Genomic DNA, 115,343 nt, shown 5'->3' with positions numbered 1-115,343 from the left:
TAATAAAACCACCAATGATTGTTGTCCAAATAATGACTTGACGATTTGTTTTATTTCTAAACATACTGGGTTTTCCATAATTATAATAAGAAGTGTATAAATTATACTCCTGTGTAATTTGGGATAAAAGAAGAATAAGTTGGGGGAGGTGTAAAAGTTATTGGTGATGAAATGACTTTCTTGCAATTGCACTGCCCAAGTTTTCCGTGCCTTAGTAGACTCTAGAGCTTTTTTATGATTTCCTCCTGAAGCTGAGCTTTTAAACTGAGCTGGGCAAACATCTGTTTAAGTTTACGGTTTTCGGCTTCAAGCTCCTTTAAGCGTTTGATGTCTGAAGTTTCCATTCCGCCGTATTTTTCCCGTCATTTATAGAAAGTTGAATTCTCCATGCCATATTCACGGCAAAGTTCTTTAACGGGAATACCAGCTTCAGCTTCTTTTAAAATAGCTACGATTTGATGTTCAGTCATTTTTCTCATATTTAAATCCTCTTTTACTTTTATCATAGAGAATTTTCTATTTTTTTGCTGTACTATTTTAGGGGATAGTTACAGTTTTATTTAAACGATAGAGAAAAAATGGATAAATTATTTAGATATTGTTTATTGATAGTCACTCAGTTTTTGTTAATATTTTTGCCTGTGCTTGCTGTTTATTCTTTCATTAAGGCTCGTAAACAAAATATTAAAACTAGAGATAATTTACAACATATTAGTCAACATTATTTTCTTACTTCTTTGTTTCATCGATGGAATAAAAAGAATTGTATAATGATTCATGCAATATCTTTAGGAGAAGTTGATGCAGCAATTAATTTAATTAATTCATTTGAACCAGAATCAAATGAAAATATTATATTAACAGTAACATCTATTCAGGCTTATAAAAAACTACATAAGAATAAACTGAATTTGAAAATATTATATTTTCCTTTTGATTCATTAATTCATCAAACTTTGTTTCTTAGTCACTTTCATATCAAAAAAGCAATAATTATTGAGCATGATTTTTGGCCAAACTTTCTTGCAGTAATGAATATGCTAAAGCGAGAGGTGATACTTTTAAATGGTCATATTTCAGATAAAACAATACAACGTCTTAGTAACAGGTATTATAGAGAGTTAATGTTTTCGCCAATTAAAAATGCTTATGTACAAACAGATGACCTTAGAACAAAACTGCTACATATAATGCCAGATATTAATGTGTCGGTTGTGCCTAGCTACAAACTTCCCTTAAATATTCGCGTTAATGGTGTTGAAAATATCACTTCCGAAAGGAAAGTAATAGCAATTTCTAATTTTCATCCCAATGAACTTAATACTGTTAATGTTCTTTTATCTAAATTAATTCATCTTGATTATAAAATAATACTTGTGCCCAGACATATTAATTTTTTTGATGATTTTATTCAGGTGATTAAAAAGCAATATAATAATCAAGTAGAGGTTATATCGGAATGTAACGATATTGAAAATATATTGTCAGATATTGTTTTTGTAAAAAGTTATGGGGTTTTGAATCGCATTTATTCTATGTCACACGCATCGATTGTATTTGGTTCTTTTGACTCCTCTTTAAAAGGACATAGTTTATTTGAACCACTTCTTTATGGTGCTATGGTTTATTACGGCCCCCATTTTTCTTCTCAGAAATATATGGATGAACTATTACATTCTTTTATACCAGATATACAACATGACATAAATAGTATTTTTCAGCAGATAGAAAGTCTGACGACTCAAGATAGACTTCGTATTTATAATAGTTTTGTTAAGACCGTAGAACGAGAGGCAGTTATATTAATTAATCATTTTAGGGAGATAGAAAAATGGATAAGAAGCTAGATAATTTAAGTAGTAGTTTGATTTTTGATGCTCATAAACGTTTAGGACTAAGTGTAAGAGTTCTAAGTTATACATTGAATCCTATTGTTAAGAAAAAATATTTAGTAATAGATACAATCTGATGTTCAGTCATTTTTTTCATATTTAAATCCTCTGTGGGTTAATAAAGAGAATTTTCTACTCTTTTACTGTACTATTTTAGGGGATAGTTACAATATGATCGTTTAAAAAGAGGAATGTACATAAACCGTGTACAAAAATCGAGATACATTTCTTTGTCCTTAAAGCCCATTTAACTTTAATAATTTATTGACTATTTAAATCAAAATTCAATAAATGATAGTAATTTTGACAAACCAAATAGTAAATAACATCAAAAAGTTGCATACCTCCTAGGTGAAATAGTTTCGATTTCATATAAATAGCGCTTGTAGATATCCCCAAAACATTTCAAAAAACAAAAACACCAACCTGTATTTATTTACAGTGTTTTTACTGCTATACTGCTAACATTACAACTAGCCTTATGTATTAATTTATTATGATAACTCAACTAACTATTAATAATTTTGCTATCGTCGATCGGTTGCTTGTGGATTTTTCTTTGGGGATGACTGCTATTACGGGTGAAACAGGAGCAGGGAAGTCGATTGCTATTGATGCATTGGGATTATGTTTAGGAAATCGTTCTGATGCTTCATCTATTCGGCATGGGGCTGATCGTGTTGATATTTCGGCTTGTTTTGTGCTTGATGATACGCCAGCGGCTTTTAATTGGTTACGCGAAAACCAACTTGATGAGGGCAATGAGTGCATTTTGCGCCGAGTGATTAATCAAGATGGGCGTTCTAAAGCGTTTATTAATGGTCGAGCTGTTCCTATTTCGCAATTAAAAGATTTGGGGCAAATGTTGATTCAAATTCATGGGCAACATGAGCATCAACGCCTGTTACGCAGTGATTATCAGCAGTTGTTGTTAAATCATTATATGAATGAATCAACACTACTTGCTCAAATGCATCAAGCCTATAAGCAATGGAAAGAGGCAACACGGGCTTACCAACAATACGAAACAACAAGGCAAGAGCGTGATGCGCATATGCAGCTTTTGCAATATCAATTAAAAGAACTTAATGAATTTTCGCCCATTGAAGGGGAGTTTCAACAAATTGATGAAGAGTACAAACGGTTATCTAATAGCGAACAGTTAATTAATCTAAGCCAGCAATCTGTCATGTTGTTAGACGAGGCAGACGACTATAACGTTAGTAATTTACTAAGCAGTGTGAAAAATAGTGTTCAAGAACTAACCACGCTCGATCCAGCGTTAAATAACGTTTATAACATGTTGGAAGAGGCATCTATTCAAATTAAAGAAGCAAGCGATGAGCTTCGTCATTATAGTGAACGTTTAGAACTTGATCCTGCTCGAGTCATGCAACTAGAACAACGGTTATCTAAACAGATTGCTTTGGCGCGTAAACATCATGTCTTGCCCGAAGAATTGCCAGATTTACATCAAACTTTGTTAGCTGAATTTAAACAAATTAATCAGCAAGATGAACAAAGTGAACAACTTAAAAATGATATTACTAAATACCATCAAATCGCTGTCGAAATTGCCACAAAATTGCATCAAAAAAGATTAACAATAAGCAAAACACTAGCAAAAAAAGTGACCACTATCATGCATGACTTATCAATGCCAAATGGTCAATTTAGTATCGATATTGCTTTTGACGAAAATCGATTAAATGAAGATGGTGCTGATCAAGTCACTTTTTTAGTTAGTACTAATGTAGGACAAAGCCCCCAACCACTGGCTAAAGTTGCTTCGGGTGGTGAGTTGTCGCGTATTGCTTTGGCAATTCAGGTGTTAACTGCTCAAAAAATGGATACGCCAGCTCTAATCTTTGATGAAATCGATGTTGGGATCAGCGGTCCAACCGCCGCAAAAGTGGGGCAACTATTAAGGCAGCTTGGACAATCAACTCAAGTAATTACCGTTACTCATTTACCACAAGTTGCAGGACAAGCTAATCAACACTATTTTGTTAGTAAACAAACTAATGGTAAAAAAACCACTACAGATATGCAAAAATTAAACGAAAATGGGCGGTTAAACGAGTTAGCGAGATTATTAGGCGGCGATAAAATTACAGACGCAACATTAGCCAATGCGAAAGAGCTACTTATTATCTAACTTAATTGTGGTAATATAACGCTTTCATTTTTGGTGTGAAGGATGCATGATCATGAGTCTATCGGGTAAACGTATTTTGTTAGGGATTACTGGTGGGATTGCCGCTTATAAATGTCCTGAACTTGTCCGCCATTTAAAAAAATCTGGCGCGCAAGTGCATGTAGTTTTGACTGATTCTGCTAGCCATTTTGTCACTAAAATGACGCTTCAAGCTGTTTCTGGCAATCAGGTTTCTAGCGATCTCTTTGATCCATCGGCCGAGCTTTCTATGAGTCATATTGAACTTGCCAAATGGGCTGATTTAGTATTAATTGCGCCTGCAACCGCCAATATTATTGCTAAAACGGCAAATGGTATTGCCGATGATTTGTTATCAACAATTTGTTTAGCAACATCTTCGCCAATTGCCATTGCTCCGGCGATGAATCAACAAATGTATAAAGCCGCCGCAACTCAACATAATTTATCTGTATTAGCGTCAAGAAATACCTTAATTTTAGGTCCAGACAGTGGTTTTCAAGCCTGCGGTGATGTTGGACCAGGACGTATGCTTGAGCCGCTCACTATTGTTGAAGAAATAACCCACTATTTTAAATCAACCTCAGTGCTTTCAGATATATCAATTACCATTACGGCAGGACCAACAATCGAAGAAATCGATCCAGTTCGCTATATTAGTAATTACAGTTCAGGAAAAATGGGATTTGCAATTGCAAACGCCGCTGCTCAAATGGGTGCCAATGTCACATTAATTAGTGGACCGGTTCATTTACATACGCCGAATAATGTCAACCGAATTGACGTTAAAAGCGCTAAACAGATGTACGATGAAGCAATGAATCACGCTAAAAAATCAAATATTTTTATTTCTTGTGCCGCTGTTGCCGATTATCATGCTAAAACAATTGCGACACAAAAAATAAAAAAAACGGGCGATAACGATGAACTTGTGATTGAATTAGTTAAAAATCCCGATATTGTAGCTAGTGTCGCAGCACTAAAAACACATCGTCCTTTTGTGGTAGGGTTTGCCGCTGAAACTAATGATGTTAAAACTTATGCACTAAAAAAATTAACCGCAAAAAATTTAGATTTAATTTGTGCTAATGATGTTTCCGATAAAGCCATTGGCTTTAATTCCGATCAAAATGCATTAACACTGTATTGGCAAAATGGTGAGCAAACGTTACCATTAAGCAGTAAAAACCAATTAGCAACACAGTTACTTCAAACTGTTATAACACGATATAAAGCGAGTCATGATGAAAAGAAAAATTGATATAAAAGTATTAGACAAACGTTTAGGTAACGAATTTCCTCTGCCTACTTATGCAACTGAAGGATCTGCAGGCATTGATTTAAGAGCAATGTTTGATAAAACAACCGAAATAAAACCAGGAGAAACTATCCTAACCCCGACTGGTTTATCAATGCATATTGCTGATCCTAGTTTAGCGGCATTAGTGTTACCGCGTTCAGGGCTTGGTTCAAAAAATGGTATTGTACTTGGTAATTTGGTGGGTTTGATTGATTCAGATTATCAAGGACAACTATTTGTTCCTGTTTGGAATCGAAGCCAAACTCCTTTTGTGATTGAAGCAGGCGATCGAATTGCCCAACTAATCATTGTTCCGGTTGTACAAGCCGAATTTAACATTGTTGATGAATTTGTTGAATCAGCACGAGGCGAAGGTGGTTTTGGACATTCGGGTAAAAAATGATCGTGAGTAGCAAAAATAGAAATCGCAAAGAAGATATCTTACAAGCATTGGCAAAAATGCTTGAATCTAATGAAGGCACTCAAAGAATAACTACGGCCAAATTAGCTGCAACAGTAGGTGTTTCTGAAGCAGCTTTATATCGACATTTTCCGAGTAAAACAAAAATGTTTGAAAGTTTAATTGTCTATATTGAAGATATTTTGTTATCCCGTATAAATGTGATCATGCATGAAGAGCCAAATACATTTACTCGGTTACAACTTATTCTTGCTTTGATATTAGGGTTTTCTGAAAAGAACCCAGGATTAACCAGAATTATGACTGGGCACGCATTAATGTTTGAGCAAGATCAGTTACAAGAACGTATTAGCCAGCTATTTGAACGAATTGAAACTCAAATTAAACAAGTTTTACGCGAGCGAAAAATTCGTGAAGGTGTTGCCTTCATAACTGATGAACGCATTTTATCTAGCCAATTATTAGCTTTTTGCGAGGGCATGATGGCACGTTATTCTCGTTCAGGTTTTAAATATCTACCAACAACTAATTTTGATACACGTTGGTCTTTATTAATCAAACAACTTGTTTAGCCAATTGCGAATTAAAATACTTTAACAAAAATTTCTATTACCCATTACTGAGGATAATAATATGAATTTTGAAGGTTTCTTAAATTACACCCTTTCATTTATCGAAAAATATGATGGGGTTGTATTTAGCTATATTGCTCATTTCTGTTTTGCCATTATAATTTTTGTTATTGGTAGAACTATCGCTAGATTTATTAGTAACCAATTAAAAAGAATATTATCAAATCGACACGTTGATCCAACTGTTGTTAAATTTGTTAGTGCATTAGCATACTATGCGACTATTGTAATGACATTGGTTGCTGTTTTAGGTCAATTAGGAGTACAAACAGCATCCATTGTTGCAGTGATTGGTGCCGCTGGCTTAGCTGTTGGTTTAGCGTTACAAGGTTCACTATCTAACTTTGCGGCTGGAGTGATTTTAATTATTTTTCGCCCATTTAAAGTTGGTGAAACGGTAATAATCAATAGTCAGCAAGGTATTATTGATTCTATACAAATTTTCTCAACATCTATTGTTACACCAACCAACGAACTAGTTATAATTCCTAACAGCCAAGTAGTAAGTGCTAATATTATCAACTACACTCGCTTACCAGAAAGACGTTTAGATTTGGTGGTTAATGTTGGTTATGATTCAGATATTCAAAAAGTCTATCAAGTGTTAAAGCAAGCAGTTGATAAAACTAATAATATATTAACATCCAAAGAGCCTACCATTCGATTAGATGTTTTAGATGCGTCCTCGATGAATTTTAATGTGTTAGTTTGGACATTAAACGAAAATTATGGCGCGGTAAAAGGTGATCTGCTTGAAAATATCAAAAATGGATTAACTGAAAATAATATTAATATTCCATACCCAACAATGGATGTAAATCTTAACAATAAGTAGCCAATCAATTATTAAAAACTCCGTCTGTGTTTATCAACGGAGTTTTTTATTATCTAATAACAATTAAATATCTTGATCCATATTTAACGCTGGTTTTTCGCAATCAGGGCAACCCACCACTTTGGCTGGTACACCAGCAACGGTTGTATGCTGAGGTACGGGATCTAACACAACAGAGCCTGCTCCAATTTTAGCACCTTTGCCTATTTCAATATTACCTAAAATTGTTGAATGAGCTCCAATCATCACCCCTTCACGAATTTTTGGATGGCGATCACCATTTTCTTTACCCGTTCCGCCTAATGTAACCGATTGTAAAATAGAAACATCATTTTCAATTACCACTGTTTCTCCAATCACAATACCTGTTGCGTGATCAAACATTACTCCACAGCCAATTTTTGCCGCAGGGTGAATATCAACGCCGAATACAATCGCAATTTGGCTTTGTAAAAAAACCGCCAATGACTTACGATTTTGCTTCCAAAGCCAATGTGCAATTCGATAAGCTTGCAAGGATAAAAATCCTTTGTAATAAAGAAGTGGTGTTGAATAGTAATTAGTGGCTGGATCGCGAATATAAACAGCCATGATATCGCATATAGCTGACTGAATAATATTTTGGTCCGCTTGATAAGCCTGACGGGCAATTTCACGAATTTCAATAGCGGGCATAACCTGAGAAACAAGCTTATTAGCCAAAATATAGCTTAAAGCACTCCCCAGATCTTCATGATTGAGTAAAGTTGCATGGAAATAACTAGCTAACATCGGCTCGCTTTCAACTAACTCAGAGGCTTCTTGTCGAATGGTTTGCCATAACATCTCGGGTTTAACAACTACTTTTACATCGTTCACTACAAGTCCCTATACATATTATCTAAATTGCTAATATTGTTTCGCAAACTTTCCTTAGAAGCAAGGGTTGTATTGATTTGACATCAATAAAAAGAAAAATGGAAACAATATGTCCCCATTTTTATAATTATTAGAGCTAATTTAAAATCATTGTTGTTTTGCTTTTTTTTCGTCACTTAAAGTAAATATAGCTATTATCGAAGTAATAAAAACAACCCCAGCAAGCACATAAAATGTTGTCGCATATCCTGTATTATCAAATAATTTACCCACAAACCATGACAACACAATAACGCCAAGATTTGATGAAATATTAAAACCAACTAAATAAAGTGTAGCAGATAACCGAGCATCAAAATTACCTACAATATATTTAAACATTGCCAAAATAAATAATGGAATTTCAATTGCATGAAATAACTTAACGAATGATATCAGATAAATATTATCTAACGTTGCAGATAATGCAATTCGGCAAATCATAACTAGTGCAGCAACTAATAGCGATTTTTTAGCTCCCATTTTGTTAATAAAATAAGGAGCAATAATCATACAAGTTGCTTCTAAAAAGACTTGGAAGGAATTTAAATAACCGTAAACTTGATAGCCATCTTCTGGTTTTTCAAAAAAACCAGTATAAAAATTAGGAAATAACTGCTGATCATAGATAGTATAAAAACTATAAGTACCAATAACAAACAACACAAACAACCAAAATTTTTGCAAACCAAACAGCGATAAGATTTCGCCCATTGTTGGTATAGTCGTTGTTTTTTCTACTAAAGCAGTATCGTTATTTGCAGTTGGTGATGCTTGATATTGTTTTGGCTTAAATATCATATTAATGGTGAAAAAGATAACCGCAACACCCGACGCCATCCAAAAGTTAATATGAGGATCAATGCCGAATAAAATACCCGCAACAAACGTTGCAGCAGCATAACCAAATGATCCCCAAAAACGAGCAGGACCAAATTCAAAGCCAAATAATCGACTAATACGTTCAATAAAAGAATCAATCAAAGCACTGCCCGAAATAAAGCTGGCACTTAACACTGGTGCACCTATACAAACACCCCAAATAAAATCATTTTTTAATAAAGGCTCATACACATAAATTAAAAAAGGGCCAATAAGAACCATAATAATACTTTGGAAGGTCACTACAGCTTTACCTATTTGTAATTTATCTTGGATAATGCCATAGAAAATCATGAAAAACATAGCTGCGGCAGAATTAGCCGCATAAACAATACCTAACTGCTCACCTGATAAGTCAATTTTACTTTTTAGCCAAATTGCGTAAAAAGACCACCACAGCGACCACGCAGCATAAAAAGTAATAAGGTAACCAGACGAGAACCAATAGTTTCTATTTTTTATCATATTCATGTTTATTACTCTTATATTGTTGAAAATCGATGAAGTTTAACGTTAACATTATTGTCATATTTGATACTAAATAGATAGAACCAATTGTCATAAATGTTACTTACCTCACACTTTTTATCATTTCTATTTGTGGTATCATCATGCATAGTAATGGCTGATAATCATTTTTATCTTGTTAAACAAAAGGATTTAATTATGGCTTCACTTAAGGATGTTGCAAAGCTAGCATCTGTTTCATTGATGACGGTTTCACGCGCAATAAATAACCCTGAAAAATTAAATAAAGAAACTTACAAACGCGTTAAACAAGCTATTGAGCACCTTAATTACGTACCTGACTTATCGGCAAGGAAGATTCGTGGTGATAATTCAGGACCAAGAGCAATTGGTGTTTTGGCATTAGAAACAGCAATGACGCCATTTTCGGTAGAATTACTACAAGCCATAGAAAAGACTGCACAAGATCATGGCTGGAATACCTTTATCGTTAATTTATTTGATGATAAAGATCCCGATCATGCAATAAACACCCTGCTATCATATCGCCCTAACGGTATTATCTATACCACAATGGGATTAAGAAAAGTTGAACTTCCTGAAAAGTTATTAGATAAAAATGTTGTATTAGCCAACTGTATAAGTGATTCAAAACAACTAGCTTGCTATATTCCAAATGACTATTTGGGTCAATATCAAGCCATGCAACAAGTAATAAAGAAAGGCTATAAAAAACCATTATGCATCTATTTATCAGAAACCACATTAGCAGGAAAAACTAGACGTAAAGCTGTTGAGCAAGCATGGTTAGATGCGGGTTACAATTTAAATAAGATTACTAGTTACCATACCTCAACTTTATCAGATGACCTTGCACAAGAATATATGATGACGGTTGATATACTGAAACAACATTGTAATAAAAAACCTGATTTTGATGTATTAATTTGTGGTAATGATCGAATAGCTTTTGTTGCTTATCAATATTTACTCGGTCAAGGACTTCATATTCCTTCTGATGTAGCTGTATTAGGTTACGATAACATGGTAGGTACTGGTGAACTATTTTATCCACCACTGACAACAGTGCAATTGCCTCATTATGAGATTGGAGAACAAGCAGCTTTACATATAATTAATAACAAAAACCAAAAACAGATAATACAGGTAGCATCACCTTATTTAGAAAGGAATTCATTATAGCTTACTTAAATTGACCGCCAAATGGCGATCAATTCAATCATCAATTACGCATAAATAGATTTTAACTGCCAGCTATCTACTTTGGTTATTTTGGCGCTACCATTTTCAGCAAATAAATTAACTACTCGTTCTGCTGGTAATTTTGGATAGATACGGCTTGAAAGGCTATATAAATCACCATTAACAAATACTTCTACAGATGAAGCATCAACATACACATGTAAAGTTAATTTTTGGCTCTCTGGTAATGGTACGCTACGATAACCAGTTAATTCAAGACCGGATAAACTACGATCAAGAACAATACGATTAGATTGTAAATCAACATATAGTAATGTTGCTTGTTTACCATTTTCAGTGGCAGCAAGTTGCAAACCAAAACGCTCAGCATCACTTTCTTTTAGATCAAACTCAACACAAAGTTCACAACAAATTGACTCAATATTGGTATTTTTAAGTTCACTATTGAGCGTTATTTCACCAAATGATTTTGGCTTTTCGCGCAATGCTTCAAGTTCTTTTACTGGGCGATTTCTGACTTTATTATCTTGATCTAAAATCAGTTCACGAGGAAGTGTAAATGCGCCTGCCCATTTATCTTTTTTGCTTGGCATGGCTGACTGCCACATATCCATCCAAGCAAAAATAATACGACGTCCATCAGCGGCAAGAAATGATTGCGGTGCATAAAAATCGTGTCCAAAATCCATTTCTTGAAAAGGTCTAACTATTGAAAATTGCTGCCCAGGTTGCCAATTACCTACTATATAGCCTGATTGGAATTGATTACGATACTGATAACCTTTTGCTTTCAACCCTTGTGGTGAAAACATCAAAACCCATTTATCACCAAGTGGAAAAAAGTCAGGGCATTCAAGCATATAAACATCAGGATCGATATCACTCACTACAACATGATCCAATTGCCATTCATTTAAATCATCAGATCTAAATAGCAAAACTTGACCAACATTATTTGGCGTTCTTTGACCAACAACCATCCACCATTTACCATCTTGTTGCCACACTTTAGGATCGCGAAAGTGCATTACTCCGTCTTGGGGTATAAGTACTGTGCCTTGCTTTTCAAAATGAATGCCATCTTTACTAGTTGCAAGACATTGGCTTTGTCGAATCTGTTCATCATAACCTTGGCCACTCAACCAAATATGACCAGTATAAATTAAGCATAACTCACCATTGTTATCTACGGCCGATCCAGAAAAACAGCCTGACTTATCAAATTCTTGATCGGGAGCAATAGCTATTGGCAACCTTCGCCATGTGACTAAATCATCACTAACAACATGTCCCCAATGCATTGGTCCCCAATTTTCATCATAAGGATGATGCTGATAAAAGGCATGATATTGACCTTTAAAGTAAATCAAACCGTTAGGATCATTCATCCAACCAGCTGGTGGAGCTAAATGAAAATGTGGATAATATTGTTTATTCATTACTTTTTCTAAATTTTTAACAGATAGATTGGCTTTATCAATAGCAGTAGACATAAAAACCCCTTTTTTATCCAATATTAGATACCTTTATTTAATAGTATCTTAATTTAATTGTTAACGTTAACTGTTAATGAAATTAGCGATAAAATATGTGATGATAGTCACATATTTTTAACGTTAACAATGAATTTTTTGTCAAATGATTTAGTCTATGGCGGACTTTTAAAAAATGACTATTATAAATTCAACAACAGATTAACTATTAATGACTTTACTAAAAAGTAAAAAGATGACATATTTCAAAAAACTCAAGTAATCTGTCTCTATACTAGATTACCGCAGTAACTGACTATAATCGAGTTAAAAAATGAATAATACTAAAGTTTGGTCCCTTGGGGATGCCGTTATTGATTTATTGCCATTTGGTGATATGAATTATAAAGCATGTGCTGGTGGCGCACCTGCAAATGTTGCAATTGGTATTGCAAAATTAGGGCTGCCTTCAGCGTTTATTGGTCGTGTTGGTAATGACCCTTTTGGTGATTTTATGGAAACCACATTCCGCCAATATAACGTTGATTGCCAAAGCATTGAAAAAGATGAACATCATCGAACAAGTACTGTGGTTGTTGATTTAGGAAAAAACGGAGAACGTAGTTTTACTTTTTTGGTTTCACCTTCAGCTGATCAATTTTTATCTCAGCAAGCAATTCCTAATTTTAACCAAGATATTTTACACTTTTGCTCTTTGGCGCTAGTTGGCCACACCTGCCGTCAAACACTTAAAACTGCGATTGAACAGCTTACCGCTAAAAATGGCCTAATTAGCTTTGATGTTAACTTGCGCGAACAGATGTGGGACAATAAAGACGAAATGCGCACCACCATTACCCAATTTTGTCATGATGCTGATATCCTCAAACTATCAGACGAAGAACTATTTTGGTTAACTCAAAGCAATGATTGGAGTGAAGCATTAAATAAACTACAACAACACTATGAAGCACCATTAAAATTAATTACCAAAGGTAAAGATGGCAGCATTGTATTATGGAAAGGTAAAACATTTTCGTTTGATTCGTACCATGTAAATAGTGTTGATACAACTGGTGCAGGTGATGCTTTTGTCGCAGGATTACTCAGCAGTATTGCATCATCAGGCATGCCTGAGGATAAACTGATGTTAGAAAGCATGATGACCATTGCCAGTGCTTGTGGAGCCTTAGCTACAACCAAAAAAGGCGCATTAACTGCACTACCTGATAGTACATTTTTACAATCATTTATTAGCGATAATCCAACATTAACAGCAAAACAAATAGCATACTAAAAATAGTAAAAACTTACTAATAGGGCAGCAAGATTGAATACAATAGTTTCAAAATATAATTATGATTGACTGCCCTTTACCACTCAATAACTTAAATACTCAGTAATTTAACTATTTAATAACTCAACTATTTAGTTAAATTACTGTTTATAAAATCAAATAGCATTTAACACCGACTACATTGTGATCTTGCCCACTGATCTATTATAAAAACATCATCAATCGTCGATGGCTCAGGGAAAGCCAATTTATCTAATACTTTTGATACATTTTTAGCAATATCCATAAAACCAATTTTATGTTGCAAAAATGCTTCAACCGCAACTTCATTGGCAGCATTGAGCGCTGTGGTAGCCGCTTGCCCTTGATTAAAGGCATCGATTGCCAATTTTAAACATGGATAATGGTCAAAGTCAGGTTGTTTAAATGTTAACGACGAAATTTGCGTAAAATCTAAAGGTGGTACGCTTGAAGGCACACGATCGGGGTAAGACATGGCATAAGCAATTGGCGTGCACATATCAGGCACACCAAGTTCAGCTATCACACTACCATCTTGATAACGTACCATTGAATGGATAATTGATTGCGGATGAATAATAATTTCCATTTCGTTGGCACTAGCATTAAATAGCCAACGAGCTTCAATATATTCCAGCCCTTTATTCATCATCGTTGCTGAATCAACAGATATTTTTTTACCCATCGACCAATTAGGGTGAGCAACCGCTTGCTCGGGGGTGACATGTGCCAGTTTAGCTAAATCCCAATCACGAAATGGTCCGCCAGAACCTGTTAACACGATTTTAGTAATACCATGCTCAGCAAGGTTAGCAAAACCTAAATCATGCTGTACCGCCGTTGGTAAACTTTGAAAAATAGCGTTATGTTCGCTATCTACCGGCAACAACTCAGCGCCATACTCTTTAACCGCTTGCATAAATAAATGCCCACAGGTTACTAGCGATTCTTTATTGGCCAACAAAATACGCTTACCTTTCTTAATCGCAGCAAGCGTTGGTTTTAATCCTGCCGCCCCCACAATAGCCGCCATCACTTGATCGACCTCGGGCAACTGCGCTAAGTCGCAAATGGCTTGTTCACCACTTAACACTTCAATATCCAATTTTAAATTAGCAAGATTTGCTTTTAACTCTGTCGCGGCTTGCGCTGTTGCCATGGCAACGTATTTAGGCTTAAAAGCCAGACATTGCTCAGTCATTTTGGCAACATTATTACCTCCTACTAAAGCATAAGCTTTAAATAGATGTGGATTTTGAGCAATAACCGCTAGCGTACTGCAACCAATTGAACCTGTCGAACCTAAAATTGTGATATTTTTCATATTAATACATTAAATCTATATTATGGTTAGCTAAAAAATTAATAAATTGCTTGGTTGGCACTTTATCTGTAATAATTTGATTAAACAGAGTTAACTCACCAATAAAAGCCGGTTTAACTTGATTAAATTTAGTATGATCGGCAATCAAAATATTTTGACCTGATTTTTTTATCGCCTGCAATTTCATATCAACTTCATCAAAATGATAACAAGTTACGCCTTGCTTAATATCAATCCCTGCGGCCGAAATAAATGCTTTATTTGGGCAAATCGAATTTAATTCACTATGCTGTCCAATAGTGCTAAAAATCGCATTATTAGCCTGATAATGACCTCCACATAAAATTGTCTTACAATTAGATTTATTTTGTAATGCTAAAAATGCGTTTAATGAATAACAGATCGCAGTAAATGCCACATCATCATCAATGGCATCAATAATAAAAGGAATAGAGGTACCACAATCAAAAAAAACGGTATCGTTTTCTACAATGTATTTACTAGCTATATTGGCAATATATTGTTTTTCATAAACCTGTTTATCTTGTTGGTCTGACAAAAAATACGGGGTAATTTGATGACGAGCATCACTAACAACATAGCCACCCAAAACACTTAGGGAACAGCCAACATTGCTCAAATCTCGGCGAATAGTCATTTCTGAAACAGCCAACAACTTAGCAGCATCTTTTAAATGAATCTTATCTGTTTTTTTTAAAAGTTGAATAAGATCATTCACTCTTTTTTGTGATTGTGTTTCCATGCTGATCCCATAAATCAATAATAACAAGCTACATAAGTAGCTTATTAATTGATATCATTGATTAATAATCACTGGTCGAAGTTGCATCGCCAGAAACAATCGCAATACCAGCACTAGCCCCTAAACGCGAAGCCCCCGCTTGAACCATTTTTTCAGCCGTTTGACGATCACGAATACCACCCGATGCCTTAACGCCCATCTCATTGCCAACGGTATCACGCATCAACTTAACATCCTCAACCGTTGCGCCAGATACACTAAACCCTGTTGAGGTTTTAACAAAAGCAACGCCGATTTGCTTACAGATTTCACAGACTTTAACAATTTCGTCTTTAGTTAATAAACAAGTTTCTAAAATCACTTTTAATGGCACAGCGCCACAAGCATTAAATACCGCCTCAATATCTTGTTTAACCGCATCCCAATCATTGCTTTTTAACCAACCCACATTGATGACCATATCGATTTCTTGCGCACCTGCTTTAACCGCCATTTCGGTTTCAAAGGCTTTAGCGCTAGTTAGCATTGCACCTAAAGGAAAGCCAACGACTGAACACACTTTTACATCGCTACCTTTTAGTAAACTAGCCACTAAAGGAACATAGCCTGAATTTACACAAACTGAATAAAAATGATATTGTTTAGCTTCTTCACAGAGTTTAGTGATTTGGTCTTTTGTTGCGTTCATTGCAAGTAAAGTATGATCGATATACTTTGCATAACTCATAACGAGATCCTTAAAATGTCTTTGTAATAATGTTTAATTAAATATTGTTAGTCTGTAAATAAATAGGGATGTTATAAAAATAACAAATATAGCCAAGCACTGTTATTTTTATAACATTATGGCGTAATTGATTGAAATAGTACAGATAAAAATCTGTGTTTAAATTTTAGTTTTTTGTGAAAGAAATAACATTTATATCAATAATTTACCAAATATTATTATTTGGCGTGCTAATTTCGCTTAGGTGACAGCACATCCTGATGAAGGAAAAGAGTTAATGGAATTTAATTCTTCTATTTTTCATTTTTTTTATAATACTCTGTTTTATTGAGCCGAGTGTGTTTTATCACAAGATAAAAACGATCGAAACTCAGCACATCCAAAAAAAAATCAAGTATCTTAATAAATCTTTACAAAATTTTTAGTTAAAAATGTAGCCAAATTTTTTTTAAACATTATAATTTTAAAAATTAGAATTAATTCAGCTATATTTTATAGATTATAGCTCGTTAAAAAAATAAAATAAAACAATATATTACTTTACAAAAGGGATGTTATGCAGTATACTTATCAACACCAGACACCAGACACCAGCACTGGCAAACCTATGTCTTAAATTTATTAAATAACCACGTTAGACGAGTTTTTACACTTACTTCATTTTTAGCATCGAAATTATCCATACAATTATCTACAAAAAAAACGTTGGTATTAGTGCCATTGTTGTTATTGCCGTATTCGCCTAATTTGCAGGCATTAACTGCGCATACTAGTAATGTTATAGAAGGTAGTGCACCATATTTAACATTTGATGGTGGTAAAACTAAAGCGATCACAACCGATGATTTATTGAATATCACTCTATTGGATGGAACAATAGTTACTCCATCAACCAATACATCAAGCGTAACAAATCCAATAACTTTACCTAAAGGAAGTACTTTAAGTGATATTCACATGTTGATTCCCTCATCAGTTGATTCAGTCAGTTTAAATGATATAGTGAACACTTATCATTATTGGGGCGATGATGATGGTGATGGTCAGGGAATAAATGGCGTAACCGCAAAAGGAAATCTATCTGCTTATTTTTCCGATAAAAATGGTAATGCTGTTAGTCGTAATGATATTTTAGATATTTGTAAAGCACCTTATAAGGTGATATTAAGTAGTACAGAGGGGTCTTTAAAAACACAGTACGGTGTACCAGATACAAATTATTTCCACCGTCAATCGGTGGAGTACTACATCAGCCCAAATTTACCTCCTAAAATCTGTCATGTAAGACCAAATCTAACCTATGGTGCAGGTGATTACGCTGGTCCAGCTAATATTTGGAATCCAACTAAAGGATTTCTAGTTCAATCAACTAATCCAACATTTTACGAATTAAATTTTCCGACAACAGGTGCAGATGGTTTGTACTTTGATTTAGACATAGGTGGAGGTAGTCAGTTGACTTGGACTCCTGTTACACATGGGGGAATAACAGCTACTGTGACAAGGACGTTACCAAATGCAGGCGATAATTGGATATCCAATCATTCAGTAGAGGTAATGCGCGTTACGCTAACGGGTCCTAGGGCAAGTGATAACCAAAAAAGCTCAGATTCCCCAAGTCCAATTAGCAAGCCAACCTTGCCTCAAACATTCGAGTTAGTGGGTAGAGATAGTCAAGGTAGTGTGGTTGTCAAGTATGGGTTTGTGTTGAAGCAATGGTTCGTTAATCGTGGATTTCGAGCGACTGACGCTTCTAAACAAGCTTCTTGGTGTAGCCATTTAGGTTATCGTTTTCCACAGGTAAGGGATTTAACTAATGCGGTTTGTTCCGGTAAGTGGTCAGGTCACTGGTGTCAAGGTTCTGTCGGTGCCATGCCATCGTCATCTGGTAATCATTATCAGCGTCGAATTGGCGCGGGCTTTTTTACTGAGTGGGGCGATATGCTTCATTACTCCAATGCAGATTTTGCCGACCGCAACTACTGGACGAGTGATATAGCAGGCGGCTTTCAGTTTGGTGTTGATTCGGACGACGGTGATGTGCTCAGAGAAGGTTTGAGCATCAGTAGATATGGTCTTTGTGCTGCTAATTAGTCTTTTGGATTTAGCCCTTGACTGCTGGGGGGAATTATATTCTCAATAGCAGACAATCTATTAAAAAAAGTAAACTTTAATGGTTGTTTTTATTCGGTATAGTTTCGGACGTTTTGAGCTTTTGCTTTAAATAGTTTTAGTAGCAATGTATGAGCTAAGAAGATAGAGCGATTTTCTTAGCAATTTTTGGCTTTAGCTGGGATAAAATGGTCTCTTTGCTATCCTGCTGCAGTTGTCAGCAATTTGTAAGAGTGGTAAATAATCCAAAAAAACATCGTAATAAAAACATAAAGCAAACTATAAGTATTTGATTTTACAAAAACATTAAATTTAAAAAAAACTTTAATAAAATCAATGCTCCACCTGAACGATTTTATGGGGGAATATCAATTTTCATAATATCGAAAAGCTAGGCAAACGAGTCGTTACCTAGACCGTCATTTAGTCTGTAATACATTAAAGCAAGCTTTGTTTCGGCGCTACTTTCTTAAAAATATGCTCGTTCGCAGTGACCGAGGATGCTAGCCAATAAAGCACTATTTAAATATATTGAAATCTATTATTATTGTATGCGTGGTTGTTCAGCCAAGAACTAGGTATTGCTAGAACAATATGAACAACAATATTATCAAAATAAAAAAATGATAGAGGGGGCTATGTATAATATTTTGGTAAGGATCGTGTTAATTCTTTTTATGGTGATGTGACATAATCAGCAAATATTTAGCGATTTAAAAAGATAGAAAACGAAAGTTTAAACTATTTATTAGCTTTGATATTATGGTTAATATTTAGATCTTTGACACCATATTAAATATGATGTCAACAAATGAGAAGATGAAAATATTAGGTTGGTGTATCGACATCATCCCAATCAGCATTTTCAAAATTGGTTAACCAATTTAAAGCATAATGACGCTCTTGAATAACATCACTTATAATCGATGCGGGAGGTTGCTTATCTTTCATTCGAAAATCTGTGGTTATCCAATGTAAGCGGTAGTGTAAATCTAAAGCATCCAACAATTCACTAACTGGTCTTAAGGCCACGGTTGAAAAATCTTGTCCACTATGTTGCATTCCTTGGTCAACTAACGATGAAACATCGCAGATAGTATCAGCAAAAGGGAGCTCAGATTGCCAATTGATAGCCCATTGTAAAGGTAATAATGCTTCGTATTTCCAAGACATATCTATCACATCTTGCTCTGTCGGCTGCCCGCTATAAATAAAGTCACGCTCATTATTTGATAAAGCCTCAAACCCCATTGGACAACGTTCTTTAAATTCCATCGGATTAATTGGATCATTTTCTCTAAAACTTTCAGCCTGAATACCTGTTAACATTATTGCTAAGGCTCGTTTAGCTACTTCGTCAGGTGTTCTAAGTATTACTTCCGATTCGGCAATAACCGGTGGTAAATGTGTAGGTGTATGCAACCCCAATTTGGCTAAATACTGTTCAGTTTTTGTTTTTCGCTTTAATGCTTCTAGTGGATAAGGGACGATTACATCTAAATCAATGTTACCATCAGGATCTTGTAATACATCTCCGTCAGGATTCCGAATAGTTCCATCAGGCATAAATATAATTGCATTCGCCTGCCAGCCCCAAGTGGTAAATTCATTGAAATTATCTTCTTCAATCTCAAAGGTAAATTGATGTTTAACTCGTTGGATATGGCGATACAAAGCATAACGGCGTGAATTCATCTGCCCATCTCCTGCTTGCATGACATAACCGATAAAACCATCAAGGTGTTTCGTCAACTCAGAATCATCCAATCCGCGATGGTATAGACGCTCGCAGGGAAAATTAATGGCTGGTGGATGAGTGACTGTAGAATAAGCATTTATCAATATTGGCATTTCAAATATTCCTAGTTTAGATTTGGTATTTTTATTATTATAAATAGTGGCTGTTTTTTAATCTAATTCTATAATAGATCATGGTAGTTTTCTATATTTTTTAAATGCTATACTCCGTTTTGTGATGTTTGTTATTCTGTTGAATAAATGATTTTATCTGGTGCATCGCTGAACAATATATATTTTATTTTTCAATGTATACGTTTATTCCTTACTTTGTAAATACCATACTGTCATTTCCATTCTTGATTTAAAATTAAGTTTTTTGAATATACTTTTGATATGTACTTTGACTGTGCTTTCAACGATACCTAAATCTTTTGCAATTAGCTTATTTGGTAGTCCTTGTACTAATAAATTAAAAATTTCATTTTCTCTTGGTGTCAATAAACTGACATCATGCATCTGTTTTGTAGTTAGTTGTTCGTTATTACGCATATAATTGAGGATAATATGTGAAATAGCATTATCCATAATTAGCTTTCCAATCGAGATTTCTTGTAGTGATTTTAGAAAATCTTCAGGCTCCATATCTTTTAATAAATAGCCATCAGCACCTGTTTTTAGTGCGGTGATTATATCTTCTTTTGCATCTGATACTGTAAACATAATAATGCGACTCGATATTTTTTTTTCACGCAAGTAGCGTAATATTTCTAATCCATTAACATCTTGCATATTGATATCGAGTAGAATAATATCAGGATCAAGCTCTTCGGCTAATTTAACGCCTTCTATTCCAGAGCCAGTTTCTCCCACAATGTCAAAATGGTTGACTGTATTTATCAGCTGTTTTACGCCATTTCTTAACATTGGATGATCATCAATAAGAAGTATTGAGCAATTTATTTGTTCCATTTTTACTCTTCTATTGCTTTGAATGAAATGGTTTTATTAACCTTAAATGCTATCATAATTTGTGTCCCTTTGTGGGGAGGACTGTTTATTGTTAAATTACCATTTAGTATTTCAACTCTATCACGCATAATGATTAGACCATAACTATTATCCTGTTTAATATTGTTTTGTAAACCAATGCCATTATCCTCAATACAGACAGAAATAATTTGATGATCATCAATTTTTAAACTGACAATAACCTGTGTGGCTTTAGCATGTTTATATATGTTATTTAGTCCTTCACGAATAATTTGTAATAAATGAAATGCATATTTACTATTGATAATATTCAGCGGCAATAAATATTCAAACTGAATATTGAATTGTAATTTTTGATTAAATTCCTCAATTAATTCCATTAAATTTGCATAAAAACCCGTTTGGTTAAGGCGTAAGCGAAAAGAGGTAATTAGTTCTCTTAGTTGAGAGTAGGTTATATTGACTTCTTTACGCATTGTTGCCAATAAATCAATACTGCTTTGTGATGTTAAATCTGATTGCATTTGTAAGCAGCTGAGGTGTATTTTTAAACAAGATAGAGATTGAGCAATGGAATCATGCAGCTCTCTGGCCATTGCTGAGCGTTCTTTTATTAATAAATATTGTTTTTGTTGTTCAATTTGTCTATCGAGCTTCATTGCAGTAGTCATTTGCTCGATAACTCCCACAATTAAGTTTTCTTGTTCATTGGTTAATATGATATTTTTTGGCTGCAAAGCAAATAATATCCCATATTTTTCCCCGTTTTCTTGAAGGTGCCAATGGCGTTGAAAGTTATTTTTTTGATAAGATTTTGATGAGATTAAACAAGCTTTGCATTTAGAATTTTGGCAATAAGGTAATTTTTGCTCATTATCGTAACTGATTTGTTGATAATGCTCAGGATCATTTGATTCATAAAAACGGATTTTAAATTGAGTTAATGGTACTAAATCTTCTAATTTGTGTAGTATTTTTAGAAAACGTTCACACAATGGCTCTGAAGTATGTAGTTGCTTAATTGTTTGATATTGAAATGAAACAATTTTATTGGTTTGTTGTAATTTAGCTGTTTTTTCTGCAACTTGTTTTTCTAACAATAAATATTGTGATTCAATTTGCTCGGACATTTTGTTAAAAGCTAGCCCTAAAAGATCAAATTCATTCTTTCTGCTTTTAATATTAAAACGCGCTTTAAAATTGTGGCTAGAAATTGCTTCAGCCATACTAACTAATTTTTGCCATGGTGCAAGAAGGTAGTAACGTAAGTAATAAATTTGAACAGCTAAAAAAATTACGATAATAACAATAAATAATTGTTGTAATTGAGAAATATAATAAATTTTGTTTTCGGTTTTTTGATCAATCTTATCTACCAAATGGTTGATACGAGCAACATAGCTTTCAATATCAATTCTTATTTCATCGATTTTTTGTGCTTGCTGTATTTTAGTAATAAGTCGAGTATTCCAATCAGTTTCTAACTGATTAAATTCATTAATTAAATTGTAGCGTTTTAAAAGCGTTAAATGTTTTTGTGATGAAGAAATATTAATAAAAATATTTAAATTATCATAATCTTTCTTATTGAGTGGAACCATTGTTAGTATTTGGTAGTTCTTCATTCTTAGTAAACCTAATTGATTAACCATATATGCCCCACCTTTTGTATCATTGGCTACCTGGATTGAAAACGATAAAGCGATTAAAGCAATAGCACCTAAACAGAACAGTAATAGTGTTAAACGATTAATAATTGATTCGGTGGGGCGAATTTTTATTTTCGACATATAAACACTCAATATTATTTTGTAATTTTATTTTAGCTAAATAGTAATTTATGGTTATTGTAGCTTGAAAAGAGTATCTATCTGATCTTTTTTGTAACTTTTTGCGATCTTTTGTTAAACAGCGCTTGCAACAAGAATAAAATTTGCGTAAAATTCACGCCCTATAAGATTAATCACGCAGACATATATGTTTAATCAAGTAATCGTCTGCTTTTTATTGCGGAGTTAAGTATGTACGCAGTTTTCCAAAGTGGTGGTAAACAACACCGAGTTAGCGAAGGACAAGTCGTTCGCTTGGAAAAAATTGAAGTCGAAACAGGTGCAGAAGTTGTTTTCGATAAAGTTTTAATGGTAGCAAATGGTGAAGACATCAAAGTTGGTGCTCCGTTTGTTGAAGGTGCAACAATTAAAGCAGAAATTGTTGAACACGGTCGTGGCGATAAAGTGAAAATTGTTAAATTCCGTCGTCGTAAACACTATCGTAAACAACAAGGTCACCGTCAGTGGTTCACTGATGTGAAGATCACTGCAATCGCTTAATAGGAGTATCGAACAATGGCACATAAGAAGGCTGGTGGTTCATCACGTAATGGTCGTGATTCCCAAAGTAAACGTTTAGGTGTTAAACGTTATGGTAGTCAAGAAGTTCTTGCTGGTAACATTTTAGTTCGTCAACGTGGAACTCAATTCCACCCAGGCACTAATGTAGGTTGTGGTCGTGATCATACCCTATTTGCCTTAATTGATGGACAAGTAAAGTTTGAAGTTAAAGGACCTAAGAATCGTCGTTATGTTAGTGTAGTTGCTAACAGTTAATTCATAAACGGTTCAAAAAGTTTTGGAAGCCTCACAATTATTGTGGGGCTTTTTTCATTTCTTGAAGTTAATATAAAATTGATGGTGATATGATAAAGCAGCAAAATGTTAAATTAGGTTTTGCACTTGCCATGTTAACCGCAGTGATGTGGGGCATTGTGCCAATTGCAATGAAATATGCGCTAGTGGTTGTTGATCCATTGACATTAGCTTGGTCGAGATTGGCTATTTCAGCTCTTGGTATTACTATTTGGTTGGCTTACAAAAAGCAATTTCCTAATTTAATGATGTTCAGAAAACATCGTCGTTTTGTTTTATTGATGATTGCAGGTTTTGGGTTGTTGGGTAATTTTGCACTGTTTGCTAGTGCAGTTCAGTATCTTTCAGCTACAACCGCTCAGGTTGTCGGGCAAACTGGCATTGTGATTTTTATGATTTCAAGTGCTTTTATTTTTAGAGAGCGACTCAGGCCGACTCAAATTATTGGTATTTTAGTATTATTAGTTGGGCTTGCGTTATTTTTTAATAAAAATATTGTAGATCTGTTTTCTAATATGGCTTCGTATGGTATTGGTGTTTGGCTTGGTTTACTGGCTTCGGTATCATGGGCTTGCTATGCGCTTGCTCAAAAAGTACTATTACAGAAATTACGTGCAGAACAGTTACTTTGGTTAATTTACCTTATTTGTACTGTTTTTTTGTTGCCTTTTACGTCGTCAAGTAAAATTATAAATGCTGATGCAACTCAACTGTTTGCTATCATATTTTGTGGTTTAAATACTATTATTGCTTATGGTGCGTTAGTGATGGCTATGGAGCGCTGGCAAGCAGCACAAGTGAGTGCAATAACAACTTTAACGCCATTATTTTCGCTCATCTTTTCAGATTTGTTTGCTTTAATTTGGCCTGAAAAGTTTGCTATGCAATATTTAAATATTTTAGGTTATATTGGTGCAGTATCTGTTGTTGCGGGTGCTATGTTTGCGACCATTGGACATTATATTTGGCATCCAAGGAAAGGCTGGCTAATTAACCGCAATAAAGGGGAAGAATAATGAAATTTGTTGATGAAGCATCAATCCGTGTTGAAGCTGGAGATGGTGGAAATGGTTGTGTCGGTTTTCGCCGAGAAAAGTATATACCTAAAGGTGGTCCTGATGGTGGCGACGGTGGTGATGGTGGTGATGTCTTTTTTATTGCTGATGAGAATTTAAATACATTAGTTGATTTTCAGTTTGAAAAAAATTACCGCGCTGAGCGTGGCCAAAATGGACAAGGTTCTGATTGTACGGGTAAGCGTGGTCGAGATATTACCGTTAAAGTGCCTGTGGGAACACGAATTACCGACAAATATACAGGTGAAATTATTGGTGATTTAACGCATCACCAACAAAAAGTATTGGTTGCCAAGGGCGGTTTTCATGGGCTTGGAAATGCGCGTTTTAAATCATCGGTAAATCGTGCGCCAAGACAAAAAACTGATGGTACTCCAGGTGAAAAGCGCGATGTATTATTAGAATTATTATTACTTGCTGATGTGGGGATGTTGGGCTTGCCTAATGCTGGTAAATCAACTTTTATTCGCTCAGTTTCAGCAGCTAAACCGAAAGTTGCAGATTACCCATTTACTACCTTAGTGCCTAGTTTAGGTGTAGTAAGAATGGATAATGAACAAAGTTTTGTTGTTGCTGATATTCCTGGTTTAATAGAGGGGGCATCAGACGGTGCAGGACTTGGTATTCGTTTCTTAAAACATCTTGAACGTTGTCGTGTTTTAGTTCATTTGATCGATATGGCACCAGTAGATGAATCAGATCCGATAGAAAATGCTAAAGTAATAATCAAAGAGGTTCAACAATATAGTGAAAAATTAGCTAATAAACCACGTTGGTTGGTATTTAATAAAATGGATGTATTAGGTCCTGAAGAGAGCGCTAAACGTGCAGCTGAAATAGCTAGGGCACTTGATTGGCAAGATAAATATTATATTATTTCAGCCATTAATCAAGAAGGTATAAAGGCCTTATGTTGGGACTTAATGGAATATATCAATGCGCATCCACGTGAAGCCGAACAAGAAGAGTCATCACCTGAAAAAGTGGAATTTATGTGGGATGATTACCATCAACAAGCAATGGATGAGGCTTTTGATGATGACGATGATTTTGATGACTGGGACGAAAGCGATGAAGAAGGTGTTGAATTTATTTATCAAAAATAATAAGTATTATACTCTATTTTATTTCGCCTAAATTAGCCATTGCGTATAATTTTTTATAAAAAGCAGAATAGGAATATTCTGCTTATTTTTTATATTGTTAAATATCAATCCTCTTATTATGAAATTAGTGAATAAAGCGTTTATTTTTATTTAGCTTAGAAAAATAAAAAAATGCTTGATTTTGTTAATGATAATCATTATCATTAATTCGTACTTTGTTAGAGCTTTAGAGGCTTTTGAAAAAGTATGACATTGCTCACATTGCTTCCAATGTTTACCAGCTTGACGTTATCGCTAAGCTGGTTTTTTTGTTTTATGTTATTAACAACTATTTTTTAAACATTATTCTTTAGTTAACGTTATTTTATTTTTTGTTTTTTATCTACATGCTAATGTCATCACAAAGGTTTAGATGAAAATTGACGGAAGAAGAGTAAAAAATTATTTTTATGATTATCTAGATAGTTAAGTTTTCAAAAGCTAACTATTTATTAGTTTGTTCTCGATATCAAATAAAATGAGAAGTGCTGCGTTGCCACCAAATTCTTTAGGCGCTTGATGAAAACAGATAACATGAGGATGTTGAGCTAGCCACATGGGTGTTTGTTTTTTTAAGATGTTTTTCCCATGTCCATACATGATACAAGCACAATGAGCTCTTTCATGTAAACATGCTGCGATAAGAGCGGCAATTTCTTTTTTAGCCTCTTGTTGAGTTAACCCATGTAGATCCAAAAAGAATTCTGGTTCATAAAATCCACGGCGCAATTTTTTTACTTCGTAGGGATCTGCATTTTCTCGGCTATAGCGAATTGGGTCTTCTTGCAATAGCGGCTGATAATCATCAGAAAAATAAAATTCAGCATTAATTTTTTCATATTGCTGTTTTTGGGTTTCTATTGCTTTTTGTGAACGTTTTTGTGGTTTATGAACGACAGTATCTTGTTTTAGTTTTTTGGTGATGTTACCAATACTATTTTTAAACAAGTTTATATCATCTTGGTCTAAATTAAATTTATTTGGCATTGATTTCTACTCTGGGTAAATTTTTTCTTTAAATTCGCACAAATCTTCTATAACACAGGATCCACATCTAGGCTTTCTAGCAATACAGGTATAACGGCCATGTAATATTAGCCAGTGGTGACAATTTATTTTATATTCTTTAGGTACGACTTTCAGTAATTTTTCTTCAACAACCTCTACCGTTTTACCTGGTGCAAAACCTGTACGGTTGCTTACTCTAAATATGTGTGTATCAACTGCAATGGTAGGCCAACCGAAAGCGGTGTTTAACACAACATTTGCCGTTTTACGACCAACACCCGGTAATTCAATTAGTGCATCAAAACTTTCAGGGACTTCACCCTGATATTTATCTACTAAAATTTGACATGTTTTTATAATGTTATCAGCTTTACTGTTATAAAGGCCAATGGTGCGGATATAGCTTTTTAATTTCTCAATACCAAGAGCCAAAATTTGTTCAGCAGTATTTGCAATAGCAAATAGTGGTTTTGTGGCTTTGTTTACACTAACGTCAGTCGCTTGAGCAGAAAGTACTACTGCGATTAATAGTTCAAAAGGTGTTTCATACACTAGTTCTGTTGTTGGATCTTTAATATGATCTTTTAATCTTTCTAAAATTTGAATTCGGGTTGATTGTTTCACAAAATAATTTTATTAAAAAATAGTAAGATGCATATTATATACTTTTATTTACTGTTTATCTGTAAGTTGCCTTTAGTTTTTTTAATATAGATGGGAACGATGAAACATACTGATTAATAATTGTAAAACATTTTTATTTTTAGTGTTGCTTAGTTTTTTGTTATTTGTATATTCACATTTATACTCACTGACTTTTTAGCATAGTCATTTTATGATAAGCTAGCCCACTATTTCTTAATTTTATCAAATAAGGTTTTTTAAAGATATGCCCTTACCAATGATTGTCACCTTTGCTGTATACATTTTAGGTATGATTGCCATAGGTTTTTTTGCATTTCGTTCAACGCAAAATTTTGGTGATTATATTTTAGGTGGGCGTCGTATCGGTAGTGTTGTGACTGCGCTTTCAGCTGGCGCATCAGATATGAGTGGTTGGCTATTAATGGGATTACCTGGTGCTGTTTTTTTGTTTGGTATTTCACAAAGTTGGATTGCAATCGGATTGATTATTGGTGCTTATTTAAATTGGCTACTCATTGCAGGACGATTACGAGTCTTTACTGAAATCAATCATAATTCATTAACTTTACCCGATTATTTCGCTCGTCGATTTGATGATAAAAGCTCACTTCTACGCATTATTTCAGCTGTCATTATTCTAATATTTTTTACTATTTATTGTGCTTCTGGTGTAGTTGCGGGCGCAAAGTTATTCGAGAGTACATTTGGTATGAGCTATGGTTGGGCGATGTTAGCGGGTGCAGGTGCAACAATTGCCTATACGTTTATCGGTGGTTTTTTAGCAGTAAGCTGGACTGATACTATTCAAGCTAGTTTAATGATGTTTGCACTTATTCTAACGCCAATTATGGTTATGGTAAATGCTGGTGGGCTTTCTGATGCATTGATATATATTGAATCGCTCAATTCAGATTATACCAATTTATTTGCTCATATGGATTTTATTGCCATTATTTCATTATTAGGTTGGGGGCTTGGATATTTTGGGCAACCTCATATTTTAGCCAGATTTATGGCTGCTGATTCACATGAAGTAATGAAAAACGCTCGACGGATTAGTATGACATGGATGATGTTATGTTTAGCTGGCGCAATCACGGTTGGTTTCTTTGGTATCGCCTTTTTTGCTCATAATCCAGATTTATCTTACTTGATTAACGATGGTAAACATGAACGTATTTTTATCGAATTGTCGAAATTACTTTTTAATCCTTGGATTGCTGGTATTTTGTTGGCCGCTATTTTAGCAGCGGTCATGAGCACATTAAGTTGTCAATTATTAGTTTGTTCAAGTGCTCTAACGGAAGATTTTTATCGTGCGTTTTTTAGACCAAAAGCAAAACAGAAGGAACTGGTTTGGGTTGGTCGTATAATGGTGCTATTAGTTTCAGTTATTGCTATTTTATTAGCTATTAATCCAAATAATAGTGTACTTGATTTAGTGAGTCATGCTTGGGCTGGATTTGGTGCGGCGTTTGGTCCTATAATCGTATTTTCTGTTTTTTGGTCGCGTATGACACGTAATGGAGCACTAGCTGGAATGATAACTGGTACTGTAACTGTGTTGCTATGGATTAATTTTAATTGGTTTAATTTGTATTCACTTATCCCTGGATTTTTATTTGCTTCTATAGCAATTATTATTTTTAGTCTTTTTGATAAAAAGCCAAACGAAATAGTAGCAGATCATTTTAAACAAGCGTATAAACGTTATCACAACAAAATAAATTAGAATAAATTTTATTTAAACTAGAATATAAATGTAATAAATTTAATAGGTAAAATATCATGACAAAAAATGTGATCAAACAACTACAAGAACGTGGACTGATTGCTCAGCTTACTGATGAAAAAGCACTAGTAGAACAAATTGAACAAAATCCTATTGCGCTTTATTGTGGTTTTGATCCAACAGCAGATAGTTTGCATCTCGGTCATTTAGTTCCATTACTTTGTTTAAAACGTTTTCAGTTAGCTGGTCATAAACCTGTTGCGCTTGTAGGGGGAGCAACTGGATTAATTGGCGATCCAAGTTTTAAAGCTGTTGAACGAAAACTTAATACTGAGGAAACAGTTATTGAGTGGAGTGAAAAGATCAAACAACAAGTGTCACCATTTTTAGATTTTAATTGTGGTGAAAATTCAGCGATTGTGGCTAATAACTATGATTGGTTTAGTGGCATGAATGTACTGACATTTTTACGTGATGTTGGTAAGTATTTTTCAGTTAATGCGATGATTAATAAAGAATCAGTAAAACAACGTATAGATCGTGATGAGGTGGGTATTTCATTTACTGAATTTTCTTATAGCTTGTTACAATCTTATGATTTTGCTTGTTTGAATAAATCACATGATGTTGTTTTACAAATTGGTGGATCTGATCAGTGGGGTAATATTACTGCAGGTATTGATTTAACCCGTCGTTTACATCAAAAACAAGTTTATGGTTTGACTGTACCGTTAATCACTAAATCCGATGGGACCAAATTTGGTAAAACTGAAAGTGGTGCCGTATGGTTAGACCCTAAGAAGACAAGTCCTTATAAATTCTATCAATTCTGGATAAATACTGCTGATGCTGATGTTTATCGATTCTTAAAATTCTTCACATTTATGCCTCTAAGTGAAATTGATGCATTGGAAGAGGAAGATAAAAATAGTGGTGTTGCACCACGAGCTCAATATGTACTTGCTGAGCAAGTTACACGCTTAGTTCATGGTGAAGAAGGATTGATCGCAGCAAAACGTATTACAGAAAGTCTATTCTCTGGTAAATTAACTGACTTGTCTGAAGCTGATTTTGAACAATTAGCTCAAGATGGTATGCCAACATTAGCTGTTGAGGAAAATGTTGATTTACAACAAGCAATTGTTAATGCGGAATTTGCACCATCAAGAGGACAAGCTAGAACGATGATTGAATCTAATGCTATTTCTGTTAATGGTGAACGTAACACTACAACTGATTATCATTTTACTGATAGCGATAAACTATATAATCGTTATACTTTACTTCGTCGTGGTAAAAAATATTACTGTTTGTTAATTTGGAGTTAATTTCATGAGAAATATTTTATCGATTCAGTCACATGTTGTATTTGGTCATGCAGGGAATAGTGCGGCTGTATTTCCTATGCGTCGAATAGGCGTAAATGTTTGGCCTTTAAACACCGTACAATTTTCTAATCATACTCAATATCGACAATGGACTGGAACGGTAATGTCTGCATCGCATTTAAGCGAAATTGCTGATGGAATTAATGAAATTGATGAATTGAAACGGTGTGATGCAGTATTAAGTGGTTATATGGGATTACCTGAACAAGGTAATGCAATTATTGAAATAGTTAAAAAAGTAAAAGCTGTTAATCCTAATGCTATTTACTTTTGCGATCCTGTAATGGGACATCCTGAAAAAGGATGTTTTGTTGCACCAGGTGTTTCTGAGTTTTTATGCAATACAGCATTGCCTATGGCTGATATGATGGCACCCAATATTTTGGAACTTGAAGAGCTTAATGGAAAACAACGTATTAATAATGTTGATGAAGCAATTTTAGCTTGTCGAGAGTTATGTAAAAAAGGGCCTAAAGCGATTTTAGTTAAACATTTAAGCAGAGCTGGATATAAACTTGATCGCTTTGAAATGTTGCTTGTAACTAGCGAAGAAGCATGGCATATTGACCGACCACTAGTTGACTTTGGTGTAAGACAACCCGTTGGTGTTGGTGATATGACAAGTGGACTTTTTTTAGCTAATGTTTTACTTGGGAAATCATTGGTTGAAGCTTTAGAACATACTACTTCGGCCGTGTATGCGGTTATGCTTGAAACCTTAAAACAAGATGAATATGAATTACAATTAGTTGCAGCTCAAAATGAAATTGAAAAACCAGCACAATGGTTTAATGCAAATAAAATTGATTAATTGTAAAAATATGTAACTGTTTGTAAAGATTAAATTAGCTAACGATTAGTATTAAATGAGGGTATGATGGATAATATTTCATTAGGAGTGATGCTCGTTGATTTACGAGAACAAATGGGTTTAACTCAAGATGATATTGCCAATAAAATTCATGTGCGAAAGACAGTAATTGTTGATATCGAAAATGACCAATTACCTCACGCCCCACTTGTTTTTGTAAAAGGTTATATTCGTTCTTATGCCGAAATTGTTGGCTTATCATCAGAACACTATCAACCGTATTTCGATGAATTAACTAAACAATCTAAGTCTCAACAAAAGAAAGTTCAAACGCAAGCATTTAAAACAAAAAGAACTAGAAAAGCTCCTTTTATTTTTTGGGGAATATTTATAATTCTTTGTGCGCTTGGTGTAATTTTATATTATGCCAATAAAGATAATAAAAGTAATCTTATTGAAGTAAGTCATTATATTTCTCCAGCCTCAGCTACTCGTGTTAATAGTTAGCAAATTTTCTTATTCTCATACAGACATTTGTCTTAAATCTTGTTAAGATCATTACTAGTTATTTTGTAAAATGGTTAAGTATGTATGAGTCATCAAGATTCACCAATTGTTAGACGAGAATCTACCCGAATTTATGTCGGCAATGTTCCTATTGGTAGTGGAGCTCCGATTGCAGTTCAATCAATGACAAATACTCGAACCACAGATGTAGAAAAAACAGTAGCCCAAATTCAAGCACTTGAACGTGTTGGTGTAGATATTGTGCGTGTTTCTATACCTACAATGGATGCAGCTGAAGCTTTTAAATTTATTAAGCAGCAGGCAAAAGTTCCACTCATTGCTGATATTCATTTTGATTATCGTATTGCATTAAAAGTTGCTGAATATGGCGTTGATTGCTTAAGAATCAATCCTGGCAACATAGGTAATGAATCAAGAATTCGAGCTGTTGTTGATTGTGCTAAAGATAAAAATATTCCGATACGAATCGGTGTTAATTCTGGTTCTCTAGAAAAAGATATTCAAGAAAAGTATGGTGAACCTACACCAAAAGCGATAGTTGAATCAGCGATGCGCCATGTCGATATACTTGATCGACTTAATTTTGAGCAGTTTAAAGTCAGTGTAAAAGCATCTGATGTGTTTACTGCCGTTGATGCTTATCGATTGCTAGCTAAACAAATAAAGCAGCCATTACATCTAGGTATAACTGAAGCAGGTGGTGTTCGAAGTGGTGCTATTAAATCGGCCATTGGATTGGGGTTATTGCTATCAGAAGGCATTGGCGATACACTTCGAGTTTCCTTAGCTGCTGATCCTACAGAAGAAGTGAAAGTTGGATTTGATATTTTAAAATCGCTGCGTATACGGTCTCGTGGCATTAATTTTATTGCCTGTCCAACCTGTTCTCGCCAAGAGTTTGATGTGATTAATACAGTCAATACATTAGAACAGCGATTAGAAGATATTATTACACCGATGGATGTATCAATTATTGGTTGTGTGGTTAACGGTCCTGGGGAGGCATTAGCTTCAACTATGGGAGTTGCTGGCGGTCATAACAAAAGTGGTTTTTATGAAGATGGTGTACGTATTGGTCGTATTGATAATGAACAAATGATTGATGAGTTAGAAGCTAGAATTCGTGCTAAAGCATTAATATTGAAAAACAGAATTGCAGCAACTGAATTATAATTTTATTAGATAGTGAATAAATAAATGACAGAGAAAAAGATCCAATCTATACGAGGGATGAACGATTTACTCCCAACAGATAGTGCAAGTTGGCAACAGATTGAAAAAATCGTTAAAGGTGTACTAAACAGTTATGGCTACAACGAAATTAGAACGCCTATTGTTGAAGATACCGCACTATTTAAGCGAGCGGTCGGAGAAATCACCGATATTGTTGAAAAAGAGATGTATACTTTCAATGATCGAAATGATGAAAGCATTACTTTACGCCCAGAAATTACTGCAGGTTGTGTTCGTGCAGGAATTGAGCACGGACTTTTTTATAATCAAGAACAACGCCTTTGGTATTTAGGACCGGCATTTCGTTACGAAAAACCACAAAAAGGGCGTTATCGTCAATTTCATCAATTTGGTGTTGAAGTCTTTGGACTTGAAGGGCCCAATATTGACGCCGAGCTGATTTTATTAACGGCTCGTTTTTGGAGAGCACTTGGTATCGAACAGCATACTTCTCTTGAACTTAATTCAATTGGTTCGCTTGAGGCTAGGGTCAACTATCGAAATGCATTAGTTACTTTTCTTGAACAATATAAAGATAAATTGGATGAAGATTGTTTACGTAGAATGTATACTAATCCGTTGCGCATACTTGATTCAAAAAATCTAGTTGTTCAAGAGCTGCTGAATCAAGCTCCAAAATTGTTTGATTATTTAGATGAGGAGTCCAAAATTCACTTCGAAAGCTTATGCCGACTATTGGATAGTGCTGGGATAGAATATAATATTAATCAAAGATTAGTACGCGGTTTGGATTACTATAATCGAACAGTTTTTGAATGGGTAACTAACAGCCTAGGGGCACAGGGAACCGTTTGCGGTGGTGGACGATATGATGGTCTTGTAGGCCAACTTGGAGGAAAACCAACACCAGCAGTTGGTTTTGCAATGGGAGTTGAACGTTTAGTATTATTAGTTCAAGCGGTTAATCCATCATTTAATGGTGATAATTCGATTGATATTTATATGATCACCTCTGGTGATGAAAAAACCATTTCAGTTGCTCAAAGTGTTGCAGAGCAATTGCGTGATGGTCTACCTGATTGGCGAATCATGACAAATTATGGTAGCAGTAATTTTAAGAAACAATTTACCAAAGCAGATAAATTAGGTGCTAAGATAGCAGTTATTATTGGTGAAAATGAATTAGCTAATCAGACAGTAATGATTAAAAATTTACAAACAGGCGAACAAGTTGAAGTGGCACAAGCAGATATTGTCCAAACTTGTTTGTCTATTAAGTAAAGGAAATAGGAGAAAAACGTGAGTCATCAGTTATCCAGTGAAGAACAAATTGAAGAGATAAAAGGTTTTTTTGCTAAAACATGGAAAATTATGGTTGCCATTATTGTGATTGGATTATTGGCCTTTTATGGCTGGCGTTATTGGCAATCATATAAAGTTGAAAAGGCGATAGCATCATCAGATAAGTATGAACAATTAATTGCTCAATTAGATGATAATAAACCAGATTCTGTTAATGAATTAGTATCTTTTGCTAAAAACAACGATACTATTTATAGCGTGTTTGCTAATTTGCGTGCAGCAAAATTTTATGTTGAGGTATTAAAAGATTATCCTGAGGCACAAGCCTTGTTAGTTGATGCATTAAAGAAAGCGGATTCAGAGCCTGTTAAAGCGATTACCAATATTCGTATAGCACGCTTACAGTATCAACAAGGTCAATATCAAGAAAGCCTAACATCTTTAGGTAATGTAACTAATGAAAGTTGGGGTGCCGTAGTTAATGATCTCCGAGGTGATGTGCTTGTTAAAATGACTCGTTATGCTGACGCAGTGAGTGCTTATAATGTTGCTTTGACTTCTTCACCAACTAAAGATTTAGAAGAAAGTATTAAAATGAAGTTGAACCAAGCTGAATATTTAAAAGCAAAACAAGAAGTTGAACAAGAAGTTTTAGCTACTAAAGAAAAGGCAGAAAAAGAGGCTCAAGCAGCCAAAGAAAAAGCAGAGCAAGAAGCTAAAGCGAAACAAGCTGCATCTGAAGAAAGTAAAAATTAATTTATCCTGCTATAAGGGTCTATACAATGAAGTTATCAAAATATCTTTTTGTTGGTGTTTTTGTTTTTTCACTAGCTGGGTGTTCTTTATTCGGTAAAGAAGATGAGATTGTACAAATTGCACCGTCACCGAAAGTAGATAATCAATTTTCTATTCAACAAGTATGGAAAAATAGTACTGCTGGTAATACTCATATTTATTCATTATTAGGTCCGATTAATTATGATAATGCTATCTATGTAGCGAGTCGTAGTGGACAAGTTAAGGCAATTGATTTATCAAGCGGTAATACTATATGGGATGTCAATTTATCTAAAAGTACACTTTTCAGTAGTAAAACTGCACTATTTTCAGGTGGTGTAAGTGCTGATGATAAATATGTCTATGTAGGTAGTGAACGTGCCATTGTCTATGCGTTAGATCGTCTCAACGGTAGAGTTGTTTGGGAAAAAGCAGTGAAAGGGGAAGTACTTGCCCGCCCGGTATCTTCTGATAACAAATTAATAATTCATACTGCTAATGGTGTTCTTCAAGGTATTAATCGTGACACTGGTGATTATTTGTGGGATGTTTCCTTCGAAGTTCCAACATTATCAATAAGAGGTAACTCTACACCCACTATCGCTCATGGTGCAGCAATCGTTGGTGATGATAATGGTCGAGTAAATGCTTACTATATTAATGATGGCCAATTAATTTGGCAACAACGCATTTCACAGCCATCAGGCTCTACAGAAATAGCAAAATTAAATGATGTTGATTCTACTCCGGTAGTTGAAGGTAATTTAGTCTATTCTGTTGGTTATAATGGTAGTGTTGTTGCGCTTGATTTAAGTAATGGTCAAACTGTTTGGCGTAAAGTACTTGGATCTATTCATAGCTTTGCTGTTGATACCGATAGATTGTTTGTTATTGATCAGGATGACAATGTTCGGGCCATCGCTAAGAGTGGTGGCGGAGAACTTTGGACTCAGTCAAACTTTACTCATCGTTTGTTAACTGATCCTGTCATCTACCAAAATTATGTCGTGTTTGGTGATTTTGAAGGTTACCTATATTGGTTAAATGCTGAAAACGGTGAACTTGTTGCTAAAACACAAGTGAGTAGTAGCGGATTAATATCTAAACCATTAGTTGTAAGCAATAAGTTAATTGTCCAAGCTAAAAATGGTGATATTTACGCCTTTACAAAGAATTAAAGTAATCTAGAGAAGAAACATGGTACCTGTTGTAGCGCTTGTTGGTCGTCCAAATGTTGGAAAGTCGACTCTATTTAATCGGTTAACACGAACTCGAGATGCCTTAGTGGCTGACTTTTCTGGATTAACTCGTGATCGTAAATATGGAAGAGCTGAGATCAAGGGCCATGAATATATCTTGATTGATACTGGTGGTATTGATGGAACAGAAGATGGGGTTGAAAGCTTTATGGCTGAACAATCCCTACAAGCAATAGAAGAAGCTGATATTGTTCTTTTCTTGGTTGATGCTAGAGCTGGTGCAATGCCAGCTGATCATGCTATTGCAAAACATCTCCGTTCTCGCGATAAAGCTACTTTTTTAGTAGCCAATAAAATTGATGGTATTGATGTCGATACTGCGATTTCTGATTTTTATGGTTTAGGATTGGGAGAAATTCATCCAATTGCAGCTAGTCACGGTCGTGGCGTAAGTTCATTAATTGAAACTGTATTAGATCCTATTTTCCAGTTCGATAATAACGAAGATAATAACTCGGATGATAATCAACAATTAGATGATCTAACTGAATTATGTGATGATTTTGTTGATGAAACAGAATCATTAATCAATCAACCTATTAAAGTTGCTATTGTTGGCCGACCAAATGTTGGTAAGTCAACACTAACTAATCGAATTTTAGGTGAAGAGCGAGTTGTTGTATATGATATGCCTGGGACAACTCGAGACAGTATCTATATACCAATGAATCGAGATGAACGTGAGTATATCCTAATTGATACGGCTGGTGTACGTAAACGAGGAAAAGTTACTGAAACAGTTGAAAAATTTTCAGTTATTAAAACGTTACAAGCAATTGAAGATGCTAATGTAGTTATTTTAGTTATTGATGCCAGAGAAGGTGTATCCGATCAAGACTTATCATTACTTGGTTTTATTATTAATAGTGGGCGCTCACTTGTAATAGCCGTTAATAAATGGGATGGTTTATCACAAGATATCAAAGAGCAAGTTAAAACGACATTAGATGATAGATTAGATTTTATTGATTTTGCTCGTGTGCACTTTATTTCTGCGTTGCATGGTAGTGGTGTTGGTAACTTATTTGATTCGATTCAAGAAGCATATGATTGTGCAACACGTCGTGTTAACACCGCATTATTAACCAAGATTATGCAAATGGCACAAGATGACCATCAGCCGCCTTTAGTTCGAGGACGACGTGTTAAACTGAAATATGCACATGCTGGTGGTTATAATCCACCAATTGTTGTGATTCATGGTAACCAAGTAGAAGATCTACCAGATTCTTATAAACGTTATTTGATGAACTATTTTAGACGATCACTAAAAATTATGGGGTCACCAATTCGAATTCAGTTTAAAGAAGGGGCTAACCCATTCGAAGGTAGAAAAAATACTTTAACTGCATCACAGCAACGTAAACGTCGTCGATTAATGAAGCATGTAAGAGGGCGAAACTAATTTATGTCAGGAAAATTAATGAATGATTCAGGGAAAGAAGGCCTTTGTCCAAATTGTCATCATAAAATGAGTGTTGTTTCGCCACAGAATTTTAATTGTCCTCATTGTAAGCAACATTATCTTGAACAGTATATTTGCCCGACTTGTTTGCAAAAAGCTCAAATGATCAAAGGTTGTGGAGCGGTTAACTATATTTGCCCAACTGATGGTTTGATATCCAGCAGTAAGGTGATATTTCATTATTTACCAGAATAGAAGCTTTATTTATATTAAAGCCATAAGAGGTTATTTTATGCGAATTATTTTATTAGGAGCACCAGGAGCAGGAAAGGGAACACAAGCACAATTTATTATGCAAAAATATGGTATTCCTCAAATTTCAACTGGTGATATGTTGCGAGCAGCAGTAAAAGCTGGTAGTCCACTTGGTTTACAAGCTAAGGAGTTAATGGATGCCGGTAAGCTAGTTACCGATGAACTCGTTATTGCATTAGTTAAAGAACGTATTGCACAAAGCGATTGTGCTAATGGCTTTTTGCTAGATGGCTTCCCTCGCACGGTTCCACAAGCAGATGCAATGAAAACAGCTGGCATAAATGTTGACTATGTGCTTGAATTTGATGTACCAGACGCAGTGATTATTGATCGTATGAGTGGGCGACGAATTCATGCTCCTTCAGGTCGTGTTTATCACATTCGCCATAATCCACCAAAGGTTGAAAATGTTGATGATGTGACTGGTGAACCACTTACTATTCGCAAAGATGATAACGAAGAAATCGTTCGTAAACGCCTTGTTGAATATCACGATTTGACTAAACCACTAATTAGTTATTATCAGCATGAAGCCAAAGAAGGGCGGACACAATATTTCCGTATTGATGGAACGCAAGCTGTAACTGAAGTAACAAAAGAATTAGTGAAAATTTTAGGATAATTTGTTTTTTATTAAAAGCGCAAGGCAGTTAACACTATCTTGCGCTTTATCATCTTGAATGAATTTATGTCACTGCTTATACAATACTAATTTGAATATCTTAATAAAATACATTGATTCTATAATATTTTCTAATTAATTCTTTTGTTGTAATAAAGATGAATATTCACTAAAAATCATTCAGGTAGAGTATTGATTTTATTTAATTTTTTATCGTATAGCAGAAAGCCTTATCTATACCGATAAGACTTTCAATTTTTAGCAAAAGTAAAACACTATAAAACCATTCTTACAATATCGATTTCGCCTAATTCTTTATAAAGATTTTCGACTTGATCGATATGCGTTGCATTAATGGTAATTGATACAGAATGATAATTACCTTTACTACTAGGTTTGATTGATGGCGTATAATCGCCAGGAGCATGGCGTTGAATCACTGATACCACTTTGTCTACAAGCTCTGGTTTTGCTTCTCCCATTACTTTATAGGTAAAAGAGCATGGAAACTCTAATAACTCATTTAATTTAGTTTTTTGCATAATTTTATTTTTCTCGTTTATTTGGTTCGATGTATCGTTACGACTACCAAGAATAAACACTATATATAGGCAGTTTACTATTCTTCAAGTAACGAATAATAAACATTGCTTTTTAAAGTATATATTTTGATCTATGATAGAAAATTATAACATAGTGTAATTAACGTATCTTGCTATTTACTAATAAGGCTAAAATAACATGTCATCTAAGTCCAATAATAAAGAACCTTTTGGTACATTATTAGGGTATGCGCCAGGTGGCGTTGCCATTTATTCATCTGATTATGAAACTTTAGATCAAAAACAATACCCTAATGATGCATCTTTTCGTAGCTATTCTGGTTATGAATATATGGGATATAAATGGCAATGCGTTGAATTTGCAAGGCGATTTTTATTTTTAAACTATGGTATTGTTTTTACAGATGTTGGTATGGCGCATGAAATTTTTTCACTACGTTTTCTAAGGAAAGTTGTTAATGAAGCGATTTTACCTTTGCAAGCTTTTGCAAACGGAAGCAAAAAAAAGCCCGAGGCTGGTGCGTTACTTGTTTGGGATGATGGTGGTTTTTTTGACCGTACAGGTCATGTGGCTATCATTACTGAAGTATTTAAAGATAAAGTACGGATAGCAGAACAAAATGTCATACATAAGCGTTTACCAATTGGGCAGCAATGGACTCGTGAACTTAAAATGACAGTGACCAGTGACGGTTACCAACTACATGACACGTTTGATGATACGAAAATCTTAGGGTGGATGATTCAAACTGACAAGACTGAATATAGTTTACCGCAACCTAAAATTCCTAAACCGTTACTTGAAATTCATAGCGCGCATATTGAAAACCAAGGTCAATTTGATAAAAATTGGTTAAATGAATCAGATCCATTAGAAAGTGCGTATGTTTCAGCGACAGGTCATGCTATTAGTCATGATGATCACTATCGCTATTTCACTATTTCTGAAAGTGCCGAACAAGAGCTTATTCGCGCAACCAATGAATTACATTTAATGTATTTGCATGCCACAGATAAAGTATTAAAGGACGATAATTTATTACTTAATTTTAATATCCCAGAAATATTATGGCCAAGATTAAGACTTTCATGGCAGCAGCGCCGTTACCAAATGATTACTGGGCGGTTAGATTTTTGTATGGATGAACGAGGCTTTAAAGTCTATGAATATAATGCTGATTCTGCTTCTTGCCATACTGAGGCAGGTCATATTTTGCAAAAATGGGCTATTCAAGCTGGACTGAATATAGGAACCAATCCTAGTAGTGGTTTGCTTAATTCTTTAGCTAACTGTTGGAAGCATAGTGATGCTCAATCTTTTGTTCATATTATGCAAGATAATGATAGTGAAGAAAATTATCATGCATTATTTATGCAAACAGCACTTACTCAAGCGGGATTTAATAGCAAAATTTTACGAGGGCTTACTGGACTAAGATGGGATAAACGTGGTCGACTTGTTGATGATGAAGATCGCCAAGTAACTTGTGTTTGGAAGACATGGGCTTGGGAAACGGTATTAGAGCAACTTCGAGAAGAAAGCGAGGCACAAATTGCAGGGTTACCAATTCGTACATGGCATCCTGAAAATTCAGTTAGATTGCTCGATGTGCTTTTGCGACCGGAAGTCTCTGTTTTCGAACCACTGTGGACGGTTATTCCAAGTAATAAAGCTATTTTACCCGTATTATGGTCTTTATTTCCTAATCATCGTTACCTATTAGAGTCTACATTTGAACTCAATGAAAGCCTAATTAAAAAAGGTTATGCAATAAAACCAATAGCTGGACGCCGTGGTAGTGATATTCAATTAGTGAATAATCAAGAACAGATCCTTGATAAAACAGTAGGTCGATTTGCTAAACAAGAAAATATTTATCAAGAACTATGGTGCTTACCGAAAGTCGAAGATCGTTATCTACAGTTATGTACTTTTACTGTTGGTGGTCATTATGGTGGGACTTGCTTACGCTCCGATCCTTCTTTAGTTATAAAAGGTGAAAGCGATATGCAACCATTACGAGTATTAACAGATGATGAGTTCTTAAAATAATTTTGTAAAAAACTTTCAGGAAAGTATATGTTTTAGTATAAAAGTTAAGCTCATCAATGGTATCGCAATTATGATTAAAGTTATTATAATTCAATTGATTATTTAATTTTTTATAATCTGTATTAATTCTGCCATTTATGACATAATCTATTAAAAGATATGTTTAAAATTCAGAATATCCATGATGATATCAATTACAATAATGGCGTTTTCTGTTAAACTTGTCATAATTTTAAAAAGAAATTATAAGAAATAAAAATGATATAAAGGAATGAAAAGAAATATATGGCAAATACATTACTTCGAAGTGGTGATATTAAAGATTTCAAAATGCTTGGGCATGATGGAAAAGCTGCTTATTTAGTCGCAGCTCAAATTCGGGAAACGTTTAGAGTTAAATTAGGCAAACAATTTGCCGATTATTTAGCCATTCCTCAACGCAATGACCAAGGTAATATTATTGATTGGTATATTCCTTTTGATTCAAATCAACCAGATGGGCAATATGATATAGTCCCTTGGACATCAGCTAGTGAATCCGAACAAGAATCAGCTCTTGAGCTTTTAAAGGAATTTGAGCGAAAAGTTGTGGCTCTAGGTGAGCAACTAGCTAGTAACCCAAATATTAAAGGCGATCAGCTATTGTTCAGCCGCCTTATTTATGATCCAAAACACAATTCACAAAGTCTAGAACCTAACTTGATGGCAATACGCTTTCCTAGTAATCAATTTGTTTATATTGTTAATGGTAAACCAGTGATTACTTTTTGGGGGTTTGTTTATCCACAAACGCCTCAAGTAAATTCTCCATTCTATTGTTTAGAGCCTGCAAAAAAAGTAACGCCAACAATCACAGAAGTAGTTACTCCACAAATTAATAATAGACCATGGTGGAAACGTTGGTGGGTATGGTTGTTAGGGTTATTACCTTTATTGTTACTTTTGTTAGCATTGTTTTTATTACGCGGCTGTTGGCTAAAACCTCAAATATCGATTAGTCCAAATGTATCTTTAGATAGTAGTAATATTAGCCAACCAGAAAAAGATGAAAAACAAGATAGAAAAGATCCAGAGCCAAAAGATGTTGTTGTTGATAATCGATTAGGTGTCACTAATAATGCTATACCAAATGGTACGATTTTAGATAATGCAAATAATATTCCTACCAATAGCAACGTGGCTGGTGATTCAGTTGATCATTCTTTACCTACAGACAATGGAAATGATAGTAATAATATTCCAGATCCTGATGCTAAAGATAATAAAAGCGAGCAAGATGCAACAAAAACGGATGATAAAGATGACAAATCTACCCCTTTAGATCCTGATAAAAAAGATGATGCAAATATCCAAAATGATCAAAGCGAGCAAGATAAACAAGATAAAGATAGCGCTGAGCAGACATCTTCGCCATCGGATAAAGATAATAAATCAGATTCTAATTCAGCTGTTGATCAAACTAATCATTTAGCTATGCCAGCTGATGCAATTAAACAAGGATCGACAAAATTCTTAAATGGTCAATGGTCTGTAAATGGTGGTATTCAAGATAAAGCCACTGGTAAACCATTACAATTAAGTTATAACTTTAATGATGGGAATGGCGAAGTCACTGTAACACGTAGTGATGGTGTCAAATGTACAGGTAATGTGGGTACAAACATTAAAAATGCCAATTTAGATATAACGGGTAACACTGAGGCTGTTTGTAGTGACAATACCAAATATCAATTACCAAAGATTCAATGTACACCAGACAAAAATAATAATGCTAATTGTCAGGGAATTTATAATAATGGGACTTCATTCCCAATAACAATGAAAAAACAATAAAGGTTGTATATGCTTCCAGAATTACGCAATTATGGTCAAGAAGTGACACTTATTATGAATAGCGGTATTCAGTTTCTTGACTTTGCACTTAAAATCGATTGGAAAAATAATGAATGGCGCAGTAAAGTTAATGGGTGCTTTATTGATCCCTCTGAGAGTGGTGCGCTAATTAGGTTGGTTGAAGATGTGGAAAGTGGTCAATTTTTTACACCAGATAATCCCACATTTGCTGTTAATCCAACACAGGAAATTAGTGTTGAACAGTCCTTAAAACTATACGATGGCATTTGGTTACCAGTTCCTATGTTACGTTCAATACCTTCAAATCGTTTTGATAAAGGGCCACATAACTGGAGCCGAGTTCGAATCGTTAGTATTCCTGAAGGTGAAGATCCTGATGGTAATACACATCGAATCACTTTTGCTTTTGATACAAAAGTATTTGCTAACTTACAAGATGTTGCTTATCTTGCGCCAACCGAAAACGATGTGATGACTGGTGCAGTATTTAGTTTAGCACATCGCTCAGATCACGTTTCATGGTATTTAGAACTCAAATGGATAACCAGTTGGTTAATTGATCTCTTTCAAGAACTCGCGCCACAACCTGAACGTTTAAAGATACATAAAGATGATATTAATAAAGAGATTAAAAATAAATCTTATTATGCGCATTACCTAAATATCATTCACTTACTTGCCGACTCCTTGCAATTACCAACAATTAAAATTGTGTCAAACAATAAAGATGATGTTGTTAAATCAATTCCTGTTGATATGATTTTAGATGTGGGTAATTCACGCACTTGTGGCATTTTAATTGAAGATCATGCCCAAGATAAAGATAGTTTAAATCATCGTTATGAGCTTGAAATTCGAGACTTAACCCAACCAGAGCATATTTACAATGAACCGTTTGAAAGCCGAGTAGAATTTGCCCAAACTTTTTTCGGTAAAGAACATTTTTCATTACAAAGCGGTCGACGAGATACATTCCGATGGCCAAGTATTGTCCGTGTTGGCCAAGAGGCAAGTCGGCTTGCAAGTCGGCGAGAGGGCAATGAAGGTGCAACGGGTCTTTCAAGCCCTAAACGCTATTTATGGGATCAAGATAAATACGAACAAGGTTGGCGTTTTAATTCTCATTATGTAAAAAGTGATCATGAACCATTTGCAACAGCAGAACCTTTTTCAAGCTTAATTAATGAATACGGTGAAGCATTACATATTTTAAGTAATGATATTGAAGAAGAGTATGACCGTAAAATGCCAGTTTTCCACCCAAAATACTCACGCAGTTCTTTGATGACTTTTATGTTATGTGAAGTATTAATGCATGCATTAATGCAAATGAATAGTGTTGCTCAGCGTAATAAACTTGAGCATGCTAAAACGCCACGTAATTTACGATCTATTATTTTAACTATTCCGCCAGCCATGCCAAAACCCGAACAAGCAATATTTAAAAGTTGCGTATATCAAGCAATAGGTTTGGTTTGGAAAAGCCTAGGTTGGGATAGTTCAGATAAAAATATTGATTTTAATAATCCAGAACAACTAAAAAGTGTATGGCCAAATATCCCTGAAGTGTATATTCAATGGGACGAGGCGACTTGCGGGCAAGTGGTTTACCTCTTTAACGAGACACAAAATAATTATAATGGGCGCAGTGAAGAATTTATTGCTTCAATGGTACGTCCAGGTAAAGCTAATAAACAGAAACTAACTATTGCAACAGTTGATATTGGTGGCGGCACAACAGATTTAGTGATTAACGATTACCAATTAGATTATGGTGTAAGTGGTCAAACCAACAGTAGTAATGCTTATATTGTACCAACGCAACGTTTTCGTGATGGATTCAAAGTTGCAGGTGATGATATTTTACTTGATATCATTCAAGATACCGTTCTAACCGCTTTAACAAATGGTCTAAAACAAGCTGGAATTGCAGATCCAAACCCAATTTTATCTACTATTATTGGTTCACAACAACTATCTATCCAAGATGCGGTATTGCGCCAACAACTCACTTTACAGTTATTTACACCGGTTGGATTACAAATATTAAAAGCGTATGAACTTTATGATCCATTACATTCAGAGCAACATGATTATCGTTCTACCTTTGGCGAATTATTACAACATAATACTATGACTGACAATGTGCTTAATTTTATAAATGAACCTATTAGGCGCGCATTAAATAACCCTGAGTTTTCGGTACTTGATTTAAGTATCGATATTAACCTTAAACGTATACATTATTTGTTTATTCGTGGTGATTATTACAACATCTGTAAAACGTTTGATGCATTATCCGAAATTATTAGTTGTTATCAGTGTGATGTTCTTTTATTAACTGGTCGCCCTTCTCGATTACCGGGAATTCAAAGTTATTTCCGATCACGCTTATCTATGCCTGCAGGGCGAATTTTGCCCTTACATGGTTATCATACTGGTGGTTGGTATCCTTTCCATAAACAAGAACGCATTGATGATCCTAAAACAACGGCTGCTGTGGGTGCTATGCTTTGTTTTTTAAGTAAAAATTTACGATTACCTAATTTCTATTTTAGATCTTCTAATATGGATTTATATTCAACAGTTAAATACATTGGACTTTTAGATAATCTTAATATGATTAAAAAAGAAAATGTTTATTATCAAGATATTGACTTAGATAATCCTGATTATGATTTCCCTGATCTCTCATTTGAAATTAGAGGCACCACAAGACTTGGTTTTAGGCAACTCGAAGTTGAAAGGTGGCCAGCATCGCCTATTTATATTTTAACAATTGAAAATAGTGAAGTGGCCAAGCGATTAAGTGCTGAAGGCGTCGTATTAGAAGTTACTCTCGGCATAAAAAACAAACAAAAAACGGTCGAAAATTTTTATATTAAGGATGTAAAAGCCTCTGATGGGCGAGCCTGCAATAAAAATCAGGATATTAAACTAAGTTTAAATACAATGGTTAACTCTGGTTTAATAAGTACGCAATATTGGCTTGATAGTGGAATGATAAAACGATGAAAAACTTAAATGAACAACTTCCTAAATCTTGGGAACAGGTCTATCAAGCATCAGCAAAGGCCATTGAGTGGGTAGATCAAACACGCCATTCATCTAAACGTTTAGATAGTGAAGCAGATAATTTAATTTTAGATTTACGTCGTTTACGTAATAGTGCAAAACGATTGGGTGATGTATCAACTAAGTCTGTTGCAGTTGGTTTTTTTGGATTATCACAGGCAGGTAAATCGTACCTTATTTCAGCGCTAGCTGCGGGTGAAAATGGTAAGCTTGAAACGGTTGTTGATAACGAAGTTTTAGACTTTATTGATCATGTAAACCCTGTAGGTAGTGGTAAAGAAGCGACAGGTCTTGTTACTCGTTTTAGCCGTATTGCTAAAGGTGGTATAGCTAACTATCCGTTAGAATTAAAATTATTTAAAGAGATAGAAATTGTAAAAATCTTAATAAATGCCTATTTTAAAGATTTTGACCAACAAAAAGTATCCAATAAAATTGAGTTTTCACAGCTAAATCAGTTGATTCAACGGTTAGAAAATAAAAAACAAATAAGCTATGTTGGCGGTATTATTGAAGATGATGTTGTTGATCTTTATGATTATTTATCTGAGAACTTCGGTAACTCGCTTGAAGGTTTGAAAGGGGGATATTGGGAAAAAGCAACGCACCTTCTTCCTTATTTGCCTGTATCTGATCGTGGTGAACTGATTTCTGTTTTATGGGGTGGTATTTCTGAACTCACCACAATCTATACCCAACTAGCGACGACCTTATCAAGTTTTAGTCATGCTGAAACGGTATATGCGCCGCTTTCTGTCTTAATCAAAGATAATAACGGTACTAAGTCACAAATTGACAGTATTATGAATGTTGATATTCTTGAGCGATTAAATACCGACAAAGATTCATCTGTCACTATAACGCCATTAAATGGCGCACCAACAACTATATCTTTAGCTCAATTGGCTTTTTTAACTGCCGAATTAATTTTTCCATTAGTCAATAAAACCAGAGTACCAACATTTGAAAATGTAGATTTACTTGATTTTCCTGGATACCGAGGCCGTCTAAACTTAATATCGATTTCTGATGTTAAAGAAGGTAATCCAATTGCTCAGCTTTTATTGCGTGGTAAAGTTGCTTATCTTTTTGAAAAATATACTGACAGCCAGGAAATGAATGTGCTAGTTGTTTGTACACCATCAGATAAACAATCTGATGTTAATGATGTAGGTCCAGTACTTGAGCGCTGGATTGATAAAACCCAAGGTGAAACAGCTGAAAAAAGAGCTACTAAAAAGCCGGGATTATTATGGGCAATAACCATGTTTGATAAACGCATTGGCACATCATTAACACTATCTGAAGATAATTTAAAAAATAGCTGGGGTAAAGGAGGTTTGTTACAACAAACTATCTTAGAACGTTTTGGTAGTTATGATTGGTTAAGTAATTGGTCGAACAATCACAAATTTAATAATATTTTTCTAGTTCGAAAACCAGGATTTGATGTGCCATTTTTAAATGTCGAACCGAGCACTAGCCAAGAGATTGATTATAGAGAAAATTATCAAGATAAAATGAATGTATTAAAAAATACATTTGTGCAAAATAGTGATATTAAAGAATATGTGTTCCAGCCAGAAGAAGCATGGGATGCCATGTTAAAACTTAATGATGGCGGTATAGGCCGAATTAGCCAATACTTGGAGCAAGTTGCCATTACGGAAGTAAAACAACAACGTATTGTTGAACAACTTAATGAGAAAATTGATTACATTATTAATATGCGTTTTGATACTTGGTATCAAGCGGATAGTGATGAAGAGCTAGTTAAGAAAAAGCAAGTAATTGCTGATGCAGTTAAAGAATTGCAAAGTAAAGCACTATTATTAGGTGAACTACTTAAAGTGTTTGAATTACCAGATCAAACAATTAGAGCACTTTATCATTCCAATACAATAGAAAATGAAACACAGCAAGATAGCAATGATAATTTGTTAGATAATTTATCGAATGATTTTGGTTTAAATGCTGATTTCGAGTTATTTTCTGATGAGAATTCACCATTGACCACTAAACAAGTTGCCACATTACCAACCGAATCAAAGTTTGCCAAAACTGTTTTTTCGGCATGGTTAGAGCATTTAAGGAATATTGTATTAGATAAGCATATTTTACAGTTTTTTGGTATCAATCAAAAATCACTCTCTTTTATTGTAGAAGAACTTATTACTGCAGCTAATCGAATGAAACTCGAAGCAAGTTTAACCGAGCATATTTTGAATAACGAAAATACTGGTAGTAAGCGTGATGATCTAGAATCTAGACAAATTAGTACTATTCACACTTTACTAGCCGATTTTATTGCATGGCTTGGTTTTATTCAAGGGCAGGGAGGTGATATACCAATGAGTAAAGTTAATCAGGGGAAACCGATATTTTCTTCACCGCTAAGTGAATTGAATGTTCAATCATCACATTCATTACCGAAACTGGACGATAAAACTAAAAATTATTCCCAGTATGCGATATTTGATTGGTTTGTTGCATTTGCAATGCTTGCGCAAGAAAATGTGGGGCACCATGCAGGACGAGAAATTAGTCAAGAACAAAATAGCCGATTGGGTGAAATTCTTAATTTTTTCAAACAATCGCAGATTAATTAAAATTAAATAAAAAATAGAGTAATAGGGAAGTCTTATTTGAGTTGAAAATGTTTCCCTATTCAATAGATCGGATGAATAATACTCGCGTATTTGAGTATAAAAATAGAGGATATCATGGCATTAAGAATTGAATTAGATAGTTATAAACCCGGTATTGCGAAGTTTTTAGCTCAAAAATGGAGTGGTAGTTCTCAAATTGATATACTTGTACAACGCAATCAGGATGGCTATTACTTATCTGGTTTGAATCAATGGAACCCCGAAAAAAATTGGCATACTCTTGAAAATATGTCAGTTGAAAATGAAAAATTAACGGGATACGTTGGTGAATGGTTGGTCGACTCTTTGGTGACACAAGAAAGTCAGCTCCGATTTCTTATACAAATTCGTGATAAGCAAAATCAAAGTTATGTTGATGGTGGTGTTGTTAGTATTGCAGAAACTGTTTTTGCCTCAACAGCATTAAACGCACAAACAACTTTATCTAATGAAGAACAAGTTATAGAACATCCTGAGCCAGTTAATGATCCTATTGTTGAAGATGAACCGCCATTAATTGAAGAATCTAATATTACCTCTCAAAAGGAAACATTAGTCGAACCTATTGAAACGGAGTCAGAATCTGGAATAACTCCTGAGGAACCAGTTAAATCAAAAAGTCGCCTAGGGCTAATTGTTTCTATTGTTGTTGGATGTATGATACTAATTGGACTAGGTCTTGCGGCGTGGTATTTTTTATTTTTCCAAAAACAATTACAACCTACTCCCACAGTGGAAGTTAGTGAACAATGTAGTTTAAGCAACATTTCTACTGATGATTTAACATTTATTCAACAATGTTTACAGACTAAACCTGAAACGGGAGCAATTATTCAGATAATTACTGAAGCTAAAAAAGCAGGAAAATGTAATATAGCTCAGCGTTTATATGCAAATCAAGCACAAACAAATGCTAACATTGCTATGCTATATGCAAAAGAGTATGACGAAAAATTTTATGAAGTGAATAATTGTTTTGAAGCTGATAAAGAAACGGCTATTTATTGGTATGAAACATCTTTGACTAACGATCCAAAGAATACATTCGTTAAAGATCGTTTAACCCAATTACAAAAATAGTGAGGAGCAAGAATGAATAAACTAGCTATCTCAAAACTGATTTCCACAATAGGTTTAACATGTTTACCATTAATTGGTTTTGCCGCAGAGCCGCTTAAGCAGGTAGGTAAAAAAACGCTATATCAGCGTGTACTAAGTACGCCAACATGCGAATTAAAAAGTAATATTGCTGATCCTACTGGTAAATCTTTACCTGCATTTTCACGTTATTATGTTTATGAGCGCAAAAATCAGAATAATCAGCAATGGCTTAATGTAGGACCAGATTCTTATGGAAAAACTATTGGTTGGATTAATGATTCATGTACTATTGCTTGGAATATGCAAATGACATTAGTTTTTACTAATCCAGTTGATCGTGATCCTTTGCTATTTTTCAAGGATAAGGCTGCATTGACTGCGATTGTTGATGCCGATAAACCTGAAACTTTATTAAAACCTATTCGTGAAGCTCTAAAAGCGAATAAAGCAGCTCCAGAAGTGCTTGCTCAAGAACCTAAAGAGTTTGTAGATTTTAAAAGTAATTTCTATTTATTACCTATTTTGCAAGGTGAAGAAGTAATGAATGGGCGAGGGTTTTATGAGCGAGTGCTAGAGGTCGCATCAGTAAGTAAACAAGAATCATTGATAAAAAATAACCCAAAGCAAAACACTGCTCAAACTGCTGATGATAGTGCAAATCAAGTAGTACCTTTTAAAGCCGCTATTGTGTTTGTTATTGATTCAACTATTTCTATGGATCCTTATATTTCAAGAACTAAAGAAGCGGTAACGCGAGTTTATCAGCATATTGAAAAAGAAAAGCTACAAGAACAAGTAAAATTCGGATTGATATCATTCCGCTCAAGCTTAAAAGCATCGGATAAGCTCGAATTTGTTACCAAGATTTTTGCCGACCCAAATAAAGTTAAGGATAAAGAAGACTTTAAAAAGTTAAGTGCTTCACTTAAACAAGCTTCTGTTTCTACCTCGTATTTTGCGGAAGATTCTTATGCGGGCATTGCTCAAGCATTAAATGATATTAATTGGAATAGTTTTGGCGCACGTTATATGATTTTAATAACAGATGCTAGTGCGATTCCGGGGGATGATAAGCTTTCTAGTACTGGCATGGATGCAGCGCAATTAAGGCTTGAAGCTCAGCATAAAGGAGTTGCCATTTATGCACTACATTTAAAAACGCCAAGTGGTGCAAAAGATCACCAAGTAGCGGCAGCACAATATTCAGACTTAACTTATAACGATTTCATTCATAAATCACTTTATTACCCAGTTAATGCTGGTGATGTTAATGAATTTGGTAAAAAAGTAGATTTATTAGCGCAAGCACTATCTGAACAAGTCAAACTAGCATATAAAGGTGAAGCTTCTGTTGGTAATGCTCTAAATGCAAAAGATGATAACTCTGATATGTTAAAAGATGCATTGTTATTAAGTAAGGCAATGCAACTTGCTTATTTAGGGGATGTAAAAGGTACTAAAGCACCGTCAGTTTTTAAGGCTTGGATTGCCGATAAAGATTTTGTTAAACCAACTATACCAACAGCAGAGCCACGTATATTATTAACAAAATCACAACTGAGTGATCTGAGTGATGTTGTTAGCAAAATTGCAAATGCAGCTAATGATGGATTGATTTCTGCCGATGATATGTTTTCGCAACTTCGCTCTGTTGCTGCCGCAATGGGGCAAGATCCAAGTAAATTAAAATCAGATTCTGTCACAAAAATTGCAGATTTGGGTTTACTTGGTGAATATTTAGATAATATCCCTTATAAGAGCGATGTAACGGGGCTTGATCAAGATACATGGAAAAGTATGAGTGGGCTTGAACAAGAAAAATTTATTCGTAATTTAAATAGTAAAATTCGCTATTATCAAAAATGTAATGCAGATGTAGATCGTTGGATTTCATTAGCTGAAGGTAGCGATCCGCGTGAGAATGTGTATCCTATACCATTAGAAATGTTGCCATAAAGTTGTGTTGTTAGAAAATATGTTAACCATCAATCAAATTGCAATTTCACGCTCAACAGGCAAATCCTTTTTTAGTGTTTGCCTACCAAAGCTAACTGTAAAAGCTGGTGAGGTGGTCGTTATTCAGGGCGACAGTGGTGCAGGTAAAAGTACTTTACTTGAAATGGTGGGGATGATTCTAAAACCAGACGAAATTGGCTGTTATAATCTGGCTATAGATAGTTGTGATATTGATATTGCAACACTCATCAAACAAGATAAAATAGATCAATTGGCAGATGTTCGTGCTAAGTATTTAGGTTTTATGTTACAAACAGGTGGATTACTGCCATTTTTAACGGTTCGTGACAACATTTTATTATCGTTAAAGCTATTACAGAAAAAAGTGGATAATGATCGCTTTGATTATTTAGTGCAAAAACTCAACATTATTCATTTACTAAATAAATATCCTAAACAGTTATCAATTGGTGAAAGGCAACGAGCTTCCTTTATTCGCTCTATTATTCATAAACCTGCGTTATTACTTGCCGATGAGCCGACTTCGGCATTGGATCCCTATAATGCAAATTTACTTTTTGATTTAATTATAGAACAAGCTCAGCAGGATAATATAGCTGCCATGATTGTAACACATGACCTGCAGCGTATAGCTAACAAAGGATTATTTACTTTATCGGCTAAATTAACCTCCTCACAATCTTCGGAATTTCTACCATTACAAGATAAGGCATAAAAGATGACTAAAGCAATATCAAAATGGTTACTTATAACTCGTTTGTCTGTAGCTGACTTATGGTATGACAAAAAAGTTTCATTTTGTATTATTGCCTCAGTAATATCAGTAATTACACCGCTATTATTGCTATTTAGTTTAAAATATGGTGTGGTTTCTCAACTTCGAGAGCAATTGCTTAATGACCCGCAAAATTTAGAAGTAAAAATAGTTGGTAATTTACAACTAAAAGATGAAGTGTTTGAGTGGATAAAGAAACAGCCAGAAACAGCTTTTGTTATTCCATTAACTCGTTCATTAAATACGCAAGCTGATTTAATGAAAGATGCTAGCCATTTTGTTAATAATGCCGAAATTATACCTACAGCCAAAGATGATCCAATAACAAAAAACTTGCCATTACTTAATAATAAAAAACAAATTTTATTAAGTTCATTATCAGCCGAAAAAATGCAAGTAACAGTAGGAAGTCGAGTCAAAATGGTAATTACTAGGCAGCTTGATGGAAAACTAGAAAAAGGCATGACTGAATTAGATGTGGTTGGCATTATTCCCGAAAACCGTTATAGCCGTGCCGCGGTTTTTGTTACTTTAGAATTACTTATTGATATGGAAAATTATTATGATGGTTATCAAAGTGACATTTTTCCAACCTCAACAGGACAATTAAATCCACCTGAACATACCTCGTTCGCACGAGCTCGTATTTATGCAGACTCACTTGATAATGTATCACCACTAGCATTTAAATTAAGAGAAAAACACATTGAAACGCGTACACAGGCTAACGCAATTGAAAACATGCAAGCGATTAATAGAGTACTTAATTTTATTTTTAGCGTTATTGCAATTACAGCGATTTTAGGGTGTGTTTTATCATTTATAGGATCATTTTTATCAAATATTGAACGCAAACGTAAAGATATTGCCTTTATGCGATTAATCGGTTTTCGCTCTAAAGGTATTATGCTTTATTTAATAAACCAAGCTATGATTTTAAGCTGTTTGGCTTTTGTTGCCTCTTGTACTCTTTTTGTAATAGGTAATTATGCGTTTAATTTAGTTTTAGGTAAAAATTTGGTTTCACAATCTGTTGTAAGTCAATTACAATTTTATCATCTTATCATAGCCTTTTTACTCACTTTATTTATTGCTGCAGGCATTGTGCTTATAGGAGGGCGACGTGCTATCAAAATTCAACCAGCAGAAAGCTTACGTGAAGCATAATTGTACTCGATACGTCCGACTAGCTTGTTGGGGATTGGCTGCAATTAATCTACATCCATCATTAAGTTTTGCTCAACCTTGGGATAGTAAATTTTATAATCCCAAACCAACAAAAGATGACGTGATTTTACCTATGCCATGTGATGGCAGTTTAGTGATGAAAAAGGTTTTTACCCCGACCAATAAACCGTTAGATGATATTAAAATCATTTTAGGTAGTAACCAAAAAGAACTCGGTTTTGCCGAGTATGCAACACCTAATTATATTGCTGGTAGTTTTTCTGATGCAGGTAAAGAACGGTATTACCTGATAGGTAAATATGAGATTACCGCATTGCAATATCAATCAGTAATGAACGAGACTTGTCCAACTCCTAAAGTAAATCTTTCTTTTCCCATTACTGATATTAGCTGGTTTGATGTCATCGCCTTTACGGATAAATATAATCGTTGGTTAATTGAAAACCAATCAAAAATAAAATCAAGTAATTTACCTAATGGTTATGTTCGTTTACCTAATAATACCGAATGGGAGTATGCCGCTCGCGGTGGGTCAAAAGTGACAGAATCGGAGTTTCGTGAATCCCTATTTCCGATGAAAGGTAATCTCGAAAGCTATGCATGGTTTTCTGGCGCAAAATCTGCTAATGGTAAATTACAACTGATTGGTAGGTTAGAACCTAACCCGCTAGATCTTTATGATATTTTAGGTAATGCAAGCGAAATGATGTTTGATTCGTTTCGAATGAATAAACTAGATCGCTACCATGGTCAACAAGGTGGAGTGATTGTCCGTGGTGGGAGTTATTTAACACCAGAATCATCAACTACCAGTGCTTTTCGTACCGAAAAACCTTTTTATGATGATAAAGGTGCGTATAAAAGTAAAGATGTTGGATTTCGTTTAGTTTATACAACCGAAGTGATGAATTCGAATGACAAAATCAGAGAGTTAGATAAAGAATGGAGTCAGTTAGGTAACGAAACAGACAGTACAAAAAATGGTAATGTCGTTAATGAGCTTGAAAAAATCACCAAACAAGTTGAAGATGAAAAAACAAAAAAAGAATTAAATAAACTAAATACGCTTTTAAGAAGTGCTAATCAAGCTCGAGATGAACAACGGGATCGTTCCATTCAATCGGCATTACAGCTAGGCGCATTTTTGTGCGCTAATGTTTCAGATTTAAACAGCAAATTTGAGTATAATGACAATTTATATAAAACAATGACCAATGAGGTTTGTGATCCAAAAGAAACAGACGCATTGGAAGATGACAATATGTGCTCAAAAGCGAAGCTAGATAATTTAAAAAAAGTTGTTGATGAATCTAAAAGTGCACGGGATTTTATATTGAAATATTATTCCGACACAATAGTTAATACTGCGTCAAATTACGAAAAAAATACGATTAATGATCAAGCCAAATCAACTCAATTTATTTTAGAAAATAGTGGCAAAGCTAATATGAGTGATTATTTAAAACTTTACTTCAAACATATTAATCAATATATTGAATCTGGAAAAATCGAACGAACGATTTGGCTACAAACATGTACCGAAATAAAAGGAAATAAATGATGAATAAAATTATCCTAACACTTGCTTTGTGTGTATCGCTTATTCTAACAGGATGCCAAGGTTCTGGCGGAGTGAGCTCCAGAAATGTCGATCCTGCATTGGCCAAAAGTAATACAGCTAAATTTTTTAGTAAATCAGCGTGGCAATCCTGTGCTATTGGTGCTGGTTTGGGCGGTATTGGCTGTATGCTAGCAGGAGGAAAAACAGGCGTATGTATTGCGTCTGCAGCCGTAGGTTGTGGTGTTATGATGGGAGCAAACTATTATCTTGACAACAAACGAGCAGAATATGCGGATGCTGAAATGCGCCTCGATGTTTACATCCAAGATATTCAACAAAACACTTACGAAGTACAAGCTGTAACTGAAACAGCTAAAGCTGTATTAGATAAGAATTTAGCGACACTTAATGTATTAAATAATCAAATTAAAAAAGAAACCTTAAATAAAAAACAGGCTCAAAAAGATTTAGTTCAAATTGATGCTAATATTGCTTATTTACAAGATAAATTACAACGCATGAGAGGCGTTGAAAATGATTGGATTTCAATATCATCTCAAGAACGACAATCAGGTATGAATGTATCAAAACTTGATAAACAAATAAGCCAATTACATAAACAAATTTCAGTACTTGAAAATCAAATTAATCTTGTTACAAAACAACGTTCAGCGGTTAAGGTTAGCTAATTATGAAAAAAAAATATCTTCTATTACTCAGCCCGTTTATTTTTTTAGTTGGTTGTTCAACAACGCCCGAACAGTGTGATCCAACTAATACTAACATTGGTATTATGGACAAAATCAGCTGTAATTATTCAGGGAATTACCAAGCTAGAATTGATCAAAAAAAGCAAATTCTAGAGAATGAAGTAAGAGCTAATCAGCAGTTTAAAGAAATTTATGCCGTAATTGAAAAACAAAAAAATGACACTTCATTAAGCATTAAACAAAAACAGGCACAGCAGCAAAAATTAAAAACTGATTTAACTAAACTAACTGATGAGGTTAAACAAAAAGCCCAAGGCCGTGACGATCTACAGGCTCAAGTCAGAGATATAGAACAGCAACTGAAAAAAGTTAACAATTCAGGTAGTTCTGAACTTGAAAAACAAGTTGAGTTAGAAAAGTTAAATAAAAAACTTCAACAATTGCAAAAAGCACTGAATATATAAATATATTCTGGTTTAATCAATATTCAAACAAAAACTGAAGTTAAATAAAAGGGAATAAATAGGCAATGCAGCGAATAACAAGAGTTATGTGTGATCGTAATAATTCTGAAAAAATATCTTTATTAGATCAATATAATTCATTGTTAGCATTGCTAAAACCGTATTTAACTGATCGTACTTTTTCTATCTTAGCAATAGCAAGATTGATTGACGATAATCAATATATTGGTTGGTATACCGAGTTAGAAGGACAACCTGTTTTATTGAACGAAATTAGTGATCAATCACTTAAAGCTAAGATAGAAAAAACGCTACAATATCGTATTAACGATATCGAAACAACTGTTAAGATAATACCCATAACAGCTGAGCAGCAGGCATTCATTTCATCATGGTTACCTAGAATTAAAAGTTTAGGCAATCATATTTATGTTATTAATGATGAGCCGGTTATTGTTAATACCTTTGAAGACCCTGTTTTACCTGCTCCAGCACCAGTTATTCTTCCAAAATCATTTTGGCGTTGGTGGCATTTTTTACTTCTGGCCCTATTATTACTTTCTTTGCTTGGTATTATTTGGTACTTATTTTGCCCATATGGAAAAGCAAAGCCTACGATTCCTGATACAAAGCCTGTAATTACTCAGCCAGTTGAAGAAAAGAAATCAGACCCACCAAAAGAAGAGCAACAACCTGTTGTAAAATCGGAGCCTGAACCGATACCAGCACCTAAAAGTTGTATTACTCGTGAAGAAATTGCGAATAATACAGACACACCAAAAATGGTTATGATATTTGACAATTCAGCATCGATGTCATTGACTTTAATGGAAACTCAGGCATCCATTAATCAATACTTGCATGCTGATTTTTATTCAATGACACAACAAGAAATTGATGAATATGAAAAACGAATGACTCGCTTACCAAATCGGTTATCAACAAGTAAAAAAGTAGCATTGTCGAGCATTGATAAAATACAAGCTGACGTTAATATTGCGCTAGTAACTCTATCTGCTTGTCCTGTTGCACAAACTACTCCATTTTATCATTATGAAAATAGAAGCAAGTTAAAAAATAAAATAAATAGGTTACAACCATTAGAAAATAAAAGCGCAACACCTTTATATAGTGGTATAAAACAAGCAAGTAAAATGCTTGATGGTGTAAACCGTGATGATTACATATTAGTTATTAGTGATGGTGAAGATAACTGTACCAAAGCTAATATTTGTGCTTTAGCGAACAAAATTGCCACTCAACAACCTCGTTTAAAAATAAATATTGTTGATATCGCTGGGCAGCATAAAATTGACTGTGTAGCAAACAAAACTGGAGGTAAGGTTTATATAGCTCAAAGTCCAAAACAGATAATTAACCAAATGGATAAAGCTATTTCGAGTATGAATATTAGTAAACCTATATGTGAATAATCAATTTTAAATAAAACGATACAATTACATAGCTCGAATGTATCGTTTTTTATATTTTTATCTATAAAAGTTAGATTTAGCACATTATTTAGAGTAATAATATGAGAATGTAAGGAATTAAATCAATAATGCAACGAATAACGCGGATAGTCTTTGATTATAATAATCTAGAGAAAATTTCTCTATTAGAACAATATAATTCCTTAATATTATTATTAAAATCACATTTAACTGATCGTACTTTTTCGGTTTTAGCAATACCAAAATTGATTGATAACAATGAATATATTGGATGGTACACTAATCTTGAAGGGCAACCTATATTACTTGATAGTCTTGTCGATGAATCGCATAGAAACAAAATAGCCAAGACATTACAAACACGTATTAATGATATTGAAAATGCTATTAAACTAATGCCATTAAACGATGGAGAGCGAAATTTAGTTTCAGCATGGCTTCCAAGAATTAAAAGTTTAGGTAACCTAATTTATGTTATTAATGATGAGCCCGTTATTATTAATACCTTTGAAGAACCAGTTTTACCTGTAGTAGCTCCAGTTATTCCACTAAAACCATTTTGGCGTTGGTGGCATTTTTTACTATTAGCCTTATTGCTTGTTGGTTTGCTTGGTATTCTGTGGTATTTATTTTGCCCTTTTGGTAAACAAAAAACAGTTGTTCCCGATCCTATAGCTATTGTTGCGCCGGCTGTTATAGTGAAGAAGCCTGAACCTAAACCGGCGTCTGAGCCTGTTACTGAGCCAAAAGATACCGTGCCTGAAGAATCTACGCCAATTGCAACATCAGAGCCTAAACCTGAACCGATACCTCAGCCACCGTTAAAGCCAAAGGTAAAAAATCCACCGAACTGTATAACCAAAGAAGAGATGAATAAAGATCCTAATCCATCTAAAATGGCAATAGTGTTTGATAATTCATTATCAATGACAGTAACATTAAATGAATCACCATCAGCGGTTGAACAATATTTTCGATATTTGACGTATGGTAGTAATATGTCAGAAGAAGAAAGAATCAAATACGAAAAGCGTATGACCCGTTTACCAACTCGTTTATCAAGTAGTAAGAGTGTGGCTACATCGAGTATTGATAAGATACAACCAAATATTGGTATTTCACTGGTAACGTTGACTAATTGCCCAGCAGCAGAAGTTTCGCCGTTTTATAATTACAAAAATCGCCCATCACTAAAGCATAGAATTAGAAACTTAACACCGACTGCAGCCGGAGGAGGTGGAACACCTTTATATAATGGTTTAGAAAAAGCGAGTAAAATGCTTGATGGCATAAATCGTGATGATTATATTCTTATTATTAGCGATGGTGAAGATAATTGTACAAGGAAAAATATTTGTACATTAGCAAATTATATAGCTGCACAAAAACCACGATTAAAGATTAATATTGTGGATATTGCTGGTGAACACAAAATTGACTGTATTGCTAATGCAACAGGTGGAAAAGTTTATATTGCTCAAAGCCCTAAAGATATGATTAAACAAATGAATAAAGCGGTTTCAAATTTGAAAATTGATAGGCCTGTGTGCCAATAAATAATAAAAAATTATATTAAATAATTTTATTGAGTTTTTTTAATTCAATTATACAGCTATACAGTTATTTGAGCTCGACAATGTTTCAGACTTTTTTATAGAATAAATAACATTCGTACTAACGTCCGATTTGGCGAATTTTATGCGAAATTCCATAAGGCCAAGCCAACAGGAATGTTTGGCTGCGCTAGTCAAGAACGAATTATAGAGGATGAGTTAAAACTGAGCGCTGGCGGATATATTTTCTGTAACAAATTTGAATATTTGAGCAAAGTGAAGATGATCTCGAAAAGGCGAGTATCAGGATAATATGAGTAAATATAAGTAGGCTTTATTCTGTACAGCTAAGAATGAGATTGTTAAATGGGATCTGGCAATTCGCATAGCTTGCTTGCCACTATTGTTATTTATTCCACCAAAAGGCTAAAACGTCTAAAACCACTACACCAAACAAAATCTTAGCACGCTGTAACCAACATATTCAATTTAAAAAAGCAAAACAAAAATTCCAATACAATCAAATTCTATATCTTGATGGTTTTAAATCAAAATAAACGCTCACAACACCGTAAAGTAAATATGGGAATCTTCTTTATGGTGTCAGAATGTAATGACAATTATAAGTAAGAGCAGCACGCAAAACAGGAGGTTTGGTGGATTATTTTGTTGTTGCCATTACTATGTTTAAATTGGTGAGTAAAAATTATAAAGGTAAATTACGTTTAATCATACATTGTTTATAAGCATCAAAAGCTTTTTGATTTAATTTCATGCCATACATATAAAGAATGCCGTAGCACAAAACTGCAAGAGCAACACTATCTTTGTATTTTTTAAACATATTATAGTGTTGTATTAATATTTCATCACTTATTTTATCACTTTTTTTATCTGATTTTACTTGCTTTATAATTGTGTAACATAGCAATAGAATAAATATGCCTAAGAAAGTCAACAGTCCGATAATTAATGCAGCAAAAACTGCAAGTCCCATAATGGTTTGTAAAAAATTCATCATTTTTAAATTCTCCTATTTCTCAATTTAATAAAATATGCTTTTATATTAGTATTATTTTCAATCATTACCATAGTTAGGCTTTAAAACGGAAAAAACACCGGTACTAAAGCAATATCCACCGCCATTACTAAAAAAGTTAACGGTACGCCAATTTTGACAAAATCGCTAAAGCTGTATCCTCCCGGTGCTACTACCATGGTTTTAATCGGTGAGGATACGGGCGTAATAAATGACGCTGATGTGGCAATTGCCACCGTCATGGCAAATGGATAAGGTGAGTAACCAAATTTTAGTCCTAAATCAATAGCGATTGGCGCAATTAAAATGGCTGTTGCAGTATTGGATATAAATAATCCAATTGTTGAGCATAATAAGAAAACAAATGTTAGCACCATGTATGGGCCGAAAGAGCGTAAGTGGACTTCAAGCCAAGCTGATATGAGCGAAATCCCCCCCGTTTTGTTGAGTGCTAGTGCAAAAGGCATCATACCTATAATTAGAATTAAGGTTGGCCAATGTATGGATTTATAGGCATTAGCCATGTCAATGCATCGTGTTGCTCCCATCAGTAAGCAGGCGACTAATGCCGCAACCACATTAGGCACAACACCTGTCACCATTAAAATAATCATAATGGCGAGATTAATTAAAGCCGCTGGTGCTTGTGAGCTTGCTGGTGCAATGTCGTCGATATCGGCCGGAAAGTCTAATACAACAAAGTCATTGGTTCGAGTTTGTAGTTTTTGGATCGAACCCCAGTCACCACAAACTAGTAATGTATCACTCATTTCTAAACGTTCTTGGAATAAGTTGTTTGTTTCAACTGGTGCATGATTACGCCAAATACCAATTACAGTCAGGAAATATTTTCCTCTAAAATCAATTTCATTAAGTGTTTTTCCACACAGTGTCGATTCTGGGAGCAGGGCAACTTCGGCCATGCCGACTTGTTTAACCTGTTCTGAAAAATATTCACCTCGTAATACTTTCGGTTCAAGGTTGTTGGTGTTTAAAAAGGTTCGATAATCGGCTTCGGAGTGTGACATATCGAGTAATAAAATATCATTTTCACGAAATTCGGTTGAGCCATTAACGGGGATTAGTACTTTGTGGAATTTGCGCCAACGTTCAATACCAATAACATTTACACCATGTTCACTACGCAAATGTAAGCCATCAATTGTGCGCCCAACAAAAGGTGAGCCAGCTAGTATTTGTGCTCGATGGGCTCGGCCAATTAATTTATAGTCTCGAATTAAATCGGTGATTTTTCGTCTTTGTGGTTGGGTATTAGTTGGGGTAACTTGTTCTGCTGTGAGTAACCAATTGCGTGTTAATATGCAATATATAACCCCGACAATTAAAACACCAATACCAATTGGGGTGATCGAGAAAAAACTGAATTCAGTCAAAGCGGCACGGTTTAATTCACTGTTTACAACAAGGTTTGGAGCGGTGGCAACCAGTGTCATCATGCCACTTATTAATGCCGCAATACAAAGTGGCATCATTAATTTTTTTACATGAATACCAGTATGGTTAGCAATGCTAATGGCAACGGGTATAAAAATTGCAACTACGCCAGTTGAGCTCATCACTGAGCCAAGCAAAGCAACGCCTAACATAATGCAGGTGATAATGCGAATATCGTTTTTGCCTGCGACTTTTAATATGTATTCGCTCATTTTGTATGAAATACCTGTTCTAACCAAGCTTTCACCAATAATAAATAGAAGGGCAATTAAGATAATATTAGGATCGCTAAATCCAGCGAGGGCTTCAGCTGGTGTTAATACGCCTGTGATGGTGATTGCCGTTATTGTGAGCAATGCAATAATGTCCATTCTTAATTTGCTGAACGAAAACATTAAAATTGCTATTAATAATAATATGCAGACAGTAATAAGTGGGTAATATTCAATAAAATAATTAGGTAAGAATTTAGCGATTGATGATACTAAACCATCCTCAGATGACAAATGTTCCACAAAAAGTAGCTCTATGATACAGATTACATTTTGTACATAATACCTTGATTTATTGTAATAGGGAATATCTCTAAATAAAGTTTATATGGCTATAATTACTTTATCGTTAATTTTTTTTACGTTATTTTTCGTTTTTTAACATTTTTTGCTATTTTCTTTATGACCTATTCGCATTATTGAAAAGTAGGTGTAATTTAAGCAACTAAACCTATTTAATCGTTAACTCTTTAGGAGAGAATATGTCATCAAAAAAATCTGTTGCACAAATTATAGTTGATGTTTTGTCTGAAGCAGGTGTTAAGCATTGTTATGGTATTGTTGGGGATACTTTGAATCATATTACTTCTTCTATTAAAAAAAGTAATATTGAATGGGTACATGTTCGTCATGAGGAAGTCGGTGCTTTTGCCGCAGGGGCAGAAGCTTATTTAACAGACCAAATTACAGCTTGTGCTGGATCTTGTGGTCCAGGAAGTTTGCATTTTATTAACGGTATTTATGAAGCACACCGTAATAAAGTACCTGTTGTTTTATTGGCAAGCCAATTGGTGACTTCGCAACAAGGTACCGATTTTCCGCAAGAAGTTGACTTTGAATCTATTTATAAAAATTGTTCTGTATTTTGTCAGCAAATCAATGATCCAACCCAAGCAAGACAAATAACAACCGCAGCAGTTCAAGCTGCAATTAATCAACGAGGTGTAGCTGTTTTAGTGGTACCTTATAATATTAGTTTAATTAAGGTTGAAGATAATAGTGGGCATAAAATTTATCATCCTAAACCTATTATTCGCCCGTCAAATGAAGAATTGAATCAAATCGCAGAAATACTTAATAATAATCATAAAATAGCTATCTTCGCTGGGCAAGGAGTGTGTGAGGCTCACGATGAGCTTATTGCCTTTGCTGAAAAATTAAAATCACCTATTGTGCATACATCGAGGGGTAAAGATTTTGTTGAGTATGATAATCCTTATAACGTTGGTATGACTGGTATGTTTGGTATGGAGTCAGGAACAACAGCGATTAAAGAGTGTGATGTGTTAATTATGTTAGGTGCTGATTTTGCGTGGTCACAATTTTATCCTGATAAAGCGATTATTATTCAAGTTGATATTGATGCCACTCATCTTGGGCGGCGTCATCCAGTGAGTGTGGGGGTTGTTGGTAGTAGTAAGCCAACGTTAGCCGCTTTAATTCCTTTAGTTGATGAAAAACAAGATTCTAAGTTTTTAGAAAAATGTCGCCAATTGTATATAAAAGCAATGGATAAATTGAATAAGAAAGCTGTACCATCTCAAACAATGATTCATCCTCAATATTTAACCGAGCTTGTTGATAAATATGCGACACAAGACGCTGTGCTTTGTGCTGATGTTGGCTCTGCTATGGTTTGGGCTTGTAGGCATTTTAATACTAATGGGAAAAGACGTACTGTCATTAGTTTGAAACATGGCACAATGGCAAATGCAATGCCGCAAGCGTTAGGCGTGCAAAAAGCATTTCCTAATCGTCAGGTTATTACTTTATCAGGTGATGGTGGTATTAGTATGTTATTAGGCGATTTGTTAACTACAATTCAAGAAAATTTGCCAATTAAAATTATTGTGCTTAATAATAGTTCACTTAATTTTGTTGAATTGGAACAGAAATCAGAAGGTTTAGTTGATCACTATACCGATTTACAGAATCCTAATTTTGCAAAAGTTGCCGATTCGATGGGATTATTTGCGATAAGAGTTGATAACTCTGATTCTCTTGATGAAGCAATGCAATCATTTTTATCGCATCAAGGTCCTGCATTATTAGATGTTAAAACCAGCTCTAATGAATTAGTTATGCCGCCTGAAATTCAAGCATCGCAGGTTATGGGAATGGCGCTTTACAGTGTAAAAGCTTCTTTGCAAGGGAAAATGGGCGATGTAGTAAATCTATTGGTGGATAATTTTATCAAGAAATAGTTTATATTATTTTTTATATTTATTTTAAATGACAAGTTTACAGAGAGTTTTTGTTAAAAAGTTTCAGGAAATAGGGGTGTTTCAGTATAATTTGGGGGGATCTGCCGCTGATTTGCGGCAGAATAAATGAATTAAAAACTAACGGCGCCTTCTTCTGCAGAAGTTAAATTTTCTCGGATAACGGTAAATAGTTCACGCCCATAACCAAGATGTGAATCCGCTAAGTCGAAAGGATAAGGTTTACGTTTGGCTAATTCTGCTTCGTCTACTAATAATGTTATTTCGCCAGTTTGACCATTAACACGGATCATGTCGCCTTCTTGAACTTTACTGAGTAAACCGCCATCATAAGCTTCGGGGGTGACATGAATTGCGGCAGGTACTTTACCCGAAGCCCCCGATAATCGACCATCAGTTAATAGCGCAACTTTATAACCTTTATCTTGCAGAACACCTAGCGGTGTTATTAGTTTATGCAATTCTGGCATGCCAATTGCTTTTGGGCCTTGATAACGGACAACAACTACGCAGTCTTTATCTAGTTTGCCTGCTTTATATTCGGCATCTAAATCATATTGGCTATTAAAGATGACTGCTGGTGCTTCAATAATTTGATGTTCAGGTGCAACGGCTGATGTTTTCATAATTGCACGACCAAGATTTCCTGACATCACTTTTAATCCACCATGAGAATTAAATGGTCTTTTGATTGATGCAATGACGCTGTCATCTAATGATTTTGTTGGACCTTCACGGAAAGTAAGTTTGCCATTTTCTAAAATAGGTTCTTGAGTATAACGACTAAGTCCACGCCCTACTACAGTTTCAACATCTTCATGTAATAAACCACCCGATAATAATTCGCGAACCAATAAAGATGTCCCTCCAGCGGCTTGAAAATAGTTTATATCGGCTGGACCATTCGGGTAAATTCGGCAAAGTAGTGGTACTGCTGTTGATAGATCTGAAATATCATTCCAATTAATAATTATGCCTGCTGCTTTAGCCATCGCCACAATATGCATTGTTAAATTAGTTGAACCGCCAGTTGCGAGTAGTGCAACTAGACCATTGACAATCACCTTTTCATCTACCATTTTACCAATAGGCATATAGTTTCCTGATTGGTTGGTTAGGCGAGTAATTTGTTTAGCAGCAGCATTGGTTAATTCATAACGTAATGCTGTTTCAGGATGAACAAAGGCCGTCCCTGGCAAATGTAGTCCCATTAATTCAATAACCATTTGGTTACTATTTGCGGTACCATAAAAAGTACAAGTACCACTAGTGTGATAAGATGCCGATTCTGATTCAAGTAAGTCTTCACGCGAAGCTTTACCTTCTGAGTAAAGCTGGCGGATACGCACCTTTTCTTTATTAGGTAAGCCCGATGGCATTGGTCCTGCAGGTACAAAAATAGCAGGTAAGTGACCAAACGTTAATGCGCCAATAAATAGACCTGGTACAATTTTATCGCATATTCCAAGATATAGAGCACCATCAAACATATTATGTGAAAGCCCGACAGCAACCGACATTGCAATCACATCACGGCTCATTAATGATAGCTCCATTCCAGGCTCGCCTTGAGTTACACCGTCGCACATGGCAGGTACTCCACCAGCCATTTGCCCAACTGCGCCAACTTCGTGAAGTGCTTTTCGAATTTGTTCAGGATAAAACTCATACGGTTTATGAGCTGATAACATGTCATTATAAGAACTAATAATCCCTATGTTACTTTTTAAAATGTTTTTTAGATCACTTTTATCATCGCTACAACAAGCAGCAAAACCATGGGCTAAATTACTACATGGTAAACTAGATCGAGTTACTTTTTTATGCATAGCTCTTTCTATTTTTTGCAGATAAGCGGTACGAGATGCCCTAGAACGCTCAATAATACGTTGAGTTACAGCCTGAATAGTCGGATTCACATTGACCTCGTCTTATTTTTTTTCTATTTTTTTAACAATGACATATTGTGCGTATTACTTTTTCAGTATCGTGCACAACCTTTTCTAATGGTTGTTCAATATTGATGTTGTAGACATCTTTTTCATCAGTAGTTGGTTCTTCTAGAGTATCGAATTGGGATTGAAGCATCCCTGTTTTTTGGTAGTGTCCTTTACGTTTAGCTAGTCTTTCAGCGATTACATCGAAACTTCCTTTCAAATAAATAAAATGTACGTTTTTATTCTCACCGCGAATAATATCTCGATATTTTCGTTTTAATGCCGAACAGATAATAATTGAGACATCGTTAACATTACTCATAGCAAATACGGCATTACTGATTAAGCTAAGCCAAGGCATTCTATCTTCATCGTTTAAAGGTGTACCGCTCCGCATTTTTAAAATATTAGCCTTTGGATGTAAAAAATCACCATCTAAAAAAGCAGCATCCAGATTGTAAGCAACTTGTTTGGCAACAGCTGATTTACCACAACCAGATACTCCCATTAATACAAAAACTTGTTTATTTTTTTTAGTCATTATTGATCCTTCGTACATCCAACTAGTTACGGGTAACATTTTGACATGCTAACCTCTATTTGCAATATAAAAAAAGTTTATTTGTGATCTGGATCAGGTTTTACTTTTAATTATTAATAAATAGAAAATTATCTATTAGTTGAGCGTTACTATTGAAAAATAGATTCCGATCACAAAAATATAAAATCTTATTTGCTTTTCATCCAAGTTGTTATTGATACCGCTAAACAGATGCAATCTCCCGTCATACTTGCTGCAAAGCCAGCAACTTATAGTTACGCAGGAATACAATATTTAATCAGTATTTGTGAAACAGCAGCAAGCATTCACCATTTTTCTTTTGCGTTACATTTGGATCATCATAAAAATATCAGTGATATTCAAACAAAAATAGAGGCAAGAATTCGCTCGATTATGATTGATGCCTTGCATCACCCATTTGAAGAAAACATTGACATAGTTAGTAAAATGGTTGTTTTTAGTCATAAATATAATGCCAATTTTGAAGCCGAATTAGGGCGGCTTGGCGGGCAAGAAGACGATCTTATTGTCGATAACAAAGATAGTGCTTTTACAGATCCCAATGCGGCAAAAGAGTATGTCGAACGTACAGGAATAGATTCACTTGCGGTAGCTAAATTGTGTATCTTAATTTTTACTCCAAATTTTATATTTTTATCTAAAAGGGTTAATACGTCATATTAACACAACAAATTACCTTTTAAATCTATTACTTAATTGAGTAACTCATTCTATTAATGGCATAAAAAAGAGATAGCCCAGCTACTCAATAGACATCCTTCGACAATAAGTCGAGAGATAAAAAGAAACTCAAAACCTAATCAAACCTATCAAGCACATGAGGCGGTAACACTCGCTAGGAAAAGGCGAAAAAACAGCGGTAATGGTAAGCCAATAGAGTCTTCGGTATGGTGTCAAGTTGAAAAATATCTCATGCTTTATTACAGCCCAGAGCAGATTGCCGCACGTTTAAAGAAAGTCAGCGTCCAATCAATCTATAACTATCTTTATCAAAATAAAGCGCGCTATGAACAATTCAAACCTTATCTAAGGCGAAAAGGCAAAGCCTATAGGCATTGTAAGGCACCGAGTATTAAAGAAGGAGACCGCCGTTATAAACGGTCAATTAAACAACGTCCAAGTTATGTAGAAAGCCGGAAAACCCGAGGACATTGGGAGGGCGATACGATTATTAGCCGTAAAGACAAGCAAGCATTGGTGACATTAGTTGAACGCAAAACAGGGCTAGTATTAATTGGGCGCCTTAATCAACGTACCGCCTCCGAAACGAGAGATATGATAATAAAATTGCTAACGCCGTTTAAAAAAATGGTTAAAAACATCACATTTGATAATGGAACCGAATTTAATTATCATCATGCTATTGAGCATTATTTAAATACTACCGTGTACTTTACAGAGTCTTATAAAAGCTGGCAAAGAGGCACAAATGAAAACACCAATGGCTTAATACGTCAGTTTATACCTAAGTCAGCGGCCATTTCATTAGTTGACGACAAACAGATAAAGAAAATTCAATATCTATTGAACATACGCCCAAGAAAACGGCATAAGTTTAAAAGCCCTGCCGATTTTTATTCTAAGGAGTTAAGAAGAATTGCACTTCATGGTGTAATCTAGGAATTAAAGCCGAGCAGGTTGAAAAGAAACGAGTTAATCAATTATGGACGACATCTTTATCTTCTTCTGCATTAAATATTTTAAAGGAGACATTTTTTGATATTTATGGCGAAATTATAATTGCGCCAAATAAAGTTTATCCATTAGATCTTAATTTAGGTAAATTAAGCGAAAGCCATGCATGGCTTGCATTAGCACTGGCTGCTGATGGGGTAAATCAGGGACAAAAGGGGCAAATGATTGCTGCGCAAGGAAGTAATGAAATTTATATTATGCAATTATCGGATAGAACCATCCAACGTATCGAAGAAAATGATGAATTATTGATTTTCCCAACGGTTTATTTTTTTAGTCTTGTTTTTTGCCTGTATTCTATTGTTGCTTTATTGGCTGTTAATTATATTGAATTAAAGGAAATATTATCAATAATTGTTTTGAGTACTTTTTTATCGGTGATTGCAGTTTGTATTCCGCTTTATTTTAAACTACAGCGTTATCAAGAAGAGTTTGATGAAATTTGGTTTGAATCGTTTAGATGATAACTTAAAGGTAGTTTTTATAGGGGAAGTGATTTGAGTTATTGTGTGAATAGTATTTTATTGTGCACGGTTATCTAAATTTTGTGATTGGAAAAGTTGCTTTAGTGAGCATCAGCTTTATAAAGTTATTGTTGTGATACTCCAAAACAAAAGGAGGTATCAATAATAAATTTCACCCTAGGTGAAAATTCACCTAGGGGGGTAAAAAAGATGTGATGTTGTATCAAATTTTTACTTAAACGTAGGTGTTACCTGAAAGTTTTTGACAAAAATTAGTTCTTTTCTGTCTTTTTTGCTCGCTCAACAAATATCATCACGACAAAAGCAATAATCGTTAAATAGATGATGAAAGCCCCATAAGTTGCTAACATATCAATCAGTGAACGCCCTCGCATGGCAAAATCGCGGAAAAATTTAAATAACCAAACTAATGGGAAAGCATGGCTGACATAGTAAGTCCAAATTGGCATTATTCCCACAGCCATTGTTGAACCGCCCATGATAAACCCTGGAGGTACTAAGAAAATCATTCGACCAGCGCCTTCTCCTGGGTTGTTAGTTTTCCAAGACAGTAACAATCCTAGCCAACCAAATGCTAATCCTGTCATAAATATGCTCGGTACAAAAGCAAAATAGTTACCGTCAAAACGCAGTTGTCCAAATATAACAAGTATGGCTGTGATAAGCGTTAATGCTGTTGTAAAAAATAGTGCATAAGGGATTGTTTTTGCTAATAAAGGTAAGAGTCCTCTTTCTATTGTTTGTTCCCACATGCCAGTTACTTTCAAGCGGCCAATAATCATTAATGAGGTTAGGCCGTAAGTCAGTGACGAGAAAAAGTAGACAAAATATATAATCGTCGATATGGTGGACGAGCTTGCTGGATTAAACATATATCGTGTTTTAAGTTGCATTGGTGATAAAGTTGCTTCAATGCCTTCTTTACCAAGTCCTAATGCTGCAACTTTACCAACACTAAGTTCAGCCCCCAATTCTGGAATATATTCATTAAGGCTTTGTAGTACTTTGGCATTTTGTGCATCGTTTGTATCATCAGCAAAATAGCCTAGGCGTACGGTTTGATCGCCTTTTTTTAAGCTTTTTTCTAGACCTTTAGGAATATATAAAACACCTAAATTACGGTCGTGTGAAACCAATGTTATTGGATTTACTGGCGATCTTATTACTTCTGTCACTTCAATATAAGGCGATGTATTGACTTTGCTAATTAATTCAGTCGAATAATGAGAACCATCAAGATCAATAACCGCAATTTTTCCTTCAAACACAGCTCCATGACTTAATACAATTGAAAAAACAAGCGAAACAATAGCAGCTAAGCCAAGCGAAACTTTATAATAAGGTATAAAATGGCCAGACAACATGGCGTCAAGCTCTTCAAGCATGGATTTAATGATGTTTTGCATCATTTTTCAACCTCAAGTGTCATTCCAGTTAATAGTTTAGGAATTGATTCTATGTAAATTCTGACTTGATAAGAGGTTAAATCAGCTTGACCTCGTTCTCGTGTCATGCGTAAATCAGCAAATGATGGCGCAGCGGTGGCAAAACGTACTTTTCCTTTTACTTCTTTGTTAAGTGCAATTACATTTGCTGTAACCGTTGTGCCTGGTTGATAGTCATTAACCATTTTTTCATTCACATAAATGTCGATATATTTACGATCGGTTTCTAATAAGACTGCTGGCGCACCGTTTGGTACCATTTCGCCATCTTCAAACATAAGTTTTAATACTTTTCCATCTTCAGATGCTCTTAATGTTAGTCGATCATAATTAAGCTGTAGTTGTTTTAATTCAGCTTCGCCTTGCGCGAGTTGTGATTGAAGCTGTGTTAATTGATTTTGGCGGTTTAACAGTTTTTGTCGTGCAATTAAGATTGATTGTATTGTCATTCCTGTTGCATTTTTTGTTTGTTCAAATTGGCTAATTTGTTCAGGCGTCGCACCAATCATTAAGGTAGAAAGTTGGCTTTCAATTTGAATAACTTGCATTTTTGCATTAATAAAAACATTGCGAGCATTATCAAGTTGTGACTGCGAGTTTCCCCCCGATTTACGTAATTGGGTTTGGCGATCAAATTCAGTATTAGCTAGGTATCGAGCCGATTTCGCTGCTTCTAAATTGGCTTGCACTTCTTCTATTTTTCGCCAAGTTGATAATTCTGAAAGGTTGGTTTCACTTTCAGTGATTTCAATATTTTTTTGTTCTTGGTTTACTGCCGCCTTTTGGCTATCAACTAAAGCTTGCAGTCGATCGATAGCTAGTTTGGTATCGATATCTTCTAATTGCATTAAAGGATCACCTTTTTTTACTATTTGTGATTCTTCTACAAATCGCTTGGTGACTTTTCCGCCGACATTTTGAAAGGCAATATTAATCTCATCGGCAGTTAATACACCAGATTTGATGCTTTTGGCAACCGAGACCGCATCATTTCTTGAACCTAAAAAGATTAAAAATGAGCCAAAGATTAGCAGGAGTAAAAAGATAACAGGAATTTTGACATTTTTTTTCATATATAGCTTATTTTCCATTTATTTAGTCAGCTAACTATTTAAGTGAAATGAAGAACTTTAATGATTAAAGTCCGTTATTTTCGTAATAATTTACGTAACATCAATATTAAAGACTCTTGTTCTTGCGAATTGAGTACTTGTGCAAAAGCGCGAATTGATTTTAGGTGATTGGGTAATGCATTTTGAATCAGCTTTTCGCCTGTATGTGTTAAAGTGATTAATCGAGAACGACCATCATCACCACTTTTTGACATCGAGATTAAAGGCTCTGGCGCTGCCAGCATTCGTTTAACCATTACTGATACTGTCGCAGGTGTGACACCAATGCGTAAAGCAAGATCACTGGCACAGGTTTCACCTTCTGAAAACAATGACATCAATAAGGCAAACTTACCTTCAGAAACGCCGTAATCTTTATCTAATTGCGCATAGATATTAGCACGAATTAGATCGGCCGTTGTTATTAAGCTCAAAACCAGATCAACACCAGAAACATCAACGATGTCATCGTTAAATCTTTGCGCTCGAGCTAAGGTTTCACGTGAAGGCAGCTTTCTTGAATTGTAATTCAATTTTTATTACTCAATTTATTTAGTCGGCTAATTATACTGGTTTAGTTAAAATTGGCAATTATTTTAAGTGCGTTTTAGCAAGTTGATATTTAAATACTACTAAAGTAGTAATCCTTGAGGGTAATTATATTCTATGCACAGTTTCATACAATGTTATTAAATTAAAATTTTTTAGCAATTTAATTAAATTAAAATTGGAGTTATGTATGAGTAAAACCAACCTCGTTATTATTGGTAATGGGATGGTTGGGCATCGTTTTATTGAAGAGTTAATTGATAAAATGCAGCCCAATCAATTCAATATTACTATTTTTTGTGAAGAACCTCGTCTTGCCTATGATCGGGTACATCTTTCTTCTTATTTTTCTGGTCACACAGCAGAAGCGCTTTCTCTAGTTCGCGAAGGTTTATACGAAGAGAATAATATTAAAGTCTTACTTAATGAACGGGCTATTTTAATTAATCGTCAGCGTAAGGAGATTCATTCTCAACAAGGGCGAATTGTTGCTTATGATAAATTGATTATTGCGACAGGATCTTATCCTTGGGTACCACCGATTAAAGGTGCTAATGGTTCGGATTGTTTTGTTTATCGTACGATTGAAGATCTTGATGCTATTCAGGAATGTGCAAAGCGTTGTCAAAAAGGCGCTGTTGTAGGTGGTGGATTGCTTGGACTTGAGGCTGCTGGAGCTTTAAAAAACTTAGGTATGGAAACGCATGTGGTTGAGTTTGCTCCAGTGCTTATGGCCGAACAGTTGGATGTTCAGGGTGGAGAACAACTGCGTCGTAAAATTGAGGAGATGGGGGTAGGTGTTCACACCAGTAAAAATACTCAAGAAATTATTCATACACCTGCTGGGAAAATCATGCAATTTGCGGATGGCTCTGCACTTGAAGTCGATTTTATTGTTTTTTCAACTGGCATTAGAGCAAATGATAAATTAGCTCAAGAATGCGAGTTAGAAATCGGTCCTCGTGGGGGAATTGTTATTAATGATTATTGCCAAACTTCGGATCCTGATATTTATGCTATTGGTGAATGTGCTTGTTGGCAAAACAAGGTTTTTGGTTTAGTTGCACCGGGCTACAAAATGGCTCAGATAGCCTTAGCGCATTTAATGGGACAAACAGATAAATTTGAAGGCGCCGATATGAGCGCTAAGCTAAAGCTGATGGGAGTCGATGTCGGTAGCATTGGCGATGCTAAAGCAAAAACAATAGGGTGTCATAGTTATGTTTATTTAGATGAAACAACGCCAGTTTATAAAAAATTGGTTGTTTCGAATGATAATAAAAAACTCTTGGGTGCGGTATTGGTTGGCGATACGTCAGATTATAGTAATTTATTGCAATTAATGCTTAATGATATGGATCTACCTGAACATCCAGATACGTTGATACTGCCTGCACATGCAGGAGCAAAACCAGCTATGGGTGTTGATGCGCTTCCCGATTCAGCACAGATTTGCTCTTGTTTTGATGTGACTAAAGAAAAAATTGTTAATGCCATTAATGCTGGTTGTCATACGGTTGCAACAATAAAAGCTGAAACTAAAGCTGGGACTGGGTGTGGAGGCTGCATTCCACTTGTTACACAAATTCTTAATTTAGAGTTAGCTAAACAAGGCATTGAGGTCAGCCATGCATTATGCGGACATTTTAAATACTCTCGTCAGGAGTTATATCATCTTATCCGTGTTGAGGGCCTAACGTCTTTTGAGCAAGTGATTAAAAAACATGGTAAAGGTTATGGCTGTGAAATTTGTAAACCTACCGTCGGATCTTTATTAGCTTCATGTTGGAATGATTATATTCTTAAAGATAATTTGATTCCTCTACAAGATAGTAATGATATTTTCTTAGGTAATATTCAAAAAAATGGTACTTATTCGATAATTCCGCGTAGTGCTGGTGGTGAAATTACTCCAGAAGGATTAATTGCTGTTGGTCAAATAGCTAAAAAATATCAGCTCTATTCTAAAATTACTGGTTCACAGCGCATTGGCTTATTTGGAGCACAAAAAGACGATCTTCCTGCTATTTGGAAGGAGCTTATTGAGGCTGGTTTTGAGAGTGGTCATGCTTATGCCAAAGCATTGAGAATGGCAAAAACCTGTGTAGGTAGTACTTGGTGTCGATTCGGTGTCGGAGATAGTGTTGGTTTGGGCGTTGAGCTAGAAAACCGTTATAAAGGCATTCGTGCACCACATAAATTTAAACTAGGCGTATCAGGTTGTACGCGTGAATGTGCCGAAGCTCAAGGTAAAGATATTGGTGTTATTGCTACTGAAAAGGGATGGAATCTTTATGTGTGTGGTAATGGTGGTATGAAGCCTCGTCATGCTGATTTACTTGCTGCTGATCTCGATAAAAATACACTAATTCGATATATTGATCGTTTCCTTATGTTTTATATTCGTACCGCAGATAAATTACAACGGACGTCAGTCTGGCTTGAAAATTTAGATGGCGGTATTGATTATTTACGTAGTGTTATTATTGACGATAAATTAGGCATAAATGCTGAGTTAGAAAGTGAAATGACACGCTTACGTAAATTAATGGTATGTGAATGGAAGGAAGCTGTTGAAAATACAGAAGGTCAAATTCGATTTTCTCATTTTATTAATAGTAACAAACGTGATGAGAATGTCCAAATCGTACCTGAGCGTGATCAGCATCGCCCAGCAACAGCAGAAGAACGTAAAGTAATGTTAGGGGAATAATATGAGTCAATGGATAACTATTTGTAAACTTGATGAGATTTTACCTGGCACAGGAGTTTGTGCACTTGTTGGTAATGATCATGTGGCTATTTTTCGCCCTTATAATAATGCTGAGCTTTATGCGATTAGTAATATTGATCCATTTGCTAAGGCAAGTGTTTTATCCCGAGGCATTATAGCAGAACATGAAAATGAGTTATGGGTGGCAAGTCCGCTTAAAAAGCAACGCTTTCGTTTAAAAGATGGTTATTGTTTTGAAGATGAACAATATTCAATCCCTCATTATGAAGTAGATGTTAATGACGATGGGATCGTACAAGTAAAGTCGCGCTAAATGTATTTTTAAAAGGATAAATTAATTATGTATACAGAGACAATTAATAAATGTGCAGCAAATGCTGCGCGTATTGTTCGTTTGGCAAAAACGAACCCATTTGGTTTTTGGCTAAGTTCTGCTATGGCTGGGGCTTATGTAGGAATAGGTATTATTTTGATTTTTACTTTAGGAAACCTTGTTGAACCATCAATAAGACCTTTACTTATGGGAGCAACGTTTGGTATTGCTTTAACATTGGTTGTAATTGCAGGCTCTGAATTATTTACAGGGCATACCATGTTTTTAACCCTAGGAGTAAAATGCAAAAAAATTACTAATACTCAAATGTGGACAGTATTGCCACAAACATGGTTAGGAAATTTATTAGGCTCAATTTTTGTTGCTGCATTGTATTTTTATGCTGCAACACCCCTATTATCGACGGATACTAGTTTGGTTCATGCAGCGGCTTTAGCAAAAACATCTGCTTCAGCTTCGGCATTATTTTTTAGGGGTATTTTATGTAACTGGTTAGTTTGTTTAGCGATTTGGATGGCTAATCGAGTTGAAGGTTCGGCAAAGTTTATCGCTATTTGGTGGTGTTTGTTAGCATTTATTGCTTGTGGTTATGAACACTCCGTTGCGAACATGACACTTTTTTCACTTTCGTGGTTTGGTCATCATAGCGATGCTTACACATTAGCTGGAATTGGTCATAATCTATTATGGGTTTCATTAGGAAATCTTGTTTCTGGTGCATTATTTATGGGACTGGGATACTGGTATTCAACCCCCAAAGAAGATCGACCTTAATAGCTGTTTAATTTAGTAAGTGTGGTTAAAATAACCAATATAAGGGGGAAAGCATGGTAAGCAATCCCCCAAAGACGTTAAATTAATTAGGATTATATTTGGTTTTAATCATAATTAGTGATAAAAAAATAACGAAGCAATTAACAATAGGATAATTAATAAATTTCTATTATTAGAGGTTAGTTGTTAATAAATTTTTAAACAGATAATGTTTTATTTTGAGGTGTTATGGATTATTTCCCCTTATTTTGTAAGCTAGAAAACCGTGATTGCTTATTAGTCGGTGGCGGTGAAGTTGCTGAACGTAAAGCTCGATTATTACTTGAAGCTGGTGCCCGCTTAACTGTCAATGCGCATGAATTTAACGAGCAATTCATATGCTGGAATGAACAAAAACAACTAGTTTTAGTTCAAGGGGAGTTTAATGCTGAATTACTGGATGATAAATGGTTAGTTATTGCGGCAACAGACTGTCAGGAAACTAATCAAAGAGTGAGTATTGAGACGGAAAAAAGGCGTATTTTTTGTAATGTGGTTGATTCTCCAAAAGATGCGAGTTTTATTATGCCCTCAATTATTGATCGTTCCCCTATTATGGTTGCTGTCTCTTCAGAAGGGCATGCTCCTGTTTTGGCTCGATTATTGCGTGAAAAACTAGAGTCCATTTTACCTCAACATTTAGGCAAATTAGCTAAATATGCCGGTTATTTACGTAATAAAGTTAAAACAACCTATCAAACAGTGACGGAACGTCGTCGTTTTTGGGAAAGGCTATTTTCTCATGATAGGTTAGCTCAAGCGATTGCTAATAGCGATTCAGATCATGTTGAAAAACTCACCAATGAGCTATTTGATACATCACTTGATTCCCGTGGTGAGGTTGTGTTAGTTGGTGCTGGCCCAGGTGATGCGGGCTTGTTGACTTTAAAGGGATTACAGCAAATCCAACAAGCAGATATTATTGTCTATGATAGATTAGTATCGGATGAAATTATGAATCTAACTCGTCGCGATGCTCAACGTATTTTTGTTGGTAAACGAGCAGGTTTTCATTGTGTACCTCAAGAACAAATAAATCAGATTCTTTTACAACAAGCTAAAAAAGGTAAGCGTGTTGTACGTTTAAAAGGTGGAGATCCTTTTATTTTTGGTCGAGGTGGTGAAGAGCTCGAAACATTATTTAACGCCGATATTCCATTTTCTGTAGTACCAGGAATTACAGCAGCTTCAGGTTGTTCTGCATATAGTGGGATCCCATTAACGCATCGAGATTATGCTCATAGCGTACGTTTAATTACTGGTCATTTGAAAGATGGTAGTCACCTTGACTGGAAGAGTTTAGCCGCTGAAAAGCAAACATTAGTTTTTTATATGGGATTATCTCAAGCCAGTAACATCGAAAAACAATTAATTAAATACGGTATGAATGCAAATACGCCAATTGTAATTGTTGAAGAAGGCACAACAACGAAACAAAAAGTAATATCGGGCCAGTTATGCGATTTAGCACAATTATCTTTGCAAGCCTGTAGTCCTAGTTTAATTATTATTGGGCCTGTTGTTGCATTACGGGAAAAACTAAATTGGTTTTCTGAGTGTTAGTGGGTGCTAAAGGTTTGATCTGTCCATGTTTTAATGGAGCCTTTTTAATGTGTAATAGAGTTTAATATAAGCATAAAATACGATTAACACTTCATAGTATAATGTGACTCTAAGCCTAGGGAGATCGCAAATACGCACTATTGCAGTTAGATAGTAAAAGCGCTTTTTTCTAAAATAAAGAACAAAATTCGCTACTAACAAAATGAAACACCGTCCAGTAAGTGTTTCATTTTAATTTAAAACGAAAAAATAAAATCAATTATCTATCTGAGGATTTTTTATAAAAACTTTCTTGTTTTGGCGGTGTTATTTTAGGAAAGCGTTACTGTTTTAATTGTTCAATAAGAAGATACGTTATAAAAATCACTTTGCTCATAGTCAAAAAATAAAGCCTATGCTAGACTGAACCAAACTCTGAAGCTTTTTTTCCTAAGTGATATTTTCATATGGTGGATTAGCCGCGGTATAACGCAGAAATGGTTATGCTTCCCGATTTGGATAAGGTGTTTAATGTATATATGCAATTAGTTGATAATTATCAGCGTCGATTTCAATATCTACGTTTGTCGATTACCGAGCTGTGTAATTTTCAGTGTCAGTACTGTTTACCAAGTGGTTATCAGCCTAACAAGGAACATAAATTTTTGTCGCTCAGTGAGATTAATCATGTTGTGGCAACATTTACTGAACTTGGTGTGCGTAAAATTCGGTTAACGGGTGGTGAACCCACTTTGCGTCGCGATTTTATTGATATCTTATCGCTCATATCTTCCTATCCCAGCGTGAAAGAACTCGCTATTACGACCAATGGTTCGCGTTTATTAAAAAATATTCACCATTGGCATCAAGCTGGTTTAAATGCGATTAATATTAGTATTGATAGTTTTACTCCCCATTTATTTAAATTAATTACTGGTCAAGATAAGCTTAAAGAATTACTGCAGTGTGTTGATAAATCGTTAGAAGTAGGTATAAAAAAAGTCAAAATTAACACTGTTTTGATGAAAAATATGAATGATAATTTAAATGATTATTTGTTATGGATTAAAGATATTCCAGTAGAGTTGCGCTTTATTGAACTTATGGAAACAGGCGAAAGCAACGATACATTCAATCGTTATCACTTGTCTGGTAGTTTTATTGAAACACAATTAATTGCGCAGGGGTGGGAGTTACAACCCAAAAAACCATTATCAGGTCCTGCTAAGATTTATGTGCACAGCGACTATCAAGGAAAAATTGGTTTGATTATGCCCTATTCAAAAGATTTTTGTAAAAGTTGCAATCGATTACGTGTATCATCTATCGGTAAATTACATTACTGCCTATTTGGTGATGCGGCGGTTGATTTACGTGATTTGTTGGAAAGCTCAGAACAGAAACAACAATTAAAAGCAAGAATTCTTGCTTCATTAATGATTAAACCAGAAAAGCATTTGTTACATAATCATCGTGTAGGGCTCACCCCTAATTTATCTTATATCGGTGGATAATTGGCTGTTTTGTTTTGGGACATTGTCAATTTGCCAATGTTGTATAGCCCAATCTAGTAACTGTTTTTGAGTGGCGTCTTGCCAATCTTCTGGCACATATTGTCCTAGAAACTGTAAAGCCTGGACGGTTAACGCTTTAAAATTGTTTAAATCAATCGGGCTAGCATGATTTTGTTTTGATAGTTTATTGCCATTTTTATCTAATACTAGTGGTAAATGGCTGTAACCTGGCACAGAAAAACCAAGCAGTTGATATAGTGAGATTTGTTTTGCAGTAACAGGTAAAAGATCCGCGCCACGAACAATTTCGGTAATTCCTTGTTCATGATCGTCTAAAACTACCACTAAGTTATAGGCAAATAAGCCGTCTTTGCGGTGAATAATAAAATCTTCTTGCGCACTTGCTTTTTCAACTGTTTGTAAGCCACGAATCTGATCTTTAAATTGAAAAATAGGATGATTTTGTTTTAAACGTATAGCAACTTGTTGCTTATTATTGATAGATAAATGTCGTTCACGACAAAAGTTATCGTAAATACCATTTGTTAGGTTTTGAATTCGTTGTCTAGTACAGTCACAATAATAGGCTTGTTGTTTATCTATTAGTGTTTTTAAAACAGTGCGGTAACGCTCACTGCAAGATGATTGATACAAGACTGTATCATCCCAATATAAATTAAGCGCTTCAAGCGTTTTTAATATAAGTGATGATGCCCCTTTGACTTCTCGTGGTGGGTCGATATCTTCGATACGGACAAGCCATTTACCACGACAAGATTTAGCTTGGAGATAACTACCAAGAGCCGTTACCAACGAACCGAAATGTAATGGTCCAGATGGCGAAGGGGCAAAACGACCGATATAATGCATAGGTCTGATTTGGAATGATAGATAAAACTGGGATCACATACCCATTTGTTTTTCGCGAAGTTCAGCAAGCGTTTTACAATCAATACATAAATCGGCTGTTGGTCTTGCTTCTAAACGGCGAATTCCAATTTCAACACCACAAGATTCACAATAACCAAAATCGTCTGATTCGATTTTCTTTAACGTTTTTTCAATTTTTTTGATGAGTCTTCTTTCTCTATCTCGAGCACGTAATTCAAGGCTGAATTCTTCTTCTTGTGTTGCTCGGTCAGCCGGATCTGGAAAGTTCGCTGCTTCATCTTGCATATGTGTAACTGTTTTTCCCATTTCACCTTGTAGCTGTGTTAGCCAAGCTTCTAAAATAAGTTTGAAATGTTTCAATTGCTTAGGGTTCATGTACTCCTCGTCTTTTGCCTCTTTATAAGGCTCAAGCCCAGCAATTGAAAGCAGGCTAAGAGAAGATGTATTTACTTTTTGTTCCTTTTTCACTGCAATCCCCTTAAGTAAAGATTATTTGAAAGCGCTAAACTATAGCAATAATTCAGCCTTTGGCAAATTTTTTTTATCATTTTTATAATTAAAAAATAAAAAAATAGTACAACTATATGTTATTAATAAAGATAATTAATTATTCCACTTTTTTAATCCATTTTCAGGGCATTTAGCTACTAAATCGTACAATTTGTCGTTATCGGGGAAAATAAGTTCAGGACTGATATCAAATAGTGGATAGAGGACAAATTCTCTATTTTTCATATGATAATGAGGGATAGTAAGTCTTTCATTATTAATGACTAAGTCATCATAAAGTAAAATATCTAAATCTAGGGTTCTAGCGCCCCAACGATTATCTTTGCGTACGCGTCCTTGTGCTTTTTCAATAGCTTGTAGTTCATCAAGCAATGCTATAGGCGATAAGCTTGTCGTCAGTTTAATTACTGCATTAAGATAATCATTTTGATCTTGTGGCCCTAAGGGCTTACTTCGGTAAAATGGTGAAATATCTACCACTTTTGTGCTAGGTAAACAGCGTAATGATTCAATAGCACGATTAGCTTGTGCAAACGGATCTTCAAGGTTGCTCCCTAAAGCAACATAACAAATTGACATAATTAGACTTATTTTTTTGTGATATTAAATATAATTGAATGGCAATATCTTAGCACATAAAAACAATTGCCAAGAATGATTATATAAATAGATTCATGCTTATGACTTTGTGTTATAAAAATATAACCATATAATCTTTAACTTTTTATCTATTTTTCATTATGTTACCTATGGTAAAGCAAATTATTTTATTAAATGGTTATTTTTATTAGTTATTGTATTTATTGAGAATATAAAATGAATTCAGGTCAACAATTAAGTTTTTTAATAAAAAATACTTCAATAATCAGTGATCCTCAAGTTATTGATTGTGCTATCAAGGGGATAACCGATTATTTTGCCTGTAGTTTACAAGCTTGTCAGGAAGATGATGTTCATAAATTACTAGCATGGATAGCAGATGAGGGTGGAAATACTAGAGCTTTGCTGATTGGTCAAAAAAAGTTAGCTACGGCAAGGCAAGCAGCACTTTTTAATGGCTTCCAAGCGCATTGTTTAGATTATGATGATGTACATTCAGATGTTAGAGGCCACCCCTCAGCCGTTATTTTATCCGCTCTTATTGCTAGTGTTCGATTAGATAGTATTGAACAAAAGGTTGATAGTCGGCGTTTTTTAACGGCTTATGTTATTGGTATCGAAGTGATGGCTTTGTTGGGTAAAAGTGTTAATCCACAGCATTATGAAAAAGGTTGGCATGCAACTATTACTTTGGGTGGAATTGCTGCCACTGCTGCTATTTGTTATCTCTATGATGAACCTTTTTTATCACAGGCATTAACATTAGCAGCTACACAAGCATCAGGAATGCGTTTGTTAATGGGTACTCCGATCAAATTTTTACATGCAGGACTAGCAGCACAGCATGCTGTACAATCTGTTGAATGGTTAAGAGCTGGTATACATGCCGATCAAGATTTTTTAGATGATAAATTAGGTTTTTTGGCTATTTATGGGCAAGGTAATACACATTTTGATTTAAGTCATTGGGGTAAAACTTGGAAGATTGTGGATCCCGGATTATGGTTTAAAAATTATTCTTATTGTTCAGCTGCTGCTTATATTGCTGATGCGGGTCAATTACTTTACCAAAATCTTAGCTTTGAATTTGATAATATTAATAATATTGTTATTTATTTTGCACCGCCAAATAGTGATGCTGCACTGATATATAAAACCCCTTCATTGGCGCAGCAAGGACGTTTTTCGGCTGAATATGTTTTAGCATTAACTCTTTTAGGATTGCCACTTGGTTTTGAGCAGTTTTCATCACAACCTATTTCAAATGCAATAAAACAATTAATGCAGAAGATGAAACGAAGTTATCAAACGCATCTTACGCCACATCCAGAAGCTTATAATGGGCGTTATGTAATTATTGATATTTTTCTTAAAAATGGTAAAAAGATAAGTCAGCGTATTGATATTCCCAAAGGTTCTCCTAAAAACCCATATAGCCAAACTGAAATGTCGTTAAAATTGCATTCAGCGATTAAAGATCAAGCTAAAGCAGAGCAATTATTAACAGATATTCATAAACTAGCAAAAGGTTTAGATATTCGTCAATTTCTATTATCTTATTTATTTACTCTTTAAATGTTAAATTATTATCATTAGTTAGTATAGTTTTTAACTAAATTTCAAAATCAATTTCGTCAGTTAGCTGGCGTAAAAATCGTTGCGTAATTTCATTTTGAGGATTATCGATGACTGATTTTGCTGATCCCTCTTCGATAATCATTCCTTCAGCCATAAAGATAATTCTATCTGCAACGTACTTAGCAAACTCCATTTCATGCGTTACTATAATCATAGTAATACGTTCTTTTGCTAGCTGTAGCATGACTTGCAATACTTCGTGTACTCGCTCAGGATCGAGTGCAGAAGTCGGTTCATCAAATAATAATACATTTGGTTTAACAGCTAAAGCTCTTGCAATTGCAACACGTTGTTGTTGACCACCCGATAAAGTGATGGGATATTGTGTTGCGTATGGCAACATACCGACTCGTTCTAATAATGATAATCCTTGTTGTTTTGCTTTGGTTTTATCCATTTTTTGACCAACAATTAATGGATAAGTTATATTTTCTAATGCTGTTTTATTTTTAAATAAATTATAGTGTTGAAAAACCATAGCGGACTGTTTTCGTAAGTTGCTTTCTTCTTTAATACTATAATGCTTACTATTAAGTGATACAGTTCCTATTTTGATAGTGCCTGTATTTGGTTTTTCTAGTAAATTTAAACAACGTAACAGAGTTGATTTTCCTGAGCCTGATGGGCCAATAATGGCAACAACTTCACCTTGTTTTATATTTAAGTTGATGTCTTTTAATACTTCATTATTTGCAAAACGTTTAGATAAATGCGAAACAGAAATCATAACCTTACTCCTTAACGATGATAAGGTATACTGAGCTTTTGCTCTAATTGTTTTTGTATCCAAGAATAGGCAACAACAGTTAGCCAGTAAACAATACCTACAGCTAGATAGGTTTCGAAGTAGAGGAATGAGTTAGCAGTTAACATTTTCCCCGATGCTAATAGTTCTTGCACGCCAACAAAAAAGGCAACAGACGAATCTTTAAGTAATGAAATGAACATATTGCCGGCGTTTGGTAGAGCATTGACCATAGCTTGTGGTAGTATAATACCTCGATAAACTTGTATTTTACTTAAACCAACGGTTATTCCTGCCTCTTTCTGCCCCTGATCAACGGACTTTAAACTTGCTCGGAAAATTTCAGCTAAATAGGACGAATATTTTAAACTGAAGCAGATAATGGCTGCTGTTGTAGCGCCCATTTGTTTTAAAACAGGAAAAATTTGTGGTAATCCATAATAAATAATAAACAGTAAAACAACAGAAGGTATTCCTCGAAACAGTGAAATAAACAGTGCAAAAAACGAATCGATAATGATTATTTTATTGCTACGTAATAGTGCAATCGCAAGTCCAAATATAATGGCAAACATAATCGATATGATGGTAATAAAAAGTGTAACAGGCAGATAAGGTAATATCTGCGGAAATACACTTAAAAAATAGTTTACATTAAAATTCATAGGGTAATATCTTCACCAAAATATTTAATTGCAAGGTTTTTCAATGTGCCATTGGTGCGTAACTTTTCGATGGCTTGATTGAATTTTTCACGTAGTGCTTGGCATTTTTCATCTTTACTAAATGGAAAAGCAACGTGCTCAATAGTAATTGGCTCACCCACTAATTTAAACGGTAGGTTTTTACGCTTAATTTCAGCCAGTAATATTGGCTTAGAATTGACATAACCATCAACTCGTCGATACTCCGTGTCATACATTGCACCATCTCGTGTTTCATAGGTCTTGATTGTTATTTCGTTGTTAGGAAAGGCTTTTTTTAGATTGTTTATATGATTTGAGCCTAGCACACCAGCAATGGTTTTACCTTTAAAATCAGATAATTGCTTAATATCGTTGTTATCTTTGTGGGTAACAACTTGGCTACCGTAAAGGCTATAGGTATTGGAAAAATCATATTTGGCTTGACGAGCATCTGTAACCGCAACTGCATTGGCAATAGTATCTAAACGCCCTGAATCAAATTGCCCCATTAAGCCACCAAATTCAGCAATGATCCATTCGACTTTATAGCCTAATTCGTTAGCAATTGCTTCAGTAACTTCAACATCAAATCCGACTAAATTGCCATCTTGTTTATAACCGTTTGGATAGCTTTGTCCTGTGGAGCCCACTTTAATGACATTTTGCTCTGTTACTTGGTGATTGGATTTATTATCACAACCAATTAAGGCTAGGCTAGTTAATAAAAGAGCGGACAGTAACTTGCTTATTTTTTTCATTGTTTATTACTCCTTTTTTTCCATTCGGTATAGTTTTTATGATTTAAGATTTTTTCAAAATAAAGTGTGGTATGATCGAGTGTTAAATTAGCTTGCCCTATTTTTTTATAGCCTCTATTAATATAAGTTTGGGCAAGCCATGGATGATTTGCAGCAGTGCCTAACGTGACAGCAGGTAATTTTAGTTGGTTAATTAGAATTTGCTGTTCAACAAAATCCCATAATGCATTACCATAACCTTTGCCTTTATATTGTGGCGCTGTTGCAAACCAACCTAAATGCGGTAACCCATAAGGTCCTGGGTTATTACCCCATGGAAAGCGAATACTTAAGGTTGATAGTAGATCACCTTCTTTTTCAAATAGATACACGGCATTGGAATTAATATGGTCAGCAATTTGCGATTGCGTGACTGTTGCTGCGACAAAATGGATGCCTAATTGAGTGGTGGATTGATAAGCATTATGCAATAGCGCCTGATAAGCAGGAATGTCTTTATGAGTGATTAAGCGAAAGCTCATGCTAATACTCCACACTGTTCAGCATATTGAATAACTTGTGCTACTTTTTCAGGTGCAGAGCCAATATAGCTAATTGGATCTAACCAAGCATCAAGTTCGGATTCGGTGAATTCTTTATTTAAACGTGGATCTTCTAATAATATATCTTTAAATGGTCGATTTTGTTCAAATGCTTTCATGGCGCTTTGGTAAACTAAATTATGTGCAGTTTGTTTGCCTAATCGTTTGCCGATTTCAAACATCACTTTTTCAGATAGTAGTAAACCATTTTGTAGTGATAAATTGATCAACATTTTTTCTGCATTGATTTTAAGTCCTTTAAGTACGGCAAGGGCTGTCTGTAATTGTGCTGAAATATAAAGGTTAATTTCTGGTAGTGCGATCCATTCGGCTCGCCAACTCATGGCATCGCGTTCATGTTCAACTTTCATTGATTCGTGAATTAATGCGACACTTTTTAAAAGTGGAGCTGTCAAACTGGCTAAACCTTCTAATGCCGCTGGGTTGCGTTTATGCGGCATGGTAGTTGAACCTATTTTTCCTTCCGAGAACGGTTCTTCAACTTCGTTAATTTCGGTACGCATTAAGTTGTAAAATTCATTGCCCATTTTACCTAATGTGCCACTAATTAGCGCAATGACTGATGCATATTCAGAAAAACGGTCACGAGCTGCTTGCCAACCGATATTAGGGGTATTTAGTCCCAGTATTGTTAAAGCACGCGTTTCAACTTGTGGTCCTAACTTGCCCATTGAGGCATAAGTACAAATTGCACCACTAATATTACCGACTAATACTCGCTGTTTGATTTCACTTAAACGTTGTAAGTGCCGAATAAATTCATCTAACCATACGGCAAGTTTAAAACCAAAGGTTGTAGGGAGTGCTTGCATGCCATGGGTTCGTCCAACCATGGGTAAATACTGATACTTTTTAGCTAAACGTTTTAGTTCTAGTGCCACTAGTTTGCTATCGCGTTCAATTACAGTAAAAGATTGTTTTAATTGTAAAACAGTTGCAGTATCGACGATATCTTGTGTAGTTGCGCCGTAATGAATATATTGACCCGCATCACCGACTTGTTTTTGCAGTGCATTAATTGTTGACATTAACGAATGTTTGGCTTTAGCTGCTTCTTCGGCAATTTGTTCAATTGATAATTTAGATGCATCGGCTTTGGATATGATTGAATTGGCTGCTTCAATTGGAATAACGCCTAACTCGCCTTCCGCTTTAGCTAAAGCAACTTCGACATCGACCTGTTTTTGCAAGCGATTTGTCTCTGACCAAATTGCTCTCATTTCGTTAGTACCAAAGTTATTGCCCAAAATTAAAAAATCTAAAATATGTGACGCCACCAAACTATCCTCAATAATTGTTACTATCTTACTTAATAATTATTAGTAATTATTGCAGTATCGTCTAATAATCTGTTTTTCTATTGATATAACCAAATGGAATAAAATACTAATGAGAAGGGGGGAGGTGTAAGTAATCATTAGGATAATTTTTGATTAATAAGGATATGTATGCCAAAGCTAAACCTGTTTTTTATAGTAAAAAACATATTAATTTAAAGGGGGGAAGTAAATAGAAACACCCTTTATTTGAGCGCTTCTATTGTTATGACTGTTTATTATTAAAATTTCTATAGTACTTCAACAATTGATTCGCAAAGTCTGGACATGTTATCTAATGTCATACCAGCCACGTTGATACGTCCTGAGTTTACGATGTAGATGCCATAATCATTACGCAATTTTAGCACTTGTTCTTCGTTCAAGCCACTGAACGAAAACATGCCATTTTGTTTGGCAATAAAACTAAAATCTTGATTTGCACCTTTGTCTTGTAAGGTTTTTACAAATAGTTGTCGCATGCGGTGAATACGTTGACGCATACTTGTTAATTCATCGATCCACTCTTCTTTTAATTCTTCATTGTTTAATATATAAGAGACGATTTTAGCACCATGGGCAGGAGGGTTTGAGTAATTAGCTCGAATAATTGTTTTGACTTGACTAAAGGCTCGATCGGCAATTTCAGCATTTGCCGCAATTAATGTAAATGCTCCCACTCGTTCGTTATATAAACCGAAATTTTTAGAGTATGAACTTGCAATAAGTAGTTCTGGATGATTATTGGCAAATAACCGTAACCCATAAACGTCTTCTTCTATACCTTGTCCAAAGCCTTGATAAGCTAAATCAAACAACGGTAACCAACCATTTTTTAAGGCAAGATCCGATATAGCTTGCCATTGTTCTGGGGTTGGATCGATACCCGTTGGGTTATGACAGCATCCATGGAATAATACCGCTTCGCCAGCGGTAACTTGGTTTAAGCTACTCATCATGGCATCAAAATCAAGAGTGTGCGTTTGTGCACTGTAATAATGGTATTCGCGTACTTCAAGGCCTGCCATTTGGAATACACTACGATGATTTGGCCAAGTTGGATTACTAACCCAAACTCGTTTTATTTTGGTTCGACGAGCTAAAAAGTCTGCCATAATGCGTAAAGCCCCTGTTCCTCCAGGTGCTTGTGCAGTTTTTGCTCGTTCATTTTCACTACCAAAAAGCAAAGTTTGCGTTGCAATATTGAAGGATTTGAGGCCGTCAATAGGAAAGTAACTTTTTGTGGTTTCGTCATTTAGTAACAAATGCCCTGCTTTTCTGACACTTTCTAAAATAGGGGTTTTGGTCGTTTCATCTTTATAAATACCGACACTTAAATTAATTTTATTGGTGCGTTCATCTTTATTATAAAGGTCTGCTAGCCCTAAAATGGGATCGGCTGGTGCTGCTGTCAAATTTTCAAACATAATCCACCTATTTAATTGATTATTATTACTGCATTATATACACATTATTTTGTAAGTTACAATTTCAAATAGGTATACGATAAAATAGATTTTTGTAAAATTTTTAACGTTCTTATAGTTACTGAAAAACTGTAAGTTGATTAAAAAATGAAATCAAATCATTAGTTAATGTCGTTAGTTCTCCTGTAATTAAGTCCTCTTTTACTATTTCGCCCGTTAAATTGTTTAATGAAATTATTTTTGTGCTGTCATCTGTCGTAGCTATAAAAATGGTTGCTGTTCGTTTTAATCTTTTTTGTTGGGATAAATGAGCTATTAAATTTTGTTCTAAAGTTGAAAAGTCATCATCGTTCCATGCTTGAATTAAGGTTAAATGTGTGTCGGTAAATTTAGCCGTCATATTGCCAGCATATTGTGTACCATAAAAAATGTGAGCAGAGGGATGTAAAATGATACCAATAACTTGTTCAACAATCGAGAGATCTCTTGGTGGTTCTAATAAAAATGGTTGCCAAAATACCGTGAGATGGTCAGTTTTTAAAATACAAGGCGAGGGGATGGCATGTAGTTCTTCGCTTTGTGGTGCGTATTTGAATTGCTCAATCCAACGAGTAGTAAAATTAAGTAAGGCAGTTTTATTGGCAGAGTTCATAAACAGATATATCTCATATTTAAATTATAATGTCATTTTATTGTAATTATACTGATTAGGATTCGTTATGCATAATTGCATCGGTGTTTTATTTTTAGTTAATGGGATAATTAGTAAGAAAAAATTTTGTAAAAAAGTTTCAGGTAACTATGTGTTTCAGTAAAAAATTTAAGCAAATTAAATAAGTTATTTATTGTGTGATTAAAGCAAGTTGAATATAGCTAAAAATGAATTCTTAACTGTTTGTAAAACAGCCAGTTTAATTTGCTTGCTATCCTTGACTGAAACGTTAATAATAGTGACGGATAATTTTATCCTTGTAATGCAGCAATGGCGTTAGACATTACAGTTTTTCAAAATAAAATAGCGTAAGTAGAATCATTATAATTAGATAATATGTTTATTTTAAACAATTGCATAAAGATTTAGTTTATTTGCTAAAGCCGTTAAGAAACATAGGTTTGCAAATTAGCCATATTAATAGTGTCAATAAATTATACAATTAGGTTTTTTTAAATATTTAGTGCTTTTTAATTTAGCATGTTACTTAATGTATGATATTGATGTTGTGTAAGCGGTATCAGGTTCACATAAAATAATAACAAAAATAACATAAATAAAATAATGAATGCTGTATACCAATATTTAGTTAAGTACCATTATTCATCATTGTTAAAATAATCACTTATCAATAATAAGATTCTACCTACTGTTAATTAAGATTAATCAAGAGTGTAGAATAATGAAAAGAATGCTAATCAATGCAACCCAGCAAGAAGAGCTGCGAGTTGCGCTTGTTGATGGTCAACGATTGTATGATTTAGATATCGAAAGCCTTGGACATGAACAAAAAAAAGCGAATATTTATAAAGGTAAAATCACTAAAATCAATCCAAGTTTAGAAGCTGCTTTTGTTTCGTATGGTGGTGAGCGTGATGGTTTTTTACCTTTAAAAGAGATTGCTGAAAGCTATTTCCCATCTAATATTTCTGGTCGTCGTAGTATTAAACATCTACAGGAAGGTCAAGAAGTCCTTATCCAAATTGAAAAAGAGATTCGTGGCAAAAAAGGTGCGGCTTTAACCACCTATATTAGTTTAGCTGGTAGCTACTTGGTGTTGATGCCTAATGATCCTCGTGCTGGCGGTGTTTCGCGCCGTATAGAAGGTGAAGAAAGAGCAGATCTTAAGCGTATTATTGATGCAATTGAAAAGCCAAAAGGCATGGGTGTTATAGCTCGGACGGCGGGTGTTGGTAAAAGCCAAGAGGAGTTGCAACAAGATTTAGATGCATTAGTTAACTATTGGACAGCAATTCAAAACGAAGCCAAAAAACATCCTGCACCAAGCTTGATTCATAAAGAAAGTGATATCATTACTCGTGCGTTTCGTGATTATTTGCGTGATGATGTTGGTGATATTTTAATTGATAATCCTAAAGTACTTGAGATTGCTAAAAAACGTTTAGCTGATTTGGGACGAGTTGAGTATATCGGTCGCTTAAAGCTTTATGAGGGTGATGTGCCATTATTTAATCATTTCCAAATTGAGGGGCAGATTGAATCGGCATTTCAGCGAGAAGTTCGCTTACCTTCTGGTGGTTCAATTGTTATTGATGCCACAGAAGCGCTTACAGCAATCGATATTAACTCGGCTAAATCCATTCGTGGTAGTGATATTGAAGAAACAGCATTTAATACTAACCTTGAGGCAGCCGAAGAAATAGCTCGTCAACTACGTTTACGCGATTTAGGTGGTTTGATTGTTATCGATTTTATTGATATGACACCAGTCCGTAATCAACGTGAGGTAGAAAACCGCTTAAAAGAAGCGATGAAAACCGATCGTGCACGAATTCAAACTACGCGAATTTCACGCTTTGGTTTACTTGAAATGTCGCGCCAACGTTTAAGCCCTTCATTACGCGAAGCAACGCATCACATTTGCCCTCGTTGTCAAGGTACAGGCACAGTTAGGGACAATAATTCATTGTCTTTATCTATTCTTCGATTGATTCAAGAAGAAGCAATGAAAGATAATACAGTACAAATCGATGTCATTGTTCCTGTGCCAATAGCGAGCTACTTACTCAACGAAAAACGTCGTGCTATCACCAATATTGAAAGTATGCATCCTGATGTCAAAATTGTGATTGCTGGCGATGAAGAGATGGAAACACCATTGTATAAGGTGATTCGTAAGCGTAGAGGCGAAGAAACAGATGTACTGAGTTATAATCTTCCAAAATTGATTCGTGAACTTGAGGAAGAGGAAGAAGAGCAACAAGCTGTTGAAGTTATTGTTGAACAAGCTGTATTATCTGGACCTAAAGTTGAAGCTTGTGCAACACCAAAAGAAAAGGTAGAGTCAAAAACTATAAAATCAGGCGGTCTGTTTAGTGGATTATTTGGTAAATTACGTAAACTGTTTGTTACTGAAAAAGTAGAACCACAGCCAGAAGTTAAAACAAGACCGACTAAAAGACGGGATAATCAACGTTCAAACAATCGACGTCAACGTAATCACCGAAATAACAATGCTGCTAATAATGGTAATTTTGTTGCAGCAGGCAATATTGACGAGGTTAAAGAATCAAGTCGAAATAATAATCGCAGAGCTAAACAAAATAGTAATTCAAATGCTAATTTGTCAGACTCTGAAAACAATCTTAAGGCAGATAGAGTTGTCGAGGAAGTGGTACAACCAAAACTGCGTGAGGCTAAGCCAAGACGCCAACAACGAGCATTAACTAAAAGTGTTCGTGTGAAAAATAGTAATACTACTGCCACGGTGCAGACTGAACAAGAACGAGTAATTATCCCTTCTTTATTATTACCTGTTATTGTCTCAGAATCAGCTGAGGGCAATATTGTATCGGAAATTCAACCGAAACGTCAGCGTCGTACTTCAAGACATTTACGAATGAATGGCCAACGTAATAAACGCCGTGTTCGTAATGTAGAACTAAAACAGTCTCCAATACCATTGCCGTTTGCTGCAGCATCATTGGAATTAGCTTTAGGTCGTGTTGTTGTTGATTACAGTCAAATAGCTAATTATGAACCACATAATGTGGTACCTGTCATTCCATCGCTTTTACTTCCTGTTATTGTTAAAAATGAGGAAGATGTAAATAGAACTGCTAGTGTTGATGAGGTATCAAAAGCTCCCATATTTGTAAGTGCTCAAGAGGATTTTAACGTTAGTGAGAAAAATGATAATGATCTTGTAATTAATGATTCACACTCAATAGGTTATTCCTCATCAGCAATGACTAAAGCACCTGCACCAGAATATGTGACTTATGATGTTGAAATAAAATTGCGTGAAGAATCAGATTATCATTTTGAAGGTAAAGGTAATGCTGGTGGTTTAAGTGCTCAGGATCATGCTTATGCCGCAGCAAGTAAACCAGTAATACTGGATAATCAATAAATAGATTAAAACACGGTGGCGTGGTTATGTTGCCGTGTTTTAATTAATTATAATAGCGATAAAGATAAATAATGATTATCTATATTTTCAAGAAAATAGTAACGTTTTTGTTTATTATCTGCGTATTAGCTCAGATTAGTTTTTGTTTAGTTTATTTTAGCCCTCACTCAACATTTAACATTAATAATTTAAGCTTTTTGGATGCCTACAGTGCTTTTTTTAAACAGTTGCTGCAGGGGCAATTCAGATTGTTAACTGGAGAAACAGTGCCGTTTCTCCATACACTATTGGCTACATTTGAACTGTGCATTCTTGCTTTATTCGTTGCTTTACTGATTGGATTGCCATTGGGAATTTTTCTTGGACTTAGTAATATTCATTGGTTAAATAATATTATCCGTTTAGGATCTTTATCTTTGTATTCTTGCCCTATAGTTATGGTTGTTATTATTGTTATGTATTGGTTATCGCCAACTTGGTCGATATCGATGAATTTTAATGTATCGCCATCAGTAGCTGGAACTTCGTTATTGGATCTTTTAATTTCATCAAAAACAGATAAATGGCATATGATATTGGGCCAACTTCACTATTTGTTTTTGCCGATCATTATTTTAGCTATTCAACCAAGCATTATGACTATTCAACTCGTTAGCCAGAATGTAAGAAATACATCACGACAGAATTTTATTAAAATGGCGATTATTCGTGAACGATCACCGTTTAAAATTTTACGCCGCCATTTATTACCTAATTCCATTCCTGCAACTATTCCACAGCTGACTTATAATACGACAACACTACTTTTTTCAACTATGGTAATTGAAATTTTATTTAATCGAGTAGGATTGGGGCAATGGGTGATGCTTGCTTATCATCATCATAATTATTTTGTTATTTCTATTGCCATTTTAGCCTGTGGCACTGTCATCAGTTTGTTAACGTTATTGGGCGAAATTTCGGCGGTAGTTATTTATCCTTTACGTCATAAGGAACATTATGTCTAGGCGAGCAAGATTGCTTCAAAATGTCAATTTAAGCTTTAATCGGTTGCATAGTAATTTCTACTTAGTTGTTGGCCTTTATGGCATATTGGCGCTTGCCTTTGTGGCATTATCAACCAAATGGTTCTTTCATGCCCATTTAAACCCTATTTACCCAACTTCATTACCACCTGCTTGGTGGTCTAATGGTGATATTAATCATGTATTAGGTACTAACGCTAAAGGACAAGATATTTTTGATTATTTGTTAATTGGTTATCGCTCAACTATGTCAATGACCTTAAAGGCGGTTTTTTATGTGGTAGTCATTGGTGGGTTAATCAATTATTTAATGTTTTTTATATCATTTATACGCCCTTTTATATTATTTGTTTTTAAATTTTGTATGGTAGTACCACCGTTACTTGGTGTGATTGTTATTAGCTTATTATTAGAAGATGACATTACTAATATTTTATTGGTAATAGGGTTATCTTATACGCCACGCTTTATTTATAATATTCATCAGCGTGCCATCAATGAATGGAATAAAACATATATTACGGCCTATAGACTTGATGGATTATCTTCCTTTACAATTTTTAATCATTATATTTTACCTAATATTTTACCTATTTATTTGACTGAAATTGTTTCGCTATTTGGTTCGATTATTTTAACTATTACTACTATAACTTTTTTAGGTTTTGCTAATGATGTTTCTCGACCAGATTTAGGTATGATGATGTTTCAAATGAAAGATATCATTGCAACTAATTATTTAGCCTTTTTATCTCCGGGAATTGCGGTTTCTGCTACAATTATTTTGGTTTATTTATTCAATTTTGGATTATATGGCCGTCGAGCAGGAACTTAATTATGGCATTGTTAGATATTCGGAATTTAACCATTGAGTTTATTACACCAGATGGTCTTTTACGTGCAATTGATCGTGTAAATTTAAAGTTGTCAGAAGGTGAAATTCGAGGTTTAGTTGGTGAGTCAGGATCTGGAAAAAGCCTTATCGCTAAAGCTATTTTAGGTGTGACTAATCATAATTGGAAGATTTCAGCTGATCGATTTTATTTTAATGACATTGATTTACTTAAACTCACTCCTAGACAGCGCCGAAAAGTCATTAGTGCCAATATATCGATGATATTCCAAGAACCACAATCTTGCTTAGATCCTTCCATGAAAGTAGGACAACAGTTAATTAGTGCAATTCCAAGAAGGACATTTAAAGGGCATTGGTGGCAAAGGTTATTTTGGCGTAAACATCGAGCGATTGAGTTATTGCATCGGGTAGGAATTAAGAATCATAAGGAGATATTAAAATCTTATCCGTTTGAATTGACTGAAGGTGAATGTCAAAAAGTCATGATTGCAATTGCGTTGGCTAATCAGCCTAAGCTACTTATTGCTGATGAGCCGACAAATGCGATGGAAGCAACTACAGAAGCACAAATTTTTAGGTTGCTAGCTAGTATGAATCAAAATGTGGGTACCACTATCTTATTTATTAGTCATGATCTGCAAATGGTTACCAGATGGACTGATCGTATCAATGTTTTATATTGTGGACAGACAGTTGAAGTTGCTGATAGTAAAGATTTAATTAAATCGCCTTATCATCCTTATACTCAGGCGCTAATTTATGCAATTCCTGACTTTGGTAAAGCGATGCCGCATAAAAGTCCTTTAAATACTTTGCCTGGAGTGATCCCATCATTAGAACACCTACCAATAGGTTGTCGATTAGGTCCTCGTTGTCCATATGCCCAGAAAAAATGTATTTTGGCGCCAGAATTGATACCGATAAAAGATCATTTCGTAGCCTGTCATTTTCCGTTAAATACTGATGAGTAGCCATAAATAATAGGAATATACGATGAATCCAATATTAAGAGTGCGTAACTTATCTAAGCAATTTAAAATTCCTAAAGGATTTCTGGGACATTTATACATTAATGCGGTGAAGCCATTATCGTTTTCTCTTAATGAAGGTAAAACGCTTGCAATTATCGGACAAAATGGCTCTGGCAAATCGACACTCGCAAAAATGTTAGTTGGTATGATAAAGCCTGATAGTGGAGATATCTGGATTGACGGTAATAAAGTTCAATACGGCGATTATAGCTATCGTTGTCAACTAATTCGTATGATATTTCAGCATGTAGAAAGTTCATTTGATCCACGATTACGTATTGGGCAATTGCTTGAAATCCCATTAAAGTGTAATGCTAATTATGATGCTCATGAACGTGAAAAGTTAATTAGAGATGTATTGAAGCAAGTTGGATTGTTACCTGAACATGCCTCTTATTATCCTTCAGTGATGGCTGCGGGGCAAAAACAGCGAGTAGCATTAGCTCGAGCATTGATTTTAAAACCTAAAGTGATAATTTTAGATGAAGCATTAGCTGCACTTGATATTTCGATGCGTTCACAAATTGTTAATTTAATGCTGATGTTACAAGCTGAACAAAATATCTCTTATGTATATGTTACTCAAGATATTGGGATGATGAAACATATCAGCGATGAAATTTTAGTTATGCATAATGGCGAATTGGTTGAATATGGTAATACTGCTGAAGTATTAGCTTCACCGCTGAGTGATATTACCCAAAAATTAATCAATAGCTATTTTGGTGAAGCGCTTACTGCAGATACTTGGCGTACCGATACTCGTACTTTTTAATTAACAAATCTATCGGAGTGATTTTGATTTTTGCATGAAGTAATACACATTTCTTTAGAATGTTTGTTAATTTGTAATTTGATTATTCTGATGATTTTGTTAAATAAAAAATCTCGACAAATAAATTAAAAGATACTATATTTAGCTATATAGATTTCTAGACGTCTATTTTGATGTTTAAAAATGACTTACCGATTTAGGAGTTTTTGTTATGCCTATTTGTATTCCTGACTCATTACCTGCGGTTGATGTATTACGTAATGAGAATGTATTTGTTATGACTTCATCGCGTGCTAATACCCAAGAAATTCGACCTCTTAAGCTTCTTTTTTTAAATTTAATGCCTAAAAAAATCGAAACAGAAAACCAATTTTTACGCTTACTTTCTAATTCGTCTTTACAAGTTGATATTCAGTTATTACGTATTGATCAGCGAGAGTCTAAAAATACGCCTATTGAACATTTAAATAGTTTTTATTGTGATTTTGATGATATTTGTGAGCAAAATTTTGATGGGTTAATTATAACAGGTGCCCCACTAGGGAAAGTGGCTTTTTCCGATGTTGTGTATTGGTCTAAGTTAGCCAAAATTATTACTTGGGCAAAGGATCATGTTACTTCAACTATGTTTGTTTGTTGGGGTGTTCAAGCTGCTTTGAATGTCTTATATGATTTACCAAAATTTACTCGCACGCAAAAGTTATCGGGTGTTTTTCAGCATCATATTGTGCAAACTAATGCGATTTTAACACGTGGTTTTGATGATACCTTTTGGGCTCCTCATTCTCGTTATGCTGATTTTCCAATTGATAAAATAAAAACATATACCGATTTAACTATTTTAGCTGAGTCTGATATTACCGGTCCTTATTTAATGGCTACAGCTGATAAGCGAATGGTGTTTGTAACAGGTCATCCTGAATATGATTCTTCAACGTTGGCAAATGAATATTATCGAGATTTAAATGCAGGTATTCATCCTGATATGCCATATAATTATTTTCCTGATAATAATCCTCATTTAACACCAAAAGCCACATGGCGTAGCCACGCTTACCTATTATTTAGTAATTGGCTCAACTATTATGTTTACCAGTTAACTCCATTTGATTTAACTACTCGAAATTTAACGATTGATGACTAATAAAGGTTAGCCGCATCTTATAATCAAATTTTGTTAGGTTGTTGCTAGATTTATTTAACAATAACCTATTTAAATTGGATCTTACAATGCCAAATATTAAATAATAATTGGTAAAACTTGCGAAATATTATCTAAATGTAATTTTAGTTATATAACTAGACTTGTAACCAGAATGTTACAGGACCATCATTAATCAATGATACTTGCATGTCAGCTGCAAATTGACCTGTTTGAGTTGTTATTTTTTGTTGGCATTGTTCTACAAAAAACTGGTAAAGCCTATTTGCTTCATCGGGTTTAGCGCCTTTTGTAAAGCTTGGTCGCATTCCTTTTTTAGTGTCTGCAGCTAGGGTGAATTGAGAAACAACTAATATTTCGCCATTAGCTTGGTTAACATTTAAATTCATTTTTCCTTCATTATCGCTGAAAATACGATAACCTAAAACTTTATCACATAAACGAATTGCTTTTTGTTCGTCATCATCTTGCTCAACTCCCAGGAAAATCAGTAAACCCTGATTAATCTGCCCAATGATATTATTGTCTATTGTCACACTAGCTTGTTTTACTCGTTGGATTAAGGCGATCATAATTTAATTACTCTGGTAAAGAAGGGTTGTTAACAATATGTTTTTTTTGTCGATTATAGTCAGTTAAGGTTGCTGCAAATTCGGCCCCAAACAAGACAATGCACCAAGAAAAATAGATCCAAACTAACATAATGGGGATTGATGATACTACTCCGTAAATAAGTTGATATGTTGGAAACGAAGTAACATATAGTGCAAATGCGCGTTTTCCTATTTCAAATAATGCTGCAGCGACAAACGCTCCAATCATCGATTCTTTTAAAGGTACAGACTCGGTCGGGATAATGCTATAAAGTAGCCAAAATCCAATCATAGAAATAATAAATGGTAAGCAATTAAGTAGTATATTACCCGTTGTTGCGGTAGATAGCCATTTCAATGAAAAAATATAAGAGCTAATCGCTATACTAGAACCAATTAAAATTGGGCCTAAGGTTAGTATTGTCCAATACATGGTTAGATTGTACATGAAGGAACGTTTGCGTTTAGTTTGCCAAATATGATTAAGTGCTGTATTAATTGAGTTGATAAGCAACAGTGATGTAACAATCAGACCAATTACACCAACAAAGGTCATTTTTTTTGTATTGGAGATGAATTGTTCTAAATAATTTTGAATGGTGTCACTCGCCGTTGGAACAAGATTGTTATAGATTAATTGTTTCAATAAATGGCTAATTTCATCAAACATAGGAAAAGCTGAAAGTAAAGAAAAAATAACGGTAATAAGTGGAACTAGTGCTAGTATAGTGGTATAAGCAAGTCCCGCAGAAGATGTTGTTAGCCGGTCATGGTTGATACGATTCCATAACATTTTTATAAAAATCTGTATTTGCGTCATTGATCTCATCGGCTTTTTATATTCTAGTTAGAAATAACACAATTATTAATCCCATTACTATTTAATAAGTTTAATGTGATATCGGCTTCTTTTTTACTGGTATAAGGTCCTACTGTGACTCGATATAATTGGCCTGAAGAAATATTGCCACTAACCCCAGTCATTGCAAGCTTAGCTTTTAGTTTATCAGCATTAGATTTATCTTTAAATGCTCCACATTGCAATAGCCATTTGTTTGTAATAGCTTGTGTTGGTTGTGATGTTACATTTGATGTTTGGTTTTGCGTTGTTGCTTCTTTTTTAGAAGACGTCACACTGCGTGAATTATTAACAAAGCTATTTAGGATTTGCTCTCTTTCACTAGCAATTGAACTTGACGCAGAACCATAATTAGCATTAGGAGTTTCTAATTCCTTAAGGTATGTCCAACGCTCTTGAGGTTGTTCAGGTAAAGTTATTGAAGGAGGTTGAGTTTTTGTTTTTGGCGGTTCAGCGGTTTTTTTAGGTGTATTATTTGCAACAAAATAGAGAATAGCAGAAAATAAAATAATGATTATAATAGCCAAAAATATCATAAAATTAGGCTTATTTCGTGACTTACTTTTTTTTGATTGGCTCTTTTTTCTGACATAATCACGCTGAACCACAATAAACTCTCTTTTTAATAATATTGTGTAAAATAAAACTAGTATATAAATAAAAAAAGTGGCTTACACCACTTTTTTTCGTATTTCTTTAACTATGTTAGTTAAAAAATTAATGTATTAAGCCAACGCTTTAATTTGTTTGATTAAATTTGCTTTATGACGTGCAGCTTTATTTTTGTGAATTAAGCCACGAGCCGCTTGACGGTCAACAACTGCTTGCATGTCTTTGAATGCCACTTCAGCTGTTTGTTTATCACCAGCTGCAACAGCTGCGTAAACTTTCTTAATATAAGTACGCATCATTGAACGGTTACTAGCATTATGTTTACGGCGTTTTTCGGATTGAACCGCACGCTTCTTAGCTGATTTGATATTAGCCAAAGTCAACTCCCAAGTTTAGATAAAAATTACATATTAATAAGGTGGCAAAATATGCCTTAATTTCTTCCTATTGTCAATGGCGTTACATAAAAAAATATGTTGGTAGTTTTTGTATTTATTATTAATGTTTATTATTTGCACAGCAATCCCTATAACCTAAAAAGAATTTTTATGTTAGAATAGCGTAAGTTTTATTTTATTTATATTTTACAAGGGGAAGTATCATGTCTATTATTAGAATGCAAGATCTTGATCTAAAAGGAAAACGCTTATTTATTCGCTCAGATCTTAATGTGCCGGTCAAAAATGGTAAGGTAACTTCCGATGCGCGTATTAAAGCATCACTACCTACTATTGAAGAAGCCATCAAAAAAGGTGCTAAAGTAATGGTTACCTCTCATATTGGCCGTCCAACAGAAGGTGAGTATAATCCAGAGTTCTCTTTACAACCTGTTGTTGATTATTTAAAAGAACACGTGTCATTCCCTGTTCGTTTAGTAAAAGATTACCTCAATGGTGTAGATGTAAAAGAAGGCGAATTAGTTGTACTTGAAAACGTTCGTTTCAATGTAGGCGAAGGTAAAGATGATGAAACTTTGTCTAAAAAATACGCTGCTCTTTGTGATATTTATGTAATGGATGCATTTGGTACAGCTCACCGAGCTCAAGCTTCGACTCATGGTGCTGGTAAATTTGCGCCAGTGGCTTGTGCTGGGCCATTGTTAGCAGCTGAACTTGATGCGTTAGGTAAAGCATTAGATAATCCAGCAAGGCCAATGGTTGCTATCGTTGCCGGTTCTAAGGTATCAACAAAATTAACCGTACTTGATTCTTTATCAAAAATTGCTGACCAAATTATTGTTGGTGGCGGTATTGCTAATACTTTTATTGCCGCTGAAGGTTATAATGTAGGTAAGTCTCTTTATGAAGCAGACTTAATTCCAGAAGCTAAAAAATTAATGGCTAACTGTGAAATCCCAGTTCCAACTGATGTTCGTGTTGCAACAGAATTTAGTGAAACAGCAACAGCGACTGAAAAATCAGTTAAAGATGTTAAAGAAAATGAACAAATTCTTGATTTAGGTGATAAATCAGCAGAAGTATTAGCAAATATTATCAAAAATGCTAAAACCATTTTATGGAATGGTCCAGTGGGTGTTTTTGAATTTCCTAATTTCCGTCGTGGTACTGAAATTGTAGCCAAAGCAATTGCCGATAGCGAAGGTTTTTCAATTGCTGGTGGTGGGGATACATTAGCTGCAATCGATCTATTTGGTATTGAAGATAAAATCTCTTATATTTCAACTGGTGGCGGGGCTTTTCTTGAATTTGTTGAAGGTAAAAAACTACCCGCTGTTGCGATGTTAGAAGCTAGAGCAAAGGCCTAGTATTTGAGTTCAGTAAAAGGATGAGATAATTACTCATCCTTTAATTTTTATAATAAATTTATAGGTAATAAAATGGTTACTAAGATTTCTGATGTTGTTAAACCTGGTGTTGTCACTGGTGATGATGTTCAAAAAGTATTTCAAATCGCTCGCGAAAATAACTTTGCATTACCTGCGGTTAACTGTGTTGACACAAATACTATCAATGCCGTTATTGAAACAGCCGCAAAAGTAGGTTCTCCTGTTATTGTTCAGTTTTCTAACGGTGGAGCTCAATTTATTGCTGGTAAAGGCCTAAAATTAGAAGGTCAAGAATGTGCTGTGTTGGGTGCTATTTCTGGCGCAAAACATGTTCATCTTATGGCTGAAAAATATGGAGTCCCTGTTATTGTTCATACTGATCACTGCGCTAAAAAATTACTTCCATGGGTTGATGGGTTACTGGATGCAGGTGAAACTCATTTTGCTAAAACAGGTAAACCATTATTTTCATCTCATATGATTGATCTTTCAGAAGAGTCATTAAAAGATAATATTGATATTTGTTGTCAATATCTTGCTCGTATGTCAGCAATGAAAATGACTTTAGAGTTAGAGCTAGGATGTACTGGTGGTGAAGAAGATGGTGTTGATAATAGTCATATGGATAGCTCAGCACTTTATACTCAACCAGAAGATGTAGCTTATGCTTATGAGCGTTTAAGTGCTATCAGTCCTCGTTTTACTATTGCAGCTTCATTTGGTAATGTGCATGGAGTTTATAAACCAGGTAATGTTAAATTAACGCCAAAAATTTTAGATAACTCACAAAAATATGTATCTGAAAAATATAATCTACCAGCTAAATCATTAAACTTTGTATTCCATGGTGGATCAGGCTCTACACCGGAAGAAATAGCTGAAGCAGTTAGTTATGGTGTAATTAAAATGAATATTGACACAGATACGCAATGGGCTAACTGGTCTGGTATCTTAGATTATTACAAAGCAAATGAAGCTTACTTACAGGGGCAATTAGGTAACCCTGAAGGCGTTGATGCTCCAAATAAAAAATACTACGATCCTCGCGTATGGTTACGTAAGGGACAAGATTCTTTAGTTGCTCGTTTAGAACTTGCATTTAAAGAGCTTAATGCTGTAGGTGTTCTTTAATTTTTATGTTATTTAGGATTAAAGCAAGGTATTTGCCTTGCTTTTGATTTATCTATACTTAAATTAAATCTTGCATTTTCAATTAAGTTATAGGATAATTCTGCCCTCATTTAACTTAGGGGAGCTGTCTATTTATTAATAATTATTATTAATAGAGGCGTTTGCACCCAAGCAAAGGAAACTAAAAATGGCAAAAAAAGTACAAGCTTACATCAAGTTGCAAGTTGCAGCTGGTGCAGCAAATCCTAGTCCGCCAGTTGGTCCAGCACTTGGTCAACATGGTGTGAATATCATGGAATTCTGTAAAGCATTTAATGCAAAAACAGAAAGCATGGAAAAAGGCTTACCAATTCCTGTTGTAATTACAGTATATTCTGACCGTTCATTTACATTCGTAACTAAAACACCTCCAGCTGCTGTTTTGTTAAAGAAAGCGGCTAAAATCAAATCTGGTTCAGGTGAACCTAATAAGAAAAAAGTAGGTAAAGTAACGAGTGCACAAATTCGCGAAATCGCTGAATTGAAGGCTGCAGATATGAATGGTGCTACCATTGAAACGATGATGCGTTCTATTGAAGGGACAGCTCGTTCAATGGGCTTGGAAGTGGAGGGTTAATTCATGGCTAAATTATCTAAGAAGGCTAAACTTATCCGCGAAAAAGTAAACGCAACTAAACAGTATGATATCAATGAAGCAATTACTTTATTAAAAGAATTAGCTACAGCTAAATTTACAGAAAGTGTTGATGTTGCTGTTAATTTAGGTATTGATTCACGTAAATCAGATCAAAATGTTCGTGGTGCGATCGTTCTTCCTCATGGTACTGGACGTAGCGTGCGTGTTGCTGTCTTTACTCAGGGTGCAAATGCAGAGGCTGCAAAAGAAGCTGGTGCTGAATTAGTGGGTATGGACGATCTTGCAGATCAAATCAAAAAAGGCGAAATGGATTTTGATGTCGTAATTGCATCACCTGACGCTATGCGCGTTGTTGGTCAATTAGGTCAAATTTTAGGACCACGTGGTTTAATGCCAAATCCTAAAGTTGGAACTGTAACTCCTAACGTTGCAGAAGCTGTAAAAAACGCTAAAGCTGGTCAGATCCGTTACCGTAATGATAAGAATGGTATTATCCATACTACTATTGGTAAAGCTGATTTTGATGCAGATAAGCTTAAAGAAAATTTAGAAGCATTACTTGTTGCGTTGAAACGTGCAAAACCAGCCTCTTCTAAAGGTGTATTTATTAAGAAAGTTAGCCTTTCTACTACAATGGGTGCTGGTGTTGCTATTGATCAAGCAACATTAAATGCAACTGTTTAATTATTATTTATAATTAAATAGAGAAATCGGTTGGTGTCTGGCCTTAACCAGACCCCGTCCAAGACCGTAGGTGTGGTTGTTGTGTGACTACTTAATTTTCCTACGTAGACGGTGACAGAACCTGATAAGATATAATAGAAGGATTCTGCTCATCGTGGTTGTGCTAGCTATATTTGTAGCTAGCTTGAATAAGTCTAGGCTTTTGCCTAGTATAATCCAGGAGCAATACCAATGGCACTAAATCTTCAAAATAAACAAGAAATTGTTGCTGAAGTCAATGAAATCGCCAAAGGTGCGCTATCTGCAGTTGTTGCTGATTCTCGAGGCATAACTGTAGAAAAAATGACTGCATTACGTAAATCTGCTCGTGAAGCGGGTGTTTATATGCGTGTTGTTCGTAATACGCTATTACGCCGTGTTGTTGAGGGCACTCAATATGAGTGTTTAAAAGATACGTTTGTTGGTCCAACTCTAATTGCATTTTCAAATGAGCACCCAGGTGCTGCAGCGCGTATTTTTAAGGCGTTTGCGAAAGAAAATGAAAAATTTGAGATTAAAGCCGCAGCCTTTGAAGGTGAGTTGATTACTGCAGCGAATATTGATCGCTTAGCAACATTACCTACATATGAAGAAGCATTAGCTCGCTTGATGTCAACCATGAAAGAAGCCGCAGCTGGCAAATTGGTTCGTACTCTTGCAGCGGTTCGCGATCAAAAAGAAGCTGCTTAATTGGCGGTTTGATTGTGAATTTTATTAATTAAAAAATGTAAATTTGGGAAACTATATTATGTCTATCACTAAAGAACAAATTTTAGATGCAGTTGCTGAAATGTCTGTTATGGATGTTGTTGAGCTTGTATCAATGATGGAAGAAAAATTTGGTGTTTCTGCAGCAGCAGCTGTAGCCGTAGCCGCAGCAGGTCCAGCTGAAGCAGCAGAAGAGAAAACTGAATTTGATGTAATCTTAAAAGATGTTGGTGCTAATAAAGTAGCTGTTATCAAAGCAGTTCGTGGTGCAACTGGTTTAGGCTTAAAAGAAGCTAAAGACCTTGTTGAATCAGCTCCAGCAACAGTTAAAGAAGGCGTTAGCAAAGCCGATGCTGATGAACTTAAGAAAGCACTTGAAGAATCTGGTGCAGTTGTCGAGCTTAAATAAGTTTATCGATATTCCGATAAATGGCTGGGGGTTTTATACCTCCAGCCTTTTTGCGCTATAATAAGTTAAAGAATTTTATTTGAAGATTATCAATAAAAAATAATAAAGAAATAGTATATTTATTAAGCCTAATCAATTGATATTTATAGATATTTTCGATGAGGTGTCAGGTGTATCAGTTGGCGATAACACCCTGATGAATATTTAATCATGCTAAAATAGCAGATAAGCAAGTTGAGGAACTAATGGTTTACTCTTATACCGAGAAAAAACGAATTCGTAAGAATTTTGGTAAGCGTCCACAAGTCTTGGATATACCGTATCTTCTTTCTATTCAACTTGATTCGTTCCAGAAATTTATTGAGCAAGATCCAGAAGGACAATATGGCTTAGAAGCTGCATTCCGTTCAATATTTCCGATAAAAAGTTATAGTGGTAACGCTGAGTTACAGTACGTGAGCTTTATGATGGGCGAACCTGTGTTTGATGTTAAAGAATGTCAAATTAGAGGGATCACTTACTCAGCACCGTTGCGCGTAAAATTACGTTTAGTTATTTATGATAAAGATGCGCCAGAGGGAACAGTTAAAGATATTAAAGAGCAAGACGTCTATATGGGCGAAATTCCTTTAATGACAGACAATGGTACATTTGTGATAAACGGTACAGAGCGTGTAATCGTATCGCAATTACATCGTAGTCCAGGTGTGTTCTTTGATAGTGATAAAGGTAAAACGCACTCTTCTGGTAAAGTTTTATATAATGCTCGGATTATTCCTTATCGTGGTTCTTGGCTTGATTTTGAATTTGATCCAAAAGATAATCTTTTTGCTCGTATTGACCGTCGTCGTAAACTTCCAGCAACCATTATTTTACGTGCATTAGGTTATGAAACAGAAGAAATTTTAGATATTTTCTTTGAAAAAACTATTTTTGAAGTTAGCAAATCTAAGTTAAAAATGGATCTTATTCCAGAGCGTTTACGTGGTGATACAGCACTATTTGATATTGAGTCAAAAGGTAAAGTTTACGCTGAAAAAGGCCGACGTATTACAGCTCGTCACATTCGTGAGTTAGAAAAAGATAAAGTTAGCAAAATTGATGTACCAGTTGAATATATTGTTAATAAAGTTCTTGCTAAAAATTATGTTGATGAAGAAACAGGTGAGGTAATTGCTTTTGCCAATACACCGATTTCACTAGAACTATTACTTCAATTAACGAATGCTGGCTATAAAAAGATAGAAACATTATTCACTAATGATTTAGATCATGGTGCATTTATTTCTGAGACATTAAATGTTGATTCAACTCGTGACCGACTTGGAGCATTAGTTGAAATTTATCGCATGATGCGTCCAGGTGAGCCACCTACAAAAGAAGCAGCTGAAGCGTTATTTGATAATTTATTCTTTTCTGAAGAACGTTATGATTTATCTGCTGTTGGTCGAATGAAGTTTAACCGTTCATTAGGGCGTGATGACATTGAAGGTGAAAGCGTTTTAACGAAAGATGATATCGTTGACGTAATAAAGAAATTAATCGCTATTCGTAATGGTCACGGTGAAGTTGATGATATCGACCATTTAGGTAATAGACGTATTCGTAGTGTTGGTGAAATGGCAGAAAACCAATTCCGTATTGGTTTAGTTCGTGTTGAACGAGCAGTGAAAGAACGCTTATCTCTAGGTGATCTTGATTCACTAATGCCACAAGATATGATTAATGCTAAACCAATTTCAGCAGCGATTCGTGAATTCTTTGGTTCAAGTCAGTTATCTCAGTTTATGGATCAAAACAATCCACTATCCGAAATTACGCATAAACGTCGTATTTCAGCTTTAGGACCAGGTGGTTTAACGCGTGAACGAGCAGGATTTGAAGTGCGTGACGTACATCCAACGCACTATGGACGTGTCTGTCCAATCGAAACGCCTGAAGGTCCAAACATTGGTTTGATTAATTCATTAGCAGTTTATGCTCGTACCAATGAGTATGGCTTTTTAGAAACACCATACCGTCGTGTTATTGATGGTATTGTAACTGATGAAATTACCTATTTATCAGCGATTGATGAAAGTGAATTTGTAATTGCTCAGGCAAACTCAAATCTTGATGAAAATGGTCGTTTTAAAGAAGATTTAGTAACTTGTCGTTTAAGTGGTGAATCGGGTTTATATAGTCCTGAACAAATTCATTATATGGATGTATCAACTCAACAAATCGTATCAGTTGGTGCTTCATTAATTCCGTTCCTTGAACATGATGATGCGAACCGTGCCTTAATGGGTGCGAACATGCAACGTCAAGCAGTACCAACCTTAAAAGCTGAAAAGCCGTTTGTTGGGACTGGTATGGAACGTGCAGTAGCTGTTGACTCGGGTGTAACAGCGGTTGCTCGTCGTGGTGGTACAGTTCAATATGTTGATGCATCGCGTATTGTGGTTAATGTTAATTCAGATGAAATATATGCTGGTGAAACAGGTATTGATATTTATAACTTAACTAAATATACACGGTCTAACCAAAATACTTGTATTAACCAAATTCCATGTGTGGAATTGGGAGAAAAAGTTGAGCGTGGTGATGTACTTGCAGATGGTCCATCTACTGACTTAGGTGAATTGGCACTAGGGCAAAATATGCGAGTGGCATTTATGCCATGGAATGGTTATAACTTTGAGGATTCTATTTTAGTTTCTGAAAAAGTGGTACAAGACGACCGTTTTACCTCGATTCATATTCAAGAGTTATCTTGTATTTCTCGTGATACAAAATTAGGTGCAGAAGAAATTACTGCGGATATTCCAAACGTAGGTGAAGCAGCACTGTCTAAACTTGATGAATCAGGTATTGTATACATCGGTGCTGAAGTAAAAGGTGGCGATATTCTGGTTGGTAAAGTGACACCTAAAGGTGAAACTCAATTAACGCCAGAAGAAAAATTACTACGTGCTATTTTTGGTGAAAAGGCATCTGACGTTAAAGATACCTCATTACGTGTGCCAAATGGTGTTTCAGGTACTGTTATTGATGTTCAAGTGTTTACTCGTGATGGCGTAGAAAAAGATAAACGTGCAATTGAAATCGAAGAGATGCAACTCAAGCAGGCAAGAAAAGATTTAACTGAAGAACTTAAAATCTTAGAAGCTGCATTGTTTGCTCGAATTCGTGATGTATTAATTTCAGGTGGAATCAAAGCGGATAAATTAGATGCTTTACCACATCAAAAATGGCTAACAATTGGTATCGCAGACGAAGATAAACAAGCTCAATTAGAACAGTTGGCTGAACAGTACGACGAAATAAAAACAGAGTTTAACAAAAAACTTGAAGCTAAACGTATGAAGATTACTCAAGGCGATGATCTACAGCCTGGCGTTCTTAAAATCGTTAAAGTTTACTTGGCAGTTAAACGTCAAATTCAGCCTGGTGATAAGATGGCTGGTCGTCATGGTAACAAAGGGGTTATTTCAAAAATTAATCCAATTGAAGATATGCCATATGATGAAAAAGGTCGTCCAGTTGATATCGTATTGAATCCGCTAGGTGTTCCGTCCCGTATGAATATTGGACAGATATTAGAAACTCATTTGGGTATGGCTGCTAAAGGTATTGGTCAGAAGATCGATGCTATGTTAAAAGAACAGCAAGAATTAGCTAAATTACGTGAATTTATTCAAAAAGCGTATGATCTTGGTTTAGGTGCTGCGCAAAAAGTTAATGTTGCACAATTCACTGATCAAGAAGTGATGACTTTAGCACAAAATTTACGTAATGGTATGCCATTAGCAACACCGGTATTTGATGGTGCTAAAGAGCAAGAAATTAAGGCATTACTTGAACTAGGTGACTTACCAACTTCTGGTCAAATTACTTTGTATGATGGTCGTACAGGTGAAAAATTTGAACGTCCAGTTACTGTAGGTTATATGTATATGCTCAAATTGAATCACTTAGTTGATGACAAAATGCATGCTCGTTCTACTGGTTCATACAGTCTGGTTACTCAACAACCATTGGGTGGTAAAGCTCAATTTGGTGGTCAACGTTTTGGTGAGATGGAAGTGTGGGCACTTGAAGCATATGGTGCAGCTTATACCTTACAAGAAATGTTAACTGTTAAATCAGATGACGTAAACGGTCGAACTAAGATGTATAAAAATATTGTAGATGGTGATCATCGTATGGAGCCTGCGATTCCAGAATCATTTAATGTACTATTAAAAGAGATTCGTTCGCTAGGTATAAATATAGAGTTAGATGAAGAGTAATTTTCTCTAACTTAAATGATTTCTATTTATAGGGATAACTTATTAGTAATAATAAGTTATCTAATTGGTTTAACTCCATAGGAGTCAATTGTGAAAGACTTATTAAAGTTTCTAAAAGCACAAACAAAAACTGAAGACTTTGATGCTATCAAGATAGGCCTTGCTTCTCCTGATATGATTCGTTCATGGTCTTTTGGTGAAGTCAAAAAACCTGAAACAATCAATTATCGTACGTTCAAACCTGAACGTGATGGGTTGTTTTGTGCACGTATTTTCGGACCAGTAAAAGATTATGAATGTTTATGTGGAAAATATAAACGTCTAAAACACCGTGGTGTTATTTGTGAAAAATGTGGAGTTGAAGTAACTCAAGCTAAAGTACGTCGTGAACGTATGGGGCACATTGAACTTGCATCTCCAACTGCTCATATCTGGTTTTTAAAATCATTACCTTCTCGCATCGGCTTATTACTTGATATGCCACTTCGCGATATTGAACGAGTGCTTTATTTTGAGTCATTTATGGTTCTTGATGGTGGCATGACTAATTTAGAGCGAGGTCAGATTTTAACTGAAGAGCAATATCTTGACGCGTTAGAAGAGTTTGGTGATGAGTTTGATGCTCGTATGGGTGCTGAAGCTATCCAAGAATTATTGCGTAATATTGATGTGCAAGCAGAATGTGAAGTTCTACGCGATGAGCTAGCAACTACTAATTCTGAAACTAAGCGTAAAAAACTAACTAAACGTATTAAGATTATTGAAGCATTTATTCAATCAGAAAACAAACCTGAATGGATGATCTTAAATGTATTACCTGTGTTGCCACCAGATTTACGTCCATTGGTTCCACTAGATGGTGGGCGTTTTGCAACATCAGATCTAAATGATCTTTACCGTAGAGTTATTAACCGTAATAACCGTTTAAAACGTTTATTGGATTTAGCTGCACCAGATATTATTGTACGTAATGAAAAACGTATGTTACAAGAATCTGTTGACGCATTATTAGATAATGGTCGCCGAGGTCGTGCAATTACAGGTTCTAACAAACGCCCATTAAAATCCCTCGCTGATATGATCAAAGGTAAGCAAGGTCGTTTCCGTCAAAACCTGTTAGGTAAACGTGTTGACTATTCGGGTCGTTCTGTAATTACTGTAGGTCCATACTTGCATTTGCATCAGTGTGGTTTACCAAAGAAAATGGCACTTGAATTATTCAAACCATTTATTTATGGGAAATTAGAACGTCGCGGTTATGCAACAACCATTAAAGCTGCGAAGAAAATGGTTGAGCGTGAAGATGCAATTGTTTGGGATATCTTAGATGAAGTTATTCGTGAACATCCAGTATTATTAAACCGTGCTCCAACATTACATAGATTAGGTATTCAGGCATTTGAACCTATCCTAATTGAAGGTAAAGCGATTCAATTACACCCACTAGTTTGTGCGGCATTTAATGCTGACTTTGATGGTGACCAAATGGCGGTTCACGTTCCATTAACGTTAGAAGCTCAGTTAGAAGCACGTGCGTTAATGATGTCAACCAACAATATTCTTTCACCTGCAAGTGGAGAACCTATTATCGTTCCTTCTCAGGATGTGGTTTTAGGTCTTTACTATATGACTCGTGATAAAATTAATGCCAAAGGCGAAGGCATGGTATTAACTGGTCCTAAAGAAGCTGAAAAGCTATACCGTTTAGGTCTAGTTGAATTACATGCTAAAGTTAAAGTTCGTATTACTGAAAGCCAACGAAATAGTGTAGGTGAGTGGGAAGATACTACCTCGATTGTTGATACAACTGTCGGTCGTGCAATTTTATGGTTAATTATGCCAAAAGGAATGAACTTCTCTGTTATTAATCAACCTCTTGGTAAAAAAGCGATTTCTAAGATTTTAAATATTTGTTATCGCCAATTAGGTATGAAAGATACGGTAATTTTAGCCGACCAAATTATGTACACTGGATTTGCTTATGCAGCACGTTCAGGGGTATCTGTTGGTATTGATGATATGGAGATTCCAGCTAAGAAATCACAAATCATCAATGAAGCTGAAATTGAAGTTGCTGAAATTCAAGAGCAATTCCAATCAGGCTTAGTAACTGCTGGTGAACGTTATAATAAAGTTATCGATATTTGGGCAGCTGCTAATGAACGTGTTGCTAAAGCCATGATGGATAACTTATCAACTGAAAAAGTCATTAACCGTGAAGGTGAAGAGGAAGTTCAATCTTCTTTCAATAGTATTTACATGATGGCTGACTCAGGTGCACGTGGTTCTGCTGCACAGATTCGTCAGCTTGCTGGTATGCGTGGTTTGATGGCAAAACCAGATGGTTCGATTATCGAAACACCTATCACAGCGAATTTCCGTGAAGGATTAAACGTACTTCAATACTTTATTTCTACTCATGGTGCGCGTAAAGGTCTTGCCGATACTGCATTAAAAACAGCAAACTCAGGTTATTTAACTCGACGTTTAGTTGACGTTGCACAAGATCTAGTGGTAATCGAAGACGACTGTGGCACCTTAGAAGGTGTGGTCATGACACCAGTTATTGAAGGTGGTGATGTTAAAGAACCACTTCGTGAGCGTGTATTAGGTCGAGTCACAGCTGAAGATGTATTAAAACCTGGTAGTGCAGATATCTTAATTCCACGTAATACTTTACTTGATGAAAGTAAATGTGACTTACTTGAAGCTGAATCGGTAGATAGCGTTAAAGTACGTTCAGTCGTTTCGTGTGATACTGATTTTGGTGTTTGTGCAAAATGTTATGGACGAGATTTGGCTCGAGGTCATTTGGTTAATAAAGGTGAAGCCATCGGCGTTATTGCTGCGCAGTCAATTGGTGAACCAGGTACTCAGTTAACCATGCGTACGTTCCATATCGGTGGTGCGGCGTCGCGTGCTGCTGCTGAATCAAGTGTGCAAGTTAAAAACAAAGGTAGTATTAAATTAACTAATGCTAAATTTGTAACTAACCCAGATAAGAAATTAGTTATTACTTCGCGTAATGCAGAATTAACGATTATTGATGAATTAGGTCGAATGAAAGAAACCTATAAAGTTCCTTATGGTTCGATTTTAAGTAAAGGTGATGGTGTAACAGTTGATGCGGGTGAAACCGTTGCTAACTGGGATCCGCATACAATGCCAGTTATTTCAGAAGCAAAAGGTTTTGTTCGTTTTGTTGATATGGTTGATGGACAAACTATTACTCGCCAAACTGATGAGTTAACTGGTTTATCATCTATTGTGATATTAGACGTAGCTGAACGAACTGGGGTGGGTAAAGATTTACGTCCAGCAATTAAAATTGTTGATGCTGAAGGTAAAGATATTTATCTTACTGGTACAGAAATGCTTGCACAATACTTTTTACCAGGTAAAGCGTTAGTACAGTTAGAGGATGGTGCAGAAATCAATATTGGTGACACACTTGCTCGTATTCCACAAGCATCTGTTGGTACCAAAGATATCACCGGTGGTTTACCACGTGTTGCTGACCTATTTGAAGCTCGTAAACCAAAAGAGCCTGCTATTTTAGCTGAAATTGATGGTATCATTTCATTTGGTAAAGAAACGAAAGGTAAACGTCGTTTAATTATCACTCCGTTAGATGGTAGTGAACCATATGAGGAAATGATTCCAAAATGGCGTCAACTTAACGTATTTGAAGGTGAACAAGTTGGTCGTGGAGATGTAATTTCTGATGGACCTGAATCGGCTCATGACATTTTACGTCTACGTGGTGTTAATGCTGTAACACGTTATATTGTAAACGAGGTTCAAGAAGTTTATCGTCTACAAGGTGTAAAAATTAACGATAAACACATTGAAGTTATTGTGCGCCAAATGTTACGTAAAGCAACAGTTATCCATCCTGGTGGCTCTCGCTTGCTTGAAGGCGAACAACTTGAAGTTTCACGCTTGAAGATTATCAACCGTGAACTTGAGGCTCAAGGTAAAGAACCGATTGTTTATTTACACGATCTACTTGGTATTACCAAAGCATCATTAACGACTGAATCGTTTATTTCTGCAGCTTCGTTCCAAGAAACGACTCGCGTCTTAACAGAGGCAGCGGTAGCTGGTAAAAATGACGAATTACGTGGCTTAAAAGAAAACGTAATTGTTGGTCGATTAATTCCAGCTGGTACAGGTTATGCTTACCATAAGGAACGTTTACGTAAACGAGCAATGCCATCGACTGATGAGATTCAAACAACAATTTCAGCTGAAGAAGCTACAGCTAATTTAGCTGAGTTACTAAATTCAGCTGAAGAAAATCAATAGTCTCATTATAGATTTGATTCATAAATAGCACGCATAGCGTGCTATTTTTTTATATGATGACTAAAAGTCATAAATATAAAAAGTATAGGCATGTATGTTGTAATGAATCGTCTTTACCTTTCACAAGAGAAAATAGAAGAAAGCTATGCGCTGTTTTCTACAGAGTGGATGTCTAAAGTGGATTTTAAAGCTTAAGTTAATTTTGCACAATTTGCTCATAGTCTTCATAATATAAATAGCTAAGTATAAAAAGATTAATTTTTTAAACATTAAAAAATCAAATAAAATCAATAGCAAACCTGAGCATTTTTGGAAAAATAAACTAATTTTTTAATTTTTATCTATTTTTTACAATGTTTGAATATTATCCTCAATGTATAAATGACAGTATTATCTAATTAATCAAATTATAGAAATTGTATTTTTAAATGTATTTGTGAAGGTCGGGTTTTATGATCTAAATCACAAAATTGAACATAGATTTAATCAATAAATAGTTGTATCAAGAGTAACAATTCTTGCTTATTGCTGTATTTAGCAAACTTTATAATAAATTTCCTCTTGCAGACGGAAAAATTCTCTATCCACATTAAGCCTTGATTGATTTACGCTTATTCTATCCAATTCAAAAAACAATAAGAGATATGTATTAGCTATGAACCCAATAAAATTTCGAATGATCGAGGATAATTTAGAACCAGAGTTAGTTATTGAACAAACCATTACGATCATCAATAGTTGGTTAGTACAGCATCAAATCATACAAAATGATGTTCAAAAAGCGATGTTATTTTCACATGTAAAAGCTATGGTTGAAAGGGCCAAAACATTAGAAACATTACCTGAAGTCGACCCTGGGTTATTTGATGAACTTTCAGAAGAATCTTTAGAACTGGCAAGAAAAACAATAAACTTATTTGATAATTTACCGATAGAAGAAGCATATTTATTGGCAGTTCATTATGAAGTAGCTAAAGCAAATTAAACGATTACTAGACAAGTAAAAAACAATAATTAATAGGAGAAATATTATGGCAGAAGTAGTCATTGTTATCGGCGATAGAATGGGAAAAGGGCAAAAAATTGCGGAGGGAATTAACTCAGTAGAAGGTTGTCGTGCAATCGTCATTCCAGGTATGGCAGCAGATATGAAATTAGGTGATGTAATGAATAAAGAAAATGCCGATTTGGGCCTTTCATTTTGTGGTAGTGGTGGAGCTGGTGCTATTACTGCACAAAATAAATATGGCTATTCACAACGCCATGGTATGCGATCAATTGAGGAAGGTGAAACAGCTATTAATGACGGCTGTAAAGTTCTTGGTTTTGGTTTCATGGACACGGAAGAATTAGGACAACGTGTAGCAAAAGCATTTCTAAAAAAATATCCACGTTCATAAACGGTAAATAAGAATGAAAAAAACAGAACAGAAACTTGTTAGAGTAAAAGGTCATGGTGATTCT

The 115,343-nt window shown here is 35.0% G+C and carries 96 protein-coding genes, 3 pseudogenes and 1 riboswitch (2 of these 100 cut by a window edge); of the genes and pseudogenes, 64 read left to right on the top strand and 35 right to left on the bottom strand.

Annotation, left to right across the window (positions count from 1 at the left end; translation table 11 throughout):
* On the bottom strand, positions 1-64 hold the 5' portion of the coding sequence (locus tag ACGH80_RS00735; RefSeq protein WP_085164625.1) for a YagU family protein. It extends 488 nt beyond the left edge of the window; the window shows 64 of its 552 coding nt (coding positions 1-64); it begins with the start codon at positions 62-64; its stop codon lies off the left edge, out of view.
* Positions 65-224: 160 nt separating this feature from the next.
* Positions 225-479: pseudogene (locus ACGH80_RS00730) on the bottom strand (transposase); the annotation flags it as partial.
* A 99-nt stretch (positions 480-578) separates the two neighbouring features.
* On the opposite strand from ACGH80_RS00730, the gene ACGH80_RS00725 reads away from it, so the two are divergent.
* The 6 genes from ACGH80_RS00725 to ACGH80_RS00700 all read left to right on the top strand — a co-directional run bounded on the left by ACGH80_RS00725 (position 579) and on the right by ACGH80_RS00700 (position 7,256).
* The gene (locus ACGH80_RS00725; protein ID WP_296317497.1) at positions 579-1,847 is read left to right on the top strand and encodes a 3-deoxy-D-manno-octulosonic acid transferase; all 1,269 of its coding nucleotides are present in this window, start codon (positions 579-581) and stop codon (positions 1,845-1,847) included.
* 541 nt (positions 1,848-2,388) lie between these two features.
* Entirely contained in the window at positions 2,389-4,050 is a 1,662-nt protein-coding gene (recN, locus tag ACGH80_RS00720) for a DNA repair protein RecN (RefSeq protein WP_411630388.1), read from the top strand.
* A gap of 52 nt (positions 4,051-4,102) precedes the next feature.
* Positions 4,103-5,329: a bifunctional phosphopantothenoylcysteine decarboxylase/phosphopantothenate--cysteine ligase CoaBC gene (gene coaBC, locus ACGH80_RS00715; protein ID WP_411630387.1), complete on the top strand. Its 1,227-nt coding sequence runs from the start codon at positions 4,103-4,105 to the stop codon at positions 5,327-5,329.
* Positions 5,313-5,771, top strand: coding sequence for a dUTP diphosphatase (gene dut, locus ACGH80_RS00710; protein ID WP_034909576.1), 459 nt, complete (start codon positions 5,313-5,315; stop codon positions 5,769-5,771). Before coaBC ends, dut begins: the two co-directional genes overlap by 17 nt.
* Entirely contained in the window at positions 5,768-6,361 is a 594-nt protein-coding gene (gene slmA / locus ACGH80_RS00705; protein WP_034909580.1) for a nucleoid occlusion factor SlmA, read from the top strand. The genes dut and slmA overlap by 4 nt, the downstream gene beginning before the upstream one ends.
* A 61-nt stretch (positions 6,362-6,422) precedes the next feature.
* The gene (locus ACGH80_RS00700) at positions 6,423-7,256 is read left to right on the top strand and encodes a mechanosensitive ion channel domain-containing protein (protein WP_411630386.1); all 834 of its coding nucleotides are present in this window, start codon (positions 6,423-6,425) and stop codon (positions 7,254-7,256) included.
* 63 nt (positions 7,257-7,319) lie between these two features.
* Here ACGH80_RS00700 and cysE read toward each other — a convergent pair whose 3' ends face one another.
* Both cysE and ACGH80_RS00690 read right to left on the bottom strand, forming a co-directional pair.
* Positions 7,320-8,081, bottom strand: coding sequence for a serine O-acetyltransferase (cysE, locus tag ACGH80_RS00695; RefSeq protein ID WP_411630393.1), 762 nt, complete (start codon positions 8,079-8,081; stop codon positions 7,320-7,322).
* Positions 8,082-8,261: 180 nt separating this feature from the next.
* Complete coding sequence (locus ACGH80_RS00690; RefSeq protein WP_411630385.1) at positions 8,262-9,506, bottom strand: oligosaccharide MFS transporter; 1,245 nt, start codon at positions 9,504-9,506, stop codon at positions 8,262-8,264.
* A 195-nt stretch (positions 9,507-9,701) separates the two neighbouring features.
* Here ACGH80_RS00690 and ACGH80_RS00685 point away from each other — a divergent pair, with 195 nt between their 5' ends.
* Positions 9,702-10,706, top strand: a complete 1,005-nt coding sequence (locus ACGH80_RS00685; protein ID WP_065607123.1) for a LacI family DNA-binding transcriptional regulator — start codon at positions 9,702-9,704, stop codon at positions 10,704-10,706.
* Positions 10,707-10,750: 44 nt separating this feature from the next.
* Here ACGH80_RS00685 and ACGH80_RS00680 read toward each other — a convergent pair whose 3' ends face one another.
* Positions 10,751-12,220 (bottom strand): glycoside hydrolase family 32 protein, encoded by a 1,470-nt coding sequence (locus ACGH80_RS00680; protein WP_296301680.1) that lies wholly within the window; start codon positions 12,218-12,220, stop codon positions 10,751-10,753.
* A 313-nt stretch (positions 12,221-12,533) separates the two neighbouring features.
* Between ACGH80_RS00680 and ACGH80_RS00675 the strand changes: the two genes are divergently transcribed.
* Complete coding sequence (locus ACGH80_RS00675) at positions 12,534-13,496, top strand: aminoimidazole riboside kinase (protein WP_296301681.1); 963 nt, start codon at positions 12,534-12,536, stop codon at positions 13,494-13,496.
* A gap of 166 nt (positions 13,497-13,662) precedes the next feature.
* Here ACGH80_RS00675 and ispC read toward each other — a convergent pair whose 3' ends face one another.
* From ispC to deoC, 3 genes are all read right to left on the bottom strand, one after another.
* Positions 13,663-14,841 carry a 1-deoxy-D-xylulose-5-phosphate reductoisomerase gene (gene ispC / locus ACGH80_RS00670; RefSeq protein ID WP_411630384.1) on the bottom strand — a complete coding sequence of 393 codons (1,179 nt, stop codon included), beginning with the start codon at positions 14,839-14,841 and terminating at the stop codon, positions 13,663-13,665.
* Position 14,842: 1 nt separating this feature from the next.
* Complete coding sequence (deoR, locus tag ACGH80_RS00665) at positions 14,843-15,604, bottom strand: DNA-binding transcriptional repressor DeoR (protein WP_411630383.1); 762 nt, start codon at positions 15,602-15,604, stop codon at positions 14,843-14,845.
* A gap of 61 nt (positions 15,605-15,665) precedes the next feature.
* Positions 15,666-16,331, bottom strand: coding sequence for a deoxyribose-phosphate aldolase (gene deoC / locus ACGH80_RS00660; protein ID WP_085164593.1), 666 nt, complete (start codon positions 16,329-16,331; stop codon positions 15,666-15,668).
* A 714-nt stretch (positions 16,332-17,045) separates the two neighbouring features.
* Between deoC and ACGH80_RS00655 the strand changes: the two genes are divergently transcribed.
* A complete protein-coding gene (locus tag ACGH80_RS00655) occupies positions 17,046-18,425 on the top strand; it encodes a hypothetical protein (protein WP_411630382.1) in 1,380 nt (459 codons plus the stop codon).
* 846 nt (positions 18,426-19,271) lie between these two features.
* Here ACGH80_RS00655 and ACGH80_RS00650 read toward each other — a convergent pair.
* The 3 genes from ACGH80_RS00650 to narX form a co-directional block, all read right to left on the bottom strand.
* Positions 19,272-20,294, bottom strand: a complete 1,023-nt coding sequence (locus ACGH80_RS00650) for a DUF4272 domain-containing protein (protein WP_065590207.1) — start codon at positions 20,292-20,294, stop codon at positions 19,272-19,274.
* 204 nt (positions 20,295-20,498) lie between these two features.
* A complete protein-coding gene (gene narL / locus ACGH80_RS00645; RefSeq protein ID WP_065590206.1) occupies positions 20,499-21,152 on the bottom strand; it encodes a two-component system response regulator NarL in 654 nt (217 codons plus the stop codon).
* A 2-nt stretch (positions 21,153-21,154) separates the two neighbouring features.
* Positions 21,155-22,963 carry a nitrate/nitrite two-component system sensor histidine kinase NarX gene (gene narX / locus ACGH80_RS00640; RefSeq protein ID WP_034915255.1) on the bottom strand — a complete coding sequence of 603 codons (1,809 nt, stop codon included), beginning with the start codon at positions 22,961-22,963 and terminating at the stop codon, positions 21,155-21,157.
* 231 nt (positions 22,964-23,194) lie between these two features.
* Between narX and rplU the strand changes: the two genes are divergently transcribed.
* From rplU to cgtA, 4 genes are all read left to right on the top strand, one after another.
* Positions 23,195-23,503, top strand: coding sequence for a 50S ribosomal protein L21 (gene rplU / locus ACGH80_RS00635; RefSeq protein ID WP_025314436.1), 309 nt, complete (start codon positions 23,195-23,197; stop codon positions 23,501-23,503).
* 15 nt (positions 23,504-23,518) lie between these two features.
* On the top strand, positions 23,519-23,779 hold the full coding sequence (rpmA, locus tag ACGH80_RS00630; RefSeq protein WP_034915250.1) for a 50S ribosomal protein L27: 261 nt from the start codon (positions 23,519-23,521) through the stop codon (positions 23,777-23,779).
* Positions 23,780-23,868: 89 nt separating this feature from the next.
* The gene (locus ACGH80_RS00625) at positions 23,869-24,834 is read left to right on the top strand and encodes a DMT family transporter (RefSeq protein WP_296301686.1); all 966 of its coding nucleotides are present in this window, start codon (positions 23,869-23,871) and stop codon (positions 24,832-24,834) included.
* Positions 24,834-26,000 carry an Obg family GTPase CgtA gene (gene cgtA / locus ACGH80_RS00620; RefSeq protein WP_065590203.1) on the top strand — a complete coding sequence of 389 codons (1,167 nt, stop codon included), beginning with the start codon at positions 24,834-24,836 and terminating at the stop codon, positions 25,998-26,000. The genes ACGH80_RS00625 and cgtA overlap by 1 nt, the downstream gene beginning before the upstream one ends.
* A 480-nt stretch (positions 26,001-26,480) precedes the next feature.
* Here cgtA and smrB read toward each other — a convergent pair whose 3' ends face one another.
* On the bottom strand, positions 26,481-27,026 hold the full coding sequence (gene smrB / locus ACGH80_RS00615) for an endonuclease SmrB (RefSeq protein WP_065590202.1): 546 nt from the start codon (positions 27,024-27,026) through the stop codon (positions 26,481-26,483).
* Between the two features lie 6 nt (positions 27,027-27,032).
* A complete protein-coding gene (gene nth, locus ACGH80_RS00610; protein ID WP_065561076.1) occupies positions 27,033-27,671 on the bottom strand; it encodes an endonuclease III in 639 nt (212 codons plus the stop codon).
* Positions 27,672-27,936: 265 nt separating this feature from the next.
* On the opposite strand from nth, the gene putP reads away from it, so the two are divergent.
* The 11 genes from putP (at position 27,937) to adk (ending at position 39,025) form a co-directional block, all read left to right on the top strand.
* Positions 27,937-29,424 (top strand): sodium/proline symporter PutP, encoded by a 1,488-nt coding sequence (gene putP / locus ACGH80_RS00605; RefSeq protein WP_176700371.1) that lies wholly within the window; start codon positions 27,937-27,939, stop codon positions 29,422-29,424.
* Positions 29,425-29,480: 56 nt separating this feature from the next.
* Positions 29,481-30,752: a tyrosine--tRNA ligase gene (tyrS, locus tag ACGH80_RS00600; RefSeq protein ID WP_411630381.1), complete on the top strand. Its 1,272-nt coding sequence runs from the start codon at positions 29,481-29,483 to the stop codon at positions 30,750-30,752.
* 4 nt (positions 30,753-30,756) lie between these two features.
* Positions 30,757-31,623: a pyridoxal kinase PdxY gene (gene pdxY, locus ACGH80_RS00595; protein WP_296301689.1), complete on the top strand. Its 867-nt coding sequence runs from the start codon at positions 30,757-30,759 to the stop codon at positions 31,621-31,623.
* 63 nt (positions 31,624-31,686) lie between these two features.
* The gene (locus ACGH80_RS00590; protein WP_081296710.1) at positions 31,687-32,130 is read left to right on the top strand and encodes a helix-turn-helix domain-containing protein; all 444 of its coding nucleotides are present in this window, start codon (positions 31,687-31,689) and stop codon (positions 32,128-32,130) included.
* Positions 32,131-32,214: 84 nt separating this feature from the next.
* The gene (gene ispG / locus ACGH80_RS00585) at positions 32,215-33,324 is read left to right on the top strand and encodes a flavodoxin-dependent (E)-4-hydroxy-3-methylbut-2-enyl-diphosphate synthase (RefSeq protein WP_065590198.1); all 1,110 of its coding nucleotides are present in this window, start codon (positions 32,215-32,217) and stop codon (positions 33,322-33,324) included.
* Positions 33,325-33,348: 24 nt separating this feature from the next.
* Complete coding sequence (gene hisS, locus ACGH80_RS00580; protein WP_411630380.1) at positions 33,349-34,626, top strand: histidine--tRNA ligase; 1,278 nt, start codon at positions 33,349-33,351, stop codon at positions 34,624-34,626.
* 18 nt (positions 34,627-34,644) lie between these two features.
* Positions 34,645-35,403 carry a YfgM family protein gene (locus tag ACGH80_RS00575; protein ID WP_296301690.1) on the top strand — a complete coding sequence of 253 codons (759 nt, stop codon included), beginning with the start codon at positions 34,645-34,647 and terminating at the stop codon, positions 35,401-35,403.
* A gap of 26 nt (positions 35,404-35,429) precedes the next feature.
* The gene (gene bamB / locus ACGH80_RS00570; protein ID WP_065590195.1) at positions 35,430-36,602 is read left to right on the top strand and encodes an outer membrane protein assembly factor BamB; all 1,173 of its coding nucleotides are present in this window, start codon (positions 35,430-35,432) and stop codon (positions 36,600-36,602) included.
* A gap of 19 nt (positions 36,603-36,621) precedes the next feature.
* Positions 36,622-38,088, top strand: coding sequence for a ribosome biogenesis GTPase Der (gene der, locus ACGH80_RS00565; protein WP_411630379.1), 1,467 nt, complete (start codon positions 36,622-36,624; stop codon positions 38,086-38,088).
* A gap of 3 nt (positions 38,089-38,091) precedes the next feature.
* Positions 38,092-38,343 (top strand): zinc-ribbon domain-containing protein, encoded by a 252-nt coding sequence (locus ACGH80_RS00560; protein WP_085164572.1) that lies wholly within the window; start codon positions 38,092-38,094, stop codon positions 38,341-38,343.
* A 37-nt stretch (positions 38,344-38,380) separates the two neighbouring features.
* Positions 38,381-39,025, top strand: a complete 645-nt coding sequence (adk, locus tag ACGH80_RS00555) for an adenylate kinase (RefSeq protein WP_034913307.1) — start codon at positions 38,381-38,383, stop codon at positions 39,023-39,025.
* Between the two features lie 275 nt (positions 39,026-39,300).
* On the opposite strand, the gene ybeD is transcribed toward adk, so the two are convergent.
* The gene (gene ybeD / locus ACGH80_RS00550; protein WP_034913328.1) at positions 39,301-39,567 is read right to left on the bottom strand and encodes a DUF493 family protein YbeD; all 267 of its coding nucleotides are present in this window, start codon (positions 39,565-39,567) and stop codon (positions 39,301-39,303) included.
* A gap of 199 nt (positions 39,568-39,766) precedes the next feature.
* On the opposite strand from ybeD, the gene gss reads away from it, so the two are divergent.
* The 13 genes from gss (at position 39,767) to ACGH80_RS00485 (ending at position 60,004) form a co-directional block, all read left to right on the top strand.
* A complete protein-coding gene (gene gss, locus ACGH80_RS00545) occupies positions 39,767-41,641 on the top strand; it encodes a bifunctional glutathionylspermidine amidase/synthase (RefSeq protein WP_085164571.1) in 1,875 nt (624 codons plus the stop codon).
* Positions 41,642-41,926: 285 nt separating this feature from the next.
* The gene (locus tag ACGH80_RS00540; protein ID WP_296301692.1) at positions 41,927-43,474 is read left to right on the top strand and encodes an SrfA family protein; all 1,548 of its coding nucleotides are present in this window, start codon (positions 41,927-41,929) and stop codon (positions 43,472-43,474) included.
* A 9-nt stretch (positions 43,475-43,483) separates the two neighbouring features.
* Positions 43,484-46,510 carry a virulence factor SrfB gene (locus tag ACGH80_RS00535; RefSeq protein ID WP_296301693.1) on the top strand — a complete coding sequence of 1,009 codons (3,027 nt, stop codon included), beginning with the start codon at positions 43,484-43,486 and terminating at the stop codon, positions 46,508-46,510.
* Positions 46,507-49,179 (top strand): putative virulence factor, encoded by a 2,673-nt coding sequence (locus tag ACGH80_RS00530; RefSeq protein WP_085164567.1) that lies wholly within the window; start codon positions 46,507-46,509, stop codon positions 49,177-49,179. Before ACGH80_RS00535 ends, ACGH80_RS00530 begins: the two co-directional genes overlap by 4 nt.
* Before the next feature lie 114 nt (positions 49,180-49,293).
* Positions 49,294-50,298 carry a hypothetical protein gene (locus ACGH80_RS00525; protein ID WP_085164565.1) on the top strand — a complete coding sequence of 335 codons (1,005 nt, stop codon included), beginning with the start codon at positions 49,294-49,296 and terminating at the stop codon, positions 50,296-50,298.
* A gap of 12 nt (positions 50,299-50,310) precedes the next feature.
* Positions 50,311-52,275, top strand: coding sequence for a vWA domain-containing protein (locus ACGH80_RS00520; protein WP_085164563.1), 1,965 nt, complete (start codon positions 50,311-50,313; stop codon positions 52,273-52,275).
* Between the two features lie 19 nt (positions 52,276-52,294).
* Positions 52,295-53,011 (top strand): ABC transporter ATP-binding protein, encoded by a 717-nt coding sequence (locus ACGH80_RS00515; protein WP_065625390.1) that lies wholly within the window; start codon positions 52,295-52,297, stop codon positions 53,009-53,011.
* Between the two features lie 3 nt (positions 53,012-53,014).
* The gene (locus tag ACGH80_RS00510) at positions 53,015-54,238 is read left to right on the top strand and encodes an ABC transporter permease (protein WP_085164559.1); all 1,224 of its coding nucleotides are present in this window, start codon (positions 53,015-53,017) and stop codon (positions 54,236-54,238) included.
* Positions 54,195-55,820, top strand: coding sequence for an SUMF1/EgtB/PvdO family nonheme iron enzyme (locus ACGH80_RS00505; protein ID WP_411630378.1), 1,626 nt, complete (start codon positions 54,195-54,197; stop codon positions 55,818-55,820). The genes ACGH80_RS00510 and ACGH80_RS00505 overlap by 44 nt, the downstream gene beginning before the upstream one ends.
* Positions 55,817-56,509 carry a hypothetical protein gene (locus ACGH80_RS00500; protein ID WP_296299834.1) on the top strand — a complete coding sequence of 231 codons (693 nt, stop codon included), beginning with the start codon at positions 55,817-55,819 and terminating at the stop codon, positions 56,507-56,509. Before ACGH80_RS00505 ends, ACGH80_RS00500 begins: the two co-directional genes overlap by 4 nt.
* Before the next feature lie 2 nt (positions 56,510-56,511).
* Positions 56,512-56,994: a hypothetical protein gene (locus tag ACGH80_RS00495; RefSeq protein WP_174798843.1), complete on the top strand. Its 483-nt coding sequence runs from the start codon at positions 56,512-56,514 to the stop codon at positions 56,992-56,994.
* Positions 56,995-57,059: 65 nt separating this feature from the next.
* Entirely contained in the window at positions 57,060-58,427 is a 1,368-nt protein-coding gene (locus tag ACGH80_RS00490; RefSeq protein WP_174798844.1) for a VWA domain-containing protein, read from the top strand.
* Positions 58,428-58,555: 128 nt separating this feature from the next.
* A complete protein-coding gene (locus tag ACGH80_RS00485) occupies positions 58,556-60,004 on the top strand; it encodes a VWA domain-containing protein (RefSeq protein WP_411630377.1) in 1,449 nt (482 codons plus the stop codon).
* Positions 60,005-60,707: 703 nt separating this feature from the next.
* Here the strand turns inward: ACGH80_RS00485 and ACGH80_RS00480 are convergent.
* Both ACGH80_RS00480 and ACGH80_RS00475 read right to left on the bottom strand, forming a co-directional pair.
* The gene (locus tag ACGH80_RS00480) at positions 60,708-61,022 is read right to left on the bottom strand and encodes a hypothetical protein (RefSeq protein WP_065609344.1); all 315 of its coding nucleotides are present in this window, start codon (positions 61,020-61,022) and stop codon (positions 60,708-60,710) included.
* Positions 61,023-61,102: 80 nt separating this feature from the next.
* Complete coding sequence (locus ACGH80_RS00475; protein ID WP_411630392.1) at positions 61,103-62,944, bottom strand: SLC13 family permease; 1,842 nt, start codon at positions 62,942-62,944, stop codon at positions 61,103-61,105.
* A gap of 305 nt (positions 62,945-63,249) precedes the next feature.
* Between ACGH80_RS00475 and ACGH80_RS00470 the strand changes: the two genes are divergently transcribed.
* Positions 63,250-64,971 (top strand): thiamine pyrophosphate-dependent enzyme, encoded by a 1,722-nt coding sequence (locus ACGH80_RS00470; protein ID WP_174798845.1) that lies wholly within the window; start codon positions 63,250-63,252, stop codon positions 64,969-64,971.
* Positions 64,972-65,102: 131 nt separating this feature from the next.
* Here the strand turns inward: ACGH80_RS00470 and edd are convergent, their stop codons facing one another.
* Positions 65,103-66,908 (bottom strand): phosphogluconate dehydratase, encoded by a 1,806-nt coding sequence (edd, locus tag ACGH80_RS00465; protein WP_411630376.1) that lies wholly within the window; start codon positions 66,906-66,908, stop codon positions 65,103-65,105.
* 31 nt (positions 66,909-66,939) lie between these two features.
* Positions 66,940-67,467, bottom strand: coding sequence for a gluconokinase (gntK, locus tag ACGH80_RS00460; RefSeq protein WP_065589962.1), 528 nt, complete (start codon positions 67,465-67,467; stop codon positions 66,940-66,942).
* A gap of 201 nt (positions 67,468-67,668) precedes the next feature.
* On the opposite strand from gntK, the pseudogene ACGH80_RS00455 reads away from it, so the two are divergent.
* From ACGH80_RS00455 to ACGH80_RS00445, 3 genes and pseudogenes are all read left to right on the top strand, one after another.
* Positions 67,669-68,103: pseudogene (locus ACGH80_RS00455) on the top strand (class II fructose-bisphosphate aldolase); the annotation flags it as partial.
* 135 nt (positions 68,104-68,238) lie between these two features.
* Positions 68,239-69,129, top strand: a pseudogene (locus tag ACGH80_RS00450) (IS30 family transposase); the annotation flags it as partial.
* A 236-nt stretch (positions 69,130-69,365) separates the two neighbouring features.
* On the top strand, positions 69,366-69,668 hold the full coding sequence (locus ACGH80_RS00445; protein ID WP_034910350.1) for a hypothetical protein: 303 nt from the start codon (positions 69,366-69,368) through the stop codon (positions 69,666-69,668).
* A gap of 272 nt (positions 69,669-69,940) precedes the next feature.
* Here ACGH80_RS00445 and ACGH80_RS00440 read toward each other — a convergent pair whose 3' ends face one another.
* The 3 genes from ACGH80_RS00440 to ACGH80_RS00430 form a co-directional block, all read right to left on the bottom strand.
* Entirely contained in the window at positions 69,941-71,098 is a 1,158-nt protein-coding gene (locus tag ACGH80_RS00440) for an ABC transporter permease (RefSeq protein ID WP_218055832.1), read from the bottom strand.
* Positions 71,095-72,207, bottom strand: a complete 1,113-nt coding sequence (locus tag ACGH80_RS00435; protein WP_411578224.1) for an HlyD family secretion protein — start codon at positions 72,205-72,207, stop codon at positions 71,095-71,097. Before ACGH80_RS00435 ends, ACGH80_RS00440 begins: the two co-directional genes overlap by 4 nt.
* Positions 72,208-72,281: 74 nt before the next feature.
* Positions 72,282-72,779, bottom strand: a complete 498-nt coding sequence (locus ACGH80_RS00430; protein ID WP_085164529.1) for a MarR family winged helix-turn-helix transcriptional regulator — start codon at positions 72,777-72,779, stop codon at positions 72,282-72,284.
* Between the two features lie 206 nt (positions 72,780-72,985).
* Between ACGH80_RS00430 and nirB the strand changes: the two genes are divergently transcribed.
* From nirB to moaA, 5 genes are all read left to right on the top strand, one after another.
* Entirely contained in the window at positions 72,986-75,508 is a 2,523-nt protein-coding gene (gene nirB, locus ACGH80_RS00425; RefSeq protein ID WP_411630375.1) for a nitrite reductase large subunit NirB, read from the top strand.
* A gap of 1 nt (position 75,509) precedes the next feature.
* Positions 75,510-75,842: a nitrite reductase small subunit NirD gene (nirD, locus tag ACGH80_RS00420; RefSeq protein WP_065589658.1), complete on the top strand. Its 333-nt coding sequence runs from the start codon at positions 75,510-75,512 to the stop codon at positions 75,840-75,842.
* Positions 75,843-75,869: 27 nt separating this feature from the next.
* Positions 75,870-76,637, top strand: coding sequence for a nitrite transporter NirC (nirC, locus tag ACGH80_RS00415; RefSeq protein ID WP_411630374.1), 768 nt, complete (start codon positions 75,870-75,872; stop codon positions 76,635-76,637).
* A 228-nt stretch (positions 76,638-76,865) separates the two neighbouring features.
* On the top strand, positions 76,866-78,239 hold the full coding sequence (gene cysG / locus ACGH80_RS00410) for a siroheme synthase CysG (RefSeq protein ID WP_065609364.1): 1,374 nt from the start codon (positions 76,866-76,868) through the stop codon (positions 78,237-78,239).
* A gap of 400 nt (positions 78,240-78,639) precedes the next feature.
* Positions 78,640-78,761: riboswitch (molybdenum cofactor riboswitch) on the top strand.
* Positions 78,758-79,732 (top strand): GTP 3',8-cyclase MoaA, encoded by a 975-nt coding sequence (gene moaA / locus ACGH80_RS00405; RefSeq protein ID WP_174798852.1) that lies wholly within the window; start codon positions 78,758-78,760, stop codon positions 79,730-79,732. Its footprint overlaps the riboswitch before it by 4 nt.
* Here moaA and gluQRS read toward each other — a convergent pair.
* The 3 genes from gluQRS to folK all read right to left on the bottom strand — a co-directional run bounded on the left by gluQRS (position 79,712) and on the right by folK (position 81,712).
* The gene (gluQRS, locus tag ACGH80_RS00400; RefSeq protein ID WP_174798853.1) at positions 79,712-80,602 is read right to left on the bottom strand and encodes a tRNA glutamyl-Q(34) synthetase GluQRS; all 891 of its coding nucleotides are present in this window, start codon (positions 80,600-80,602) and stop codon (positions 79,712-79,714) included. The genes moaA and gluQRS overlap by 21 nt on opposite strands.
* 33 nt (positions 80,603-80,635) lie before the next feature.
* Entirely contained in the window at positions 80,636-81,091 is a 456-nt protein-coding gene (dksA, locus tag ACGH80_RS00395) for an RNA polymerase-binding protein DksA (RefSeq protein WP_065606514.1), read from the bottom strand.
* Between the two features lie 135 nt (positions 81,092-81,226).
* On the bottom strand, positions 81,227-81,712 hold the full coding sequence (gene folK / locus ACGH80_RS00390; RefSeq protein WP_034910368.1) for a 2-amino-4-hydroxy-6-hydroxymethyldihydropteridine diphosphokinase: 486 nt from the start codon (positions 81,710-81,712) through the stop codon (positions 81,227-81,229).
* A 237-nt stretch (positions 81,713-81,949) separates the two neighbouring features.
* Between folK and ACGH80_RS00385 the strand changes: the two genes are divergently transcribed.
* Positions 81,950-83,308, top strand: a complete 1,359-nt coding sequence (locus ACGH80_RS00385) for an MmgE/PrpD family protein (protein ID WP_411630373.1) — start codon at positions 81,950-81,952, stop codon at positions 83,306-83,308.
* Positions 83,309-83,345: 37 nt separating this feature from the next.
* Here the strand turns inward: ACGH80_RS00385 and ACGH80_RS00380 are convergent, their stop codons facing one another.
* From ACGH80_RS00380 to syd, 7 genes are all read right to left on the bottom strand, one after another.
* Complete coding sequence (locus ACGH80_RS00380) at positions 83,346-84,098, bottom strand: amino acid ABC transporter ATP-binding protein (protein WP_085163860.1); 753 nt, start codon at positions 84,096-84,098, stop codon at positions 83,346-83,348.
* An 11-nt stretch (positions 84,099-84,109) separates the two neighbouring features.
* Complete coding sequence (locus ACGH80_RS00375; protein WP_034910372.1) at positions 84,110-84,781, bottom strand: amino acid ABC transporter permease; 672 nt, start codon at positions 84,779-84,781, stop codon at positions 84,110-84,112.
* Positions 84,778-85,560 (bottom strand): amino acid ABC transporter substrate-binding protein, encoded by a 783-nt coding sequence (locus ACGH80_RS00370; RefSeq protein WP_411630372.1) that lies wholly within the window; start codon positions 85,558-85,560, stop codon positions 84,778-84,780. The genes ACGH80_RS00375 and ACGH80_RS00370 overlap by 4 nt, the downstream gene beginning before the upstream one ends.
* On the bottom strand, positions 85,557-86,081 hold the full coding sequence (locus tag ACGH80_RS00365) for a GNAT family N-acetyltransferase (protein WP_081296750.1): 525 nt from the start codon (positions 86,079-86,081) through the stop codon (positions 85,557-85,559). Before ACGH80_RS00365 ends, ACGH80_RS00370 begins: the two co-directional genes overlap by 4 nt.
* Positions 86,078-87,439 carry an adenylosuccinate lyase gene (gene purB / locus ACGH80_RS00360; protein ID WP_174798856.1) on the bottom strand — a complete coding sequence of 454 codons (1,362 nt, stop codon included), beginning with the start codon at positions 87,437-87,439 and terminating at the stop codon, positions 86,078-86,080. The genes ACGH80_RS00365 and purB overlap by 4 nt, the downstream gene beginning before the upstream one ends.
* A 290-nt stretch (positions 87,440-87,729) precedes the next feature.
* Positions 87,730-88,905 carry an aromatic amino acid transaminase gene (locus tag ACGH80_RS00355; protein ID WP_174798857.1) on the bottom strand — a complete coding sequence of 392 codons (1,176 nt, stop codon included), beginning with the start codon at positions 88,903-88,905 and terminating at the stop codon, positions 87,730-87,732.
* Positions 88,906-89,023: 118 nt separating this feature from the next.
* Entirely contained in the window at positions 89,024-89,557 is a 534-nt protein-coding gene (gene syd / locus ACGH80_RS00350) for a SecY-interacting protein (protein WP_085163865.1), read from the bottom strand.
* Positions 89,558-90,299: 742 nt separating this feature from the next.
* On the opposite strand from syd, the gene rne reads away from it, so the two are divergent.
* The 6 genes from rne (at position 90,300) to metA (ending at position 97,821) form a co-directional block, all read left to right on the top strand.
* Positions 90,300-92,990 (top strand): ribonuclease E, encoded by a 2,691-nt coding sequence (gene rne / locus ACGH80_RS00345; RefSeq protein ID WP_065589647.1) that lies wholly within the window; start codon positions 90,300-90,302, stop codon positions 92,988-92,990.
* 248 nt (positions 92,991-93,238) lie between these two features.
* Positions 93,239-93,997 (top strand): ABC transporter permease subunit, encoded by a 759-nt coding sequence (locus tag ACGH80_RS00340; RefSeq protein WP_238786423.1) that lies wholly within the window; start codon positions 93,239-93,241, stop codon positions 93,995-93,997.
* Complete coding sequence (locus tag ACGH80_RS00335; RefSeq protein WP_065589645.1) at positions 93,990-94,850, top strand: ABC transporter permease subunit; 861 nt, start codon at positions 93,990-93,992, stop codon at positions 94,848-94,850. Before ACGH80_RS00340 ends, ACGH80_RS00335 begins: the two co-directional genes overlap by 8 nt.
* A 2-nt stretch (positions 94,851-94,852) precedes the next feature.
* Positions 94,853-95,842: an oligopeptide/dipeptide ABC transporter ATP-binding protein gene (locus ACGH80_RS00330; protein ID WP_065589644.1), complete on the top strand. Its 990-nt coding sequence runs from the start codon at positions 94,853-94,855 to the stop codon at positions 95,840-95,842.
* A gap of 22 nt (positions 95,843-95,864) precedes the next feature.
* On the top strand, positions 95,865-96,677 hold the full coding sequence (locus tag ACGH80_RS00325) for an ATP-binding cassette domain-containing protein (protein ID WP_065589643.1): 813 nt from the start codon (positions 95,865-95,867) through the stop codon (positions 96,675-96,677).
* 211 nt (positions 96,678-96,888) lie between these two features.
* Positions 96,889-97,821, top strand: coding sequence for a homoserine O-acetyltransferase MetA (metA, locus tag ACGH80_RS00320; RefSeq protein WP_065589642.1), 933 nt, complete (start codon positions 96,889-96,891; stop codon positions 97,819-97,821).
* A gap of 155 nt (positions 97,822-97,976) precedes the next feature.
* Here metA and dtd read toward each other — a convergent pair whose 3' ends face one another.
* From dtd to rpsT, 4 genes are all read right to left on the bottom strand, one after another.
* Positions 97,977-98,411, bottom strand: a complete 435-nt coding sequence (gene dtd, locus ACGH80_RS00315; protein WP_065589641.1) for a D-aminoacyl-tRNA deacylase — start codon at positions 98,409-98,411, stop codon at positions 97,977-97,979.
* A 7-nt stretch (positions 98,412-98,418) separates the two neighbouring features.
* Positions 98,419-99,252: a virulence factor BrkB family protein gene (locus tag ACGH80_RS00310; RefSeq protein WP_218055834.1), complete on the bottom strand. Its 834-nt coding sequence runs from the start codon at positions 99,250-99,252 to the stop codon at positions 98,419-98,421.
* 23 nt (positions 99,253-99,275) lie between these two features.
* A complete protein-coding gene (locus ACGH80_RS00305) occupies positions 99,276-99,827 on the bottom strand; it encodes an SPOR domain-containing protein (protein ID WP_411630371.1) in 552 nt (183 codons plus the stop codon).
* A 189-nt stretch (positions 99,828-100,016) separates the two neighbouring features.
* Positions 100,017-100,280, bottom strand: a complete 264-nt coding sequence (rpsT, locus tag ACGH80_RS00300; RefSeq protein ID WP_025316521.1) for a 30S ribosomal protein S20 — start codon at positions 100,278-100,280, stop codon at positions 100,017-100,019.
* A gap of 224 nt (positions 100,281-100,504) precedes the next feature.
* Here rpsT and pgk point away from each other — a divergent pair, with 224 nt between their 5' ends.
* From pgk to ACGH80_RS00245, 11 genes are all read left to right on the top strand, one after another.
* Positions 100,505-101,668: a phosphoglycerate kinase gene (gene pgk, locus ACGH80_RS00295; protein WP_065589638.1), complete on the top strand. Its 1,164-nt coding sequence runs from the start codon at positions 100,505-100,507 to the stop codon at positions 101,666-101,668.
* A 72-nt stretch (positions 101,669-101,740) separates the two neighbouring features.
* A complete protein-coding gene (gene fbaA / locus ACGH80_RS00290) occupies positions 101,741-102,820 on the top strand; it encodes a class II fructose-bisphosphate aldolase (RefSeq protein WP_065589637.1) in 1,080 nt (359 codons plus the stop codon).
* 187 nt (positions 102,821-103,007) lie between these two features.
* Entirely contained in the window at positions 103,008-103,436 is a 429-nt protein-coding gene (gene rplK, locus ACGH80_RS00285) for a 50S ribosomal protein L11 (RefSeq protein ID WP_034884321.1), read from the top strand.
* 3 nt (positions 103,437-103,439) lie between these two features.
* Positions 103,440-104,141: a 50S ribosomal protein L1 gene (gene rplA / locus ACGH80_RS00280; RefSeq protein WP_065589636.1), complete on the top strand. Its 702-nt coding sequence runs from the start codon at positions 103,440-103,442 to the stop codon at positions 104,139-104,141.
* A 231-nt stretch (positions 104,142-104,372) separates the two neighbouring features.
* Positions 104,373-104,870: a 50S ribosomal protein L10 gene (gene rplJ, locus ACGH80_RS00275; protein WP_065589635.1), complete on the top strand. Its 498-nt coding sequence runs from the start codon at positions 104,373-104,375 to the stop codon at positions 104,868-104,870.
* A gap of 58 nt (positions 104,871-104,928) precedes the next feature.
* The gene (gene rplL / locus ACGH80_RS00270; RefSeq protein WP_034884317.1) at positions 104,929-105,297 is read left to right on the top strand and encodes a 50S ribosomal protein L7/L12; all 369 of its coding nucleotides are present in this window, start codon (positions 104,929-104,931) and stop codon (positions 105,295-105,297) included.
* 245 nt (positions 105,298-105,542) lie between these two features.
* Positions 105,543-109,571, top strand: coding sequence for a DNA-directed RNA polymerase subunit beta (gene rpoB / locus ACGH80_RS00265; RefSeq protein WP_411578238.1), 4,029 nt, complete (start codon positions 105,543-105,545; stop codon positions 109,569-109,571).
* 90 nt (positions 109,572-109,661) lie between these two features.
* Positions 109,662-113,879 carry a DNA-directed RNA polymerase subunit beta' gene (rpoC, locus tag ACGH80_RS00260; protein ID WP_411630370.1) on the top strand — a complete coding sequence of 1,406 codons (4,218 nt, stop codon included), beginning with the start codon at positions 109,662-109,664 and terminating at the stop codon, positions 113,877-113,879.
* A 655-nt stretch (positions 113,880-114,534) separates the two neighbouring features.
* Positions 114,535-114,864: a hypothetical protein gene (locus ACGH80_RS00255; protein WP_174798862.1), complete on the top strand. Its 330-nt coding sequence runs from the start codon at positions 114,535-114,537 to the stop codon at positions 114,862-114,864.
* Positions 114,865-114,910: 46 nt separating this feature from the next.
* A complete protein-coding gene (locus tag ACGH80_RS00250) occupies positions 114,911-115,279 on the top strand; it encodes an SFCGS family glycine-rich protein (RefSeq protein ID WP_034910428.1) in 369 nt (122 codons plus the stop codon).
* 13 nt (positions 115,280-115,292) lie between these two features.
* A protein-coding gene (locus ACGH80_RS00245; protein WP_174798863.1) for a DUF4312 family protein crosses the window boundary here: on the top strand, positions 115,293-115,343 show its beginning. It continues 246 nt past the right edge of the window; 51 of the gene's 297 nt are visible here — the first part of the coding sequence; the start codon lies at positions 115,293-115,295; its stop codon lies beyond the right edge, outside the window.

The organism is Gilliamella sp. BG1 (genome assembly GCF_046635625.1).
Classification (GTDB): Bacteria; Pseudomonadota; Gammaproteobacteria; order Enterobacterales; family Orbaceae; genus Gilliamella; species Gilliamella bombi.
Note: the sequence above shows the minus strand (reverse complement) of the source record. Positions and strands in the feature narration are given on the sequence as shown.

Bases quoted from the DNA above. Each gene is read 5' to 3' on its own strand.
- ACGH80_RS00725 (WP_296317497.1), top strand. From the start codon at position 579: ATGGATAAATTATTTAGATATTGTTTATTGATAGTCACTCAGTTTTTG.
- recN (WP_411630388.1), top strand. From the start codon at position 2,389: ATGATAACTCAACTAACTATTAATAATTTTGCTATCGTCGATCGGTTG.
- coaBC (WP_411630387.1), top strand. From the start codon at position 4,103: ATGAGTCTATCGGGTAAACGTATTTTGTTAGGGATTACTGGTGGGATT.
- dut (WP_034909576.1), top strand. From the start codon at position 5,313: ATGAAAAGAAAAATTGATATAAAAGTATTAGACAAACGTTTAGGTAAC.
- slmA (WP_034909580.1), top strand. From the start codon at position 5,768: ATGATCGTGAGTAGCAAAAATAGAAATCGCAAAGAAGATATCTTACAA.
- ACGH80_RS00700 (WP_411630386.1), top strand. From the start codon at position 6,423: ATGAATTTTGAAGGTTTCTTAAATTACACCCTTTCATTTATCGAAAAA.
- cysE (WP_411630393.1), bottom strand. From the start codon at position 8,081: ATGTTATGGCAAACCATTCGACAAGAAGCCTCTGAGTTAGTTGAAAGC.
- ACGH80_RS00690 (WP_411630385.1), bottom strand. From the start codon at position 9,506: ATGAATATGATAAAAAATAGAAACTATTGGTTCTCGTCTGGTTACCTT.
- ACGH80_RS00685 (WP_065607123.1), top strand. From the start codon at position 9,702: ATGGCTTCACTTAAGGATGTTGCAAAGCTAGCATCTGTTTCATTGATG.
- ACGH80_RS00680 (WP_296301680.1), bottom strand. From the start codon at position 12,220: ATGTCTACTGCTATTGATAAAGCCAATCTATCTGTTAAAAATTTAGAA.
- ACGH80_RS00675 (WP_296301681.1), top strand. From the start codon at position 12,534: ATGAATAATACTAAAGTTTGGTCCCTTGGGGATGCCGTTATTGATTTA.
- ispC (WP_411630384.1), bottom strand. From the start codon at position 14,841: ATGAAAAATATCACAATTTTAGGTTCGACAGGTTCAATTGGTTGCAGT.
- deoR (WP_411630383.1), bottom strand. From the start codon at position 15,604: ATGGAAACACAATCACAAAAAAGAGTGAATGATCTTATTCAACTTTTA.
- deoC (WP_085164593.1), bottom strand. From the start codon at position 16,331: ATGAGTTATGCAAAGTATATCGATCATACTTTACTTGCAATGAACGCA.
- ACGH80_RS00650 (WP_065590207.1), bottom strand. From the start codon at position 20,294: ATGCCAATATTGATAAATGCTTATTCTACAGTCACTCATCCACCAGCC.
- narL (WP_065590206.1), bottom strand. From the start codon at position 21,152: ATGGAACAAATAAATTGCTCAATACTTCTTATTGATGATCATCCAATG.
- narX (WP_034915255.1), bottom strand. From the start codon at position 22,963: ATGTCGAAAATAAAAATTCGCCCCACCGAATCAATTATTAATCGTTTA.
- rplU (WP_025314436.1), top strand. From the start codon at position 23,195: ATGTACGCAGTTTTCCAAAGTGGTGGTAAACAACACCGAGTTAGCGAA.
- rpmA (WP_034915250.1), top strand. From the start codon at position 23,519: ATGGCACATAAGAAGGCTGGTGGTTCATCACGTAATGGTCGTGATTCC.
- ACGH80_RS00625 (WP_296301686.1), top strand. From the start codon at position 23,869: ATGATAAAGCAGCAAAATGTTAAATTAGGTTTTGCACTTGCCATGTTA.
- cgtA (WP_065590203.1), top strand. From the start codon at position 24,834: ATGAAATTTGTTGATGAAGCATCAATCCGTGTTGAAGCTGGAGATGGT.
- smrB (WP_065590202.1), bottom strand. From the start codon at position 27,026: ATGCCAAATAAATTTAATTTAGACCAAGATGATATAAACTTGTTTAAA.
- putP (WP_176700371.1), top strand. From the start codon at position 27,937: ATGCCCTTACCAATGATTGTCACCTTTGCTGTATACATTTTAGGTATG.
- tyrS (WP_411630381.1), top strand. From the start codon at position 29,481: ATGACAAAAAATGTGATCAAACAACTACAAGAACGTGGACTGATTGCT.
- pdxY (WP_296301689.1), top strand. From the start codon at position 30,757: ATGAGAAATATTTTATCGATTCAGTCACATGTTGTATTTGGTCATGCA.
- ACGH80_RS00590 (WP_081296710.1), top strand. From the start codon at position 31,687: ATGATGGATAATATTTCATTAGGAGTGATGCTCGTTGATTTACGAGAA.
- ispG (WP_065590198.1), top strand. From the start codon at position 32,215: ATGAGTCATCAAGATTCACCAATTGTTAGACGAGAATCTACCCGAATT.
- hisS (WP_411630380.1), top strand. From the start codon at position 33,349: ATGACAGAGAAAAAGATCCAATCTATACGAGGGATGAACGATTTACTC.
- bamB (WP_065590195.1), top strand. From the start codon at position 35,430: ATGAAGTTATCAAAATATCTTTTTGTTGGTGTTTTTGTTTTTTCACTA.
- der (WP_411630379.1), top strand. From the start codon at position 36,622: ATGGTACCTGTTGTAGCGCTTGTTGGTCGTCCAAATGTTGGAAAGTCG.
- ACGH80_RS00560 (WP_085164572.1), top strand. From the start codon at position 38,092: ATGTCAGGAAAATTAATGAATGATTCAGGGAAAGAAGGCCTTTGTCCA.
- adk (WP_034913307.1), top strand. From the start codon at position 38,381: ATGCGAATTATTTTATTAGGAGCACCAGGAGCAGGAAAGGGAACACAA.
- ybeD (WP_034913328.1), bottom strand. From the start codon at position 39,567: ATGCAAAAAACTAAATTAAATGAGTTATTAGAGTTTCCATGCTCTTTT.
- gss (WP_085164571.1), top strand. From the start codon at position 39,767: ATGTCATCTAAGTCCAATAATAAAGAACCTTTTGGTACATTATTAGGG.
- ACGH80_RS00540 (WP_296301692.1), top strand. From the start codon at position 41,927: ATGGCAAATACATTACTTCGAAGTGGTGATATTAAAGATTTCAAAATG.
- ACGH80_RS00535 (WP_296301693.1), top strand. From the start codon at position 43,484: ATGCTTCCAGAATTACGCAATTATGGTCAAGAAGTGACACTTATTATG.
- ACGH80_RS00530 (WP_085164567.1), top strand. From the start codon at position 46,507: ATGAAAAACTTAAATGAACAACTTCCTAAATCTTGGGAACAGGTCTAT.
- ACGH80_RS00525 (WP_085164565.1), top strand. From the start codon at position 49,294: ATGGCATTAAGAATTGAATTAGATAGTTATAAACCCGGTATTGCGAAG.
- ACGH80_RS00520 (WP_085164563.1), top strand. From the start codon at position 50,311: ATGAATAAACTAGCTATCTCAAAACTGATTTCCACAATAGGTTTAACA.
- ACGH80_RS00515 (WP_065625390.1), top strand. From the start codon at position 52,295: ATGTTAACCATCAATCAAATTGCAATTTCACGCTCAACAGGCAAATCC.
- ACGH80_RS00510 (WP_085164559.1), top strand. From the start codon at position 53,015: ATGACTAAAGCAATATCAAAATGGTTACTTATAACTCGTTTGTCTGTA.
- ACGH80_RS00500 (WP_296299834.1), top strand. From the start codon at position 55,817: ATGATGAATAAAATTATCCTAACACTTGCTTTGTGTGTATCGCTTATT.
- ACGH80_RS00495 (WP_174798843.1), top strand. From the start codon at position 56,512: ATGAAAAAAAAATATCTTCTATTACTCAGCCCGTTTATTTTTTTAGTT.
- ACGH80_RS00490 (WP_174798844.1), top strand. From the start codon at position 57,060: ATGCAGCGAATAACAAGAGTTATGTGTGATCGTAATAATTCTGAAAAA.
- ACGH80_RS00485 (WP_411630377.1), top strand. From the start codon at position 58,556: ATGCAACGAATAACGCGGATAGTCTTTGATTATAATAATCTAGAGAAA.
- ACGH80_RS00480 (WP_065609344.1), bottom strand. From the start codon at position 61,022: ATGATGAATTTTTTACAAACCATTATGGGACTTGCAGTTTTTGCTGCA.
- ACGH80_RS00470 (WP_174798845.1), top strand. From the start codon at position 63,250: ATGTCATCAAAAAAATCTGTTGCACAAATTATAGTTGATGTTTTGTCT.
- gntK (WP_065589962.1), bottom strand. From the start codon at position 67,467: ATGACTAAAAAAAATAAACAAGTTTTTGTATTAATGGGAGTATCTGGT.
- ACGH80_RS00445 (WP_034910350.1), top strand. From the start codon at position 69,366: ATGATTGCTGCGCAAGGAAGTAATGAAATTTATATTATGCAATTATCG.
- ACGH80_RS00440 (WP_218055832.1), bottom strand. From the start codon at position 71,098: ATGATGCAAAACATCATTAAATCCATGCTTGAAGAGCTTGACGCCATG.
- ACGH80_RS00435 (WP_411578224.1), bottom strand. From the start codon at position 72,207: ATGAAAAAAAATGTCAAAATTCCTGTTATCTTTTTACTCCTGCTAATC.
- nirB (WP_411630375.1), top strand. From the start codon at position 72,986: ATGAGTAAAACCAACCTCGTTATTATTGGTAATGGGATGGTTGGGCAT.
- nirD (WP_065589658.1), top strand. From the start codon at position 75,510: ATGAGTCAATGGATAACTATTTGTAAACTTGATGAGATTTTACCTGGC.
- nirC (WP_411630374.1), top strand. From the start codon at position 75,870: ATGTATACAGAGACAATTAATAAATGTGCAGCAAATGCTGCGCGTATT.
- cysG (WP_065609364.1), top strand. From the start codon at position 76,866: ATGGATTATTTCCCCTTATTTTGTAAGCTAGAAAACCGTGATTGCTTA.
- moaA (WP_174798852.1), top strand. From the start codon at position 78,758: ATGCAATTAGTTGATAATTATCAGCGTCGATTTCAATATCTACGTTTG.
- gluQRS (WP_174798853.1), bottom strand. From the start codon at position 80,602: ATGCATTATATCGGTCGTTTTGCCCCTTCGCCATCTGGACCATTACAT.
- folK (WP_034910368.1), bottom strand. From the start codon at position 81,712: ATGTCAATTTGTTATGTTGCTTTAGGGAGCAACCTTGAAGATCCGTTT.
- ACGH80_RS00385 (WP_411630373.1), top strand. From the start codon at position 81,950: ATGAATTCAGGTCAACAATTAAGTTTTTTAATAAAAAATACTTCAATA.
- ACGH80_RS00380 (WP_085163860.1), bottom strand. From the start codon at position 84,098: ATGATTTCTGTTTCGCATTTATCTAAACGTTTTGCAAATAATGAAGTA.
- ACGH80_RS00375 (WP_034910372.1), bottom strand. From the start codon at position 84,781: ATGAATTTTAATGTAAACTATTTTTTAAGTGTATTTCCGCAGATATTA.
- ACGH80_RS00370 (WP_411630372.1), bottom strand. From the start codon at position 85,560: ATGAAAAAAATAAGCAAGTTACTGTCCGCTCTTTTATTAACTAGCCTA.
- ACGH80_RS00365 (WP_081296750.1), bottom strand. From the start codon at position 86,081: ATGAGCTTTCGCTTAATCACTCATAAAGACATTCCTGCTTATCAGGCG.
- ACGH80_RS00355 (WP_174798857.1), bottom strand. From the start codon at position 88,905: ATGTTTGAAAATTTGACAGCAGCACCAGCCGATCCCATTTTAGGGCTA.
- syd (WP_085163865.1), bottom strand. From the start codon at position 89,557: ATGAACTCTGCCAATAAAACTGCCTTACTTAATTTTACTACTCGTTGG.
- rne (WP_065589647.1), top strand. From the start codon at position 90,300: ATGAAAAGAATGCTAATCAATGCAACCCAGCAAGAAGAGCTGCGAGTT.
- ACGH80_RS00335 (WP_065589645.1), top strand. From the start codon at position 93,990: ATGTCTAGGCGAGCAAGATTGCTTCAAAATGTCAATTTAAGCTTTAAT.
- ACGH80_RS00330 (WP_065589644.1), top strand. From the start codon at position 94,853: ATGGCATTGTTAGATATTCGGAATTTAACCATTGAGTTTATTACACCA.
- ACGH80_RS00325 (WP_065589643.1), top strand. From the start codon at position 95,865: ATGAATCCAATATTAAGAGTGCGTAACTTATCTAAGCAATTTAAAATT.
- metA (WP_065589642.1), top strand. From the start codon at position 96,889: ATGCCTATTTGTATTCCTGACTCATTACCTGCGGTTGATGTATTACGT.
- dtd (WP_065589641.1), bottom strand. From the start codon at position 98,411: ATGATCGCCTTAATCCAACGAGTAAAACAAGCTAGTGTGACAATAGAC.
- ACGH80_RS00310 (WP_218055834.1), bottom strand. From the start codon at position 99,252: ATGACGCAAATACAGATTTTTATAAAAATGTTATGGAATCGTATCAAC.
- ACGH80_RS00305 (WP_411630371.1), bottom strand. From the start codon at position 99,827: ATGATATTTTTGGCTATTATAATCATTATTTTATTTTCTGCTATTCTC.
- pgk (WP_065589638.1), top strand. From the start codon at position 100,505: ATGTCTATTATTAGAATGCAAGATCTTGATCTAAAAGGAAAACGCTTA.
- fbaA (WP_065589637.1), top strand. From the start codon at position 101,741: ATGGTTACTAAGATTTCTGATGTTGTTAAACCTGGTGTTGTCACTGGT.
- rplK (WP_034884321.1), top strand. From the start codon at position 103,008: ATGGCAAAAAAAGTACAAGCTTACATCAAGTTGCAAGTTGCAGCTGGT.
- rplA (WP_065589636.1), top strand. From the start codon at position 103,440: ATGGCTAAATTATCTAAGAAGGCTAAACTTATCCGCGAAAAAGTAAAC.
- rplJ (WP_065589635.1), top strand. From the start codon at position 104,373: ATGGCACTAAATCTTCAAAATAAACAAGAAATTGTTGCTGAAGTCAAT.
- rplL (WP_034884317.1), top strand. From the start codon at position 104,929: ATGTCTATCACTAAAGAACAAATTTTAGATGCAGTTGCTGAAATGTCT.
- rpoB (WP_411578238.1), top strand. From the start codon at position 105,543: ATGGTTTACTCTTATACCGAGAAAAAACGAATTCGTAAGAATTTTGGT.
- ACGH80_RS00255 (WP_174798862.1), top strand. From the start codon at position 114,535: ATGAACCCAATAAAATTTCGAATGATCGAGGATAATTTAGAACCAGAG.
- ACGH80_RS00250 (WP_034910428.1), top strand. From the start codon at position 114,911: ATGGCAGAAGTAGTCATTGTTATCGGCGATAGAATGGGAAAAGGGCAA.